This window comes from Novosphingobium aerophilum (assembly GCF_014230305.1).
In the GTDB taxonomy this organism is placed as follows: domain Bacteria; phylum Pseudomonadota; class Alphaproteobacteria; order Sphingomonadales; family Sphingomonadaceae; genus Novosphingobium; species Novosphingobium aerophilum.
This window is the reverse complement of sequence record NZ_JACLAU010000006.1, coordinates 55,650-170,992: the sequence shown is the minus strand read 5'-3', so window position 1 is coordinate 170,992 and position 115,343 is coordinate 55,650. Positions and strand designations below refer to the sequence as shown.

The following is a 115,343-nucleotide window of genomic DNA, read 5'->3' as shown; positions in this document are numbered from 1 at the left end:
CAAGCACCCGGATGATGTCCGGCGTCTGCTCGACCTCGACGATCCGTCGGGTCCGGTCCGGAACACTGTAGTAGTTGCCGCCGACGGCCACGAGGCCGTCACTGCTGACGCGGCGTTCGAGCCGAAGAACAGCATCGAAGCGGTGCTCGGGCAGGTGCTGCAGTTCGCTCTGTTCTTCGGCGAAGGCTTCGGCAACGATGCGCTGGGTCGTACCATGCACCCGCACATTGGCAACAGTACCAAGCCAGTCGGCCAGCTGGGCATTGAGGTCCTCCAGGTTGCGGAAGCTGCGCCCCAGGAAGAAGTCCTCCCGGATATAGCGGAACGGCCGCTCGACCTTGCCCTTCGTCTTTGCCCGATAAGGGCGGCAGGCCCGAGGCTGGAAGCGGTAATGCTTCGCCAGCGCCAGGAGGGACGTGTTGTAGACGATGTGCCCCTGGTCATCCTCGCCGGTAACTGCGGTCTTCATCCGGTCGTAGAGGATCTCGATCGGCACGCCGCCGATTGCCTCGAACGCCTGGCAATGGCAACGCAGCAGAGTCTGCAGGTCCTGATGCAGCACATAGCGCGCGAAGATGAAGCGCGAGTAGCCAAGGACCAGGCTGAACAACCAGACGATCCGTGTCGAGCCCGGTTCGTCCGTGAACTCGACAACGAACCTGGCAAAGTCGACCTGGGCCTGCAGGCCGGCCTTCGTCTCGAACCGGACCTCGTACGGCTTCGGATCGTGATCGGGACGGATCGCCGCGAGGTATCGCTTCACCGCCGTATAGGCGCCAACATAACCCATTTCGCGGATTTCGCGGGTCAGCCGCGTCGCTGTCAGTTCCGGGAACGCGATCACCCGTTCGCGCAGGAACTCCATGTACGGCGCGATCTTGCTCGGACGGCCGCTCTGGCGCGGCCCATAGACCGGCACCTCGATCCCGCGCTCGACATATTTGCGCACCGTCTTTGGGTCACGCCCTGTTCGGCGCGCAATGGCGGTCACCGACAACCCCTGCCGGTGCAATTCCAGTATCATCATAGCTTCTCCAAGTCGGATCATCGGCGCCGCCTCCCTGAGGAGGTTGTCGCGCCAATCTTGGCTCCGCCCAAGCTGCCGGGGTTAGTCGAGCATCTTGTAATTGGTGAGCAGGATGGTCAAACCGACTGGCGCTAGCTCACGGCTCACATGCGCACCTGGATGGGTCGTCACTAGCTGAGATTCCATCCACCGCCGCGCACAACGTGCGCATCACGTTCCCGCAAGGCGAGATCAAGACCCAGCTCCGCGTTCAGCAGTGTAGCCACCTCGCCGATGAGATTGTCGAGAGGCCGCATCTCTTGCGAGAAGTTGGCGGACAGGCCTTCTATGGTTTCAAGGAGCTCTCTTGCTGTTGAAACCAGGATCCTTCTCGCGCCAGCAGCAGGAATGCCAAGAGCGACGGAAAAAATCTCCAAGTCGGCGGCCGTTATCTCATGGGGGAGTTGGGCATTCCCGATCCGAAAAGCGAGATCCTCGCGGAAGCCCGCAACCATCTGCACCGGCACCAAGTCATAGAATGGTGCCAGCACGGGGGCCTGACCCGGCACATGCAGGAGGGCGTGGTTCTTCGCGTGGTTGTCATTGTTTCCGACGAGCAGATTGAACAGCGTCAAACGTAGAAACTGCTCTCGGGCCAGTGCGGGCCGGTCCGTAGCATCAAGCACGCGGGCTATGGCTTCGGTATCGAAGCGGCGTCCCTCACGGCCACGCCGTTCGTACTTAAGATCGGCAGGAAGACCTAGTGCTTGCGCGAAGTCTTCCTGATGGACACGGTAAACCCGGTCTTCCTCCACCCACCGATCATAGCGGGTGATGAGCAACACCTCTTGACCCTCGACTTCCCCCGCAACACACGCGCCGACATTGAAACCGGCCTGTTGGGCCAGTGCAGTGACAAACTCTTCGTGGCGGGCTTCGTGGCGATGATTCGGGTCAGGAATCTTGAGGATGTGGGTAGTCGGTGCCCCTGAGCCTACTTTTGGCAGTCCGAACCGGTCGCCCGGCAAGGCGGCAAGCGAGATCTTCCTGCGAAAGCCTGCGACCGGCGATGGGTCGCGCATCTCTGCTGGCAGCGGGCGTCCTTGTGCAAGGCGCATGACGAGATCGGCAAAGTCCTCTTCGCTTAGGACATCGTAGTCCTGTCCGAGCGAGCCCGGACGCTTGATCGGGGGATGATCATCCGGGAGGACGCTGACCGACCCCGAGCAATCCGCGCCGACATGGGCCAGCAGGCCTACGATGTCCCCGCGATCAAGCCCTTCTCGCGCGATGACTCGTTCGAGTTGATCGTTTTCCTGCAGAAGGTTGCTGAAGAAAGCGCGCGAGATCGAATCGCCAAAGGGATCCTCGCGCAGAGGCAGGGACAACGACAGGGGAAAGTTCGCGGCAGATTGGAACCACGCCGGTGCGTAGCTGAATTGTATCACTCCGTTTTCGTCCGAATTCAGCAGACCAACAGGCTCAGAGAATGCTTCGACCCAGACGTTAAGGGAGCGCATCAGACGCGGCGCTTCTTGGCGAAGAGGTCGACACCAGCGGCTGCAGCGCAGGCTAGGACTTTATCGAACTCCAGGCTGGGCTTGCCTCCCTCGAGCTCGGAAACGAACCGGCGGCCAACACCGGCATGTGCCGCGAATTCGGTCTGGTTCATCTTCATCGCCTTGCGGGCATCACGGACCATCATCCCAAGCTCGGCAATTGATGTGAGCGGCGTGCGGGTCGTACCGACCGCTTCGGCGATGACCGATTTCGGATTTCTCTCTGCGGCGTAGAGTTGGGACGGGATCGCAACGTTGGGATGCAGCGCCTTGGGCATTTCACCCCGCGCGACTAGCGGATGCTTTCCAAGTGCCGTGATCAACGCCGCACCCGAGCCCGCCGGCACCGTGCGTGATGCGAGCAGCAGGTTTGCGGCGGCCTGCAGTTTGGACTCTTTGCTCATGACCTGCACCCTTTCGGGAACATATAGGCTGAAAATTGCCCCCAAGTCAATTAATGCACCCGTTCGGGATCAGTTTTTTCATTCGCGAGCATTCTCCGGAAATTTGCTACCGTTCGGGAGCGACATAGCTGCTACGGCTTCGAGCACCTCTGCACCACGCACCACGCACCACGCACCACGCACCACGCACCACGCACCACGCACCACAACGCGGTGAGCTATTCTGACTGGCCTGCATCCCTCCATTTCGAGGTCATAAACAGCTTTCAACCCTGAGGCAGAAGGGATCGCTAGAGAACAACTGGAACATGCTGGAACGTTCCATGAACGATTTTTCGTGGGCCTTTCGGTCCTTTCAAGCTACAATTTTCTGCTTTTGTTCACGGTTAGAGAATGCCGGAAATCCGCCACTTTTTGAAGATTCGAGTCCCATGAAAAGACTCGAACCTCTAAGCCACATTGAAATGCGGGCTTTTCTGCGGGCCTTCGCAAAAACCACATCGCCTATATTGCTGTTATATCAAACAAAATATAACGATAGGCTTGAGGTCCGGCCATAACTTGGCATAGCCTAGGCCGAGCATGGCGACCTCTTTGTGAGTTCGGCGTTGGCCGGCGCACCTGTTGCGTGATCGCACATTGCCAGCAACACTTCGCCGCTTGCTGAGGCCGTCACCAACGAGTGCATCCGCGGAGGCTCGTCGCAGATCTGATCACCGAACGTTTTCGAAATGTCCTGTCAATTGTATAGGCACTTGTAACGTTTTGACCTTAGCCTAGCGAAGGGGCTCAAGAGATGCCTAGCGGCAAGCCACCAGGACAAGGGAAGCTAAGTGCTTGGGCAAGCAATATCCGGTTTGACCCTTGCCGCCGCACTGACCGGTTGCGGTCCAGCCAGGCTCGACGGACCGCTCACTCAGACCCAACTGGATGACATACAGTCCGCGTGCGGGATATCCGGTGCCAAGCTTGTCTCTGCCGAAGCGCACGCCAAGGTGCAGATCCGGATCGAATTGCCAGAGGGTGCCGGTGACGGCGATATCGTCGCCATGCTCCTCAAGGGTAAGTGCCTGGAGGACCGCCTGACTGCACTAGGGGTCGATCATCACGTCGGGCTTAATCTCAACGCGTCACGCGATAGCCTCGAGATGCAGGACGAGTTCGCACGAGACATGAAGTCCGGAATCGACCAGGCCATTCGCTAAATCCGACGATGACCCGTGAACCGGAACGCAAAGGGAGTGCCGATGTCCAAAACCATGAGGATCGCAGCCCTGGCGACCTGTTTGCTGCTGATCGCAGCGCGTCCGGTCACACCTTCGCTGCAGGGCGAATACCAGAGCGATTGCGCTCCCAACGACGGCCCAGCCTTCATCATCATCCTGCCGGCAACAGTGCAGCAGGGGGAATTCTGGCTGAGGGCCAATGCCCCGTTGGCACGCATCGCAGGTCGCTGGTCGCATGTGCAGGAGATGGGGGTGCGCCCTGGCCTGGCCATGATCCAGCTGTGCCGCAAGACTCCTAACCTGGTCTGCGAGAGCCCCAGCTCCGGGTCCTTCACGATAAGGGGGAAGCCCGGCGGGACTCTTACCGGCTCCTTCGAGGCCCAATTTGGCAAAGCCCAACGCCAGTCCTATCGCTTTACCGCCCGCCCAGCCCGTCTGGCCGAACCAGTGATCTGCGGCTAGGGTATCCGCGATGCGCCAGCCGGAGATTGCGAACAACATCGATCGACTTTGAGCAAGGCGTTAGCAGTGACGTGGAGCTGATTTGGCAGTCAGCGTTCAGGCGACAGCATGGTGAACGTGGTCACTGAGGCTCGCTCTGGAGATGTCGATTGTCTCTGGTGAGATGTCACTCATCTTGTTTGGAGCGGCATGATACTCGCCCCGCCCTACAACCCCTGTGTCCGTTAAGGCCTGATGGAAAAAAAGAGCGATCCCACTCTAGCCTGGTCCCTTAAGGATGCTGCAGATCAGGCATCGGTAAGCCCTTCTGACGTTGGTTGGAACACCATGGAACAGCTATGTGGGTCACAGGTACGGACTCAAAATTGCTCATGGAAACGGACGAAAATTCCTTGGGGCAACGCTAGGGGCAACACATATTTTTAGCGCCATAAATGCATATTTTTTCAATATTTTAAAACGCTTTATCGAGTCACGTAAGCGCACCATTCTTCCTCAATCAGCACCCTGCTCCCATCAAGGCGGGTTAGGCGTTCGCCAGCCTAGGGCACCTGGCTGTCCGGGTGCTTGCTGTCGGGCCGAACTGTGATCCATGGTCAGCGGGCGGACCGGCCGGGGGTCGGGACCAGGGCTTGCAGCGCCTGGGCCAGTCTGTCGCAGTCGGCCAGGTTGTTGGCGAGCGCGGGCGTCACGCGGATGCAGGCGCCCTGGTCCAGGCCTTGCCGGACGACCGTAAAGATGCGGAACTCGTCGAGCAGCCGTGCCGCCAGCCGCTGATGATCGGCGAGGCCAGGTGATCCCTTGATGCGGAAGGCGGTGATCGCCCCGTGCAGGCTGGGGTCGTCCGGGGTCAGGATGTCGATCCCCCGGTGTTCGCGCAAAGGGAGGACCCAGCGATCGCGCAGCGCGCGGAGCCGCGCCGCTCGGGCCTCCGCGCCGATGGCGTTCTGGAAGGCGATGGCCCGGGGGACGGTCAGCACGGCCGCGAAGTCGATCGTGCCGGTGTGGACCAGGGCATCGATCCCGTCCGGCTCGGCCGGGTCGGCGGCGGGATGGCGGGCGAATTCGCGATGGCGGCCGCCCCGCACGATCATCGCGCCGACGCCGAGCGGCGCCCCGATCCACTTGTGCAGGTTCACCCCGACGAAATCGGCCTCGATCTGCGGGACGGTGAAATCGAGCTGGCCCAGGCTGTGCGCGGCATCGACGATGACCTCGGCCCCGCGTGCCCGGGCCAGCCGGACGATCTCGGCGACCGGCAGGACCAGGCCACTGCGATGGCCAAGATGGGTCAGCAGCAGCAGGCGGACATTCGGATGGGCCGCCAGGGCTGCGGCGTAGCCATCGATCAACTGCTGGTGGCTGGCGGGATGCGGCAGCGCAATGCGGATCACCTCAACCCCGCGCAGCGCGCCGAGCGCGGCCATGCAGTGCTGCATCGCATCGTAATCGTGATCGGCATAGAGCACCGCATCGCCGGGCCGCAGTCCGCGGTAACCCATGATCAGGGTGGTGAGCGCCTCGGTCGCGTTGCGGGTCAGCGCCACCTCCCCGGGGCCGACCCCGAGCAGATCCGCCACACCGCGCCGGACCCCCTCGAGGTCCGCGCCCATGGTGGTGCGGGCATAAAGGCTGGTGTCGCGGTTCACCCGTTCGACCATGCGGGCATAGGCTTGCCGCACCGGGCGGGCCATGGCGCCCCAATTGCCGTGCTCCAACTGGATCACGTCCGGCGGCTGGTCGAATTGCGCCGCCAGGCCCTGCCAATAGGCCTCGTCCCGCGGACCGGTGGCCGAGAATCGGGCCTGCGCCGCGCGGCTTTCGACCGCCGGCAAGCCCGCCACTCCCACCGCGGAGGCCAGAAACCGACGCCGCTCCATCACCAGATCCCGATCATCATAGGCTCATCCCGATCCGTGCATGGCCGGCTGGCCGGGACTGTATCACAGGGTTCGCGGTTCATCATACGGTGCGCGGCACAAGTCCCGAAAGGGAAGCCGGCCCGGTCAGCCACCCGAGTCAGAAGGTGCCGCGGACCGAGAAGCTGAAGATGGCGCCGATCATCCGGTCACGGTCCTCGATCGAGGCGATCGGGCTGGCGTTGCGGAGACCTTCATAGAAGGTGCGCTGGCGACGCGAACGGGCGTTCCAGATGTTGCGCACCTCGCCGCGCAGGGTCAGGCCCATCACGTTCTTGTTCTCGACGAACACCGAGGCGAAGATCGGACCTTCGTACAGCCGGTCCACCTGGCTGCTGCGATAGCTGGGCAGGACATGGTTGTACTCCATGTCGCCGCCATAGGCCCAGGCGGACTTGGGAATGTCCTGCCGGAAACCCAGCTCGATCACGCGGTCGACGAACCCGCTCCATGCCCGCTGCTCGCCGGTGAAGGGATCGCGCACACTGGAATCCTGCAGCACCACGCGCGAGGTCAGGCGGGCCCCCTTCCACCCGGCCGGATCGAACTGGACCGTGCTGGTCCAGTCGATCGCCCCCGCCCATGAGCTCGGCAGGTTGCCCACCCCCTCGCCTCCCGGCACGGGGATCACGTCGACATAGTCCTGGACGTCCCGGTAGATCACCCGCAGCTTGCTCGAACCCCACGGCCCCAACCGCTTGTTGGCCTCGAACTCGACGGACCAGTCCTGCTGCGGGCGCAGCTCGGCGTTGCTCGCGTTGGCCCGGTCATCGTTGAGGAAGGCCCGGGCCAGGAAATCGTAGAAGTCGAGCTGCAGGATCCGGCGCCGCAGACGCAGGGCGGCATCGAAGCTGTCCGATGGCTTCCACAGCAACGAGAACGAACCCTTGGGTCGCACGAAGGTGCGCCTCAGCCCGCCCGGCGAGGTCTGGCTGATGGTCGAGCGCTCGGCGCCTGCGATCAACTGGAACGACAAGCGGCGGCTGAGCGGCCGGCCGAAGCTGAGCAGCCCTTCATAGCGGTTCTCCGCCACCCCGCCCGATCCGCCGGCCAGCGGGGTGTCGACGAACTGGCCCGATGCGTCGATCAGGCCGGTCGAGGCGGCGCTGGTCAGCCGGTTGAACGCACCCTCGCCCGACAGTTGCCAATCGCCGCCCAGCATCTTCCATGAGTACTCGCCCCGTGCGATGGTCTCGCCGGTGCGGCCGAGCTGGGTGAAGCGGTCACCGGTGCGCGGCGCGCCATCGGCATAGGTGACGATCACGGTCTGGGCGAAGGGTTCACGGCTGGAGCGGCGCAGGCCGATCATCTTGAGCCGGCCGGGGCCGGCGCCGAACTCGACATCTCCGCCCACTTCGTACGTCCAGCGATCCGCCGTGGTCAGGACCGTGCGGCGGCGATCGGCCTGGCCGGGCAAGCGCCGCAGGCCGTCCTCGTCATACGTGTCGTAGATCTGCTGGTACTGGAGATTCAGGTTGGCGATGGCATCGCCCGGCAGGTCGAAAACGAAGCGGCCGGTCAGCTTGGGCTGGTCGTAATGCGTGTTCCAGATGTCGAAGCGCCGTTCGATCACCTGCCCGGTCGGTCCCGAGATGGTCGTCGGCCCCCCGGCGCCGCTGCGCGCGGCATCGCTGTTATCAAGCCCGAGCTGATAATCGATCGGTCCCGCCCGCCCGCTGACGGACACGTTGGCCCGGGTCAGCAGGGGATCGGTGAAATGGGTGCGCACCTGCGGACGCCAGGCGAACTGGCCGGACAGGGCCCTGGCGGAGAAGACGACATTGGCGACCTGCCCCGAAAGACCGGGGAGGCCCAGCGTCGCGCCATCCAGAATCTCGATCCGCGTGACCGTGTCGGCGGGAATGCGGGCCAACTGGGTCTCCAGCGAATCCGCCTTCGATGATGGCCGCTGGCCGTTGAACAGGACGTTTCCGGTCGCCTGCCCCAGGCCCCGCAGTTGTTCGCTGTCGCGGATCTGGAATCCGGGGACCTGGACCAGCATGTCGAAGGCGTTGCGCGGGGCAAACCGCTGAAAATCGGCCGGGGTGAAGGTCTGCCCGCTTCCCGCCGGAGCGGGCGGCTGGCCGGCCTGTGACCCCGTGGTGGCCGTGGGTTCCGGGGCGGATGGAGCGGCCATCGCGGGGATGGGACCGAGCGCCACGATCACCACCGGCAGGAGCGCGCGTCTCATGGCCCCACGCCCGCGCGCCGGATTGTCGATGGCAGCCGGAGGTTTCCGGACAAGGGCTGGGTGGGGTTGGACACCAAGGCGTGTTATTGGCACAATACAGTGTCTGCAAGCCTTTATCGGCGAACCGTTGGCCGCAGCCGTTCGAGACGGGCGTGGGCGGATCCAACAGCACAAGTCATAAGACGGCTTGTTTCGGTAAGTACACATGCGGCCAAAAGAAATTTTCAGTTGCAAGGCTCTATGCAGCATCTCCAGTCGAAGAATTTGGGACCACTTGCGATGATCCAGACTCAGGCTCGGAACGGTGTTCGCGCGCTGATTGCGTTGCTGCTGCTGGCCGTGGCGATCGGCGGCGTGGCCGTCTCGCAGATCCGCTTCGGCGGCCCGATCTCGCGGGCGACCGCGCTGCAGGACGAGTTGCTCGCCGATATCCTGCCGCCGCCGGCCTTCGTCGTCGAACCCTATCTGCACGCCACGCTGATCACCACCAATCCGGAGACCACGACGAAGGCGCTGGAACAGATCGACGGCAACCGCGCCGAATATCGCAAGCGTCACGAGTACTGGAAGACCGCGCCGATCCCCGAAGAGCTGCGCGCCGAGCTGGAACAGTCGCTGGCCAAGGCCGACGCCTTCTGGGAGACGATGGACAACCGCTTCATCCCGGCGGTGAAGGCTGGCGACCTGGCCCAGGCCGCAAACATCCGCAACACCGAGCTGGGGCCGCGCTTCTGGGCCCAGCACGATTCGATCGACCAACTGGTTACTGCCTCGGGCCGGTACCGCGCCGATCTGGTGGCCAAGGGCCAGCGCACGACCATCCTGGCGATGACAGTGGTGGCCCTGCTGGCCGCGGCGATCATGGCGATGGTCTGGCTGGCGGGCCGCCTGATCCGCACCCGCATCGTCGCGCCGCTGGCCGACACGGCCGAGGCGATCAACGCCATGGCCGCGGGAGACTATGCCCGGCCCGTTTCGGGTCAGGACCGCCAGGACGAGATCGGCACCGTGGCACGGGCCATGGAAACCTTCCGCGAGGGCGCCATCGCCCGGGCCCAGGCCGAAGAGCAGCAGCGCGAGGTGGTCCGCGCGCTGTCGCAGGCGCTCGATCACCTGGCGGACAAGGACCTGGAGTATCGCATCGATAACCAGTTCCCCACTGCCTACGATCCGTTGCGGATCAACTTCAATCGTGCGCAGGAGGCCCTGCGCGAGGCGATCGGAACGGTCCGCGTCAGCGCCCGCGGAGTGATCACCTCGATCAACGAGATCCGCGCCGCATCGGACGACCTGGCCCAGCGCAACGAACAGCAGGCCGCGAACCTGGAGGAGACCGCCGCGGCGATGAACCAGGTGACCGGATCGGTCGCCGCGACCGCAGCCGGGGCCAATTCGGTTCAGCTTTCGATCGCCGCCGCCCACGGCCAGGCTTCGGAAGGCGGCCGCGTGGTCGAAAGCGCCGTCGCCGCGATGGCGCAGATCGAGGAATCCTCGCAACAGATCTCGCAGATCATCACGGTGATCGACGGGATCGCCTTCCAGACCAACCTGCTGGCGCTCAATGCCGGGGTCGAGGCGGCGCGCGCCGGGGAAGCCGGCAAGGGCTTCGCCGTCGTCGCCAACGAGGTCCGCGCCCTGGCCCAGCGTTCCGCCGATGCCGCCCGCGACATCCGCGAGCTGATCTCCAACAGCTCGGCCCAGGTCGAAAGCGGGGTGGCGCTGGTGGGAGAGACCGGCACGCGCCTGCGCGAGATCGTGGGCCGCATCGGCGAGATCAATGCGCTGGTGGCCGAAATCGCCAGCTCGGCCGAACAGCAGGCGCAAAGCCTGCAGCACATCAACGGGGCCGTGCTCGAGATGGATCGCATGACCCAGCAGAATGCAGCCATGGTCGAACAGTCGACCGCCGCAACCCGGGCCCTCAACACCGAAGCCGACTGCATGATGGAGCTGGTGTCGGCCTTCAAGACCCGCGATGCGGCGCGCCGTGCGGGGATTGGCGCCCAGTCCAAGCGCCGCGATACGGCCGTGGCCAGCGCCCCGGCGGCGGGCCCGGCTCGTCAGACTGCCCCGGCCCCAGTCCCTGCCCCGGCCCAGGTCGTGCGCGCCCCGGCCATCCCCGCAGCGCCGCCGCTCGCGGTCGCCGGCAATCTTGCCGTCGCCGCACCGGACGACGACTGGAGCAGCTTCTGATCGCCCGGGTTGGATCGATCGTTTACCAATCCGACAGGCGAAGGACGTAAACCCCGCCTGGCGCCTGATCCGGGGCGTGCGAACCGTGGAGCCGCCGGCTTGTCCCTTCGTCCCAAACCGCTGATCGCCACCATGGTCCTGGCGCTGAGCTGCGTGGCGCTTCAGCCCGGGCCATCCGGGGCGGCGGACCCGGGCCAGCGGCGGGCTGCCGGACAGCCCCCGGCCCAGCCCTCGGCACCGCCCACCGTCCTGCCCTTTGCCGCGGCCCTCACCGATCCGGCCGAAGCGGACACGCTTTACCCGTTCTACATGCCCATGCGCGGACTGCGCCGGCCCGCAGTGCGGCTGATGGTCAAATGCGATGCTTCGCGCGCGGCCGGACGCGAAGTCTATGCCGGACGCGGGGCGGATTCGCTGGGCGGTCGGGTCGAAGGCGGGTTCGAATTCGTGTATGAGGCCCTGGACGGCACCGGTCGACCTTGCGTCTACCCGTTCTCGCCGTGGCAGCCGCAAATCGTCGGGTCCCTGGACGGCACGCAGTACATCGTGCGCTCGTCCATCCCCGGCCGCCGGGTGACCTTCCGCACCGACGATCAATGGGCCACGCTCGGCCCGCGGCTGCTCGATTTCGGGCCGCAGCGGGTCCACTTCGAACTGCGCGACGTCGAGCTCGACTTTCCTGGCGCGATCCAGCCCAAGGGCGCGCTCTACCCCGAAGCCTATGGCGGGTCGGGGCCAGGCCTGTTCACCGTGGTGATCCGCCGCTCGCGCATTTACGGCGGCAAGAACGCCCTGTTCCTGCCGAGCGGGCAGACCATGCTCTATGTCGAGGACAGCGATTTGGCGGGCAACGTCGGGACCAACACCGATCAGGAGCACACCACCTACCTCAACGGCATCCTGGTCTCGCACCTGCGCAATTCGGTGTGGCATGGCCAGAAGGCCTGGCAGGACCAGGCCAGCGGGCACCAGTTGAAGGACAAGGCCTACCTGCGCGTCTACGAGAACCTGACAGTCTCGAACGTGCCGGCCGCATCGACCCCCTCGGCCATGCCGCTGATCGACGCCTCCTCGTTCGGCTTCACCTGGTCGAACAACCTCAGGCTGCTGCGCGTGGCGCCGGCCCAGGCCGTGCGGGACAGCCTGGTCGATCTGCGCGCCGAGATCCTCTATGGCGATCCGCGAAACTATCCCTGGCCGGTGCTGGTGACGCCCGACTGGCGCATGCCGGCAGCCCCGCTCTCCGCGCTGGACAAGGTCTATCTCTCCGTCTTCCAGAACACGACTGTGGAGAGTTACCGCACCGAACCCTTCATCTTCGCGCTGCGTCCGCAGGGCTTCACCGTGCGGCGCGACGGATCGAACGTGATCGAGGGGCAGGAGCAGTCGACCCGCGCCCAGCAGCGCATGGTCTCGCTGGCCTTCAACACGCGCGGCCGCTTCACCCGAGCCTATTCGCCCGAGGGATGGACCTATGCCGATCCGGTGCTGCCACCGGGCACCGAATGGGTGCGCGACCGCGATGCCTTCATCCGCCATGCGCTGGGGCTGATCGGACGCTGACCGGCGCGGCGCCCAACGGCCCGCAGGGGCTAACGAGGCGTGGACAGGTTGCAATGAGCGTTTGCGCCCGAAGTCGGACCTTTGTTTCCTCCCCGGTACGGGGAGGGGGACCACCGAAGGTGGTGGAGGGGCACTCTCCTTGGGGCAAGGCAGCTGGTCAAGGCGGGGTGCCCCCCCACCATCCTGCGGATGGTCCCCCTCCCCCGCTGGGGGAGGATCGAAGAACGTCCGCTCCCCACCCCACACGGCCATCACGTATACCTCATCCATCGTCGCCCCGGCCTTGAGCCGGGGCAGGGATTGGTTGGCAACGGCCTGGAAAGAACAGCCCTGTCCCGGGTCAAGCCCGGGACGACGATAGCTTTAGGGATGGGCCACTTTACAGGTGCGCGAATGCGTTGCGGGCGGCCTCTGCGTGTTTCTTCCAATGTCCACTCCCCACCCGCACCGGACCTTCATCCCCGGGCTGAATGCATCCCCCTTGGCGAGCTGTCGGGACTTGCGACTCGCAGCCGGATCACTCGATCCATCCTGCCGTGATTGTTGCGAGTGCTGCCTTTACTTGTTGCCAACATGTTAAGATCGCCGCGCTGCAACGCCACGCGAAGGGCGGCCTTCGCAACAACAGCATGAAAAAACGACGATTTTCCGCAGTGCAGCGTTCAATTCGCCTTGTCCACGACAGTATAGGGGCGTATTTGCGCAATCAAGCGCACCAAGAACGCTGACAGGCATGAGAGGTTGTTGGACCCTGCATAAGCCTGACGACAGCCCCTTTCACCATTATTACGAAAAACAACATAAATAATATTTCTGCAGGAGAATAGCCATGAAGATCCTCCCCACCGCGCTGCTCGCCGTGGCCCTGCTGGCTGGTCCGTCGACCGCCTTCGCCGGCTCGCGCGAGAAGATCAGCCTCCCCGTCACCGCCGCCGGCGTCGATTTCGCCGATCCGGACGCCGTGGCCCGCTTCCGTGCCGATGCGGCCCGGCAGATCGCCGCGGCCTGCAACCCGGGTGACCGCATCGGCGCCGACCTTGCGCCCGACTTCAAGTGCCGGCGCGAAATGGCCGCCAGCATCGAGCCGAAGGTGCGTCAGCTGGTGCTCAGCGCCATCGGCAACAAGGCCCGCATGGCCACATACTGATCACCGCTGCGGCGCCTGCCGCAAGCCATCACGATCGGACGTGACGCCGGGGACCCTGTCTCCGGCGTTTGCCGTTCCGCACCCTTCCGCCAGCGCCCTCAGGCCGCCGCGGCATAGTCCGGCCCGTCAGCGACGGCCGCCCGATCATCAAGCCCCCGATCATCAAGCTGGCGCAGGGTTCGCGCCACCGCCTGCGGCGATGCGGTGTAGGGGGCGAGCCAGCGGTACAGGACCGGGACCACGAACAGGGTCACGACCGTGGCGATTGTCACCCCGAACACGATGACCACCCCGATCGCCCCGCGGGCCCCGGCGCCCGCGCCGTGGCTCAAGGCCAGGGGCACGGCTCCCGCCACGGTCGCCAGCGAGGTCATCAAGATCGGCCGGATGCGCCGCACCGAGGCTTCGCGGATCGCATCGCCCACCGGCTTGCCCTGGTCGCGCAACTGGTTGGCATATTCGATGATCAGCACCCCGTTCTTGGCGGCCAGGCCAACCAGCATGACGATCCCGATCTGGCTGAACAGATTGATGGTCATGCCCGCCGCCGCCAGCCCGATCACGCCCCCGGCAACCGCCAGCGGCACGGCCGAGATGATCACCGCCGGGTGGATGAAGCTTTCGAACTGGGCGGCCAGCAGCAGGTAAATCACGCCCACGGTCAGGCCGAAGACGATCCAGATGGAGCCGCCGGTCTGCTTCAGCGACTGGCTTTCGCCCTTGTAGCCGACCGCGATCACCTCTGGCGACTGGGCCGCCTGCGCCTCGAGGAAGGCCAGCGCCTGGCCCAGCGTATAGCCGGGGGCCAGGCCGCCTTGCAGGGTGATCGCGCGCAGCTTGTTGTAGCGGCCCAGTTCCTTGGCCGTGGCGCTCTCACGCAGATGCACCACGCTGGACAGGGGCACCAGATTGCCGGCGCGGGCGCGCAGGTAGACCGTGTCGAGCTTGGCCTCGCTGCTCCGCTCCGAAGCGTCGGCCTGAACGATCACCCGGTACTCCTTGCCGTCGCGGACATAGGTGGTGACCCGGCGCGAGCCCATCAGGGTCTGCAGGGCCTGGCTGACATCGTCGACCGAGATACCCAGATCCCCGGCCCGCTGGCGATCGACATCAATCAGGGTCTGCGGCTTGGTCTCGATGTAATCGGCATCCAGATTGAGGATTCCGGGGTTGTCACGCGCCGCAGCCAGAATCCGGTCGCGCGCCACCGCCAGGTCCTCATAGGTGGTTCCCGCGATGACGAAGCTGATCGGCTGTCCCCGCCCGCGCGCCAGCGAGGCCCGCACCGTGGCATTGCCGCGCAACGCCGCCACCTGGCCGAGCTTGCGGTTCAGTTCCCGGGCGACCTCCTGCGAGGACTGGCTGCGTTCGTCCCAGTGCTTCAGGAAGATACCGACATTGCCGGTGTCGAAATCCTCGCTCGCGCCGGCGCCGAAGCCTCCCGGGAGGCGAGCGTTCATGCCCCGCACCGGACCCTTGCCAACCAGCGGCACGATCGCCTTTTCGACCTGCTGCATCCAGCGGTCGAGCTGGGCATAGCCCGTGCCCTCGGGCGCGGTCAGGCGGATGTCGACGATGCCGGTATCCTCGGGCGGGGCAAGCTCGGACGGCAGCGTCAGGAACAGGCCCGCAGACCCCACCAGCAGCACCAAGACCCCGATCGCCAGCGGCTTGGCACTGGTCAGCACCTGGTCGAGCGCGCGGGCATAGGCCGCGGTGATGCGGTCCAGCACCCCCTCCACCTTGGCGGAGAAGCCCTCACGCGCGGTCGGGCGCAGCAGCTTGGAGCAGAGCATCGGCGCCAGGGTGAGTGCGAGGAACCCCGAGATGGCCACGGAGGCGATCATCGTGGCAGCCAGTTCGCGGAAAAGCAGGCCGGTCTGGCCGGCAAGGAACATCACCGGCACGAACACCGCGCAGACCACCAGGGTGGTCGCGATCACCGCGAAGCCGACCTCCCGCGCGCCGCGGAAGGCGGCGACCAGCGGCGGCTCGCCCTCCTCGATCCGGTGATGGACGTTCTCGAGCACGACGATCGCATCGTCGACCACCAGGCCGATCGCCAGGACCATGGCCAGCAGGGTGAGGAGGTTGATCGAATAGCCCAGCAGCCACAGCACCGCGAAGGTCCCGATCAGGCAGATCGGTACGGTCACCGCCGGGATTAGCGTCGCCCGGCCGGACCCGAGGAACAGGAAGATCACCACGGTGACCAGCACGGCGGCCTCGAGCAAGGTGTGCCAGACGCCCTTGATCGCCTGATCGATGAACAGCGAGGAATCGCTGCCGTAAAGGATCTCCACCCCCGGCGGCAGGTCCTTGCGCAACTGATCGACCGCGCGCTTGATCGCCTGGGCCACGGCCAGGGTGTTGGCCCCGGACTGCCGGACGACCCCGATCCCGACGCCCTCCTGGCCGTTGAAGCGGAAAGCCGAATAGGGATTTTCGGCCCCCTCCTCGATCCGCGCCACATCGCCCAGCCGCACCAGATAGCCGTCGGCCCCGCGGCCGATCACCAGGGTTCGGAAATCCGCCGGCGTGGTGAAACCGCGCCGCACCCGCAGCGACAGGTTCTGGGCCTGGCCTTCGATGCGGCCGGCCGGCAGCTCGACATTCTGGTTGCGCAGCGCGCTTTCCACATCGCGCGGGGTCAGCCGGAAGGCGGCGAGGCGACCGGGATCGAGCCAGATCCGCATGGCTGGCCGCGCCAGGCCGATCTGGTTGAGCTGGGCCACCCCGTCAACCGTGGCGAGGCGATCGATCACCTGCCGCTCAGCGAATTCCCCCAGCTTGACCTGGTCCCATCCGGGCGCCCGGACAAACAGGAACATGATCGGCTGGGCATCGGCATCGACCTTGCGGACCTCGGGCGCCAGCGCGTCCTCGGGCAGGGTCGAGGCGGCCCCGCCGACCCGGTCACGCACGTCGTTCGCCGCGGAATCGACGTCGCGCCCGGGCCGGAACTCGATCGTGATGTCGGACCGCCCATCCTGGGAACGACTGGCGATCGAATCGATCCCGTCGATCCCGGCCAGCCGGTCCTCGAGCGGCTGGGTGATGCGGTTCTCCACCACCTGCGCGCTGGCCCCGGTGTAAGTGGTCGATACCGAGACCACCGGCGGATCGGTATCGGGATACTCGCGCACTGGCAGGCCGAGGAAACCCACCACGCCGATCACCGTGAGCAGGATCGCCATGACCGCCGCCACGACCGGGCGCCGGATCGCGAGATCGGACAGGATCATGCCGGGCCGGGGGCGGAGCGGGGAAAGGCCTGGGCCGTGCGGGCGCGGCTCTGGCCGGACTTGCCCGCTTTCGCGCCCTTGCCGTCGCCGAGCCGGACGCTCATCCCGTCGGCGACCTTGACCACGCCTTCACCGATCACCCGGGCAGCGGGCGGAAGGCCGATCACCTCGACCAGCCCGGCATCGCGCAAGCCGACCCTGACCGGCACCCGTCGCGCCTTCCGGTCGGGCGTGACGACAAAGACGAAGCGATCGTCGCCCCGTCCGGCAATGGCGAATTCGGGGATCGCCAGCCCCTCATGCTCGGCCAGGCTGACGGTGACGTTCATCAGCATGCCGGGCTTGAGCCGGGCCCCGGGATTGGGCAGTACCGCGCGGACCAGCACGGCGCGGCTGTTGGGATCGATCGCCGGGTCGATGTGGGCGATTGTCCCGGTGAAGCGCTCGCCCGGAAAGGCAGCCGCAGTGGCGGTGATCGCCTGGCCGGGAGCCAGCCCGGCCAGCTGGGTTTCGGGAACGGTGAAATCGAGCTTGATCCGGCTCACGTCGCTGATCGTGACGAGCGGCGAGCCCGACGTGACAATCGCCCCGGGTGAGATCGTCCGCAGCCCGACAACCCCGGCGAACGGCGCGCGGATCAAGCGATCGCCGATCGCCGCGCGCGCGCCGGCAGCGGCGGCGCGGGCCCCGGTGGCGGTGGCCTGGAGCTGATCGAGCTGGGCGCGGGTGGCGAAGCCGCGATCATACAGGGCCTGGATCCGGGCGAGCTGGGCGCTGGCTTGGGCCTCGATGGCCACGGCCCCTTGCAGGGACGCGGTTTCCTGCGCCTGGGTCAGGACGGCAAGCAACTGCCCCCGACCCACGGCCATGCCATCGTCGAACAGCACGCGGTCAACCCGCTCGGTCACCACGGCGGAAAGGGTGACCTGTTCGTTGGCCCGCGCGGTGCCGATCGCCTCGATCGCCTGAACGAAGCGGTGCCGCTCGGCCGGGGCAGCCCGGACCAACGGCGGCGGACGCTTGCCCGGACCGTCCGCCTTGCTCCCACAACCACCCGGCAGTGCCAGGACAATCGCGAGGAGCAGACGCGGAACGGGCAAGCGTCGCACCATCGGACCGTCTTACTTGAGGGTCTTGAGGTACGCGATCACGTTGGCGCGAGCGGTGGCATCCTTCAGCCCGGCGAAGGGCATCCTGTTGCCCGGCACGGCCTTGGCGGGCGCGGCAAGGTAGGCGTCGAGGTTGGCTTCGGTCCAGGCGCGCTTGGCCCCCTTCATCGCCGGCGAATAGTTGAAGCCCGGCTGGGTGCCGGCAGGACGGCCAACGACCTTCCAGAGGTTCGGACCGATGGTGCTCTTGCCCGAGGCGTCGGCCTTATGGCACGCGGCGCACTGGGCGAACACGGCCTTGCCCTTCACGGCGTCGCCGGCGGCGTGCGCGGCGGGAGCCATGGCGAGGGTGGCAGAGGCAAGCATTGCTGCGATAATCGTGCGGTTCATGGTCTTCTCAATCCTTAGCTGTTGTGCGCCAAGTGCCGGAAACGCCCGGCGGCGACGGCGATCAGACTGCAGGCATCCAGCCATGCCTATAGTCTGACCGCGTCTTTACACGATAGCAGCGCGCCTTGCATGCAACAGCCGTATAATGAGGCAGGTTCTGGTTTTGCCCGACGAGACCTGTCGACGACCACTCAGGGCGCCTTGGCGGCGATCGCCTCGATCTCGACCAGCATGGTCGGCCGACCGAGCGCCGCCACCTGCACGGTCGACCGGGTCGGCTTGTTGGGTTGTTCCGGCGTGCCGAAATAGGTCTTGAACACGGTGTTCATGCCGGCCGAGTCCATCCGTCCGCCGGGCAGCGCGGCGACCAGGAACACGTTCATCTTGACGATATCCCCCATCGACCAGCCCATGCCTTCAAGCTGGGTCTTCATCTTGCTGAGGATCGACTGGGTCTGGGTGGCGGTATCGCCGAACTCGTCGGGCTTGGCCGGATCCAGCGGCGAAGGCGTGGTGCCCGAGATGTACAGGATCTTGCTACCGGGGGGCAGCAGGGCGGTGCTGGAGATCACCCCCTGGGGCTGGCCGGTCCGCTCGATCACGGCCGGAGCCGGCGGGGCCTTCTTGGCCTCGGCAGCCGTCGCGACGAGGGCGGCGGAGGCAGCAGCGACAAGGGCAAGGGTCTGTTTCATCGGTCGGGGTTCCGCTCCGGAGGATAGGGCTGCGAAAAGGTGGGCGGCCGCGGTGCGGCCGCCCCAGGCGCAGGATCAGAACTTGATGGTGGCGCGGGCGTAGTAATAGCCGCCGTTGGTGCCGTAGGGTCCGAAGGTGTAAGGCGCGTTCAGCGTGCCGCCGTTGTTGATGTAGGGCGACCGGCCGTTGCGGTAGAAGGTCGAGCCCGGCTGGTAATCGGGCACGAACGGCGGGATTTCCGGGATCTTGTTGAACAGGTTGTTCGCACCCACCGCCAGATTGATGAAATCGGTCACGTCATAGGCCAGTTCGGCGTCGATGATCACCGCCGGCTTCACCGAAGCCTCATAGAACTCGCGGTTGATCGGCGGGATCGAGCCACCGGTGGTGATCGACCCGGCGTTCGGCCGGACGTAGGAGATCGTCTCGCTGTAGTAGTTGGCGCGCAGGTTGGCGGCGAAGCGGCCGCTGGTGAACAGCGCGTTGACGTTGCCCTTGAAGATCGGACTGGCGCGTTCGATGATCTGGCGAGCCTGGATACCGAACAGCGCGCCCAGGCCGTTGCGGGTGACCTTGGTCAGGTTGTAGTTGGCACCCGCGCTGAGGTCGAGCTTGCCGAACGACAGGTCGATCGGATAGCGCACGGCCAGTTCCCACCCCTTGGTCCGGGTATCGATCCCGTTGGTGTAGGTCTGGATCGACAGCGAACCGCTCTGCAGCACGAAGGGATCAAGCTGCTTGCCGCTGGCGGTGATCGCGTTCTGCACCAGCTGGAACTGCGACAGGCCGTTGATGAACGAGTTGGTCAGGCGCACCGGCGCGGTGTTGTTGCCGGTGAACAGCTGCCCGTCGATCGTCCCGGACGAGACGATCCGGTCGCGGATCTTGATGTAGTAGGCGTCCAGCGTGATGACCAGGCGCGGGATCGGGCGCAGCACGATGCCCATCGAGAAGTTGGTCGACTTTTCCGGGCGGAGCGCCGAGAAGCCCGCCCCGGCCGCTGCCGCCGAGTTGGGCGCCAGTTGCAGCACGGCGCTGGTCGGGCCGACGTTGGTGGCGGAGTAGCCGGCCTCGGGCAGCGAAGGAGCGCGGAAGCCCGTGCTGGCCGTGGCGCGCACCGCGATCGCATCCGAGAAATCGTAGCGCGAGGTGATCTTGCCGATCGTGGTGTCGCCGAAGTCGCTGTAGTGCTCGTAACGGCCCGCCAGGTCGAGCGTCAGGCCGGCCACCGGCTTGGTCGCCAGATCGATGTAAACGGCCTTGGCGTTGCGCGCATAGCGGCCAGCGTCGGTAGCGCTGTAGCCCGGGAACGACTGGCCGCCCTCGATATAGAGCGATCCGGCGTCACCCTGGCCGATGCGGTAGGTTTCCTTGCGGTATTCACCACCGAAGGCCACGTTGAGCGGCTCGGCGAAGCCCACCTCGAACTCCTTGCGCAGGTCGAGCGTGGTGGTGAACTGGGTGAAGTCGAACCGGCCGTCGTAGAAGTCGGTCGGGCTGAACCCGGTGAAACCGAACAGCGAGGCGTTGACCGACTTGGTGGTGTAGACCTTCGCGGCGTCCTCGGCATAGGTTGCGGCCAGATCGAAGTTCCACCCGGCCAGGTCGCCGCGCAGGCCGTTGGTGACCGAGAATTCGTCCTGCTTCACCTCGATGTGCGGGACCAGGCCGACCTGACCGGTGTTGGCGAAGCAGTTCGCCGGATTGGTCCCGGGGCTGAGCGGGGTGTTGGTGACCGGGTTGCGGCAGACGCGGGTCGGCACGCGATAACCCTGGAGCGCGTCACCCTGCCGGTAGGACACGTCGCCGAACGAGTAGAACTCGACCCCGCCGAAGTCATAGCCGAAGTTGTAGAAGGCAAGCGTCAGCGACGAGGCCGGCTGGCCGCCGTTGATGTTGGCCGTACCCTTGTTGGTGGCCAGGCTGTTGTAGATCGGCTGGAACGCGGCCTGCGCGGCCGGCAGGGTGACCGCGCTGCCATCGACGTTGACCACCTGGAGCTGGCCGTCACCGATCGTGGTCACCGCATTGCGGCGGTGGAACAGCGCGATATCCAGGAACCCGCTATCGCCCACCTTGGTCGCGAAATTACCGCTGGCGCTGTAGGTCGTGCCCTCGCCATCGTAGTACTGGCCGGTGTTGAGGCGCAGCGTCGAACCTTCGGTGTCGCTCTTCAGGATGATGTTGATCACGCCCGCGATCGCGTCCGAACCGTACTGCGCCGCGGCCCCGTCCTGCAGGACTTCGATGCGCTTGACGATGTCCGGCGGGATCAGGTCGATGCTCGGCGCGGCGGAACCGCCGAAGGCGCCGTTGATCACCTGGAGGATCGAGTTGCCGTGGCGACGCTTGCCGTTGACCATCACCAGGGTGTGGTTGGGCGACAGGCCGCGCAGACGGGCCGACAGCGAGAAGCTCGCCATGTCGGTGCCCTGGGTCTGGGCCTGGAACGAGGGGACCAGTTGGGTCAGCGCCTGGTTGAGGTTGGGCTGGGCGACGCGGGTGATCGCATCCTGCGAGATGAGCTGGATCGGGGTGGCGCTCTGCGCGGCCTGCTGGCCAGCGGTGCGGGTGCCGGTGACGATGATCTCGGTCCCGGCCGCCTCCGGCGGAGTGGTCTCGGCATCGGCCGGAGCCGTGGTGACCTGTGCCTGGGCGGCGCCGCTGAGCGCGCTGGAGGCAAACAGGGCGGCAGTGAGAATCCTGATGTAACGCGACATATCGTAAGCCCCCATGACAATCGCGCCTGTTCAGGTATGCTCCGTCCCGGGTTCAGGTCTGGTCCGCGTCGCCCGTTCTGTGGCTCACGCAGATCGATCTGCTGTTGTGGTGATCGGAGCCGTCCCTGCCGCGGCGGGGACTCGGTTCCGATGGTCATCAAAAGGCCTGACCGGGCCCATTCCAGCCATACGCCGTTTGGCGTATCAGCTTTGGGCAGGCCCTCCCTAGGCTGCGGGCAGGGCTGGAGCCGGTCGCCAGCGCGGCGTTATGGTTCTGATTTTTCGTTGTTTTGCAGTTGCTCAAAAGGAGTTTCCCGATGCGTGCGTGCACCAAGCTGATCCTGGCGGCCCTGCCGCTCGCCGCCCTGGCCCTGCCGCTTCAGGCCCAGGCCCAGGTCACCAAGATCAAGTCCAATCCGCAGGCCCTGATCCTGGATGCGGCCGAGGTGAAGGCCGGGACCGACATGATCTTCGTTTCCGGCCAGCTCCCCGCGCCGCTCGATCCGGCCAAGCCGATGAGCGAGCTGAAGAGCCCGGACGATTTCGGCGACACCAAGACGCAGACGATCAGCGTGCTCGGCAAGATCAAGACCGTGCTGGAAAAGCAGGGCTACACGATGGCCGACATCGTCAAGCTGACCCTGTTCGTCGCGGCCGATCCGAAGCTGGGCAAGCTAGACTTCGCCGGGGCCAACGAAGGCTTCAAGCAGTTCTTCGGCACGGCCGAGAACCCGACCACCGTCGCGCGTTCGACCTTCCAGGTCGCCGCGCTGGTCTCGCCGGTCTATCTGATCGAGATCGAGGCGATCGCCGCCAAGAAGAAGTAGGCGGGAACCGCAGCCAGCCGCCCGTCTACCGCCCGCCGCCCGCCTATTGCCCGATCGCGCGGATCGCGATCGCGGCGGCGGCGGAGCGGGTTTCCACGCCGAGCTTCTCGTAAATCCGCTCGAGGTGCTTCTGCACGGTGCGCGGGCTGATTTCGAGCACGTCGCTGATGTCGCTGCTGGCCTTGCCATAGCTGACCCACAGCAGCACCTCGGCCTCGCGCTGGGTCAGGCCCAGCCGTTCGCCCAGTTGCGCCGCGTCCCGCTCGGGGTTGAGCTCGTTGAGCCGGATCAGGACCTCGTTCTCGCGATAGAGCGCCACCACGGTCAGCTCCAGCGAACCGGCCGGACGCTGATCGATGCGCACGGTCGCCCCGGCGAGCTGCTGGCGGGCGAGCAGGCCTTCGACCGGTCCGCGCAGGATGTCGGGCAAGGTCGGGGCCCCGCGCGACCAGGCCGGATCCAGCCGGGCGATGACATGCTCGGCGCCGGGCGTGCACCACAGCACATGGCCCGCCCGATCGGTGGCGAGCATGCGCCGGCCGGTGGCATCCAGGCTGGCCACGCTGGCTTGCATCGCCCGTCCCTGGGCCATGTGGACCCGCACCCGGGCCAGGAGCTCCATATGGTCGACGGGCTTGCGCACATAGTCGGCGCCGCCCACCTCGAACGCCTCGACCACATGCTCGCTCTCGGTCAGGCCGGTCATGAAGATCACGGGAATTGCGGTGTAGGCCGGGTTGGCCTTGATCCGCACCGTCGTCTCGAAGCCATCCATCCCGGGCATCACCGCATCCATCAGGATCAGGTCGGGGACGATGTGGCCCAGCAGATCGAGCGCGGCCGCTCCCGAGGTGGCGACCAGCACCGAAATCTCGGCGGCCTCCAGCATCGCGGTGATCATCCGCAGCGAATCCGGTTCGTCGTCCACCACCAGCACCGTATCGGTGCGCCCGGGTCCCCGGGCCGGGTTGCCTGCCTGGTTCATGGCCTGGTTCATGCCCCTTCCAGTTCCTTCTTCATTCCCGCCAGATCGAACCGGTCGAGCCGTTCAAACAGCCTGGCCGCCAGTTGCTGGGCTTCGTCGCCATGCTCCGCCAGAGCCCGGATTTCCGCCTCGATGCCGCGGACATAACCGATCCGCAGCAGCTCGCGCAGGCGCTCGACGTGGCCTGCCGCGGCGCCGTCGAGCACCGGTGCGGCGATCGGCACCGCCGGCTCCTCCGCTTCCCCGGACCGCGAGGGCGATACCTCCGCCTCGCCCAGCGGCTCCATCCGCCAGACCAGGCCGAGCAGTCCCCCGATCACGTCGGTCAGCGCGGTGAACTCGACCGGCTTGGTCAGGAAATGATCGTGCACCGGGTCGGGGGTTTCCGGGCGGTGGAATTCCTGGGTGTTGGCCGAGAGCATCAGGATGCGGATGCCGCGCCCCTGCGCCGCCCGCAGCCGCGAGGCCACCTGCCAGCCAGAGATGCCGGGGAGCGAGATGTCGAGGATGGCCAGATCGAACGTCTGGCTGTCGGCCAGCGCCGCGGCGCTTTCGCCATTGGGGCAGGCGGTCACGGCAAAGCCCAGCCCGCCCAGCAGCCGTTCGAGGAACAGGCGCTGGTCGGCCTCGTCATCAACGATCAGCACCGAGCGACGCGGCCCTTCGTAGCCGGTGGTCCGGCGGCGCTGGATCGGCCGGTCAAGCTTGCCCGCGACCTCGCCCGCCATCATCGTCACGCGGAAGCAGGTGCCGACCCCGGGGGTGCTTTCCACCTCCAGGTTGCCGCCCAGGATCTCCACGATCGCGCGCGAGATCGACAGGCCGAGGCCCGCCCCCGGGCGGGACAGCTTGCCCGGCTCGTCACCCCGCTCGAACGGCTCGAAGATCCGTTCCAGCTCGTCAGCCCGGATCCCGGGCCCCGTATCGCGCACTTCGAAGGTCGCGATCTGTCCGGCGTAGCGCACCGCGAAGGTCACCTGGCCCCGATCGGTGAACTTGATCGCGTTGGACAGGAGGTTGAGCAGGACCTGCCGGAAACGGCTCTGGTCGAAGCGGACCACCTCGGGCAGCCGGCCCGTGGTCTCGATCACGAACTCGATCCCCTTGGCCACGGCGGCGGGCCGCATCATCGACACGATCTGGTCGATGAAGGCCGGGAAGCGTACGTCCTCGGTCCGGACGCGCAGCACCCCGTGCTCGACCTGCGAGACGTCCAGCAGACCCTCGACCAGCGAGGTCAGATGCTCGGCGCAGCGCCGGATCACCCGCGCCGCCTCGCGCGGGTCGACCCCGTCCTCGTTGCGTTCGACGAGCTGGGCGTAGCCATAGATCGCGTTGAGCGGCGAACGGATCTCGTGGCTGACGTTGGCCAGGTAGCGACTCTTGGCGATGTTGGCGGTTTCGGCGGCCTCGGCCCGGGAGACCACGCCCGGGGCGCTGCCCGCGCGGGAGGATAGGCCCGGCGCCGGGGCCGTGCTCGCCGGCCCGGGCTGCCGGATGAGCCAGGCCACCGTGGCGATGAACAGCAAGGCTCCGGCGATCAGGGCATGGAACAGGATGCGGTGATCGCTCGCCAGGGCGGCGGCGCCGAGCATGACGCCCGCGAAGGCGGCCGCAGCCAGGATCAAGCCCCGGGGCCCGATGCGACGATAAAGCGGTTGGCGCGGGGTCAGCATGGCCCCGGCGCCTGGCTATGGCACCAACCGATCATCGCCCGCGGGCGATACCCAGCAATCCGATCCTGCGGTCTCATCCGTGGCGCCCCCGACGCCCCACCCGAGCGTCGCCTTCCTTAATCACATCGTGCTGCGGTGCGGTTTGGCGCCGCGCCCCAGCAGGTATTGCCGTCAACTCGATTTCATTCGCATCTGCCCTACCGTCCGTCCTGGTCTCCTCTCATCAGCGGACCGCACGCGGCGGGGCGGGCAGCAATTCGGTCGCCGGGACGCTCCCCGTTCCGGCGGCGGCGGTGTCGATCGCCGGATAGCCGTTCGATCGCAGCAGGAAAGCGGCGAGCTGGGCCGCCTCGTCCGGCTGCAGCGAACCCGGCGCGAACTGGGGCATGGCGCGGGTCAGGTAGGCCGGCAGGTCGCCCAGCGGCCGTCCCGCCCAGTTGGCGACGAACTTGCCGGTCAGGCCCGGCACCTCGTGAGTCCCTTCAAGGGCGGCGCCGTGGCACATCGCGCAGCGTTCGGCATAGAGACGCGCGCCCTCTTCCGCGGCGGACGCGCTGTAGAACCCGCGCGGCGGGGTCGCGGCCATGGTCACCGCGCCCGCCAGGGCCAGGGCGCAGGCGCCCGCGAGGCTCCGCGACCTCATGCCGCCCTCGGCGCGAGGGCCGGGGCGATGATCGCCAGGCCCGCCTCGATGTCCGCGATCGTTGCCAGCTCCATCGAATTGCCCACGCCCAGCATGTCGCCCATGTCGGGATTGTTGTTCATCACCGCGACGCCGTCGGCCTTCGACAGAAGCAGCACGTTCTTGTAACGCACCGCGTAATTGGCCTCGGTCTGCGGCGCGAGCCAGCCGGTCTGGCCGCGCACCGGAATGATCGTCTGGTCCTGCCACAGATCGCGCGCGGCATAGCCGGTGCAGTGGATCACCACCTTTTGCGGCAGCTGGGCGAACTCGGCCGGGCTGTGGAAATCGCGCATGACGAACCGGCCCCCGTGTCCGAAGAACTCGTCCATCAGCATCTTCGCATAGCTCGGGAAGTTGAAATACATCTGGGTCGTGCGCTGAGCATAGGGCAAGGCGAAGGGGTTCTCGTCCGGTCCCAGATCCACCCCCTGCGGGACGATGTCCTTGATCCGCTCGTCCAGGTGCGCGAATTCGGAGTTCTGCTGCGGCAGGCCGGTGGTGCGCCAGTTGCCGGTGATCGCGGGATCGGGCGTCCAGTGCCGCTTCTCGATCGGCTTGTCGGACAGGGCATAGTGGTCGCCGAAATCGACCGGCTTTCCCGGCAGGCCCAGGCAGGTGCGGAAGGCCTTCCACGACAGGCGCGCCATGGCTTCCCATTCGGCCGGAAACTGCGGCCCGGCGGGTTCGGCCAGGGCAATGCGCGATCCCGGCGTGAACGATCCGCTGGCCCGGAACGAACGGGTGCGCTGGATCATCTCGCGCGCATAGATCGTCACCTTGAGCCCGGCGCGCTGGGCCACAACCGCCGTGGTCAGCCCGATGATCCCGCAGCCGACCACGGCGATCTCGGCGGGCAGCGTGGTCAAGGCCTTGCCCACGGCGATCTCGGCCGATCCCCAGGACAGCGACCAACCGCTGCCGCCATGGCCATAGTTGTGGATCACCAGCGTATCACCGACCGTCTCGGCGGCCAGGTTGGGTCCGGCCGCCCGCAGCGGGCGGATGCAGCATTTGACGTCGATCAGTTGGTCACGCGTGATCCGCAGGGGCACGAGCCGCGCCTGTGCCCGCCCCCCGACGCCGGGCCCCGGCAGCGCAGCCACGCGGCCCCCGGGTGCGCAGGCCTGCAAGGCCGCGAGGCCGACCAGTCCGGACGCTCCCTTGAGCACGGCACGACGTCCGGTGGTCCGGTCCATGGTGGTTGCGTGACTCATCCGACCCCTTCCAGCGTCAAGCTTGCGGCCAAGTGCGCCCGGGCCCATGGCGCATTTTTGCGTATTGCCAAGGGTCCGCCCGATCGTCCCAAGGCCAAGTCCTCAGCGCCCGCCGACAAACGGCGCCGCGACCTCGGGGGTGACGCGGAGCAGGCGCCCGGTGGCCTTGTCGATCATCGCCCAGGTGGTCCGCGCCGAAACGATCACCTTCCCGGCCGCATTGCGGAAGTCCACCCGCCGGTCAAACCGGGCGCCGCTGGGGCCCTCGGGAATGAAGGTCTCGGCGGTCACGCTCTCGCCCTCGGCGATGTTGCCCTTGTAGTCGATCTCGTGCCGGGCCACGACCCAGACATAGGCCGCGACATGCTCGGGCGGGGCCACGGCCTCCCAGTGCGCGGTGGCGATCGCCTCCATCCACTGCACCCAGACCGCATTGTTGACATGGCCCAGCACGTCGATGTGCTCGGGGCCGGCGGTGAAGGTCAGGGTGAACTGGGGCTGCATCCGTTCCTCGTGGCTTGGACTCCTCCTTACCCGTTCGTGTCGAGCGAAGTCGAGACAGGAACGGACGGAGGACCGATGGTGTCCTGTGGCCTGATGAGCCTTGGCTTGGGCAGCCCGGCGCCTAGCCCTCCACCCCCAGTTGCCAGAGCACGAAAGCGAACTCCTCGGCGGTTTCGCGCAGCGATTCGAACCGGCCGCTCTTGCCGCCGTGGCCAGCCCCCATGTTGGTCTTGAGCAGCAGCTCGTTCCGGTCGGTCTTGAGCTCGCGCAGCTTGGCGACCCACTTGGCGGGTTCCCAGTAGGTCACCCGCGGATCGTTCAGCCCGGCTGTGACCATCAGCGGCGGATAGGCCTGGGCGGCAACCTGATCGTAGGGGGAATAGGAACGGATCAGCGCGAAGGCCGCCGCGTCCTCGATCGGGTTGCCCCATTCGGGCCACTCGCCGGGAGTCAGCGGCAGGCTCTCGTCGAGCATGGTGTTGAGCACGTCGACGAAGGGCACGTGGGCCACCACCGCGCCCCACAGCGCCGGGTCGGAATTGATCACCGCGCCCATCAGCTCACCCCCGGCCGATCCGCCCGAGATGCTGATCCGGCCCGGCGCGGTGTAGCGACGCTCGACCAGTCCGTTCGCCACGTCGACGAAATCGGTGAAGGTGTTGGTCCGCCGGTCGAGCTTGCCCGCCTTGTACCAGGCCCGGCCCAGATCGTCGCCGCCGCGGATGTGCGCGATGGCATAGGCAAAGCCGCGGTCGACCAGCGACAGGCGCGTGGTCGAAAAGCCCGGCGCGATGGCGATGCCATAGGCGCCATAGCCGTAGAGGTGCAGCGGTCCACCGGGCGCCCGGTCCCGCCGCATGACGATCGAGACCGGGATCGGGGTGCCGTCCCGCGCGGGAATCTCGAGCCGCTCGGTCACGTAAAGCGCGGCATCGTAGCCCGAGGGAATCTCCTGGACCTTGCGCACCTCCAACCGGCGTTCGGCCACGTGATAGTCATAGACCGTGGCCGGGCTGACCATCGATTCGTAACCCAGCCGCAGCACCGGCGTATCCCATTCGGGATTGTCGCCCAGCCCGGCATCATAGCTCGCCTCGGGGAACACGATGGGTTCGACGCGGGCCGGATCGTCGTACCAGCGCAGCTCGATCTGATCGAGCCCGCCGCGCCGTCCCTCGACCACGTAGAAGTCTTTGAACAGCTCGAACCCGGTCAGGTAGAAGGCGTCGCTGCCGGCAATCAGCGTGGTCCAGTCACCCGGGGTGGCCAGCGGCGCCGTGGCGAGGCGGAAGTTCTCGTGCGTGTCGTTGGCGTGGACGAACAGGGTGTCGCCGCGCACGTCGACATCGTACTCCACCCCGGTCTGGCGCGCCTTGACCAGGATCGGCGCGGCGAGCGGATCGGCGGCGGAGACCAGCCGAACCTCGCTGGTCTCGTGATCGCTGGTCGAGATCACCAGCCATTCCTCGTTGGCCGACAGGCCCGAGCCGACCCGGAAGCCCTCGTCGTCTTCATGGTAAAGCTCGACGTCGCTCTCGACCGGCTGGCCGAGCCAGTGGAGCCGGGCGTTGTCGGTGCGCCACTGCTCGTTGGCGAGGCTGTAGACCAGCCCCTTGTCCCCCGCGACCCAGACCAGCGCCGACAGCGTACCGGGGATTTCATCGGGCAGCAGCTCGCCGGTGGCGAGGTCCTTGATCCGCGCGGTGAACCGTTCCGAACCGTTGTCGTCGATGGCATAGGCCAGCAGGCGGCCGTCCTTGCTGACCGACAGGGCGCCGAGCCGGAAGTAATCCTTGCCCGCTGCCAGCGCGACCTCGTCCAGGATCAGCTCGTCGGCGCTGCCGTCGTCCGCCGCGCCGACCGGGCGGCGCCACCACTTCTTGTACTCGGCGCCCTCCTCGAACTCGATCCAGTAGAGATAGTCGCCGTCCTTCTGCGGCACCGACCGGTCCGCCTCCTTGATCCGGGCGCGCATCTCGGTGAACAGCGTGTCGATCCGCGCCTGCTGGCCCGCCATGCGCGCCTCGAACCAGGCGTTCTCCGCCTCGAGATGGGCCAGGATCTCGGGATCCTTGACCTCGGGATAGCCGGGATCGCGCAGCCACGCATAATCGTCGGTCACGGTGATGCCATGGTGCGTGATGCTGTGCGGACGCTTGACGGCAATCGGGGCAGCGAGAGGGGGGGTGTCATTGGCCATGCAGCGCATCTATGGTGCGCGCGAAACCAGAACAAGCCGGACTCGCCGACCATGCTGATGAACACCCATGAAAACCGTCTGAAGGCCCTGCGCGAGGAACTGGCGCGGCAAGGGCTCGACGGCTTCGTGATCCCGATCTCCGACGAGCACATGAGCGAATATGTCGGCGCCTATGCCCAACGCCTCGGCTGGCTGACCGGCTTCGGCGGATCGGCCGGGACCGCCGTGGTGCTGAAGGACAGGGCGGCGATCTTTGTCGACGGGCGCTACACCCTGCAGGTGCGCGAACAGGTCGACGGGCGGCTCTACGAATATGTCGGGGTGCCGCAGACTCCGGTGGCCAAGTGGCTGGGCGCCCATGCTCCGGAAGGGGCTAAGATCGGATACGATGCCTGGCTGCACGGCCCGCGCTGGGTCGCGGCCGCCAGCCGGGCGCTCGCCGCGCGCAAGGCCCGGCTGGTCGCGGTCGAGCGCAACCCGGTCGACGCGGTCTGGGCGGACCGCCCTGCCCCCTCGCCCGCCCCGGCGATCGTCCACCCCGACAGCTTCGCGGGCGAGGCGAGCGAGGCCAAGCGCGCCGCCGTGGCCGAATGGCTGACCAGCAATGGCCTCGACGCGGTGGTCGTCTCGGCGCTCGATTCGATCGCCTGGCTGCTCAACATCCGCGGCGCCGATGTCGATCGCACCCCGGTGGCCCTGTCCTTCGTGCTGGCCCGGGCTGATGGCACGGCCGAGCTGTTCATCGCCGAGGAAAAGGTCACCCCGGAGCTGCGCCAGCACCTGGGCAATGCCGTGGCGATCCGCCCGCGCGAGGCTTTCGTGCCCACGCTGGAAGGGCTGTCGGGACTGAAGGTGGGGGTCGATCCCGAGCGTACGGTCGCCGCGGTCTCGGCCGCGCTGGGCGCCGCGGGGGCCACCGTGGTCGAGGCGATGGATCCCACGGTCCTGCCCAAGGCGATCAAGAACCCGGTCGAACAGGAGGGCCATCGCGCCGCCCAGGCGCGCGACGCCGCCGCCATGGTGCGGTTCCTCCACTGGCTGTCGGTCACCGCGCCGCAGGGCGGCGTGACCGAACTGTCGGCGGCCGAGCGCTTGCAGCAGTTCCGCCAGATGAGCGGCGATCTGCGCGACCTGTCGTTCGACACGATCTCGGGCGCGGGGCCCAATGCGGCGATCCCGCATTACCGGGTCAGCGAGGAATCGAGCCTGCCGCTCGAACCCTCGAGCGTCTATCTGGTCGACAGCGGCGGCCAGTATCCCGACGGCACCACCGACATCACCCGCACGGTCTGGGTGGATGGGCCGACCGAACCCTCCGCCGAGGTCTGCGACCGCTTCACCCGCGTGCTCAAGGGGCACATCGCGCTGGCCCGCGCGGTGTTTCCGCAAGGCACGGTCGGCGGCCAGCTCGACACCCTCGCACGCCAGTCGCTGTGGCACGCCGGGCTCGACTATGCCCACGGCACCGGCCACGGGGTGGGCAGCTTCCTGTCGGTCCACGAAGGCCCGCAGCGCATCGGCAAGAGCGCCGGCGGCCAGGCGGGGACCGATCAGGAGCTGCTGGCCGGCATGATCCTCTCGAACGAGCCCGGCTACTACAAGAGCGGCGAGTACGGCATCCGCATCGAGAACCTGGTCCTGGTCGAGCGGCGCGAGATCGACGGCGCCGAGGGCGAGTACCTCGGCTTCGAGACCCTGACTCACGTCCCGATCGAGCGGCGCCTGCTGAACCACGCGATCCTGGAACCGGGCGAGATCGCCTGGTGGAACGCCTATCACGCCCGCGTGCTGGAGATCGTCGGCCCGCAGGTCGAGGGCGAGGTGCTGGCCTGGTTGCAGGAGCAATGCGCGCCGCTGGGCTAAGCGGGGCGCGGTGTCGCGCAAGGGCTCTGGTCGAACCCCGCCTGTTCCTGTAATGTTCCTATGCGACTCGGTGAGCGGGTGCGCGGCAGAAGGGGAACAGCGGCGATGATCGGCTACGTCACACTCGGCACCAACGACCTCGCGCGCGGGGCGGCCTTCTACGATGCCCTGGCCGCCGAACTCGGCACCGGCCGGATGATGGAATGGGACCAGGCGATCGCCTGGGGCACCCCGGGTGGCAGCGCCGGCATCGGCCTGACCCTGCCCTTCGACGGCCAGCCGGCCACGGTGGGCAACGGGGTGATGGTCGCGCTCGAAGCGAAGGACGCCGCGCAGGTCGATCGGCTCCATGCCATTGCCCTGGCGCACGGCGGCACCTGCGAGGGTGCGCCCGGACCGCGCGGCGAGACCTTCTACGCCGCCTATTTCCGGGACCCCGATGGCAACAAGCTCAACGCCTTCGTGATGGGAGCCCCGGGCGATGCCTGACGCCGTCGCCCCTTCGCTGTTCACGCACCCGGTCCACCTCGGGCTGGGCGCGCGGGTGATCCCCCAGCCGGAGTTCACCGGGATGGCCTGGTATGCGGACTATGTCGCACGCCACGCCGCGGACGGCCACGAGGGCCGGCTGGTCTCGCTCTACACCTTCTCGGAAAGCTGGGATTCGTGGGAAATGCACCCGTCCGGTGAGGAACTGGTGGTGTGCCTTGCGGGGATGATCGCGCTCCATCAGGAGGCGCCCGACGGGGCGACCGGAATGATCACTCTCGCGGCCGGGGAATATGCGATCAACCCGCCGGGGGTGTGGCACACCGCCGATGTCGCCTCGCCGGCCACGGTCCTGTTCATCACTTCGGGCGTGGGCACCCAGCACCGGCCGCGCTGAGGCCGGACGCGCGCTCTCAGAGGAACGGCTGGACTACGGCGCGGGCGCGTTCGACCCAGTCGCTCTTTTCGCCGACCGGGGCGACATAGCGCAGGACCTCGGCCGCCGCGTCCCACGATGATCCCCGTGCGATCAGCCAGGTGGCGAGGTAGGTGGAAGCCAGGCACCCACCCGCCGTGGCCACATTGCCGTGGGCAACGAACGGGGCATCGATCACGTCGACCCCGGCCTCCACCACCCACGGCTTGGTGGTCAGGTCGGTACAGGCCGGGAGGCCACCGATCAGTCCCAGGCGGGCGAGCAGCAGGGTGCCCGAACATTGCGCGCCGATGAGCTGGCGCCGGGGATCGAGCCCGAGCTGATCGCGCAGCCCTGGGTCGGCCGCGATCTCGCGCGTGCGGATGCCGCTGCCGATCAGCACCGCATCGGCCTGGCGCGCGAAGTCCAGGGGCCGCTGGCGCTGGACCGTGACCCCGTTCATCGAGGTGACCTGCTCCGCCGGGCTGGTGATCCAGGCCATCCACCCTGCACCCTTCATGCGATTGAGCATGGCCGCGGCAATGAACGAATCGAGCTCGTTGTAGCCGTCGAAGGTCAGCACCGCGATCTGCATGGCCGGGCTCAGCCGAGCCCGAGCTTGTCGGCGTAAATCAGCCGCCCGCCCGACAGGTGCCACAAGGCCTCGTTGAAATCGTCCTCGGCCATCGCAAAGCAGCCGTCGCTGCGCCCCAGCTTGCCCCACTTCTCGAGCATGGCAGGGTTGGCGTACCACGCCGGATGGAGCACGATCGCCCGGTCCAAAGCGTTGGAGTTGTCGGCCTCGATCCCGCCGAGCCGGATCGACGTGCCGTATCGGCCCTTGTACCACTCGTACGTGACGTAGGCGCCGCGACTGGTCGCCAGGCTGTTGGGCACATTGGAAAAGGTCTTCAGGAAGCCGTCATGCTCCGGGTCGGAGCCCTTGCCGTGGGCGACCAGGAACGATCGCACCGTACCCTGTTCCAGGTTGGCGAAATGGAACCGGGGGAGCGACGAGGGCAGCGCGAAATCGGCGATCCCGACCAGATCGGTCCGCCACAATCCGGCGCGGTGCCGTTCCAGTTGTTCCGCCGCCACGGCCAGCACCCTGCGATGCTGCTCGGTGATCGACCAGGCCTGCGCGCGGACACGCGCGGGCAAGGCGCCAAGCGCGCTCGCGGCGAGTCCGCCTGCCAGCAACTGTCTGCGATCCATCCGCCCGGTTTACCGCGCTTCGGCCAGCTTCGCCAGCGCAGCGAGCGCCGCCCCGTCGACGCGCATCACCGTCCAGTCATCCATCGCCCGCGCGCCCAGCGCCCGGTAGAAGCCGATCGACGGCGTGTTCCAGTCCAGCACCGACCATTCGAACCGGGCGCAGCCCCGCTCCACCGCCAGCCGCGCCAGCTCGGCCAGCAAGGCCTTGCCGAGACCGGCGCCGCGCGCCTCGGGGCGCACGAACAGGTCTTCCAGATAGATCCCGGGACGGCCTTCGAAGGTGGAGAAATTGTGGAAGAACAGCGCGAAACCCTGGGCCACCCCGTCCAGCTCACCCATCACCACCTCGGCCATCGGATGGGGACCGAACAGGTGCTGTTCCATCACGGCCAGGTCGAACCGCACCTCGTGGGCCAGCTTTTCGTAGACCGCCAGTTCATGAATCAGGGCGCCAATCAGCGGCAGATCGGCGGGAGTGGCGGGACGGATGGCAATGGACATGGGCCGCGGTTAGCGTCTTGAGCCCCGACTTGGCAACCTAGGGCCGCGGCCTCGGATCAGCGCGCCGGCTCCAGCACCATCGCATCGCCGCGCAGCTCGACCCGCCCGATCCGGCCCAGCACCGACTGGCCGAGCAGGCTGGTGTCGAGGTCCTTGACCACCACCGCATCGATGTTGCGCAGTTCGGACGTGCCCATTTCGAGCCGGTCCAGCTTGACCGGCATGCCCATCCCCTCGCCCGAGGCGGTGCGCAGGATCGGGCGGTAGGCTCCCGGATCGACCGCGATCCCGGCGCGCTGGGCATCGGCCTCGGTCAGGGCGACCACGTCCGCGCCGGTATCGACCAGAAAGCGCGTCGACGATCCGTTGACGGCCAGATCGAGGTGAAACTGCTCGTCGCTGCCGCGGGCGATCGTGATCCCTTCGGGGGTGAACCGACTGGCCCCCGCGGCCGCCCCGGCGTTGGGGCTGGTCGCGATCGCCGCGGTCGGCTCGGGCGGCGGGCTGGCCCCGAACGGCGCACGATTCCCGCCGAAGGCCAGGGCCACGGCAAACAGGCCGATCAACAGGAAGCCGATGTTCTTCATCGCCACACAGGATAGCGGCGAGTGGTTACCGGATCATTGGCCGGGTAGACTAGGGTCGACCGGCCGCGCCGAAGCGCTGGTCAGGCCGGAACCGGATCGCCATCGGCCGCGGCGCCCGCTTCAAGCTCGGCCGCCTTGGCTTCGACCAGGCGGACGATGTGATCGAGCATGGCCTCGCTTTCGATCGTGTGGTCGGTCACGCCCGACAGATAGACCATGTGCTTGCCGTTGCCGCCGCCCGTCAGGCCGATGTCGGTCTCGCGGGCTTCGCCCGGACCGTTGACGACGCAGCCGAGGACCGAGAGCGAGAGCGGCGTCTTGATGTGCGACAGGCGCTTTTCCAGCGCCTCGACCGTGCGGATCACATCGAAACCCTGCCGTGCGCAGGACGGGCAGGAAACGATCCGCACGCCGCGGGTGCGCAGGCCCAGCGCCTTGAGGATCTCGAACCCGACCCGAACCTCTTCCTCGGGTTCGGCCGAAAGCGAGACGCGGATCGTGTCGCCGATCCCGGCCCAGAGCAGGCTGCCGATGCCGATCGCCGACTTGACCGTGCCGCCGATCAGCCCGCCGGCCTCGGTGATACCGAGGTGGAGCGGACAGTCGACCGCTTCGGACAGGGCCTGGTACGCCGCCACCGCCAGGAACACGTCGCTGGCCTTCACCGCCACCTTGTACTGGTGGAAGTCATGATCCTGCAGCAGCTTGATGTGATCGAGCGCGCTTTCGACCAGGGCTTCGGGGCACGGCTCCCCATACTTCTCCAGCAGGTCCTTCTCCAGGCTGCCGGCATTGACGCCGATGCGGATCGCACAGCCGTTGGCCTTGGCCGCGCGCACCACTTCGGCCACGCGATCGCTGCTGCCGATGTTGCCCGGGTTGATGCGCAGACAGGCCGCGCCGGCATCGGCCGCCTCCAGCGCGCGCTTGTAGTGAAAGTGGATGTCGGCAACCACCGGGATGCGGGCGGCGCGGGTGATCTCGCGCATGGCCGCGGTGCTCGCCTCGTCCGGGCAGGACACGCGGATGATGTCGGCCCCGGCATCCTCGCAGCGGCGGATCTGATCGATCGTTGCCCTCGCATCCGCTGTCGGCGTGTTCGTCATGGTCTGCACGGTGATCGGCGCGTCGCCGCCAACGGGCACGGATCCCACCATGATCTGGCGGCACTGACGGCGCATCACGGTGCGCCAGGGTCTGATCGAGGACATGGGCAGCGATATAGAACGCTGCGGCGCATCGGGCAATCGCGACAGCAACGACCGGCGCGATCGGTGGATCGGGCTGCCGATGCCACCTTGCCATCAGCAAAGCAATCGATAGCATAGGGGGTCTGAATCGCGCTTGGCAGGGGGCTGGCATGAGCGGACGGACGAGACGGTCGGGTCTGACGGGATTGATCGTGGCGGGGAGCCTGCTCGCGCAACTGGCCCAGGCCCAGTCGCCGGGCGGCGCGGCGGGCGCTCCCCCGCAGGCGGTTGAGATCACCGACGCGATCCTGGCGCAGAATGCGTCCCGCCCGGTGCCGGCGCGCATTCCCACCAGCGTCTTCGCCACTCCCGCCGATTTCCGCAATATCGTGCTGTCCCCCAGCGGCCAGCGCTTCGCCGCGCGGATCACGATCGAAGGCAAGGAGTATATCCGCATCCGGCGGCTCGACGGCGCCGACCAGCCGTGGACGTTCCAGATCCCTGCGAAGATGGACTTCAACTATTACCGCTGGGCGGGGGATGACCGGCTGCTGGTCAGTGTCGGGCAGATGGTCCCGTGGGACGATGACGAGGCGCGGGCGACCCGGCTGGTTATCGCCGACCTGACCACTCACAAGCTGCAGGTGGTCGGCAAAGGGTACGAGATGGGTCTGCGGGGCGATGACCTGCTGTGGACCGATCCCGAGGGCAAGACGGCACTGGTCGCCTTCCAGCCGTCGATCTACGATTATCCGGCAGTGTTCAGCGTCGACCTGGCGACCAACCGGGCGAGCAAGGTGGTCGGGTCCATGCCGAGCGTGTGGAACTGGTATGCCGACACCGCCGGAGTGGTGCGCTACGGATATGGCTGGGTGGATGCGCACCACTGGCAGATGGTTTACCGCAAGGACCCGACGGAACGGTTCAAGGTGGTCGCGCGGGGGACCGACAAGGACGACGACGCGGCCAAGTTCGCCCGTGACAAGACGTTCACCTTCGCCGCCGGGACCGACGAAGGCTTCATCCTGGACACCGCCGCAGACACCGGCCGCAGCGCAATCTATCGCTACAATTTCGCCACACACCAGCGGGGCGAGATGGTCTTTGCCGCACCGGGCGCGGATGTGGACTGGGCCAGCACCACCGAAGACGGCAAGTCGGTGTTCGTCGCGACCTTTACCGACAGCCGGGACCGGGTACGGTGGTTCGATCCCGCGATGGCAGAGCTGCAGGCCGCGCTCGACAAAGCGATCAGCGGCACCCTGGGGGATCGGGAAGTCTGGATCACCTCACGCAATCGCGACAACACCGTCATGGTCGTGCATGTGATGGCCTCCAATGACCCGGGCCGATACTTCATCTGGCAGGCCGCGTCGCCGACTCTGGCTCCCCTGACCAAGCGGAACCCCGGACTGAAGCCGGCCGACCTCGCGGTCAGCCGCTATGTCCACTACACCGCGCGCGACGGCACGGTGATCCCGGCCTACCTCACCCTGCCGCCGGGGCGGCCCGCCAAGGGGTTGCCCCTGATCATCCTGCCCCATGGCGGCCCCTATTTCGTGCGGGACCATGGTGACTACGATTCCGATGTCCAGTTTCTGGCGAACCGCGGCTACGTTGTCCTGCAACCGCAGTTCCGCGGATCGGAATCCTATGGGAAAAGCTTCGAGGAGGCGGGCCACGCCCAGTGGGGCCGTGCCATGCAGGACGATCTGGACGACGGCATGGACTGGCTGGTCAAGCGCGGGATCGTCGATGCCAAGCGCACCTGCCTCGTCGGATCGTCCTATGGTGGCTATGCCGCGCTGTGGGGCGCCACGCGCAATCCCGAGCGCTATCGCTGCGCGGTCAGCTTCGCCGGCATTTCCGACATGCCGCGAAGCCTCAAGTACCAGATGAACTCGATGGGCGACAAGCAGGAGCGCGAGGAGTGGCGCCAGCAGGTCCAGGGCGATCCCACCGTCGATCTCAGGGCCTTCTCGCCGCTGTTCAGCATCGATCGACTGAAAGTGCCGGTCATGCTGCTCCACGGCACCGACGACCAGACGGTACAGCCCAAGCAATCGCGGCTTTACGCCGATGCGCTGAAGGCCGCCGGCAAGAGTTACGAGTACTACGAGATCGCCAACGAGGGCCACGGGTTCTCGTCGCAGGAGAGCGCACAGTTGTGGTACGACAAGCTCGATGCGTTCCTGGCCGCGCATAACCCGGCCCAGTAGCCCGGCCCGGTAGCCCGGCCCTGTAGCCCGGCCCGGTGGCGCGACGCACCACCGGGCTAGGCGCTCACAACATCCGCGCGAACAGGAACTCGTCGTCGAGCTGGCTGCCGACCCGGAAGGAGATGTCGGCCACCTTGGCGAAGCCATAGCGCTGGTAGAACCGCTGGGCGCCGGGATTGCCCGACCAGACCGAGATCTGCACCTCGTCCGCCCCGCGGGCGGCGAACTCGCTCATGGCCCAGTCCATCAGTTGGCGCCCGAGCCCCTGCCCCGTCGCCCGGGGGGCGGTGTAGAGCTGTTTCAGCTCCATCACCCGGTTTCCGCGGGCGTGGTCCGGAAAGCCGCAGGTCAGCCCGACCTTGCACCAGCCCACCAGCACCCCATCCTGTTCGGCCACGCGGTAAAGCTTGGCCGGATCGGCGATCTCTGGGGCCAGCGCCGCCTCGGTGTAGGTCTCCATCAGGAACGGCAGCAGATCCTGCGGCCGGTAGAGGTCCCCGAACTTGTGGACGAAGGCGGCGATGCCGAGCACCGACAGGGCGGTGAGATCGTCCACCGTGGGCGCCCGCAGCACGACCGGCCCTGCCGCGGCAGCCGCATCCCCGGCGACGAAAGCCGCGTTCTCAGCCACGTGGGCGGGCCTGGGGATAGCAGCCGAGCAGGCGCAGATCCTTGCAGTGGAAGGCCAGCTCCTCGAGCGCCAGATCAACCGAGGGCTCGCCGGGCGCCCCGACGATATCGGCATAGAACATGGTCGCGGCGAAGCTGGCGCCCTTCTGGTAGCTCTCCAGCTTGGTCATGTTGACCCCGTTGGTGGCCAGGCCGCCCAGCGCCTTGTAAAGCGCGGCCGGCACGTTGCGCACTTCGAACACCATGGTCGTCATCGCTGGCCCTGCCCCCCGCTCGGCTGCCGACAGGGGTGCCCGGGCGAGCACGACGAAGCGGGTGGTGTTATCGGCCGCGTCCTCGACTCGCTGCTCCACCACGTCGAGCCCGTAAAGCTCAGCCGCCAGCCGGGGCGCGATCGCCGCGGCGGCCGGATCGCCCTGCTCGCGCACGAAGGCCGCCGCCCCGGCCGTGTCCGCATAGGACATGGGCACGATCCCGCGCTGGCGCAGGAAGTGCCGCGACTGACCCAGCGCCTGCGGATGCGACCAGGCCACGGCGAAGGGCCCGCGGGCGCCAGGCAGGGCCATCAGGTCATGGGTGATCGCCAGGAAATGCTCCGCCACGATCGACAGGCCGGATTCGGGCAGCAGGAAATGGATGTCCGCCACGCGGCCGTGCTGCGAGTTCTCGATCGGGATGATCGCCCGGTCGGCCCGCCCTTCCTTCACCGCATCGAGCGCGTCCTCGAAGGAAAAGCACGGCAACGGCAGGCCGTCGGGCGCGAACTCCAGCGCGGCGCGATGCGAATTGGCCCCGGGCGCACCCTGGAAGGCGACGGCCCGGCTCGGCTCGACCTGGGCGGCCCGGGTCATGGTCTCGACCAGGGCTTCGGCGGGTTGCGGATAGCTGTGCATGGCGCATGGCGCTTATTCCGGCGGGCGGCCAGGGGGCAAGCGCAATCGTTCGGCAGTCGGGACGGCCCCGCCCGATCCGCAGCGCGGACGGAACGGACGGTAAGGTGGCAAACTGTCCGGAATGACCCTTGCGCACAGACGCTTGCCTCACTAGAGCGCCAGCCAAACGCCAGAGCAACCTCGGGGCACTGATGGAAGACCGCAACAATACGATCGCCGGCTGGGCACTGTTTTCGGGAATCGTGGCCCTGGGCCTCGGCAGCCTTTCCGCCCACCACTTTCTGGCCGATAAGCCGGAACGCCCCGAAAAGATGGGCTACGAGATCGAAGGCGTGGTCTCCAGCGAGGGCGACGCCGGCGGCGGCGAAGCGCCGATCGAGGCCCGGCTGGCTCAGGGCGATGCCGCCAAGGGCGAGGCCACCTTCAAGAAGTGCCAGTCGTGCCACACCATCAACCAGGGCGGCGCCAGCGGAATTGGCCCCAACCTCTATGGTGTGGTCGGCGAGTCGATCGCCTCGGGCCGCGGCGGCTATGCCTTCTCGGATGACCTCAAGGCCAAGGGTGGCAAGTGGGATTTCGCCACGCTTGACCAGTGGCTGAAGAACCCCAAGGGCTTCGCTGCTGGCACCAAGATGAGCTTCGCCGGCCTCGCCGACGGGCAGGAGCGCGCCAACGTGATCCTGTACCTCAACGCGCAGGGCTCCAACCTGCCGCTCCCGGCCGCTCCCGCCGCGGATGCCGCCCCTGCCGACGCAGCGCCCGCCGATGCCGCCGCTGGGGATGCAGCCCCGGCCTCGGAAGCCGCCGCGCAGTAACCGAGCCCTCCGCGCGGGCAAGCCGCGCGATTGTCGCAAAAGGCGGGGCTGCGGCTCCGCCTTTTTCGTTATGGGCTGACCTTCTGGTTATGGCCTGGGGGCCAGCACGCGGCCCTACCCTTGCGGCCCTGGACCCTTGAAACCCTGGGCGATCACATACCACTCCGACGAATCCTTGCGGCTGGCGGGCGGCTTGGCATGTTTCACCGTGGCGAAGTTGCGCTTGAGGATTGTCAGCAGTTCGGCATCGGTGCCGCCGGCAAAGACCTTGGCCACGAAGGCACCGCCGGGGGCAAGGGTGTGGATCGCGAAATCGACCGCCGTTTCCACCAGACCCATCGTCCGCAGGTGATCGGTCTGCTTGTGCCCCACGGTGTTGGCCGCCATGTCCGACAGGACCAAGTCCGGCGCTCCGTCCAGCGCCCCTTCCAGCGCCGGAGGCGCCTCATCGGCCATGAAGTCCATCTCGAAGATCGTGACGCCTTCGATCGGCTCGGTCGGCAAGAGGTCGATCCCGACCACCCGGGCCGAGGGGGCCCGTTGGCGCACGACCTGGCTCCAGCCGCCCGGGGCTATGCCCAGATCGACCACCCGGCGCACGCCCTTGAGCAGGCCGAAGCGCTCGTCCAGTTCGGCCAGCTTGTAGGCGGCGCGGCTGCGATAGCCATCGGCCTTGGCCTGCCGGACATAGGGATCGTTAAGCTGGCGCTGCAGCCAGCGGGCCGAACTGACCGTCCGCTTCTTCGCCGTCTTGAGGCGCGTGCCGGGATCGCGACCCGAGCGGCTCATACCGCATCCTGCCCGGTCCGCAGGGCACCGGCCCCGTCGCGGCGCAGGCCTGTCGCCATCAGGCTGCGCAGGATTCCCTCGCGGATGCCCCGATCGGCAACCCCCAGGCGATCGGCCGGCCAGATGTCGAGGATCGATTCGAGGATCGCGCAACCCGCCACCACCAGGTCGGCGCGCTCGCGCCCGATGCAGGGCACTTCGCGGCGCTCGGCCAGGCTCAGGCCGGAAAGGCGGCTGGCGATCGCCCGCATCGCCGTGGCGGGGACGATCACGCCGTCCACCGCGCTGCGATCGTAGCTGGGCAGGTCGAGATGGAGGCTCGCCAGGGTGGTCACCGTGCCGGACGTGCCGAGCAGGCGCAGCGATTCGGCCGTGGGCGGGTCGGCCCGGGCCGGGGCGATCCGTTCGGCGAAGGGGGCGAAGGCCTCGTCGACAAGGCTCCGCATCCGCTGGTAGCGGGCCGCGCGCTGGGTGGCGTCGGCCCCCTCGGGCCCGCAGGTCTCGCTCAACGAGACCACGCCCCAGGGGACCGATTGCCAGTCAAGGATGCGCGGCACGGCCGGGCCGCTTTCGATCAGCACCAGTTCGGTGGAGCCGCCGCCGATGTCGAAGATCACCGCCGGTCCCTCGCCCTGCTCAAGCAGGATGTGGCAACCGAGCACCGCCAGTCGCGCCTCTTCCTGCGCGCTGATCACGTTGAGCGCGATCCCGGTCTCGCGCCGGACCCGCTCGATAAACTCGGCACCGTTGCTGGCGCGGCGGCAAGCCTCGGTCGCCACCGACCGGGCGAGGTGGACGTTGCGGCGGCGCAGCTTGTCGGCGCAGATCTGCAGGGCGGCCAGCGCCCGGTCCATGGCCGCGTCGCTCAGCCGTCCCGACTGGGCGAGTCCCTCGCCAAGCCGGACCACCCGGCTGAACGCATCGATCACCACGAAACTGTCACCCGCGGGTCGGGCGATCAGCAGGCGACAATTGTTGGTGCCCAGATCGATCGCCGCATAGGCCTGTCGCGGCCCCGACGCGCCGCGCGCGCCGGTGCGGCGCAGGCCGCTGTCCCCCGTTGCGGGGCGCGGAACGCCGGGTTCGTCTGCCGTGCCGGACTCTGCGGCAGGCTCACGCGCAACCGGCGGAAGATGGTCCGCCATGGTCAACTACTCTAAATCCAGGGCCCCGCGCGGTCGCGGGAACGTGGCGCAATCGTAACCCGGCAGGGGCTCCGCGGCAAGGGCACCCCCCGCCGGGAGGCGAGTGTCCACCAAAATGGACAGCTCAACCTGTCCAAAAGGGCTGTTCAGACCGGCAATTGCGTATTACCCCGGCACGGTGACGATGGCTTGGGCGGGAACGTGACCTATGAGACACGTTGAATATGGCGGTGGGGAGTGGCCTTTGCCGATGATGCCCTTACCGGAAATGCTCGAAAAGAGCGCCATCGCCGCCGTCCTGAGCAATCCGCGCTTGCCGGATAACCCGATCGTGGAGTGCAACCGCGCGTTCGAGGAGCTCACCGGCTATTCCGCATCCGAGATCCTGGGCCGCAACTGCCGATTCCTCAATGGCCCGGAAACCGAACCCTGGCTGACCGAGACGCTGCGCACGGGGATCCGGCGAAGACAGCCGGTCATGGTCGAGATCACCAATTACCGCAAGGACGGGACCCGCTTTCGCAACGCGGTGATGGTGGCCCCGATCTTCGACGATGACGGCGAACTGATGTACTATCTCGGTTCGCAGGTGGAGATCCCCGGCGAACAGGCGCGGGAGAACGACATGCGCCGCCAGGTGGCGCACGAGAAGATCCAGGCCTTGTCCGCGCGCCAGCGCGCGGTGCTGGTCCAGATGGCGGCCGGCAAGCTGAACAAGCAGATCGCCTGGGAGCTGGGCCTGTCGGAACGGACGGTCAAGATGCACCGCGGCGCCGTGCTCAAGGCGCTCGGCGTGCGGACCACGGCCGAGGCGATCCGCGTGGCGATCGAGGCCGGATACTGAGCCCCCACCCGGCTCCCCAGCGGCCCGAAACCCGCGCGAATCCCCTTGACCGGCTCCCACCGCCAGACTAGAGCGCCGGCTCCGCGGTGCCCCGTCGTCTAAAGGTAAGACTACGGACTCTGACTCCGTCAATCGAGGTTCGAATCCTCGCGGGGCATCCATTTTATGTAAGAAAATCACCTTCTATCAATGTGTTACTAGATTAGCGTCCGCATTGCCCCCACATTCCACCCCACATTGCGATGCGATTGCGCACGGCTGGCGGCAAACGATAGTAGCGCGACGCGCGAATCCAGCCGGAATGGCTTTTCAGGCACCGGACCGCATTTCAGGCCTAAGCACCGGCCCGATCGGTGCGGCAATTGACCCCACACCCGACACGATCGGTTACGCTATCATGGAGTTTGCTTGCGGGCGTACTCGATTGCTCTGAGGTCGGCGTGAAGAGGCGGCTAGGCCAACCGACACGATCAACGCACGTACCAGTTTCCCATTTCCTTCGCGGCTTGTTCAAGGGTCTTGAGGGCAAGCCGATAGTCGCCTCGCTCCATCGCCAGATCGAGTATTCGTTGAAGCTGCCGCATCCGGTACGCGCGATGGGCAATGGCGACCTCGCCCAACTCCTTTTCGCAGCGGTCGCGCACGATCCGGTGATAGTCCAGCCAACGGTGTGACCCGGCAAACTGGAACGACATAGGGTCATAGGCTCGGACGTGTCGCGGGGTCAGGGTGACGTCGAACTCACCGGCAACCAGGTCCGCCACCTCGGCGTGTGTCTGATAGCAAGCCAAATGCTCGACGATCCGGCGCTTGATGGCATCAGGCAGACGTCTCATCGCGTAAGCCCAGGGTAAGTGGCCACCCCTTGGAGGACGTGCCTTACCCCGTTCCCATGTTGACCTACGAAGGGGCAGAAAGGCCCCTTGCCAATCGAAAAGCAGGCACAAATTCCGCCACGTCCTTGATACGTCCCCCTGTCGTTCGGGACGTGCCCATCGGGGTCATGATGGCGACGGTCATCACGTCGATTGAGCGGCCTAGGAGGATCGAACTCCTGTAAACGGGATGGAAGCCCGGTGCCTAACCACTCGGCCAAGGCCGCCCTGTGACGGCATCTGCAATACATCGAGGCATCGACGCGCGCAACGGTCCGCCTGGCGAGTGCGCCCACCCTTGGCAACCCGCACCTTGTGATCATGTCAATCTCGGTCTTGCCAGCCAATTCAACCGCACCCGCACCACCGCACTCCCTATAAGGGAGGTGCGGGTAGTGCGGACTGGTTTCAACGCGGGTCATCATCCGCACCTCCCGCACTTTCCGCACCGCACTTTTCAAGGTGCGGACGTGGGCCAATCTCGCTGGGGTCAACGGCTTTGCCGACGATCACGAATGGCCGCTCGTCCCCGTTCTTGTCGGGACGGGTTTCGACCGCCAGAGCACCATTCTTGCGCCACGTCCGAATGATTGCCTTGATGCGTCCTTTGTCGGTTTTGGCGGACAGGCCCGCCACGTTGGCGACAAGGTGGCCAACCCAATCCTTGGCCTGAACACTCTCGCGCCAGTCACCAGCCGCAAGTCCTTTCTGGACCATGTAGAGGTGCCATGTGCTCAGGCCATGGAACACGTCCGGCTTTTCCCAGAGCGTGGCGACGCCGACATAATCGGCAGGCTCGCTGCCATCGCCGTTTTCGAGGCACTGGCTTTCCAACTTGATCCAAGTTGCCGCGTCCGGGGGAGCGCGATTGGCCTTGCCGGTATCGACGCGCACCAGCGAGCGGCGAAGCGCAGGATCGGTAATGCCCAGTTCCTCGGCCTCGGCCTGGCTCATCGCATTGAGGGGCAGCACGACGCGGGCAGCGTCACGCAAGGCGACCGCGCCGCGTCCATCCTCTGCCGTTACCTCACGCCCGCCCAGCTTCTTGGTATGGTGCACCAGCACGACCGCGCAGCCTGTTTCCTGAGCCAGCCGCTTCCACCGCTTGGCGATGGCGTTGATGGCCTCGTTGCTGCTCTCGTGAACGGTATGGCTGGACACGAATGGATCCACGATCACAGCCGAAATTCCACGCTCACGGATCGTTGCCGCCACCTGCGTGAACACGTCCTCTACCAGGGCGAAGCCGTCGCGATCTTCGGTCGCCGTGCAGAGCGGCTGGATCAGCCCGCTATCCACGAACAGCCGGCCTGCGCAGTCAACAGCCGTTATCCCATGAAAGAGACAGGCGGCTGATACCTGCCGGTCCAGCTCGTCTTGCGAATCCTCAAGGTTGTAGATCCACGCCGACTGCGCGCCACGCGGGAGCGATTTGCCAAGCAGAGGCCGGCCGGATGCGAGCGACAACGCCATAGCAGTGCCGATCGTGCTCTTCCCGGTGCCACCAGGCGCGATGATCGCCGTAACCTCACCCCTCAGCAGCCAATGGCCAAGCAGCCATTGCCGCGTGGGCAGCGAACGGGGGTCGGGCCAGCTATACGGCGTCGCGCGAATGCCCGTGCCGACGTGCATGGCCGCAGCAATGCGGCTGGCCAAATCCTCCGGCTCCATATCGGCAAAGTCCATGGGAGCTTTCACGTCACGCATGGCCGCTCCTCCTGGCCCGCGCGATCCGGGCCGCCACCTCGGCAGGGGCAATGTCCGCAGAGTCGGCTCCTGAGGCCGTAAAGCGCGTTTCCGGGACAAGGGGCAGCGGGGTGGCCAACAGCGCACCGGTAGACTCAGCCGCCCTCTGAGCGGCTTTCAGGCCGATATTCTCCGATAGGTGACGGTCATCGTCCGATGCGACGATCAGGGTCCGGCTGGGGAACAGCTTGCGCAGGGCGCGGGCAACGGTCTCAAGGTTGCGCGCCGACATGGCCGCGACAACCCCGTGCCCGGTCGCATGATGGACCGCCGCCATGGTGGCGAAGCCTTCGCCGATCACCAGCGGCCCAGCCGATGGTCTGCCATCCTGCATGAACGCGCCGTGCAACCAGAACAGGCCATCGGTCCGCCCGCCCGACAGGAACAGTTTGCGCCCGTTCGGATAAACGCGCTGGACGTTCCACAGGCGAAAGTCGCAATCGACCATCGGGACGATCAGCGCCTCACCGTGCTGCCTGATGCCGAACGGGGGCAAGCCCTTGCGCGTGAGATACCCGTGCGCCGGATCGGCCTTGCGGCCCCTGCGCCAAAGATCACGGGCGATGCCAGCCGCGGCCTCCTGTTTGGCCTCGGTTTCCGCCCTGCGGCGGGCCTCGCTCTCGCGGGCCTGAGCCACGATCGCGCGCCGCTCGGCTGGTGACAGCGAGCGGGAATTGCTCCCCGCCCGCCACACTGCCCGCACGCCCAGCCGGTAATGCCGGAACACGCCCGCCGGCACGCCATCGAGGTGCAGCCACGCCCAGCCGTTGCGCCGTCCGGGCTTGTCGCCATCTGCGCGAAAGCGGACAGGCTCGCCCGCTGCCAACTTGTCGGTGATTGGCTCCAGGGGGCGGATTCCCGCCGCCCCCATCGCGTCGATAAACTCCAACACAGGGTTGGTCACAGCGCGGCCCTCCCTTTTTCGGTCAGGCGGAGGACCGCGGCGCGCTTCCCCGAGGGGTTGCGACGCCGCGCTCCTGTCGGCTCGACGAGGCCCATGGCTCTCAATTCGGAGAAGCGCGGTTGCAGGCTTTCGCGGCTGACCTTGGCAAAGTCGACCGCTTCGAGCACCGTTGCCTCGCCCAACCTGTCCAGCGCACGCATGGCGACCCGGCGAAGGTAGGAGACGTGAAGCTCGGTGGCCTTGGCAGCTTCTTGGCTGGTGCCGTCCGGGCCTTTCGCTCCGGGAATGTCGGGATAGCGGTCAGCCATGTCCGTGCCCCTCGAATGCGAGCACGGCGATCATCGCGGCCAGTTCCGGCCGGACGTTGTATGCTGCAATCAGGAATTGCACCCGGGAGGCGGCGAGGTTATCGAGCGAGTGCGTCCAGCCGTCCAAGCGAACGCGCGAAGCCCCGGTGCCAGCCGGGGTTTTGCTTTTTTGGGTCATGCTCACACCCCGCCTTCGATCAGGCGACGCAGCGAGCGCGTCAGGATGAGGCGCTTGCGCCCGACCTTCCGGGTCTCCAAGCGACCATCCGCCATGGCTTCGTACAGGGTGGTTTTCCCGAGGCCGGACGCCTTCACAGCATCCGACACACTGAGTGCGATGGGTTCCATGTTTTGGTCTCCGCCCGCATCCCGGCGAAATTACGGGGAAGTAGGCGGAAACGGGCTGCGATCAGCGCTCAGGATTTTTCGCAGGGGATATAATACAAATCAGCGTCTCTGCATTTCTGCCTTAGTGTTCAATGCCTTGATCTGCACGAGAATTGCCGCGCGAAGGTTCGCCGGGCCATCGCCGAGGACTCTAGCCTCTGCGGCCAAAGCGTCCCTCATCTGGGCATACGCGCTGTAGATGAGTTCATGGTGCCCTGCTTGCCGCTGATAGGATTTGGCGCTTGTCAACGCCTTGCGATTCAGCGCCCCGAAGTAAGCGCCTGACATGTACCTTGCGGCGCGATTGAGCTTTGCATCTTCGTCACCCTCATCGCCACTCGATGACTCAAGCCAGGCGTCCGCGATTGCTGCGATTTGACCCTTGCGCACCGCGTCCTCCAGATTCCGGCGCCCCTTGGTCTTCGACGGTTTCTCACAGAACAGCGGATCGGGATGATTACGATCGCAGACGTCGACGATAGCCCACACGACCCGGCTCAGCGGAACCAGGGTTGCGCCGCTGAAGCCCTGCCCCTTCAGAAACTCCGAGACAGCAATGATCGCTTCGCACACTGCCTCTCGTTGCTGCTGGGGGCCTGCCTCATAGGCCTTCGCCGCCGCGACAAGCTGATCGTGCAGTTGGACGAGAGCGACGAGTGGGTCAGCCTGGGGCGCACCGCGACCATGTAGCTGGTCCATATGCTCACTGACTAGTTGGCGCACCTGCTCGTGCGATGGGGTGCTGCGGTCCATGCATTTCGATCCTGATCCTCGGCCGGACAAGTCGTTGCGGCCATGATCGCCATGATGCCTGACTTTCCGCCATGAACCACGATAGACCGTTTCATGCGGCTGTCTGTGGATGTATGCCGCCGATACCGAAAAATATCGAATACGACGAAGGAACCGATGGCCAAGCTCACCCAGCAGGAACTCGAACGGCACCTCTGGGGCGCGGCGGACATTCTCCGGGGCACCGTCGATGCCGCCGACTACAAGCAGTATATCTTCGGCTTGCTGTTCTACCGCCGGCTCTGCGACGTGTGGCAGGAGGAGTACGAGGCGCTCCTGGCCGAGACCGGGGATGCGGACGAGGCGGCCGATCCTGACGAGCACCGCTTCGACATCCCTGCGGCGCACCGGTGGGAGGCCGTGCGCCAGCATTCCACGCAAATCGGCCAGCGGCTGAACAATGCGCTGGCCGCCATCGAAGACGCCAACCTGCGGCTCAAGGGCGTGTTCGGCGATGTGGACTTCGCCAATCAGGATCGCTTCTCCGACGCGCTGCTGGAGAAGCTGCTTAACCACTTCGAGAAGCACCGGCTGCGCAACGCCGACGTGCCCGCCGACATGCTGGGCGACGCCTATCTCTACCTCATCAAGATGTTCGCAGAGGGTGCCGGCAAGAAAGGGGGCGAGTTTTACACCCCCCGGTCGATCGTGCGGCTGATGGTCGAGATCGTGCAGCCCCGGCCCGGCATGTCGGTCTACGATCCCACCTGCGGGTCGGCGGGCATGCTGCTCGAGGCGGTGCAGTATGTGAAGGATCGCGGCGAGGATGCCCGCGGCCTGTCGCTCTATGGGCAGGAGAAGAACTTCGCTACCTGGGGCATCGCGCAGATCAACCTGTTCCTGCACGACGTGGACGACGCCTTCATCGCCAAGGGCGACACGATCCTCTCACCCAAGCGGTATGACCCCAAGGCCCGCGAGTTCGTCGAGGGCGTGGGCGCGTATGATCGGGTGCTGGCCAACCCGCCGTTCTCGGAAAAGGTGTGGGGCTATGAGGTCTGGCAGAACGGTGACCCGTTCGGGCGCGACGAGTATGGCTGCCCGCCCAAGGGCTATGGTGATCTTGCGTTCGTCCAGCACATGCTCGCCAGCCTCAAGGACGGCGGCGTGCTGGCGGTGGTGGTGCCGCACGGCGTCTTGTTCCGTGGCGGGGCCGAGGGGCGCATCAGGGAGGCCATGCTGGCCGCAGACGTGATTGAGGCGGTGGTGGGGCTGGCCCCGAACCTGTTCTACGGTGCGGGCATCCCTGCCGCCCTGCTGATCTGTCACAAGAAGAGGCCCGCCGACCGGCGCGGCAAGGTGCTGATCGTCAACGGCGATGCCACCTACACGCCCGGCAAGGCGCAGAACTTCCTGACCGACGATCATATCCGCACGCTGGCCGATGCCGTCCACGGCTTTGCCGACATCGACAAGCTGGCCCGCGTGGTGCCGGTGGCCGAGATCGGCGCCAACGGCCACAACCTCAACATCAGCCGCTATGTCCAGACCGGGGCGGATGCCGAGGCGGTCGATGTCGCGGCGGAAGTCGCCAAGCTGCAAGACCTGATCGCCCAGCGTAACGAGGCCGAAACCGTGATGTTCGGCCACCTGCGGAGGCTCGGCTATGTCGAGTGACGTGGCGGAACTGGAACGACCGACAGACAGCTTACCAGACGGCTGGCGCTCATTCCGTCTTGGTGATGTCGCTGACATCTCACGCGGGACGAGTTGGGGAAGCGACAATGAGCGCCGCGACCCGGTTGACGGCGCACTACCCGTGCTTGGGATCAGAAACGTCCAAGCCCGCTTGGAAATAGACGACCTTTTATGGCTCCACGGCCTCAAACCCTCTGCCATCGCGTCGAGCACAGTGCAGACGGGTGACATCCTGATGGTCGGGTCGAATGGGAACCCTGCCCGGATCGGCAACGCGGTGCAGGTCGATGAACCGGGCCGCTATCTCTACGCTTCGCTGCTGTTCGGCTTGCGTCCCCGGCGCGAAGCCGTTGACCCTGACTTCCTGTATTTCGCGGTGGTTGCGCCCGGTGTGCAGACTGCCATTTCCGATGCGGTGCAAGGCACTACTGGACTGTCGAACCTCAAGATCACGACACTTCGGGATTTACCCATCGACCTCCCCCCGCTCGACGAGCAGCGGCGGATCGCCGAGGTGCTGCGGTCGGTGGATGAGGCGATTGCGGCGGCGGACGCGGTCGCGTCGTCTTTGCTGCGGGCCAGCAAGACGATGCGACATGACCTGCTCAACGTCGCGCCCGATGGAACTGTCATCGACCTACCGCCTGACTGGACCGTCCTTCCTCTTGAAGCACTTGCGAGCGTCGAGCGCGGCAAGTTCTCAATCCGGCCTCGCAACGATCCTCGATACTTCGGCGGTTCAACGCCGTTCATCCAGACCGGGGACATCACCGCTGCTGGCGATTACATCACGCGCCATACGCAGACGTTGAACGATCTTGGCGTGGGGGTCAGCCGGGTGTTTGCAGCGGGCACCATAATGACCACCATCGCAGCCAATATCGGCGACTTCGCCATCGCGGCCTATCCGGTAGCCTGTCCGGACAGTGTCGTAGGCATTGAGGCAAATCCCGATGTGAACCCGTTCTGGCTCTACTCGGTGCTAACTTGCTTCAAGGCTGCGCTGGACCGAGCAGCGACGCAGAACGCGCAGAAGAACATCAACCTCCAGACCCTGCGGCCCCTGCAAATCCCCGTGCCGCCACCTTCCGTGATGATCGAACTGGCCGAAACCTTAGCGGCTGCGGCTGATGTTGCCATGCAAGCGAAGGCGTCGGTCGCAAATCTGACCGCGACAAAGCAGGCCCTCATGTCAGACCTTCTCTCCGGTCGCGTGCGGGTGCCTGCATGAGCGAATATCGCCTTGCCGAGAAGCCCGCGCTCGATGCGCTGGTGGCGATGGGCTGGCAGGCGCTTTCGCCCGCCGCCGCCTTAGCAATGCGGGTGGAGGAAAACCGGGTCATCCTCAAACCCGTGCTGATCGCGGCGCTGCGCGACCTCAACGGCATTGGCGAGGCGGACGCCGAGGCGATCTACGCCGACCTTGCCACCCTGTCCGACAACGAGGACTGGCAGCGCAAGCTGCGCGGCGGCTATTCTCGCCGCCTGACTGGCGAGAACCGCGACAGCCCGATCACGCTGATCGACTTCAAGAACCCCGCCCGCAACCAGTTCCACGTCACCCGCCAGTTCCGCGTCGCCGCCCAGCGCCCGCGCGTGCCCGATGTGGTGCTGTTCGTGAACGGCATCCCGCTGGTGGTGATCGAGGCCAAGTCGCCGCTGAAAGCTACAGCGCGGGCCGAGGAAGCCTTCGAGCAGATCAAGCAGTATGAGCGCGACATCCCGCGCTTGTTCGCGCCCAACGCCTTCAACATCGTGACCGATGGCATGGCGACGCTCTACGGTGCGACGGGTAGCCCGGCGCAGTTCTATGCCCCGTGGCCCGATGCTTGGCCGCGCACCCGCGCCGACTTCCCGGACGACCTCTCCAAAGACCTGTGGTGCTTGTGCGAGCCGTCGCGTCTGCTCGACCTGCTGGCGCACTTCATAGTGTTCGAGGTGGACCCGGAGACGGGCCGCAAGATCAAGAAGGTCTGTCGCTACCAGCAGTTCCGCGCGGTCAACAAGGCGGTGGAGCGCGTTGCGGCGGGCGAGCACCGCAAGGGGCTGATCTGGCACACGCAGGGCAGCGGCAAGAGCCTGACGATGGTGTTCCTCGCGCTCAAGCTGAAGACTCACCTGACGCTCGACGCGCCAACGCTGGCCAACCCCAACATCCTGGTGCTGACCGACCGGATCGACCTCGACGACCAGATCAGCAAGACCTTCGTCGCCTGCGGGCTGCCCAATCCGGTGCAATGCGGATCGGTCGCCGCGCTGCGCGAGGCGGTGAGCCGGGGTGGCAATGGCCAGATCCTGCTCTCGACCATCTTCAAGTTCGCCGGATCGAAGGAGGCGATCCCCAACTCCGCCAACTGGATCGTGCTCGTCGACGAATGCCACCGCACGCAGGAGAAGGACTTGGGCGCGTTCCTGCAAGCGACGCTGCCCGATGCCCACTTCTATGGCTTCACCGGCACACCCATCAAATCGACCGACAAGGATACCTACGCCCGCTTCAGCGTCGTCGGCGAAGGCTACCTCGACAAATATGGCATCGACGATGCGGTGCGCGATGGGGCGACCGTTCCGATCCTCTATGAAGGCCGCAAGGCGGACTGGTCGATCAACGAGGCCGAGATCGACATCCTGTTCGACCGCTGGTTTGTCGATCTGGCGGACGACAAGCGCGAGGAGCTGAAGCGCAAGGGTCTGACCGTGGCGACCATCGCCAAGCACCCCGAGCGCATCCGGCTGATCGCTTACGACATATGGGAGCACTTCAAGCAGGTCTGCCGGCCAGATGGCTTCAAGGCGCAGATCGTGGTGGTCGATCGCGAGGCGGTGATCCTCTACCGCGCCGCCCTCTCCGCCGTCATCGCCGCCGAACTGGCCAAGAGCGGCACGGAGGCCGAGATGGCAGCGACACAGGCCGATGCGATGATCGCCTGCGTCTTCTCGAAGAGCCAGGAGGATGGCAAGCCCAGCGAGATCGCCGAGGTGCAGGCGCTGCGCGATGGGCTGGAGGCATTCTACCTCGACGCCGAGGCCGAGAAAGACGCCAAGCGGCGATTCAAGGCATACGGGCAGGAGCCGAGCTTCCTGATCGTGTGCGACAAGCTGCTCACCGGGTTCGATGCGCCCATCGAGCACGTCATGTATCTCGACAAGCCGCTCAAGGAGCACAACCTGCTCCAGGCCATCGCCCGCACCAACCGCACCTGCTCGATCAAGCTGCCCGATGGCGGCGAGATCGCCAAGCCGAATGGCCGGATTGTCGATTACATCGGCGTCACCAACCATCTGGACGAGGCGCTCAAGTCCTACCGCGCCGATGATGTCGAGAATGCGCTGCGCGACATCGCCGTGCTGCGCAACGACCTCAAGGAAGCCCATGCCCGCTACCGCGCGCAGAAGCGGGCGATGGGGCTGGAGGGCATGGACGAGAAGGCCGCAGCCTATGCCGCCGCCAAGATCGCCGCTGATGGCCGCGAGGATGAGTGGTTCGACCTCCAGCGGCTCACCCGGACCTTCATCAAGGTCTACGCCGACCTCTCGCCCGATCCCGCCATCCTGGACTTCACTGCCGAGGTGAAATGGGCTGCGGCGTTCCTGCGGCTGGCCACGCAGGCCATCGCGAAGGATGAGAGCCTCGATCACCGCAGCTACAGCGGCAAGATCAGGGACATGCTGGAAGAGCACGTTCATGTGACCGGCCTCTCGACCACCATCCGGCTGCGCAACATCACCGATCCGAACTTTGCCGATGACTTCGACACTGGCGGCAAAGACGAGGGCGAGCTGGTCGAGGCGTTCGTCCGAAAGTCCGCCGAGCTACGCCGAGTCACCCGCGAACTGGTGGACAAGAACCCCGCACAATATGGCCGCTTCTCCGAACGGGTGCTGGAGATCATCCGCCGCTTCGAGGCTGGCCAGATCGCCGCCGCCGATGGCCTATCGGACTTCGAGGGGCTGACCGGCGACATTCAGGCCGAGCAGGGTGCACACGCCGAGCTTGGCATGGATGAGAACGCCTTTTCGATCCTGCGCATCATGGAGGCCATAGCAACGGACACCGCCCACGAGACCTTGCAGGCAGCCGCCATCGCCATCGGCGCGGTCTATGCCGATGCCGCCGCCACCCAGCCCGCCTTCGCGCACATGGAAGCCTATCTCAGGTCTCTCCGCCAGCAGGTCCGCCGCATCCTGACCGACCACGGTATCGGTGAGACCAAGACGATCCGCGAGAAGGTCGAGGAGTTCGCCGTCAACGCCTACGGGGGCGGGGCATGATGCGGACGATCCAGATCGGCCGGGCCGAGATCGCCTACGAGCTACGCCGCAGCGCCACCGCAGCCGAGCGGCGCATCACCGTCACACCGGGCCATGTCGAGGTGATGGCGCTGACGACGGATGGCGATGACGACATCACGGGGTTCCTCGATCGCAAGCGCCAGTGGCTGTTCAACACGGTGCGCGACATGGAGCGGATTACCGCAGGACGTCATTCCGTGCCCCGGTTCATGACCGGCTCGAAGATTCCATACCGGGGCCGCAAGATGCCCCTCACCGTCCGCCGCACCGATGCGGAGCGGGCGACCGTGACCTATCGCAGCGGCTTCATCGTCGATCTGCCGCACTGGACGGGCGATGACCCCGATCAGCTTGTCGCCAGCGAGCTGAAGCACTGGCTCAAGCAGCGCGCCAGGCGGGATGTGGGCGAGATCGCCGCCGACATCAGCAAGCGCTACGGCCTCGCGCCCCGCTCGATCCGGGTGGCAGACCTTGCCGAGGGTTGGGGATCGTGCGGCCCGGAAGGTAACGTGCTCATCAACTGGCACCTCATCTTCGCGCCACGGAAGGTGCTGGAGTACGTGGTGGCGCATGAACTGGCGCACCTGCGGCATCGGTCGCATGGGGCGGAGTTCTGGGGGTTCGTTGGGGCGCTGGTGCCGGAGTGGGAGGCCAGCAAGGCATGGCTCGACCGGCATCAGAGCACCCTTGCGGATCATTTCCTCAGGTGATCCACATCACGCCAGGAGACGCCGCGACGGAGACACCTATTGGTCGGTTTGGCCTTTCGCCGCATCGAACTCACTGAATAGCCTTGCGACCTCGGCTTTCGGCACACCGCCCTTCTTCATCGCGTCAGTCAGCATCTTCGTAAAATCAGGATCGTTTGCCGACGCCCACGTGATGCCCTTGTACAGTACGCTGCAACGGATGGGCCGCAAGGTCGACGCCTGTTCAAGCAAGCCATCGAGGCGTTCGGCAAGCCGATCCTTGATCTCCTTGTCAGAGGGGTGCGGGTAATAGCGCGTCACAAAAGCCGGTGGGTTCTCGTTCCAGGCCGGCAGAAACTCATCGAGAAGGGTCTGCTTGAACCCCTCGCGGCTCGCATGGAACGCAGCATTTGCGGCGACCCTGAATCGTTCAATGTTCCTCTCAAGCCGGCTGACCTCCGCCTCAAAGCGCTGCTTGTCCCTGATGAGGATGACCCGGCCATGCCGGGGTACAAGGAAGGTGAACTCGCGCTCGATCGCGGCACGTTGCTCGTTGACCCACCGGGCGTCGACCTTGGCGCGCTTGGTCGCCCCATCGGCTTGCTCCACTTCAATGTCGAAAGGGCCATTGACCTCTGCCGGAGCACTGAGGGTGCTGTTGATCCGCGGGATAAGACCTTCGCTGCGGATTCCCAGCAGGTCCGGTGGCAGTTGAACACGTCGGACGACTACGCGAAGGTTTTCGATCTCGAGTTCCACGAACTCGGCCTGCGAGCTGAAGACGCGGATCGCGCGGGCAATATCGAATGGCTGCGGCGGAGTGTCACGCAGCTCCGCCTCAATCCGGGATACATCGTCAGGGCCCAGGCCTTCATGACCGATCTCGCTGGGGCAGTCGCCGCCCCCTGATGCTGCCGTTGCGACCTGCTTGGCGGCATGGCCAGAGATGACCAAAGCATTCGGCTTCTCTGGATTTGGAGAGCCAGCCTCGATCAATCGCGGCACCGGTGAGTAAACCAGCATCCGCTCGTCCGCGACGATCAGCCCAATCCTGATGCCCGGCTGACGTGCCAGGGCGAGGCCGTTCGCCGTCATCGCTCCGCGCAGAGGTTCCAATGCGGCCTGATCACCGTAACCCAGCCGGTAGACTTCGGGATCAGCGTCCAGAACCACGCTCAGACTGACGCTGTCGTCACCACAGCGGGCTGCCAGGGCCTTGGCCACAGGGGTGGTCAGCGCTGGGGCAACAACGACGAGTTGATGGCGAGCTGATTGAATGAGCTCGATCATGCATTCGTCAGTGGCAACCGCGAATGTTTGGTTCGGTCCACCAGGCTTTGCCATCTCGCATATCCCCCGCCCATCCCGGCTGGAGCCGGGTGGTTCGTAACGTGCGAGCACGGGGCAGCACGCCTCCCGTATTTCCTACGAGAGGTCTTGTATTCCGGGAGCCGCCCGACAAAGGCGGACCCGTGCTCAGCACACGTTGTGCACTGCTAAGGCTTACGAGACCCGAGCAGTGCGCCCCTGATAGTGGGGGCGTTCTTGAAAGTCTATGAGGCCTTGCGTGGCCAGATTGGGGTGACATTTCCGGCTAAGTCGGACGCAAAAGCCAGAGGGACCTAACCCTCGACCGGCTTCAGGTAACCCATCGTGCCTTTCCTTCTAAGGGATTGCGGGACGCGCTCGCCGACCACGTGCCATCCGGCCCCCTGGTGAACCGGGCAACACGTCCACCCCACGTAACGGTGAACAGGTTTTCGTCATGCTGCCAGACGCTCGGATCACCCCACAACGCGAACTCGGTTGCCACAAGTATTGAGCCGGCGATGTGCAGGCACTGCTGACCGTCCGGTGTCCGGCCGTTCCGTGGCGCTTCACCAACAAGGTTCTCAATGATGGCATACGCTTCGGGGTTTGCCTCACCCATGATTCAGGTCTCCAGCTACAGACTCAATCGAAGGAGCTTCCTTCAACCGCCAGGCCGATCTTTTCCATTCAACGCCCTGTTGAGGGGTGCCACCCAGTTTCGCCGCCATTTCCGCTCCAGTCAGCGCCCCGTGCTGGCGGAGTAGAAGCGGAAGCGTCGGGCGTAGATAGCCAAGCTGCGCGGCCTCATGGTCCACCCATGCAAGCCAAGCGTCGGGATTCTCGACACCACTTGGCGGGTTGAGAGGTGCAAGGCCGCGAGCCATCCAAGCCTCATGCTCGTAATCGAACATCGCAAGGTCGCAGATCGTCTCCCATGGTTCTGCGCAGCCATGGTTGGGGTTGACGCCCTGCTCCAGCAGCCACCCCACCATGTCCACCCGAAGGCCCAGGATGGGGCCCACGAGTATGTTCCTGCCATTATCATCGAGCGCAGTCAGGCTGGCACCAAGCTCCATTAGCCCGCGAACGACGTCCATGCGCTGCTCGCGCTCATCACCGTCCTCGGCAAATTCGGCAGCAGTCACGGCCTTGAAGATAGCGGGCTCACCCACAAAGTCCCGCATGCCGACGTCCGCTCCGCTGGCGACCAGCCGCGCGATCTCAGCCAGATCCGCGTTGTCGATCGCCTCGAACAGGGGATGTTGCCCATCCTCGACCACAATCATGCCCTCTGCTTTAGCGGGGTGACGTTTCCGGCGATACCGGAGAGCGAAGGGGCGGCAAAGCGGCCCCACGCCTCGATGAGAGAGCGGCGCATGTCGCGCAGATCACTCCTCAAGTAGGCCTGTTCGGTAGAAGTGCCAACCCGATGCGCCAGCGCCATTTCGGCAACCATGGCGGGTATGGTCGGCATCTTTTCCGCGGCCCAGTCTCGGAACGACGAACGGAAGCCGTGCACCGTTTCTGCTCGACCGGCCGAGCGCATGGCCTTTGTCAGTGACATATCTGACAGTGGTCCACCGCGTGCGCCCCTGAAAATGAGGCCCTCGCGCAGGCCCTTTGGAGTGTACCGGTCCAGCAGAGCGACCGCCGCATCCGACAATGTGACTACGTGGGAAATGCCCGTCTTGGTCATCACGGACTCGTCTCGGCTCCATATCCGGGCTTCGAGATCGATCTGCTCCCACGTGGCCTTGCGCACCTCCCCTGATCGCGCGCCGGTCAAGATCGCGAACAGCACCGCATACCTGCTTGCGGCTGTGCCCTTCGCCAGCTCCCCTTCTACGAATGCAGGCACCTCGCCATAGGGCATGGCAGCGAAGTTCCCGCCACGGCTTTGCTTTGAGAGGCCCGTGCGAAGCTCACGAGCATCTGGGAGCGCGTCCTTCCGCCAGCCGCGTGCTTTGGCGAAGGCCAGGACCTGGCCGATCCGGCTGCGCACCTTGCGCGCCATCACGGGCTTGTCGGTCCAGATCGGCGCCAGCGCCGTGATGACCTCGGCGCTGCCGATCGCATCCACCTTGAACGACCCAAGCTTGGGATTCGCGTGTTCCTCAAGCGATGCTTTGAACGCCTTGGCCGTTCGAGCACTCCAGCCCTTGCACAGAGCCTCATGGGCTTCTGTCACCGCCTCGGCGAAGGTTGGCACCTTGACCCTTTGACGGTCTCGCTCGACCTTCGGATCCTTCCCGGCCTTGGCGAGCTTGCGCAGTGCGGCCGCCTTCTCCCTTGCCTCAGCCAAGGACAGGCTCTTGCGGAGCATCAGCGGCAGCTCAGCGAACCGCTGATCGTCGGGATCAAACGCGCCGCGGCCAAGACCGTCAACATCCACTGCGCCAAGACCAATGTCCCGTCGCCGACCATCGACTTGGAGTCGAAGCATCCAGGACCGGGCGCCACTCGGGCCAACCAGAAGAAACAAGCCGTCGCCATCCTGATACGACCTCTTCACCGGCTTCCCATCGCCACCATAGCCAGGCTTGGCATTGCGAACCTTGGCGGTCGTCAGTTTCCCCACACTACCACCTCCACAATTGCCCCAACATTTGCCCCCACACTTTATTGCGGCTGGAGGGGATCGTCAACGGCGGCTGGCGGAATCAGCCTAGCCCAAAATAGTGGTTTTCCGGACTATTTCTGGAGAGCAGCGGAAAATGGCGGAAAGTAGTATTAATCCTCGCGGGGCATCCAGCCTTCTGTAAGGAAGGCTTACCGGGTTCGGGAAATGGACACCTCAACGTGCCACTACGAACCCAGCACCCGTGAAATCTCTGAACCGCGAACAGCCTAGCGCGTGCGGTAGGTCGTGACCCAGTCGCCCGGGGTCATCGCCTCGATCAACGACTCGTTGGCCTCGGTAAGGACAAACCGCCTGCCGTCCCACACCCAGGTCGATCCGAACCCGGTGTAGGCCATCGGGCTGCCCTTGCCGTAGCTGCTCAGGCTGGCCGAGGCTGGGTCGAATTCGGCCATCTCGAAGCTGGTCCGCAGCTCGTGCGGGCCGGGGCCGGCAAGCGTGTCGGGGGCGGTGAACTGCTCAAACATGTCGCTCCGGCGACCGATCACCAGAACGATGTAGCCCGGGTTATAGGAGGCCGCGAAGCACATCGTGACGATCACCGCCCGGTCCGGGCCGAGCGCGTGGACCGCGCTGTCCCGGTCCGAGACCTGCGGATCGCAATCGGTCGCCTCGCGCGCGGCGGTGGTCCGGTCGCGGTAGCGGGCGAGCAGCGCGCCACGCTCGGCCGCGGTCAGCCGTTCGCGGGTGACCACGGCCCGGACCACCGGGAGCGGCGGCAGTGGTGGAACCGCGGCGGCTGGGCGGTCACCGGGACGCGCCAAGGCAGTGACCGTCCCGATCCGCCCTTGGCGCTCGTCCATTCGCAGCAGCGCCGCGGACAACCCGTTGAGCGACAGCGGCTTGCCCCGGCCGAGCGACAGGCGATGCCCCTGGCCAAGCGCGGTGAGCAACCCTCGGACCGTGGCCGGATCGGAGCTTCGCGCCGTGGCGCCGACGTCGCCGGCGGCGAAGGTCCAGGCCCGCCCGGCGAGGGCAACGGCGGCCCCGTCGATCCGCAGCGTCCGGCTGCGCGAGTTCGGCAGTCCGTCGAGCTGCAGACTCAGGCGCCCCGCCGGACCGGCGTCGCGAACCAGGGTGATCTGGCTCTCCTTGTCCTCGGCCACGGTCCGCGCGGTGCAGGTCAAGCCGTTGTCGCAAATGATGCCCCAGTCCTTGTAGACATCTCTGGAGGGGCGCACCCCGCCCTCGGCGGCAAGCACCGCACCGCCGATGGGCGGAACCGCAGACCGGACGAACAGCAGCGCGCAGACAAGGGCAGGGATGATCGCACAGCGCATGGCAGGTCTCCCGGACGGTGCTGCCGGTCTAGGCTGAATCGACATTCAGGGCCAGAAGCTGAACGCGGAGGGACAACGCCTGGCGATAGAGTTCACCGATGGGACAAGGGGTAATCCTCGCTTCGCGCCCGTACTGTGGCCTATCGGTCAAAACCCATGTCCCTCGCTTGTGACAGATCAGGATTTGTTCGGTGATTTCCGATTGGTCTTTGATGTCCCTGGACATTCCTGTGCGGGGTGGCCGGGCCGCCGATTTCCACCAACCGGGATAAGTGCTGCGCCGGTCGATTGGGCTCGAAGCCTCATCCGCCGAAGCGCAGGCTGGTCAAACACCCAGCAGCGCGCGGGCCATCGGGGGCCACCATGGGCTGATGATGGCCCAGATCGAGAGCAGTTCGGCCACAGCGTAGAATGCGGCTGCCGCGGCCCATGCGGCATGGATGCGGCGGCGGGTTGCCAGATCGTACAGCGCAATCGCGAGGACGATTGACGCGCTCCCTGCCGAGAAGCCAGCCAGCTTGCCGAAGAAATCGTCGCCCAGCAGGGGGCGGAGCACAGGGTGCCACCAGCGGCGCCGTGGCGAGCAGAACCAGCCTGCGGTGCGTAGCCGGATCACGGCGGACGTAGAGCGCAAGCGCCATCAGCGGCCCGAAGATGACCAGAGCGACCCCCTGGATGGCAAGGAACGCACCATTGGCGGTGCCTGCGGAAATGCTCGCCGTGTCTACGGTCCATGCCGCCCAAAAGCCGACACCCAGCATAACCGGGACCATAACGGCTCCGCCCTGCCCAAGGCGGCGATGGAGCCGTATCCGGCCTGAGCGGATAAGCAGGACCTGAGCGGTTAGGAGGACCATCCAGCCGACAAAAACGGCCGCGTGGATGTGGATGGCAAGGGGGTAACTGTGGTCTGGGTTACGGGCGTTCTCGAGCATCTCGGGGACGAAACCCATGAGCAGGCCGCACCACATCCAGGCGACGACGCAAGGCCAGAACCACTGGTCGGAAGGCCGCGGGACAGAGAACGCTCGCCGATCCACACTACCCATTGCCCGTTCCCCCCGAGCCCGTGTGGTCCATTGGGATAGACCGGAAGATAGAGCGGAACAATACGCAGTCATCGACCGCGGGGTTCACATCAGGATGGCGGCCGTTCATCTCATCCCGATGCGGTTTGATGTCAGGTGCCCCGGCGGTCGGCAACGGCCACCCGATCGCAGAGCCAGCCTCCGAGCCGCGGCAAGCCGTTGACCATGGCCAGGTCGAGGCCGTGCGCTCGGGTTGCGAGACCCGTGGCTGTGAGACTGCCTTGGGCCGACCAACGCACGGCGCGATCCGGTGTTCGCCTGACCCTTATGGCAGTGCCGACCAGGCCCGAACGACGTGTGCCCAAAAGACGGGTTAGGCCTCCGGCGAAGCGCATGGCAATGGCCGGACACTCCCGGAAACCGGTCACTTGCTGACCGCGCTCCGTGAACCTTTTGGACTTTGCCGCAATTCCCCGCCAAATCCGTCAAGCATCAGATTTTGGCCATAAGGAGGCTCTTGTGCCCGTTTCCGTTCCTGCGCACCTGCAACCGATCCGGCGCATCCCTTCCCTGCTGCTCGCGCCGGTGCTGCTGGCGTCGCTGCTGCCCGGCTGTGCCGAGGCGAGCGACGATCCGCCGGGCGACCCGGCTCCGTTTGCGGTCACCAGGATCGCCGATTTCCAGTATCCCTGGCGCATCGCCTTCATGCCCGACGGTCGCATGCTGCTGACCGAGAAGCCCGGCAAGGTCTGGCTGGTGACGCAGGACGGGGTGAAGCGGCAAGTGGAGGGCATTCCTTCCGTGCGCCATGCCGGACAAGGGGGCTTGCTCGGGATCTATGTCGCCCCAACCTTCGCGCGCGATCGCGGGGTTTACCTGACCTATTCCGAACCAGGTGAAACGGGTTCGGGTCTGGCTCTGGCCCGGGCCAGGCTGTCCGCCGATGGCCTGAGGCTGGAAGGGCTCAAGGTGATCTGGCGCGAATTCATCAAGGGCAAGGGCGGGCAGTTCGGTGGCGCCGTGGCGTTCTCGCCCGACAGGAAGCATCTGTTCCTGACGGTCGGTGATCGCCAGCGCATGACCCCGGCGCAGGATCCCGATCTTCCGCAAGGGAAGATCCTGCGGCTGACCCTCGACGGACGACCCGCGCCCGGCAATCCGCTGTCGGGCAGGACCGGCGCGAAGACCGTGCCGCTGATCGACCCGCCCCGCGATACGGATGCGGCCAAGACCGCGCCGATCGTTCAACGGATCACCCTGCCCTCCGCCAACCTGACCCCCTCCGAAACCTGGGCGACCGGATTCAGGACGCCTTACGGGCTGGCGTTCGGTCCCGATGGGCGCCTGTGGGAGCTCGAACACGGGCCGGCGGGCGGCGACGAGCTCAACCTGGTCGAGCCCGGACGGAATTACGGGTGGCCGCTCGCCTCGTTCGGCAACAACTACAACGGCGTCCCGATCCCCAAGCCCGATGCGCGGCCCGACCTGACCGGCCCGGTGATCCAGTGGACCCCCGTGATCGGCCCGGGCAACCTCATGTTCTACAACGGGACGAAGTTCCCGGCGTGGCGGGGGCAGGCGCTTGCGGGCGGGCTGGCGAGCATGGCGATTGAGCGGATCGTGTTCGACGGCAAGGGGGGCGCGCGGGTGGCCGCACGCTACAAGCTCGGCTTTCGGGTCCGCGATGTGGCGCAAGCCCCCGACGGGGCGCTCTGGGCCATCGCCGATAGCAATCCGGGCGGACTGTACCGGCTGGTCCCGAAGTGAGCGGGAGAGCCGGGCTGACGTGGTGGTCAAGCCCGTCCCGGACCGGCGACCTGTTCGGCTTGGCCGAGCTCTCTCCGGTTCGGCAGGTGCGTTCCCATGCGACCGGAAGACGTGGCAATTCCGCGCTGTTGGGCTATCCCGGACGGGATGAAGACCCACAAAGGCGATAGCGCCCGGTTCACGCATGGCCAATCTGCGCCCTGCCGCGACACGCCGGTCGCCCGCTGCCCCGCGATCCCCAAACGCCCGCAAAAGAGACCATCCCATGCCCGGCAGCCAGGACTTTACCCCCGACACCCGCAACAACGCCGTGATGGTCCTGCTCAATGGACAACTGGTTCCGGCGCATGACGCGCAGGTCTCGCTGTTCGATGCCGGCTTCGGGTTGGGGGACGGCGTCTGGGAAGGCCTGCGCCTGCACAAGGGGGCCCTGCTGTTTCTGGAAGCCCATCTCGATCGTCTGTATCACGGCGCGGCGGCGCTCCGCATCGAGATCGGCCTGACCCGCGAGGCGCTGACCGCGTGCCTGCACGATCTGCTGCGGGCCAACGGGATGGAGGACGGGGCGCACCTGCGCCTGATGGTGACGCGCGGACGCAAGTCGACGATCAACCAGGACCCCCGCTTTGCCCTGGGTGCGCCCACCATCGCCGTCACTGCCGAATTCAAGCAGCGCTCGGCCGAGGCGCGACCGCTGGCGCTGGCGATCTCCGCGATCCGGACCTCGCCCCCGGAGATCTTCGACATGCACCTCAACACGCACAGCCGGGTCAATTACATCCGCGCGCTGCTCGATGTCATCGACGCGGGCGCGGACGAGGCGATCATGCTCGACCATAGGGGCTTTGTGGCAAGCTGCAACGCGACCAATCTGTTCTGGGTCAAGGATGGCACGGTGTTCACGTCGCGCGATGATTTCTGCTTCAAGGGCATCACCCGGGGCAATGTGATGGCGCTGTGCCGGGACGGGGTGGCCCCCTTGCGGCAGGGCGATTGGCCGCCCGACCATCTGCTGGCCGCCGATGAGGTGTTCGTCACCGGCACGATGGCCGGGGTAACCGCCGCGGGCAGCGTCAACGGCCGGTCCCTGCCATCGGCGCCCGGCCCCGTGACGATCGCCATCGCCCAGGCCTACGAACGGCTGAAGGACAGCTATGCGAAGGAGCATGCCGCGCCATGACAATCCGGATCGCCATGTGGTCAGGCCCGCGCAACCTGTCGACGGCCATGATGCGGGCCTTTGAAAACCGTGCCGATTGCGTGGTCAGCGACGAGCCCTTCTATGCCGCCTATCTGGCGGCGACCGGGCTCGACCACCCCATGCGTGACGAGGTCCTCCGGTCGCAACCGACGGCCTGGCAAGACGTCGCGACGAGCCTGGCCGGGCCCTTGCCGCAAGCCACCGATGCCGCCGATGCGACCGTCTGGTATCAGAAGCACATGACCCATCACATGCTGCCGGCCTTCGGGCTGGACTGGATGGGCGGTTTTCGGCACGCCTTCCTGATCCGTGCCCCTTCGCGGGTGCTCAACTCCTACGTCGCCAAGCGCGAAGAGGTGACCCTGTCGGACATCGGCCTGGTGCGTCAGGTGGAACTGTTCGACCGGTTCGCGAACGACACCGGCGCGGCTCCTCCCGTGGTGGACAGCGATGATCTGCTGGCCGACCCGGAGGCGATCCTGCGCAGCCTGTGCGCCGCTTTGTCCATCCCGTTCGATCCGGCCATGCTCCACTGGCCCAGGGGCCGGCGGGCGAGCGACGGCGTCTGGGCACCCGCCTGGTACGGAACGGTCGAGCAAAGCACCGGCTTCGCCGCGCCGGCCGGTTCCGCCCTGCCCGCCTTGCCGGACCCTCTGCAGCGGATCGCCGATGCCGCGCAGCCCTACTACGAGCGGCTTTCGGCCTATCGGCTTTCGGTGTGACCGGTCGGTGGCTGGCTGCGGCGAGTGACCACGTCTGATTGAGTCGACCTGAGGCCGATCTCGGGCTTGCCGGTAGCACCGGGCAATCTCGCCTTTGGGCTGCGATGCATCGCCCGGACCGCCCTTGCAACCGCTCCGAAAGGCCTTTGGGCAGGCCTTGGACCTTGTCCGCAACCACCCATCGCCGGGTCTGGATCGGGACGGGTTCGCGCCCGCGGTCGGAGGAGTGTCATCAGCGTGCCAGACCCGTGTCACGGGGGTTACGTCGGCGTGTAACCATGCCCGCCTAGCGCGCCTGATCATTACCGAACCGTAATGTTCAGGGGGCTCCATGATTCGTAATCGCAATCGCGTCGCATTCGCACAACTGGACCGTGGGTTGCTGGGTTCCGTGGCCCTCGCCCTGGTCTGGGCCAGCCCCGCAGCCGCCGCCGAAGCGGCCGCGGCTGCAGGAGACGCTGCGGCGGAAGACGCCGCGCCGGGCGATATCGTCGTCACCGGCAAGCGGCCGATCGCCGAATCCGAAGCGGCCGCTCTGCAGGTGCAGAAGAATTCGGACTCGCTCGTCACCGTGCTCGCCTCGGACGGGATCGGGCGTTTGCCGGACCAGAACATCGCCCAGGCGACCAGCCGCCTCCCCGGTGTCGCGGTCGAGCGGGACCAGGGCCAGGCGCGTTACATCTCGCTGCGCGGTGCCCCCAAGACCTGGACCACGCTGTCGTTCGACGGGATCAACGTGGTCAGCCCGGAAGGGCGCGACGCGCGGTTCGATTCGATTCCGTCGGCCATCGCCAAGCAGGTGGTCGTGGCCAAGGCGGTGACCCCCGACATGCCCGGCGAGACGGTGGCCGGCAATGTCAATGTCGTGACCCGTTCGGCGTTCGATTACAGCGGCTTCCACGTCGCGGCCAAGGCCGGATACGGCCAGGCCGAATACGGCAAGCGGCCCGAGTACGAAGGATCGCTGGTCCTTTCGCAGCGCCTGCCGCTGGGCGGCGGCGAGATCGGCCTGCTCGTTTCGGGCAGCTACTACGAACGCAACATGATCACCGACAACTTCGAGCACGACTGGGAGAAGGTCAGCCAGGACCAGCGCCCCGGCGCGGCCACCCGTTACTGGGTGCAGGAAACCGAGAACAAGCTCTACCGCCTGACCCGCAAGAACTGGTCCGTGTCGGGCCGGCTCGACTGGAAGCCTGATGCCGACAACACGGTGTCGCTGCGCTCCGTCTACACGATCTTCACCGATGACGAGGCCCGCGACAACTATCGCTTCGACCTGGATGACCGCCAGGCCGATCTGGTGCCGAACACCGCCGCCTGCACCCCGACGCCGAACCCGACCCCGACCACCAGCGGCTACGCCGACATCTGCATCGGCAACGACCCCTACAAGGGCACGATCTACGGCATCGACATCCGCCAGCGGTCCACCCTGCGTGCCTTCAAGCAGTCGATCCTGACCAACACGGTCGAGGGCTCGCATGCCTTCGCCGGGGGCTGGACGCTGAACTGGCTGGGCAATTACACGCAGTCCAAGGACGATCGCACCGTCACGGGCGAGGCCTCGTGGGAAAGCCCTTCCACCCGCACCCTGCGGCCGACCGTGGGCTACGACTTCACCAACCCCGGGGTCTCGCTGCTGACCCTGTCAACCACCAACCAGTTGGCGAGCCCGACCCGCTTCCAGGCGGGCACCGCGGTGACCGCGATCGACACCTTCACCAAGCCGCTGACCGCGATCACCTTCCTTGACGCGGTGGACACGACCACGGCCTACACCGGCCGTCTCGTCCTGGCCAAGACCCTGCCGCTGTTCGGCGCCGAGGCGACGATCAAGGCGGGCTTCCAGTTCGACCAGCGGAGCAAGGTCGTGGTCGAGAACGCGCTGTCCATCGCGGGCACCGACGCGACCCGCCTGGCCGCGATCGGCATGCCGACCGACTACAACGCGTTCTCGATCACGCAGCCCTTCCTCGGCAAGCTACCGATGGGATACACCTTCCGCTACTTCGACAACGTCAAGATGGCCGCCGCCGGGGCCGCGGCGCGGGCGAACTATGCGTTCACCCCCAATGCCAATAACCTCTACGACGTGACCGAGCGGGTCTATGCGGCTTACCTGATGGGCACCCTGCGATACACCTGGGGCTCGGTGATCGGCGGCGTGCGGCTCGAAAAGGTCACGAACCTCGGCATCGCCACCGGCATCACCGCCGAGGTCAACCAGACCCTGGTCTTTCCCAGTCTGCACGTGAACTACAATCTGGACGAGACCAAGAAGCTGCGCCTGTCGTTCAACACCGGCGCCGCGCGGGCCGACTATGACCAGATGCGTCCGAACGTCACCTTCAACGATCTGGCGCAGACCATCTCGGGCGGCAATCCGGCGGTCAGGCCGGAACGGGCCAAGGGCATCGACGCCTACTTCGAATGGTATGTCCGGCCGCAGGGCTACATCTCGATCGGCGCGTTCTACAAGGACATCACCGACGTCCTGTTCACCCAGACCCGCACCTTCGGTTCCGACGCCTTGAACTTCGGCGGGGTCGATCGGTCGAACTACATCTTCACCGGCATCACCAACGGCGGCAAGGGCCGGCTGTTCGGCGCCGAAGTCGCCGCGCAGCTTCAGTTGGATCCGTGGACCCGCTCGCTGGGCCTGCCGGAGTGGATGGGTGGCTTCGGTGTGAGCGCCAACCTGACGCTCAACGACAGCGCAATCACCAAGCCGGCGATCGGCAATGTCCCGGCGCGCAAGGTGCGACTGCCCAACACTTCGGACACGGTCTACAACGTCGGGGTCTATTACGAGAAGTACGGCCTGTCGCTGCGGCTGCAGTACCAGCGTCGCAGCCTTTGGCTCGATGCCATCGCCGACAATGACGTGGATGGCGGCGACACCTACTGGGATGCCGACGAGGAGCTCGATGTCTCGGCGCGCTATGCCATCAACAAGCATGTCGAGATCTACTTCGACGCCGCCAACCTGACCAACCAGCCCGGCCGGCGGTTCTCCGATCCCTCGGGCATCCTGACCGCGACCGGCACGCCCACGGCCATGGTCCGGACCCAGACGATCGAATGGGAGCGGTTCGGCCGGCGCTTCACCGGCGGTGTCCGGGTGACCTTCTGATGAAGGCCTTGCTGGCCGTGGTGCTTGCCGGGGGGCTGCTTGGTCCTCCGGCACTGGCCGCACCGGGTGCCGCGGACGTTCGCACCGTCTCGGTCACGGCCCGGGGCGAGACCCGTCCGGTGGGAACGGGCCAGGGCGATGCTGCGGATGATCCGGCGATCTGGCGCAATCCCCGCCATCCTGCGGCCAGCCTGATCGTGGCCACCGACAAAAAGGCGGGGCTCTACGTTTACGGGCTGGACGGCAGGGTGCGCCACTTTGTCGCGGCGGGGCGCGTCAACAATGTCGATCTGGTCGATCTGGGTCCGCTGGGGATCATCGTGGTGGCCAGCGACCGCAATGACGAGGCCCAGGCGCGCCTGGGGGTCTACCGGCTCCACCGCCAGACCGGCCGGTTGACCGCGCTGGGCAGCGTGCCCGGGGGCGCGGGCGAGGCCTATGGCGTGTGCCTGGTCCGCCACGGCGACGGGTTCGACGCCTTTTCGGTGCTGAAGCATGGCGCCATTCATCAGGTGCGGATCGCGCTGGAACAGGGCAAGGCCACCGGCGCGATCATCCGCAGCCTGCACCTGCCAAGCCAGACCGAGGGCTGCGTGGTCGATCCGCGGAGCGGCACGCTCTACGTCGGCGAAGAGGACCGCGGGATCTGGGCCCTGTCGACCGACCCGCGCGATCGCACCGCCCGATTGCTCGCGCTGGCCGACGGGGGCCATCTGGTGGCCGACGTCGAAGGGCTGGCGCTCGCCCCGGTCGGCCGGCGCGGCGGCTGGCTGGTCGCCTCGAGCCAGGGCGACAATGCCTATGCCCTGTTCCGCCTCCCCGACCTGACCCCGGCCGGCCGGTTCCGGATTCGCCGCGGCCGCTTCGGCAGCACCGAGGAAACCGACGGGATCGCCCTGGCGCTGGGCCAGTTCGGCCCGCGCTTTCCGGGCGGCCTGCTGGTGGTCCAGGATGGAGAGAACGCGCCGGCCGCGCAGAACTTCAAGCTGAGCGCCTGGGGCGATATCCGCAAGGCACTGAACAGAAAGCGGTGATGCGCAGGAGTTGCCTTGTCAGGACCGGCACGCCGCCCATCGCACTATCCCGCCAAGCGGAAGCTGGAGAGACCCCCGGGTGAACAGGCCCGGGCAGCTACACCGCGCCGACCTATATCGAACCCAGGATCGCGTCCGCCGCCCCCACGGGCCGATCGGTCTCCACCCGTTCGGAATAGCGATCCACCAGTTGCGCGGCATGCGGCCGGAGCAGCACGGTGAACCGGACCAGCTCCTCCATCACGTCGACGATCCGGTCGTAATAAGCCGAGGGCTTCATGCGACCGGCCGCGTCGAACTCCTCGTAGGCCTTGGCCACGCTCGACTGGTTGGGGATGGTGAACATCCGCATCCAGCGGCCCAGCACGCGGAGGGTGTTGACCGAATTGAACGATTGCGAGCCGGCGCAGACCTGCATCACGGCCAGGGTCCGCCCCTGGGTCGGGCGCAGCCCCTTGAACGCCAGCGGCAAGTGATCGATCTGCGTTTTCATGATCCCGGTGATCTGGCCGTGCCGTTCCGGACTGCACCAGACCTGGCCTTCCGACCACAGCGAATGTTCGCGCAGCTCATGCACGGCGGGGTGATCGTCGCCGCCGACCTGGTCGGGCAGGGGCAGATCCGATGGATCGAAGATCCGAGTGTCGCAGCCGAAGTGGCGCAGCAGCCTGGCGGCTTCCTCGACCGCCAGGCGGGAGAACGAGCGCTCGCGCAGGGAGCCGTAGAGTAGCAGGATGCGCGGCGGCGGATCGCAGTCGCCCAGCCCCAGCGCAGGGCGCGGGTGGGCATAGGCCGGCTTCAGCGCGGGGAGATGGTCGGGGTCGGTCAGCGCGCGCAGGCGGGGAAAGGTCGTCTCCGTCACGCCACGCGGTTCCCGGCAGCATCGATCACCGTCGTGCCGTCCTCCTTGACGAAGGCGCCCTGCTGGCCGTCGGGCAGCAGATCGAGCACGGCTTCGGACGGGCGGCACAGCCTGACCCCCAACGGCGAGACGACCAGCGGCCGGTTGATCAGGATCGGATGCGCCATCATCGCATCGATCAGCGCTTCGTCGCTCAGCGCCGGATCGCCCAGACCCAGTTCGGCATAGGGCGTGCCCTTTTCCCGCAGCAGGTCGCGCGGGGTCAGGCCCGAGCGCGCGATCAGGCGCTCCAGCAGGGGGCGCGACGGCGGAGTCTTGAGATACTCGACCACGTGCGGCTCGATCCCGGCATTGCGGACCATGGCCAGCACATTGCGCGAGGTGCCGCATTCGGGGTTGTGGTAAATCACGATGTCGGTCGTTTGCGGTTTGGGGGTCACGCGGCGGGCTCCTGCTGAGCAAAGATCGCCCGCCCGGCCGCCAGCGCGGCAAGCGCACCGGCGAGTTGGGCGGCGATGAAGGCCGGGACATCGGTTGGCGCGATGCCGGCGAAGGTGTTGGACAAGGCCCGGGCCAGGGTGATGGCCGGGTTGGCGAAGCTGGTCGAGGAGGTGAACCAGTAAGCCGCGACGATATACAGCGCGACGCTGGCCGGGACCGCCTGCGGGCGATGGCGGATCGTGCCGAGGATCACGAAGACCAGCCCGAAGGTGGCAATGAACTCACCGGTCCATTGTCCGGGCCCGGTGCGCGCCTTGGTCGACAGTTGCACGATCGGCTGGTTGAACATCAGGTGCGCGGCCCAGACCCCGGGGATGCCTCCGGCAAGTTGCCCGGCCACCAGCCTCAGCGCGGTGCGGCTCGACAGATCGCCGCGCAGGCGGAAGACCAGCGTCACCGCCGGGTTGAAGTGTGCGCCCGAGAGCGGCCCCAGCATGGCGATCAGGACAAACAGCATGGCCCCGGTGGCGACCGTGTTGCCCAGCAAGGCGACGGCGACGTTCCCCCCGGCAAGCTGCTCGGCCATGATGCCCGAGCCGATCACCGTGCAGAACAGGAAGAAGCTGCCGATGGCCTCGGCCCAGACCTCGCGGTTCACGCCGCGCCGTCCATCCGGCCGATCCGGGCCAGGATGTCCGCCAGCTCGCGCGGGGGCATGTCCTCGAAACGGAAGGAGAGCAGCGCCTCGACCCGCTGTTCGAGCGCCTGCCAGGTAGCCTCGAAAGCGGCGTCGACCTCGGCCTCGCTCCCCGTCACATCGGCCGGATCGGGCAGGCCCCAATGGCCCTTGATCGGGGCCCCCATGAACACGGGGCACGCCTCCTGCGCGGCATTGCCGCAGACGGTGATGGCGATGTCGATCCGCGGCGCGTCCGGCCCGGTGAACGCGTTCCAGCTTTTGGAGCGGAACGGCGCGGTGTCGATCCCGCGCCGCGCCAGCAGGCGCAGCGCGCCCGGATGAGGCACGCCCTTGGGCTGGCTGCCGGCGCTGTAGGCGCGCAGGCGTCCCCCGCCGCGTTGCGCCAGCATCGCCTCGCCCAGGATCGAGCGGGCGGAATTTCCCGTGCACAGCACCAGCACGCCCGGCAGTTGATCAGGCATCGATCTTGTCCTTGTCGTCGCAATCACAGGCCAGCGCGATCTCGATCAGCGGCGCGCAGATATCGGACGCGCCCGCGCAGCAGTCCTCCATCAGGAACTGGAGCAGTTCCGTCATGTTGGCGTAGCCCGCCGTATAGATCACCGACTTGCCCGCACGCCGGCTTTCGACCAGTCCGGCATGGCTCAGGATGTTGAGGCTGCCCGAAAGCGTGTTCGCCGGGACGCCAAGCCGGCGCGCGAGTTCACCGGAGGCCAGGCCATCCTGGCCGGCACGGACCAGCAGGCGGAACGCATTCAAGCGTCCCTCGTGGGCCAGGGCGGAGAGGGCGGTGACCGCGGTCTTGATTTCCATATTTCGACGATACTGGAAATAAAGAATGATGTCCAGTCCGAAGACCCTCGCGAACCCTCCGTCCGGCCACGGCCGGCGGTCGGGACTGGGCCGGCGGTCGGGACTGGGCGACGCCAGACTCAATCACCAGCTTGACCCTGGCCCGGGTGGGGCCGCACAAGTCGGCCCGGGCCTCTTCTTGCCGGACCGGCCCGGTCAGGCTGCGGCGGCCCGCGATCACCAGGGGTTTCATCGATGAACAAGGCATTCCTCACGGCGGCGACCCTGATCCTGGCGACCCTCGCGCCGGGCGGGGTGTCGTTCGCCCATGACGACCATGACCAGTGGATCGCCGGCGGCGCGGCGGGAGCATCGCAGGACCCCGCCGGGCAGTATGTGCCAGGTCCGGCGCGCGCCGCGGGCGACAGCATCGGCCCCTTCCGCAAGCTGGTGATCCGCGGGGCGACGCTGATCGATGGCACCGGCGGTCCGCCGCGCGGGCCGGTCGACATCGTGATCGAGGGCAACCGGATCGTCGCGGTCAATCAGGCAGGCTGGCCGGGGCTGCCACTCAAGCCCAAGCGCGAGCCACTCGATGCCGAGCACGAGATCGATGCGACCGGCATGTACGTGATGCCGGGCTTCGTCGATACCCACGTCCACTTGCCCGCCGCCGACAAGGCGCCCGACGTCAGCTATGCCTACAAGCTCTGGCTGGCCCACGGTGTGACCACCGTTCGCGGCGTGCCCCTTGCCCCGCCCGAATTCGCGAGTGCGGAGAAGAGCCGCTCCGCCGCCAACGCGATCGCCGCACCGCGCATCGTCAATTACCAGACGCTCGGCGCGGGCTGGAGCGGCGGCGCCGTGGATTCACCCGACAAGGCGCGGCTGTGGGTGCGCTGGGCGGCGACGCACAACATCGACGGGATCAAGTTCTTCAACCGGCCGGAGGAAACGCCCGCGATCATCGCCGCCGCCATTGACGAGGCGCACAAGAACAGGATGGGCACCCTGGCCCACCTGTCGCAGACCGGGGTGGCCAATTTCAACGCGCAGGATGCCGGTGACGTGCATCTCGACACCGTGACCCACTATTACGGGCATCACGAGGCGCTGCTCAAGGACACGACGATCCAGAAGCTGCCCGTCGACTACAACTACAACAACGAGCAGCAGCGTTTTGGCGACATTGCCGAGATCTGGGATGACATCCACGCGCCCGGGTCTCCCGAGTGGATGGCGTATCTCCGGCACCAGAAGGACAACAGGGTCATCTTCAACCCGACCTTCAACATCTATGCCGCCTCGCGCGATCTGATGCGCGCCCGCAATGCGGACTGGAACAACCGGTATACCACCCCGCAGCTCTGGAACTACTTCCAGTCCACGCGGGACAACCATGGATCCTACTTCTACGACTGGACGACGGAGAACGAGTTCGCATGGAAAAGGTTCTACGCCAACTTCTTCAAATTGATGAATGACTACAAGAACATGGGCGGCCGCGTGACGGTCGGGACGGATTCCGGCTTCATCTTCAAGACCTATGGCTTCGCCTATATCGAAGAGCTCGAGCTGTTCCGGGAGGCGGGCTTCACACCGGCCGAGATCCTGCGTGCGGCCACAATGTGGAGCGCCGACGAGCTGGCCCGGCCCACGGGCGGACCGGCGCCGTTCGGCGTGGTGCGGGCCGGCATGCTGGCGGATCTGGTGATCGTGAAGGAGAACCCGCTCGCGAACCTGAAAACGCTTTACGGCACCGGCCACCTCCGCCTGAATCCGGAGACGAACAAGCAGGAACGGGTCGGCGGCGTCAGCCTCACGATCAAGGACGGGATCGTCTACGATGCCCAGAAGCTGTTGGCAGACGTCGCCCGGATGGTCGCGTCCGAAAAGGCGCGGCTCGGCCAGCCCGGCGCTCCGCCGGCCAACCCCGGCACCAGCCCCTAACGCCTGTCCCGCCGACCATCGCTTGACAATAAATCTATATAGGTAGATTTAAGGCGCATGGTTCGTTCCCGCGCCTTGTCACCCCATGCCCGGATGGTCCTTGCCGTGCTGCTCGCCGCTCGCGGCACGTGGTCGCACGGCTATGAGCTGGCGCGGCTCGCCGGGGTCAAATCGGGGACGCTCTATCCGCTGCTGATCCGCCTGGAAGCCCAGGGTCTGCTGGAGGCGGAATGGCAGCAGCCCACCGAACGGGGACGACCGCCCCGTCACGCCTACCGCCTGACCGCGCAGGGCATTGAGCTGGCCCGCACCACCGCGGCCGAAGCGGGCGAGCCCAGGGCCGCGTCAGCCCGACAGGCCACGACATGACCGCCGGCTCGCAGCGGCGCCTTGCCGAGCTCACCTGCCGGATCCTGGAGACGGTCTTGCCCGCCTCGCAGCAGGCGTGGGGCCGGGCCATCCGCCATGAGACGGCAGCGATCCCGGACGACGCGCTGGCCCTGCGGTTTGCCCTGGGCAGCCTGGCCGGTCTGCTGCCACAGGCGCTCGCCGCGCGGGCGACGGCATGGCTCAGCGCAGACTCCGAACCCATCGCACCAGCCCCGGGAGGCACGATCGTCATGAGCCAGCATAAGCCCTTCGCCCCTGACCTGCGCAAGCTCGGCATGCTCTGCGCGGCGGGCGCGGTTGCCCTGGGCATCGTCCACCTGGCGCTGACCGGTGCGCCGCTGCGGTACCTCGGCCTCAACCTCGGCGCCCTGTTGATCGGGCTGAGCCTGCTGGGGCTGCTCGGCAGCACCCCGCCCGCCATACGCCGCCATGACGGCCTGGCCCTGGTCGCGGCGGCGGGCGCGCTGCTCGCCACCGGCGCCTTGGGCGAGACCGCCGAGGGCGCGGCCCGCTGGGTGCGATGGGGCGGGCTTTCGCTGCAGCCCAGCCTGATCCTGATTCCGGTCATGATCCTGGCCTTCACCCGGCAGCCCGGCCGCCTGGGCACGGCCGGGATGATCGGAGCCGCGCTCGCCATGGCGATCCAGCCCGACCGCGCCATGGCGGCGGCGCTGGCGCTCGGCCTTGCGGTGGCTTCAGCCTGGCGTCCCGGCCGTCAGGCGGGGCTGGCCTGCGCGGCCAGCTTCCTCGCCCTGGGCGCGACCCTGCTCCGCGCGGACAGGCTTCCCGCAGTTCCCCATGTCGACCGGATTCTCTTCACCGCATTCGAGCTGCCCTCTCTCGCCGGCCTCGCCGCCCTGGGCGGATCGGCGCTGCTGCTGGTCCCGGCGATCGTCGGCTGGCGACGCGATCCGGCGCACCGGGGAACCTATGCCGCGTTCGGCGCGGTGTGGGGCACGGCGATCGCCGCCGCCGCCCTCGGCAACTATCCCACCCCGGTCGTCGGGTATGGCGGCAGTGCGATCCTCGGCTATCTGCTGAGCCTCGCGACGTTCCCCCGTCCCACCCCGTCCACCGCAGGCCACGACACCCCGGGCCAGGACCCGGCGGAGGCGACCCCGTTCGACCAGCCCCTGCCCCTCGGCCTCGCCTGATCCGCACGGGTGCCGCGGCGAGTCCCAGGGCAAAGGCAGCAAATTCGTCATAGGCCAGAAATTTTTCCCACCTAATGGTCATGATTGCCATTCTCGGGTGTTTTTCACACGCTCAAATGGCGGAAAACCAGGCATTTCGGGTTTGGCACGGGCCTTGCTGAGAGGGTTGCAGTCGCCATGCCGGCGATAGCTAGTCCAAGGAGAACCCTCATGCTGTCGATCACTGCCCGCTTCGTCCGCCCCACCCTCGCCCTCGCTGCGGCCGCCTCGGCCTTCGCGTTCGGTGCCCCGGCCATGGCCACCACGACCGACGCCGCCCCGTCGATCCTGGTCCCGCTGACCGCCGCCGACCTGTCCTCGGCCGGCTCGGTGAACAAGGTCCGTGCCCGGATTGCCACGGCTGCACGCAAGGTCTGCGTGGCCGGTGGCTCGTCCCTGGAGGAGCAGATCATCTCGCGCCAGTGCTATGACAACGCGGTGCGCTCGGCCGAAGCCCAACTGGTGGCCCAGCGCGAGCAGGCCAAGGGCCGCGAACGCACCCTGGCCGCAGCGCAGCGCTGAACGATCCCAAACCACCCGGGCCGCGCACAGATGGCGCGGCCCGGGCGGGAGAGCCGGACGCGACACCCGATCGCTTGGGTAAGCCGTCAAGCCGTGGCAACCGTCACGTAAACACCCACACCGATCACGATCGCCGCAAAGCCCCTTTCGAGCAGGCCTTTGCGGCTGCCCAGCACCTGGCCCAGCCTGATCCCGGCCACGGTCCCGAGGGCCCCGCCCAGCACCAGCCAGGCCGTCACCGGCCAATCGACCAGCCCACCGGCCGCGTACGACGCAGCGGTGGTCAGTCCCAGTCCGGCAACCACGACCAGCGATGTGCCGATCGCGCAAGCCATCGGCATGGCGGTCGCGAAGATCAGGCCCGGCACAATCAGAAATCCCCCACCGATACCGAAGAAGCCGGCAGCGAGGCCGACCCCGAGCCCGATCGGCACCAGTCGCGGCAGCAGGCGGGCCGCACTGTCCAGGGTCAACCGGACATCGGGTGCTTCCGCGGTCCGGCGTGGGCGCAACAACGACAGCCCCACGCCGATCATCAGCAGACCGAACAGGGCGAGCAGCCGCTGGCCATCGACCGCCTTGCCGAGCTCCGCCCCCAGCGCCGCTCCCGTTGTTCCGGCCAGGAGGAATACGCCGGCGCAGCGCCACTTGACCCGCCCGGCGCGCGCATGGCCAACCAGGCTGGCCAGGGCATTGAGCGTGACCGCCACGGCTGCCGTGCCGATCGCGACATGGGGCGAGCCCACGCCGACCACATAGACCAGCAGCGGCACCGCCAGGATCGATCCACCGCCACCGACCAGGCCGAGGATCAACCCGATCAGCGCGCCCGAAGCGAGCGCCGCGAGCAGCATCGGGACAGCCATGACCACGTCAGCCCAACGCGCCGCGGTTCCATGGCATGCGTCGCAAGAGCCTGGCCATCCCGCACCAGCCGGTGAGCCCCGCGACAATAAGGCCAGCCCCGACGAAGGCGGCAAGCCCGAGAAAGGCGGGCGCAACCGCCAGCCCAAGGCCCAGGCCGGACAGCACAAGAGTGCCGGCGGCGATCTGCACTTGCCGCATGATCTCAAGGGGTTGCGATTTGTCCAGCACAGTGGGCTGGCCTGCCCCACGCCATGCGTCGATGCCGCCCGCGAGGATAGCGGCCTGGGCCTGTCCCGCCGCGGCCGCCAGTTGGGCCGCATTCGCGGCCGTGCGCATGCCGGACTTGCAATGAAACACGATCGGCCGCCCATCCGGGGACAGGCCTGCCAACCGGTCCAGCGGCAGGTTGATCGCTCCGGGAATGCGTTCGCGGGCGTGTTCGTCCGCATTACGGATATCGATCAGCCGGGCGCCCGCCTCGATCGCCTGGCGGGCGGCAGCGGGACTCAGGTGCGTGGGGGTCTGGGAGGTGAGCATCGGGTCGGCCGGATTCATCACGTCACTCCGTGCAATAGAGTTGATAGAGGGTGGCCAGCAGCGTTTCGACCCGGGCATCGGCGATCGCGTACCACAGCGTCTGGCTGGCCCGGCGGAAGGTCACCAACCCTTCGTCCCGCATCCTGGCGAGGTGCTGTGAGCAGGCGGACTGCGAGAGGCCGACCTCGCGCGCCAGATCGCCCACGGTCATTTCACCATGTTCCACCAGCTTGCACAGCAGCATCAGGCGTCGGGCATTACCGATCGCCTTGAGCGTTTCAGCGACCATTGCAGCCTTCGCTTCAAACGTCGCCAGGTCCATCGGCGGCTTGAGCATGTTCGGCACTCCATTAGATATTGCTTATTTAGCATATACTGATATGCTTTGACAAGACCCCAAGGAGCAGGACCATGACCGCCTTCATCCAGGCCTTCTTTCATGAGCCGACCAACACGATCAGCTATCTGGTGGGCGATCCCGCCAGCCGCGCCGCAGCGGTGATCGATCCGGTGCTGGACTTCGATGCCGCAAGCGGGGTGGCGGGCACGGCATCAGCGGAAGCGGTGCTGGCATTCGCGCGCGAACACGATTGGCAGATCGCGATGGTGCTGGAGACCCACGCTCATGCCGATCACTTGTCAGCCGCCCCCTTCATCCAGACGGCGACCGGGGCCTGGATCGGGATCGGCGCCCACATCCTAGAGGTTCAGGCCCTGTTCGGACCGGTCTTCGCGCTGGACGATCTCAAGGCCGACGGGGCCGACTTCGACCGGCTGTTCGAGGATGGCGATCGCTTTGCCATCGGCACCCTGGAGGGCGAGGTGCTCCACGTGCCCGGACACACCCCGGCCGACGTCGCCTACCGTTTCGGCGATGCCGTGTTCGTCGGGGATACGCTGTTCATGCCCGACTACGGCACGGCCCGGACCGACTTTCCGGGCGGCGATGCCCGCACCCTCCATCGATCGATCCGCCGGCTCCTGTCCCTGCCCGAAGCCACGCGCCTGTTCCTGTGCCATGACTACAAGGCGCCCGGCCGCGACGACTATCGCTGGGAAACCACCGTGGGGGAGCAGCGGCGGGCGAACATCCACGTCCATGACGGTGTGACCGAGGACGACTTCGTCACGCTGCGCGAGCAGCGCGATGCCAGTCTGGCCGTGCCACGACTGTTGCTGCCGTCAGTCCAGGTCAACATCCGCGCTGGTCGCTTCCCCCGGGCCGAGGCCAATGGGGCGACCTATCTGCGGATCCCCGTGAAGTGGCGCGAGGACGCCGTGCAAGGCCGTCCGGCGCTTGACCCCTTGGCTCGGCAGTGAACACCGCGATGGTCATCTTCCCCGCAAAAGCCCGTTGCCAAATTGCGGCAGCCCGGTAGCCTCGCGCCAAAGGAACAAGAGGAGAGAACTGTGGGCAGAACCGTTGCGGCACTGGGCGTTGCCATGGCGCTGGCGCTGGCGGTAGGACCGGCCGCGGCGCGAACACCCGACCGCGATCAGATCGCGAAGATCGTCAAGGCGCAGCGACCGGCCACATTGAAGGCGCTGCAGGACTGGATCGCGCTGCCCACCATCGCGGCCGAGAAGCGAAACGCCACCGCGGGGGCGGACTATATGCGCCGGCTGGCGCTCGATGCCGGGTTCCAGCAGGCCAAGATCATCCCCACCGACGGCGTCCCCGGGGTTTTCGCCACGCTGGATTCGGGCGCGAAGACCACGATCGGGATCTACTTCATGTACGACGTGAAGCAGTTCGACCCGGCGGAGTGGTCCTCGCCCCCGCTGGAAGCCCGCCTGGTGCCGCGCGGGACCGAAGGCCAGGCGCTGGTCGGCCGCGGTGCCGTGAACCAGAAGGGACCGGAGATCGCCTTCCTGGCGGCGATCAAGGCGATCCTCGCCAGCGGGCGCAAGCTGCCGGTCAACCTGGTGCTGGTGGCCGAGGGCGAGGAGGAGATCGCCTCCACCCATTTCGCCCAGGTCGTCGCCGTGCCCGAGGTGCGCGACGCGCTGGCCCGCAGCATCGGCGTGTTCATCCCGACGGCCGGGCAGGACCAGAACGGTAGCGTCAACATGACGCTGGGCGCCAAGGGTGCGGTCGAATTCCAGCTTATCGTCGGCGGGGAAACCTCGGACCGCTATCCCAAGGCCGATGTCCATTCCTCAAACCATGCGCGCATCGAGAATCCGGCCTGGCGGCTGGTCAAGGCGCTCGACACCCTGGTTGCCGCGGACGGCCATACCCCCGCCATCGACGGCTGGTTCGAACATGTCCGCCCCCTCACCGATCGCCAGAAGCAGCTCATCGCCGAAGCGGCCAAGCCCGAGGTGGAGGCGCAGGAGAAGAAGCAGCTCGGCATCGGCAAGTGGATCGGCGACGAACCCTATGGCACCAGCCTGGAGCGGTTCTATTCGCAACCCACGGTCAACATCCAGGGCCTGGTCGCGGGCTATACCGGGGTCGGCGGCAAGACGGTGCTGCCCTCGCGGGCCGAGGCCAAGCTTGAATTCCGGCTGGTCCCGGCGATGACCCGCGACGAGGCCGAGGCCAAGCTGAGGGCGCACCTGCTCAAGCGTGGCTTCGATGACGTCAAGGTGGTGGTTTCGGGCGGATACGGACCGAACGAGACCGCCGAGGACAGCGTGCTGGTGACATCCCAGAAGCGCCTGTTCGCCGAGGCCGGGATCGCCTACACCATTCGTCCGCGCAACGCCGGAAGCTGGCCGGGCGTGATCTTCAACGGCCCCCCGCTCAACCTGCCCGCCGCCCAGTTCGGCGTCGGCCGCGGCGGTGGCGCCCATGCGCCCAACGAATGGCTGCTGATCGATAGCAGCGATCCCAAGGTCAAGGGTCTGGAGGACACGACCATGACCTATGTCGACTATCTCTATGTCGTGGCGGACGAGGCGGCCAAGCGGCGGCGCTGACCGCCGGACGGGCGACATCGCGCGCGCGGGCGACCCCGGGGGGAGCCCGCGACGCGGTAGATCGGGGAGGACTGGGGACCATGCCCACGGAAAACTGGGTGGTGATCGCGATTTATCTGGGCTTCGGGCTGATCGAGCTGGTCCGCTCGAACCTGCTGCGCAAGGCCGAGCAGAGCCGCGACGATGCCATTGTCGAGACGGTGTCGACGCTGCTTCTGTTCACGGTGACCCAGCCGTTGATCATCGTGGCGGTCAACCGGCTGGGGCTGAGCCTGTTTCCGGCCTGGCAGGGGGCGCTGGCCGGTCTGCGGTGGTATGTCGCCCTGCCCCTGTTCCTGGTGTGCGAGGACATGATGCAGTACTGGTGGCACCGCGCCTCGCACAGCGTCGGGTGGCTCTACAACCTGCACCGCGCCCATCACAACGCCCGTTACATGAGCGTGCGCCTGACCTACCGGAACAACATCATCTACTATGTGCTGATGCCCAGCCTGTGGTTCGCCGCCGCGCTGATCTATCTGGGGCTCGGCTGGTTCTATGCCGGCTATCTGGTGGTCAAGATGCTGGTGATCATCGGCGCCCACAGCGACGTGGCGTGGGATGCGCCGCTTTACCGAATCGGCTGGCTGGCACCGGTGATGTGGCTGGTCGAACGGACCATCTCGACCCCGGCGACGCACCATGCCCATCATGGCCGGCACCTGTCCGACCCGGCGGTGCATTATAAGGGAAACTTCGGGAACCTCCTGTTCCTGTGGGACGTGCTGTTCGGGACGGCGCGGATCACCCGGCACTATCCGCAAAGCTATGGGGTGGAAAACCTGCCCGACGCGACCCTGGGCCAGCAGTTGCTCTGGCCGATCTTTCCGGAGAACCGCGATCCCGACCTGCGGATCGAGGGCGCCGTGACGCGGACGCCGGGAGCCGCGGCCTGATCCACCCGCCGCTCGGGCCTGCTACCTGCGGACAGCGGAGCCGACCGCGTGGAACGGGTTCAGCGATGCCAGCCCGCCAGGGAAAGGCGTTTGGGGTGGTTTGCAAACACAAGCCTGGAACCCCCACCCCCATCCCCTCCCCCACGGGGAGGGGAGCGAGACTTGCTCTGCCGAAGGCTGGGCTAGTCGCAGCGGGGAGGGGGCTCGACAGTCGAGTTTGCAATCGACCCGATCGCCAAAGAAAGAGGGCGGAGGAACCCGTCGGTTCCCCCGCCCACTTCCTGGTCCTGACGGACGCCTGGCTCAGTACTTGACGCGCAGGCGGGCGTACCAGAAGCCACCGTTCATGCCGAACGGACCACCCGAACGCGGGTAGATCTGGCCATCGGCCAGGGCCCCGGTCAGGGCGTAGATCGGGTTGCTTGCGCTCGGCGCGATCCGGTCCGGATAGGTGTTGAACAGGTTGTTGGCGCCCACCGTCAGCGTGTAGTGCTCGCGGAAGGTGTAGCTCACGTCGAGATCGGCGACGACCTTGGCGCCGAAGCGCTGGCCAGCATACTCGAGCGCGTTCGACCAGCTACCGAAGTAGTTGGCCCGGGCGTTGATCGAGAAGTTGTCGATCTGCCAGTTGGCCGAGGCGTTCAGGCGATGCTTCGGCGCGATGTTGCGGACCAGGTCGATCTGCGCGGCGCCGATCACCAGCGGATTGAACTGGGTCACGCGGCTCATGTTGTAGTTGTAGGCCAGGGTCAGCGCCAGCGGCCCACCAGCCAGGTCGGTCCGGTAGTTGGTGACCACGTCAACGCCGTCGGTGCTCGTGTTGAAGCCGTTGGTGAAGTAGTTCACCACGCCGTTCAGCCCGACCACGGACAGCGCCGGAAGCGCGGTGAGGTTGGCCTGGGTCACGGTGAAGTTCTGCGAGATGCCGATGCGGTTGCGGACCTTGATCGAGTAACCGTCGATCGTGACGCTCAGGCGGTCGGCCGGCTTCAGCACGATACCCGCGCCGAAGTTGGTCGAACGCTCGGGCTTGAGCGGCGAGGCGCCATAGAACTGCGCGATGTTGCTGGTGGTCGGATAGGTGCCGGTCTGGACCTGGTTGCCGCCCAGGAAGTTCGTCGTGACGATCTGGGTGTTGTTCTGGCCCGGCGACGGCGCGTGGAAGCCGGTGCCGACCGTGCCGCGCAGCGAGACCACGTCGTTGACACGGTAGAGGAAGTTGAACTTGCCCACCAGCGCGCTGCCGAAGCTCGAGTAGTTCTCGAACCGGGTGGCGATGCCCATGGTCAGGGCCTTGGTCACGTCGGCCTCGGCGCCGGCGTAGAAACCATAGCCGACCTGGCTGGACGCGCCGGCGAAGGTCGGGCTGGTGCCGCCGTAGCCGCTCGCCGCAGGCGACTGGGTGGCGACGATCTGGGTCCCGCTGGCGTTCAGCGCGGGAGCATAGACCCCCGGCGAAACCAGGTTGTACAGCGGCTGCACCGCATAGGGCCCGGCGCCGTAGGACTGCAGGTCACCCACGGTCTTCTCGTACTGCTCACGGCGGTATTCGCTGCCGAGCGAGAAGGTCACCGGGCTGGCGAAGCCGACCTCGAGCGGATAGGTGAAGTCCGCGTTCAGGTTGGTCTCGCTCTGGATCAGTTTGCCGAAGTTGAAGTTGCTCTGGCTCTGCGGTCCGTAGGAGGCGCTGAGCGAGCCGGTCATCGACAGGTCGAGCGAATTGCGCGCGAAGGTGGCGGACAGGTCATAGGTCAGGCCGCTCTCGGCCGAACCCTTGATCCCGGCATTGCCCCAGGCCTGGTCCACCTTGCCGATGAAGCGCGGGGTGAAGCCGCCCGGATAGCGCGAGGCGAAGTTGAAGGTGTTGGTGTCGTTGACGAAGCCGCCGGCCGGGCAGGTGGCGTTGTTGGCCGGGCAGGGCGTCAGGAAGATCGGCGCGAAGGACCCGTTGCGGCCGGGCGAGCGGGTTGCCGCGGTGCCGTTGCCGATGTCGACCGCCAGCGGGGTCGGCGCCGAGATCGGCGCGCGGTAGTTGAAGCTCTGGTTGGCCTCGCTGTGGGCATAGTTGAAGGCCAGGTACAGCTTGGCGCTGTCGGTGATCTCATAGGCCGAATTGAGGAAGATCTTGTAGCCATCGGCCGGCGACGAACCCCAGATCTGCGCGGGCTTGCCGCGGTTGGCGTTGGGGATGCTGCTGGCCACGGCCGGGTTGGTCTGCGCCAGCACCACGGCCAGGGCACGCTGAGCGCCGCGGCTGGTTTCGCCGTTGTTGAACCATTCGGCCGAGATGTTGACGAAGCCGCGCGAGCCCAGCTTGAAGCCGACATTGCCCGAAACCTGCTTGTTCCGGCCGTCGCCGCGATAGGTCTGGCCGTAGATGCCCTGCAGTTCCAGCCCGGCATCGTCACGCAACTGATAGTTGATCACGCCGCCGATCGCGTCCGAACCGTACTGCGCGGTCGCGCCATCACGCAGGACCTGCAGGTTCTTGATCGCGATCGCCGGGATGTTGGCGATGTCCGCGCCCTGCGAGCCGAACGACAGCGCAGTGTCGGCGCCGGTGTAGACCGAAACCAGCGCCGAGCGGTTGTAGCGCTTGCCGTTGACCATGATCAGGATCTGGTCAGCCCCGAGGCCGCGCAGCGAGGGCGAGCGGACGAAGGTCGAAGCGTCGGAGATGGTGTTCTGCGGCACGTAGAACGACGGCACCAGGCTCCGCACGATGTCGAGCATGTTGACCTGCGGGGCCTGCTGCAGCTCGGTCGCGCCGATGACGTCGATCGGCGAGGCGGAGTCGGTCACCGAGCGGTCGGTCCGGCGGGTGCCGATGATGACGATTTCCTTGCCCTCGTCCCCCGACGCGGCCTGGGGTGCCTCGGTGGTCTGGGCCAGGGCGGGGGCGCTCAGGGCGCCCAGCGAAATCGATGCGAGCAAAGCAAGCCGAGTAACAGCGGCCATTGGCAGACTCCTGCGGTAAATCTCGTGGCAGCGGCCCCTCCGACCGCGCTCTGTAACGATACCGCAACGATTGACGCTGCCAAGGCGCCGAAAACGCATTCGATCATGACTGTGGCATATTTGCAGCAAACCGCACTACACTGTTGCGCGGACGCCCTAGTGCCTGCCGTAACGGCAATCGAACCCATCGAAACGCTCCTGCGTCTCAAATTGCACGGAATTTATCCCGTTTTTACAGGCCGATTTGTCGTCGATCGAAAAGATCGGGCAGTGCTCCGCCAACGGCCGGATCAGGCTGGGAGCCCGCCGCCTGGGCAAGCCACAAAAAGACACGATCCTGTACCAAAGTACCATGCCGACCCGGACCCACGGGTCGGACGGGGCTCAGCCCAGGGCGAGTTCGCCGGTGGCTTCGGCGTGGAAGGCCGCTTCGTCGAGCAGGCCCTCGCGCCGGGCCACGATCACCGGGATCACCATCTGCCCGGCGACATTGACCGCGGTGCGGCCCATGTCGAGGATCGGATCGATCGCCAGCAGCAGCCCCGCCCCCTCCAGCGGCAGGCCGAGCGTGGTGAGCGTCAGCGTCAGCATCACCAGCGCGCCGGTGACCCCGGCGGTCGCCGCGGAGCCGAGGACCGAGACCAGCACGATCAACAGGTACTGCGTCGGTGCCAGGGTGATGCCATAGAACTGGGCGATGAAGACCGCCGCAACCGCGGGGTAGATCGCCGCGCAGCCATCCATCTTGGTGGTCGCGCCGACCGGCACGGCAAAGGCGGCATAGGCCTCGGGCACGCCCAGTCGCTGGGTGGTCACCGCCTCGGCCACCGGCAGGGCGGCGATCGACGATCGGGTGACGAAGGCCAGCTCGATCGCCGGCCAGGCCTTGGCGAAGTAGCGCAGCGGGCTGAGGCCATGGGCGCGCAGCAGCAGCGGGTAGATCACGAACAGGACGATCGCCAGCCCCAGGTAGACCGCCAGCGCGAACTGCGCGATCGAGCCCAGCGTGTCCCAGCCGTACTTGACCACGGCATTGCCGATCAATCCGGCCGACCCGTAAAGCGCGAGCTGGACCAGCCAGCCGAGCAGGCGGCGCAGGACCACCAGCACGTGGCCGACCCCGTCGAGCAGCCGCTCGCCCGCCTCGCCCGAGCGCAGCGCGGCAAATCCGACCGCGATGGCCATGACCACGATCTGCAGGACATTGAACTCCAGCCCGGTCGAGACGCTGCCGTCGGCCAGCTTGCTGCTGGCGGTCAGCCCCAGGAAGTTGGCGGGGACCAGGCTGCGGGTAAAGTCGAGCCAGGTCCCGACGCTCTTGGGCGGGGCGGCGCTGGCGGCGGAGATTCCGGCGTGGACCCCGGGCTGAAGCAGGAGGCCCAGCGCGAGCCCGGTCAGCACCGCGAGCAGCGCGGTGATCGCGAACCACAACAGGGTCTGCCCGGCCAGCCGCGCGGCATTGTTCAGCGTCCGCAGCCGGGCGATGCTGGCGACGATCGCGGCGAAGATCAGCGGCGGGACCAGCACCTTGAGCAGTTGGACGAAGCTGCTGCCGACCAGCGCGAGCAACTGGGCGACCGCATTGGGCGCCCCGTCCGCCCCGGGACCGAGCGCCCGCGCGGCCAGGCCCAGGATCAGGCCGGCGCCGATCCCGATCAGCACCTTCAACCCGAACCCCGGGCGGCGGGCGGGGGCGGCAGGCTGAGGCGGCGAACCGGACATGACGGGCTCCGTGGCGAAAAAGTGGCGCGATAAGGGCTATCGCCGGGTCGCGCAGGGTCAAGCAAGGCTTGCTTGACCCCCGGCAAGGCCGGGTTGGTGCGGGGACAAACCCTCCATGCCCGTTTTCGCCCGGGATCGGACATTCGGGAAGCAAGCAGAATCCGGTTCTGGTCCATTCCTCCGTTATCGTCGCCCCGGACTTGATCCGGGGCCGGGCTGCTCTTCTTACACCTGTGCGACCCGCAAGCGGGATCCCGGGTCAAGCCCGGGATGCCGATGACAGTGGGGTGGTGGCTTGCGTTACTGACAGCTCCAGCCCAAACGTCAGCCCTCCACCCCAGGCGGCCGTTTCCTGCGATGCGGAGCCTGTCGCTGCGGCCCGGGCCCCGACAAGACGGTGGCCAGAGAAGCCCCGGTTACCCTATGCTGGCCCGCCTCTCCAGGAGCCCGTGCCATCATGCCCACCGTTTCCGGCTTTGCCTGCCCTGCCTCGGTCCTCGCGCTCGGTCGCGCGATCGTGGCGCTGGCCTCGCTGCTCGCCATGCCGGTCATGGCCGAACCGACCGCCGTGACCGTGCGGGTGATCAGCCAGGATGCCAAGTTCGTCGGCGATCACACCGGCGGGGCCGAGGTGATCCTGCGCGAGGCGGAAAGCGGGCGGGAGCTGGCCCGGGGCCGCACGACGGGAGGAACCGGCGACACCGCGCGGATCATGCAGGCGACCGGACGCAGCCCGCAGCGCGCCGGGCCCGAGGCCGCCGCCTTTGCCGCCTCGATCGACCTGACCCGCCCGACCCTGGTCGAGCTGGAGGTGCGCGGTCCGCTCGGGCGCCCGGCCTCGGCCGTCAGGATCACCGCGCAGCGCTGGATGATGCCGGGCGAACCGGTCACGGCCGGCGACGGCTGGGTGGTCGAACTGTCCGGGCTGGCGATCACCCCGGCGCTGACCGTCGCCGCCGACGGGCTGCGCGTCACCGCCCGGGTGGAGCCGCACTGCGGCTGTCCGATTGCGCCCGACAGCCTGTGGCCGGCCGCCGACTATGCGGTCAGCGCCAGCCTGTGGGCCGGCAACCGCCGGCTGGGCCAGGTCCCGTTGGCCTTCACCGCCGCCCCGGGCGAATTCTCGGGCAGGCTCCCTGCACCGTCCGGAGGGGCCGACGAGCTGGTCGTGTTCGCCCGCAACCGGATGACCGGCGCGACCGGCCTGGCCAGGCTGCCGCTACCGCGCTGAACCGCCCCGGGGCTCGGACAGGCGCTCAGTAGGGGTAATCAGGCACGCCGACCGCGCGCGCCTGCAGGAAGGCGTCGGCGACCAACTGAAGCGGGGCAAGGTCGACGTCGCTCTCGCCACGCCCGATCAGCTCGCGAAACCGGGCGTAGATCGCCGGGTACTCCGCCTCGGGGGCCGATTGCTGGCCCTCGGGCGTGACCAGCTCGGCCCCGCCGCGGCGCAGTTCGAGCAGGCCGGCATCGGTGGTCACCACGATGTCCCACTGCTCGCCGCCTTGCTCGCGGAAATCGAACTGCGCCGTGACCGGCGCGGCGCCATGCCGCATGACCAGATCGACCGCGATCGGGGCGCTCCGGCCCTGGGGAATGGAAAAGTCGGCACGGGTCATGGCCAGCGGCTCGGGAAGGATGGCCGTGACGATCGACAGGGCGTTGATCCCCGGATCGAACACCCCCATGCCGCCGGGCTCGAACAGCCAGGCCTGGCCGGGATGCCACACCCGGACATCCTCGCGCCAGGTGATCGCCACCTGGTCGATCCGGCGCCCGGCCAGCCACTGGCGGGCCGGCGCGACCAGCGGAGCGAACCGCGAGTGCCAGGTGGCAAAGAGCGTGCGCTCCGCCGCGTCAGCCGTCCGGTGCAGGGCCTCGGCCAGCGTGACCGATGGCGCGGGCGGCTTTTCCAGCAGCACATGGCGCCCCGCGGCCAGCGCCTCGCGCGCCAGGTCGAGCCGCACGCCAGGCGGAGTGCACAGCGCCACCGCGGCACAATCCGGCTGGGCGGCGAACAGATCGGCCAGGCTTGTGTAAGCCGGCACGCCGGGCAGGCTGGCCGCGGGATCGACCACCCCGCACAAGTGCCAGGCGGGATCGGCGCGGATCGCCGGAACGTGCTGGGCCCGGGCGATTGTGCCCAGCCCGACGATGGCGATCCCCAGCGGGCCAGCCGGCGCGGGAGGGGCCATGGGAACTGGAGCCGAAGGCGTGGTCATGCGGTCTCCGCGCGAGGGGTTTTATTAATCATACAAATATGCTTCTATGCCGATGCGCCGCCGGTATCAACGTCCGGTGCGGCGCCCCGATCCCGCCAGCAACGCGCCAGCAACGCGCCAGGAGCCCAGATGAGCCACAGCCCCGCCCTCCGCGGCGATCCGAGCCACTGCCACTGACGCGGACATGGAGGGGATCCGCACCATCTCCCAGACCGGCCGCCATGCCCTGGGCGAGGGGCTGCTGTGGTCCGTCCGGGAACAGGCGCTCTACTGGACGGACATCCTGTCGCACCGCGTGCACCGCCTGGCGGCGGACGGCCGGACGCACACCGTCTGGCAGTTGGACGACCATGTCGGCTGGATCATCGAACGCGAGCGGGGCGGGTTTGTCGCCGGGATCGGCCGGCGGTTCTGCGCGCTGACGCTCGCCGACGACGGGACCTGGTCGGCCGAGGTCCTCGCCGCCCCCGAGGACGGGGCCGAGGGCAACCGGTTCAATGATGCGAAGGCCGATCGGTTCGGCGCGATCTGGGCCGGATCGATGGACATCGGCTGCACCCGGCCTTCAGGATCGTTCTACCGGCTCGATCCGCAGGGCACGGTCCAGCGGATCGCCTCGGGCTTCACCATTCCCAACGGCCCGGCGATCGGACCCGATGTCCTGTTCCACACGGACACGGCGCGGCGGACGATCTTCCGCCATATGCTGCACGACGACGGTCATGCCGGCCCCGCCGAGCCGTACATCGTCTTCGCCGACCCGGCCTGGGGCGTTCCCGACGGCATGTGCCTGGATGCCGAGGGCGGGCTATGGGTCGCCTGCTGGGATGGCGGGGCGGTGCGCCGCTTCACGCCCGACGGCACGCTCGACCGGACCATCGCCCTGCCCGGCACCCAGATCACCAACGTCTGCTTCGGAGGTCCCGGGCTCGACCGGCTGTTCATCACCTCGGCCGCCGACGGCAGCGCCAATCCGGTGGACGGGGCGCTGTTCACGCTGGTTCCGGGCCCGCGCGGACTGCCGGCCAACCGCTATGCCGGATAGGATCGCCGGCCCAGGGGAGATTCGCCCGACCATGACCGACCAGCCCCGGCCTTCCCGTTTCAGCGCAGCCCTGGCCGCCTGTCCGCTCGTTGCGATCCTGCGCGGGATCACCCCGGACGAGGCCGTGCCGATCGGACTGGCCCTGGTGGACGCCGGGTTCCGCCTGATCGAGGTGCCGATGAACTCGCCCGATCCGCTCGACAGCATCGGGCGGCTGCGCCGGGCCCTGCCGACCGAGGTGCTGGTCGGCGCGGGGACCGTGCTCGGTCCGGCGACGGTCGGTGATCTGGCCGCGCTCGGGGCCGATCTGGTCATCTCGCCCCATGCCGATCCGGCCGTGATCGCCGCGGCGGCGGCCGCCGGCCTGTCCGCCGTGCCGGGCATCTTCACCCCGACCGAGGCCTTCGCCGCCCTGTCGGCCGGGGCTGCCGCGCTCAAGCTGTTCCCCGCCGAAGCCGGGAGTCCGGCCCAGCTCAAGGCCATGCTCGCGGTCCTGCCGAAGGGGACCCCGGTGCTGCCGGTCGGCGGGATCGTGCCCGAAGGCCTGGCGCCGTGGCTGCGCGCCGGAGCGCGGGGCTTCGGCCTGGGCTCGGCTCTTTACCGGCCGGGCGACGGGGCCGAGCGGGTGGCGGAACGCGCGGGCGCCTTTCGTGCGGCCCTGGCCGCTGCCGCCGCGGACGGCTAGGGGCGGCCATGCCGACGATCGGGGCGCAGGTTCATGGCCGAGGATGACCGCCCCGCTCCGGGCCGCAACCTGACGCACCGCCTGCTCGAGACGACCGGCCGGCAGATCGTCACCGGGCACTATGCCGAGCGGCCCTTCCCGACCGAAGCCGAACTGGCCACGGGCCACCGGGTCAGCCGATCGGTCACCCGCGAGGCGGTGAAGATGCTGACGGCCAAGGGCCTGCTCAGCGCCCGGCCACGGCTCGGGACCACGGTCCAGCCCGAGGCACGCTGGAACCTGTTCGATCCCGACGTCCTGCGCTGGCTGCTGGAGCGCCCGGCCTCGGTGCCCCTGCTGCGCCAGTTCCATCAGTTGCGCCGCGCCATCGAGCCGACCGCCGCCGGGCTGGCGGCGCAGACCGCCGATGCCGCGGGTCTGGCCGGGATCGCTGACGGGCTGGTCCGCATGCAGCAGGCCGAGCAGGGCCACGACGATCCGCTGGAAGCCGACATCGCCTTCCATGTCGCCGTGCTGCGCGCCTCGAACAACCCGTTCTTCGCCCAGTTCCGCGACGTGGTGGGGACGGCGCTGCGGTTCTCGATCCAGGTGACCAACCGGATCAAGGGCGGCACCGCCGACGTTGCCGCGCACGGGGCGGTGCTGGCCGCCATCCGCGACCGCGACGCGGACCGCGCCGAACGCGCCATGCTGGCGATCATCGACGACGTGTCGGACCTGATCGAAGGTAGCGCGGGCGGCGGGCCGAGGGCCTAGGGAGACCTGACGCCCTGCGGTGATGCCGCGAGGGGCCGGCAGAGGCGGGGAGCGGACGTTGGTCTGGAGCCGCCGAGAACGCCCCCCCACTGCTCAACCTCAGCCTTTGCGACATTGCCCTACGGCCTGATCCCGTCATCCTGAACTTGTTTCAGCCGTCATCCTGAACTTGTTTCAGGATCCATCGCGCCCCGGGGCTGTGCCGCCGGAGATGAAGCGCAGGGGCAAGCTCGCACGAGAGAACCCAGAGCCGAACGTGAGGCACCATGGATCCTGAAACAAGTTCAGGATGACGAAGGGCGCGAGGTCGGGATGACGCCGGAAACAGGGTCAGGGGTGACGGTGGTGGAGCGGGGCGGATCATGTCCGCACCGGGGAGGGTTCGAATGTCCCCTCCCAGGCGAAACCCGTCATGCAACAGGGCCCGCGCGCATCCCGCCGCGCCCGCGGGTGCTGCGTTCCAGCAGCCACAGGGCGCCGCAGCCGGCCAGCCACAGCCCGAACCACGGCCAGGGCGACCCCGGCTGGCTGTCCGTCCCGCGGCCCTGCGGCGCCGCTCCGGCGCCCCGGGCGAGCTGCAGCGTCGCCGTGCGATCGCGCCCGGCGCGGAGCGCCGGGATAGCCTCGGCCGGGTGGACGTAGAACACCTGAGCCGCCCCGCCGGTGCCGGCCTGGTGCCATCCCGCCCGGGTCGACCAGAACCCGGCGCAGCCGTCGGCCCCGCGGTCGCGCACCAGCGTCGTAACCGTGCCGTCCGGCTGGACCACTGGCCCGGCGGCCGCCGGGCCGCACAGCACCGCCCGCTCACCTGCCCAGAACGGCCCGGCGATCAGGGCCGGGCCATCGGCCGGACGGGCCACCGCGCCGAGCAGGCGGCTCCACCAGTCGGCGAACAGGTCGGCCCGCCCGCTCAGCGCGAGGGGATAGCTGTCGGGCACGGCGAAGGCGGCGACCCGCCCCGTGCCGAGCGGACGCCAGGCGGCCAGCGGGTTGCCGCCCGCATCGGCCAGGAACGGCACCACATCGACCCCCGACCATTTCCCGCCCAGGCGGGTGACGTCCGGAAGGACAGGATCATCAAGGTCGGACCCCTCCGGAACATCGCGGGTGCCGATGCCCCGCCGGGTGCGGGCCAGGGCGAGCGCCTCCGGCGTATCGACCGCGACCTCGGGCAGGACCACCGGCACCACGCCGCCACGTCCGGCGGGCGCCAGGCCAAACCCGCGCCACCAGGCCCGCGTCCCCTCGTCCCCGTCGCTGCGCAGGACCAGCCCCATCCCGCCGCGCACCGCCTCGAGCAGGGTGCTGCGGCCAGTGCCCAGCCCGGCCCAGGCCCGCTCGTCGACAATGGCCGCAGCATAGCCGTTCAGGGTGGAGAGCGTCAGGGCGATCGGCGCATCCCCCAGGGCGATGCCCCCGCCCGCGGCGATCTGGGTCTGGACGGCGAAGCCGGCATCGCTGGCCCAGCGCCGCAGGAACTTGATCTCCGGCCCCGGCGCCCCGGCCAGGATCAGCAGCCGCGGCTTGGCGGCGGCCACGGCCAGGACCGGGACATCGGCCTCTTCCTGCAGCCTCCCGCCCGGCTGACGCAGCCGCAGCGCGAAGCGGGCCGTACCCGCGGCGCGCGTCGTCCCGCTCAGCCGGAAGGTGCCGTCAGCCGCCACGGGCTGGCGATCGGTGACACGCCCGGCCGGATCGACCAGCTCGACCCGCGCGCCGGCCGCCGGCGCCACCCGGCCCGCGACGCTGAAGGCGGCTCCGGCGGCGACCGGCGCTGGCAGGGCCAGGGCGACGATCCCCGGCGGTTCGGCTGGAGACGTGTGGACGATCGGCAGGCCCCGCGCGGAATCGAGATCCCGCGGCGCCAGGCCCTGACCCAGCACCACCAGGCGGCGGGTGGCGGGATGGCGGCGCAGCGCGGTGGCCAGGTCGGGCACGGCCTCGGCCCGATCGAGCCGGGGGGCTTCGGGCAGGGCCACCAGCCGACCCCGCGTGGCGAAGGCGGCGCGGCGCGGAGTCCCGGCGGTGGCCACCACCAGTTCGTCGGCGGCATGCTGCCAGGCGGGCGGGAACAGGGTGAGGAACAGGGCCCCGGCGACCAGCGGCTGCAGCGCGGCGAGCGCGGCCAGCCGCCAGTGCGCTGCCCCGGCGGCTCCGGCACCGCGCTGCCACAGCGCCAGGCGGACCCAGCCCAGCAGCACGGCCAGCCCCAGCACCGCCGCCACGATCCGCTCGGCCGACAAGGTGGAGAGGGCCGACATCATGGCGCGCGCCCTCCGATCAGGCGCAGGTAACGCTGCCCGGCCGCATCGGGCCGCGGCCGCGGGGCCAGACCGGCGGGAGGACGTGCCAGGGCGAGCCAGAGCTGCCCGCGCAGCACGGCGCGGCAGCGGGCACAGGCGGGATCGGCCCGCACCGCATCCAGCGCGGCGGCGAGCGCCAGCGGATCGGCCAGGCGATCCCGGTTGCCCGCCAGCCAGCGTTCGACACCGGCCAGATCGATCGCTCCCCGGATCGCCCCCGGCCCGTCGCCAAGCGCCCGCCAGGCGGCCGCGATCTCGCCGTCGCCGCTGTCGACCGGGGCGACCGGCAGGGCCCGGCTGGCCAGCCCGTCACGCTTGCCGGTCAGGCGGCGGGCCGGATCGATCGGCGGCCGCTCCTGCCCCACCCGCGAGAGGAACACCCGGGTCGCCTGCTGGACCTGCTTGATGAAGCGCAGCGCGCGGTAGGCCGGGGGCAGGGCTGCGGCCGGCTGCCCCTGCTTCAGCAGCCGCTCGGCCTCCCACATCTCGTCCACGGCGTTCTTGAGGATCGCCCGCGTGGCCGGATCGAGGCTGCTGGCGGCGGCATCGTCGTGGGGATGGCCGAACTCGGCGAGGACGTCCTCGGGGGCGCCAAACCCGGCCGGGCGGGCCGGCGGCAAGCCGCCCGAGTGATCGTGGCCATCCCCTTCGGCATGTTCGGGCGCGGTTTCCTCTTCGCCGCCGAGGAACTGGCTGTAGCGACCACGCAGGATCGCCTGATCATCCCCGATCGCCGCGGACCGCCCGGCGAAGCGCTCCGCCGGCAGCGCCCGCTTCTGCCGCAGCAGGGCCTCGGCATCGAGGATGATCTGGCGCTGGCTGCGGAAATAGGCGGGGAGCGTGGTGTTGACCATGCCTTCCAGCCCGGCGCTTTCGGGCGCCTTCGGGGCGGGCCAGCGCAGGACCAGGCTGGGCCCGCGGGTCTCCTGGGGGCCCGGACTGCGGGTATCGCGCACGATCAACTGGACCACCAGGTCCCCGCCCGCGGCGAAGCCCAGTCGCGCGAAGTCGAGCGTCGGGGCAAACCGCCGGTCCCGCGCCGGGCCCGATCCGGTCAGGGCGATCTCGCGCTCGCTGAAGGTGACGTTCTCGCCCTCACCGACCGCCAGGGTCACGCGCAGTCGGGCCTGGGCGGCCACGCCATAGTCGTCGGTCGCGGCGAAGACCGGGCCCCAGGCGCGCTGGCCGGGCCGGACCAGCGTCAGGCTGGCGGCGGGGCTGATCACCCGCACCTGCGGCGGTGCATCGGGGATCACGTCGATGCGATGCAGCGGCGCGAGAGGCGCGCGCGGGTCGGCCGGATCGACCCGGTAGAGGAAGGCCGCATCGACCTGCCGCGCGGCCATCCAGTCCTGTCCATCCCGCCGCAACGGCAGCGGCGGACCCGCCAGCAGGCCGAGGCGCGGCTGTCCGGGCTGCGGCGCGAAGCGTAGCGTCCATTCCAGGCGCGACCCCACCGGGACGCGGGCATCGAGCCCGCCCTGGTCGCGCGCCGGCAGGCCGGTATAGGCGGGCGGAACCACCCGCAGGTTCTGTGCCACCAGCCGGGGCACCCCCGGGATCACCGGGAGGTGCTCGGCACTGGGGGCCAGATGGACCGGACGACCGGCGCGTGACGGCCACAGCATCAGCAGCGCGGCGGCGATCAGGGCCGCGCCCCACAGCGCCAGCAAGGGTCCGCGCCGCCAGTCCGCCGCCAGATCCTCGGGCCGACCGGCGCCGAGGCGCTGCTCGATCCGCGCCCGCTGCAACCGCTCCAGCGGATTGAGCCGGTCGGGAGCGCTGAACAGCAGGGCGGCGCTGTCTTCCAGGTCCGGGCGCAAGGCATTGAACCGTCGGACCAGCCAGCGTTCATCAAGGCGCTGCAGCCGGCGCCGGACCAGCCAGGCCCCACCCGCGAGGCCCGTCGCCAACAGGCCGAGCGCGGCAGCGGTCCCGCCCAGCCGCCAGCCCAGCGCGGCGAGGACCAGCAGCGCCGGGGCCAGCCACAGCGCATCGCCGGTCGACTGCCGCCGCCGCGCCGGGCCGGTCCAGGTGCGCAGCAGCGCGTCGGCGCTCACGGGCCGGGCGCCCGGGTGCGGGCCGTCGCGAGCCAGCGCTCCGCGAGGGCCAGGCCGACGATCAGCAAGGCCAGCCATGGCCGCAGATCCTGGAGCGGCAGGGTGGGCGCGACCGATCCGGTGGAGAGCGGGGCGTGGTCCGCAGCCAGGGCGCGGGCCGGGGCGGAGCGCGGCGGCGCCAGCAGGGCCTGCAGCCGCGCAGGGAGATCGCCATCCAGCAGGGCGGGCATGCGGGCGGGCCGCAGCGGCCGGGTGAACCGCAGCACCTGCCCCGCGCCCAGCCCGCGCGCCTCGACCTGGGCTGTACCCTCGGCATCGGGCCACAGCGCCACCGCGGGGCCAGCCCGGGCGGGCACCTCGCTATCGGCCGAGACCAGCAGGGTCCCTCCGGACCGGACAAAGGCGGTCACCGGTTCAGGCCAGGCCCCGGCCGCCAGGCGGATCACCGGGCCCGGCGAGTCAGGCAGCGGCCCTGCCAGATCGCCCTCATTGGGGAGCGAGCCGGCCGGGTCCAGGGCCTGCAGGGCGGCGCGCAGATAGCGGGCCTCGGCCGCATGGGCGGCATCGTGGCGCAGGACCGGGCGCAGCGGCCCGGCGGCAGCCGCGCGCGGCTCGGGCATGGTGCCGGGGGTCACGATCCAGCGCACGGGGCGAGCCAGACGGGGCCGCTCGCCATCGACCCCCTGCAGGACCGAGGGCGCGACGATGGTGAGGTCCGCGCCGGGTGGCAGGCCGGCGTCGAGCTCACGGATCAGGCTGGCGACCGGCTGTGTGCCCGCGACCGCACCACGATCGACAGGCGGGAAGCCCGGCGCGAGCCACCGGGCGCGCTGCAGTTCGGCGGCGGTTAGTGGCGCGCGCGCCGGATCGGCCCCGGAGATCACCACGACGGGGCGTCCCTCCCCCGCCCCGCCCCGCAGGGCCGGCCTGGCGAGGACCAGCACCACCAGAGCCACCAGCAGCACCCGCAGCACCAGCAGCAGGACCTCGTCGAGCCGCAGCCGCGACCGGGGCCTGGGCTTCGCGCTGAGCCAGCGAAGCGCGGCGAAGTCGGTCGGGCGCTGTTCGGAACGGCGGGCAATATGGATCGCCAGCGGCAGCATCACGGCCGCGAGCGCCGCCAGGGCGGCGGGCAGCAGCAGCACCGGGGTCACGAATACTCGGCCGCGGCGTGGGCTGCGAACAGCCGGCGGAGCGGCAGGTCGAGCGGCAGGTCCGTGACATGATCGACATGCCGCACCCCGGCCGCGGCGAAGCGCGCGCGCAGTGCGGCGCGGGCGGCCCCGAAGCGCTCGAGGAACTCGGCCCGCAGCGCTGCTCCATCACCCAGCAGCTCGTGCCCGGTTTCCGGATCGCGGAAGCGGTGCCCGCCGGCAAAGGGGAAGTCGCGCTCGTCCGGGGTGAGCAGCTCGATCACCAGCACTTCGCGTCCTGCCGCCGCCAGCTTCGTGGCAAGGTCCGCGGCGGCCTCCTCGAAGCAGTCGCTGATCAGCACGACCAGATCGCGCGGACCGATCCGCTCCCACAGCGGGCCCATCCGGTCGGCCGGCAGGAACCCGCCCGACGGGCGCAGCGCCATCAGTTCGATCAGCAGGCGGTCGCGTTGGCGGGGGCCGCTGCCCGGCGGGACCAGCCGCAGTCCCTCCTCGCCCAGGGCCATCAGACCGAAGCGGTCCCCCTGCTGCACGGCCAGCTCGGCGAGGCAGGCAGCCAGACCGCGTGCCGCTGCGAACCGCGTCTGGCCCGGACGGGTCTCGTCCACGTGCCCCATCGACGCGCTGGTATCCAGCAGCACCCAGACCGCGACCGGGCTTTCCCGCTCGGCCTCACGCACGAAGAACTTGTCGGACCGGGCATAAAGCTTCCAGTCGATCTGGCGCAGCTCGTCGCCGGGTTCGTAGGCGCGGTACTGCGCGAACTCCAGGCCGGCGCCCCGCGCGTGGCTGCGGTGCAGGCCCAGCCCGTGGGCGCCGACCGCGCGCCGCGTGACGATCCGCAGGCCCTTCAGCCGGCTGCGCACGTCAGGGGGGACCAGATCGATCATCGCGGCGGCCCGACCGGGTCTCAGTCCGCCGGGAAGGGCACGGCGCGCACCAGCTCGGCCACCACCTCGTCGGCGCTGCGCCCTTCGGCCTCGGCCGCGAAGGACAGGAGCAGGCGGTGGCGCATGACCGGGGCGGCCAGGGCGACGATGTCCTCGCGCGTGGCGGCGAGGCGGCCGTGCAGCAGGGCCCGGGCCTTGGCCGCCAGCACCAGCGCCTGCCCGGCGCGGGGCCCGGCGCCCCATTTGACATAGGTGCGGACCGCTTCGGGCGCGCCCTCGCCGGGGCGGCTGGTGCGGACGATCCGGGTGACCCAACGCAGCAGGTCATCGCCGAAATGAACCTCGCGCACCCATTGCTGGAGCGTCAGCACGGCCTCCCCCGCCATCACCGCGGGCACGGCGGGCGGCTTGGCCCCGGTGGTCTGGGCCAGGATCGCGAACTCCTCGTGCTCGGTCGGATAGTCGACCCGGATATGCAGGAGGAAACGGTCAAGCTGCGCCTCGGGCAGCGGGTAGGTCCCGGCCTGTTCGAGCGGGTTCTGCGTCGCCAGGACGAAGAACGGGGCCGGCAGCCGGTACGTCGTCCCGCCATAGCTGACCGTCCGCTCCTGCATGGCTTCGAGCAGCGCGGCCTGGGTTTTCGGCGGGGTGCGGTTGAGCTCGTCGGCCAGGAGCAGGTTGGTGAAGATCGGGCCCTGCTGGAAGCGGAAGTGGCGATGGCCGGTGCCGTGATCCTCCTCGAGCAGCTCGGTCCCGAGGATGTCGCTCGGCATCAGGTCGGGGGTGAACTGGACCCGCCGGAAATCCAGCTTCAGCGCCTCGCCGAGCGAGCGGACGAGCAGGGTCTTGCCCAGTCCCGGGACGCCCTCGAGCAGGCAGTGGCCCCCAGCCAGGAGGCCGATCAGCAATTGTTCCACCACCTCGTCCTGGCCCACGATGGCCTGGCCGATCGCCCCGCGCAGTTGCGCCAGCCGATCGAGCTGCACCGCGATATCGGCTTCGCTGATGTCGTTCATGTCCTGGTTCCTTCAGGTGGCCGTGGCGCGGTCGCTCACGACGTCAGCGCATAGATCACGATGTTGACCGCGAACCGGGTGTTGTCCTCGGCCAGGAAGCGCTTGTTGCGCCAATCGTAGTCCCATTCGCAGCCATAGTCCTTGTTGCTGTAGAGCAGGCCGAGCCGGCCATCGATCGTGATGCCCTTGAGGTAATCGTGGACCAGGTCGTCCCCCCAGCCGTTCAGTTCGAGCGCGGTGTTGGGCGGGCCGTCGAACTTGAAGAAGCTGCGGTACAGGGGATGGCCCCGGGGCAGGGTCTGCAGCGCCTTCGGCCCGAAGATCCGGCCCATCTCGGCCTCGAAGGACCGGGCGAACAGGCCGTCGATATCGTGGTTGCAGTCATCCACCAGGACGAAGCCGCCGCTGCGGACATAGCGGGCGAAATTGCGCCGCTCGGCCGCGGAGAACTCCACCAGCTTGTGTCCCGCGAGGTAGCAGAACGGGGCCGTGAGCATCTTCGGATCGGCCAGGTCGACCACGTGCTCGACCGGATCCACCCGCAAGTTGGTGTAATCGATCAGCGCGGTGATCAGGTTCGCCGGCATCCGCTGGTCGACGTCCCAGTCGCCCGACTGGTAACGCAGCCGGGTGAAGCGGAAGTCATAGCGGCCGGCGGCGGCGCGCAGCGGGGTTGCCGCGGCAACCCCGCACGCCATCAGCCCGCCCCCGAGCAGCCGCAGGACCTGCGCGCGACTGAGCCCGCCGCGCGCGCCGGTCCTGCCGTCAGACCGCATCCGACAGCGAGGTGAAGGTGAAGTCCCGGATCTTCATCGGCGGGATCACCATGGTGGTGTCGGCCTCGTCGCTCTTGACCCGCACCGGCTTGCCGAATTCCTCGACGTTGTTGAGCATGATCACCGGGCTCTCGTTGAAGCGGAAGTTCTTGATCGGATAACGGATCTGGCCGTTCTCGATATAGAAGGTCCCGTCGCGGGTCAGGCCGGTGAGCAGCACGGTCTGCGGATCGACCATGCGGATGTACCAGGTGCGGGTCACCAGGATGCCGCGCTCGGTGGTGCGGACCAGGTCCGCGGTCGACTTGGTGCCGCCGGTCATGATGATGTTGCCCGGCCGGGCCATGGCCGGACGGCCCTGCTTCTGGGCCCAGTAGCGGCTGTAGTTGAGGTTCGCGACCTTGCCGTTCTCGATGATCGGCATGCGCTGGCGCGGCAGCCCGTCATCGTCCCACGGATAAACCGCGGCGCCGGGGTAGGCCGGATCGGTGAACATGTTGACCTGCGGGCCATAGACCTGCTCGCCCAGCTTGTTGCCGCCGCCCTTCTTCGACAGGAAGCTGCGCCCCTCGTCCGCCGAGCGGGCATCGAAGAAGAACATCATGAACGAGATCAGCCCGGCCGCGGCGGCGGGTTCGAGGATCACGGTGTACTTGCCCGGCTCGAGCGCCTTGGCCTCGGCCGAGGCGCTGGCCTTGCGCATCGCGACGCGGACGTCCTCGGCGGCGTTGAACTGGGCGATGTCCTGGACGTTGTGACCGACCCAGCCCGAACCCCGGCCGTCGGCGGTGCGCACCGTGCAGGTGTAATCGGTGCTGGTCGCGGTCTGGTAACCGTAGTTGCCGCGGCTGTTGAGGAAAGCGACGAAGCCGGCCTCATCCTCGAGATAGCCGGCGGCGACCAGATTGGCCCCCTTGCAGGCATCGATCGATTCCGCCGCCACCTTGGCCCGGTACTCCGGCGTGATCCCGGCGGTGCCGGTGCTGAAGGTTGGGGTGGCGGTGAAGGTCTGCTTGTCGACCACCGGCATGAACTCGGGATTTTCGGGTGCCAGCCGGGCGAGCTCCTCGGCGCGGCGGACCACCCGTTCAAGCGACGCATCGTCGAACTGGTTGATCGTGGCCGTGCCGACCCGCTTGCCGAAGGCGACCTGGACGGCCAGCTCGATGTTGTCGAGCACGCCGCTGGTCGAGACGTTGTTCAGCGCGAAGCGGATGTTGCCGCGGGTCGATCCACCCAGTTGGGCGGTGCATTGATCGGCCTTCGACAGCCCGACGACCTTCGTCAGGATAGCCTTGGCCTGGCTTTCGGTCATGATACCCATGATCTGTTTCCTTCCCCGCGCCGATCAGCCGAGCGTGCGAGCGGTGTTGATGACGTTGATGCCGTTGAAGCGCGCGGTGGATGACCCGTGCGACACGGCCGAGACCTGCGAGGGCTGGCCCTTGCCGTCGAAGAACGATCCGCCCAGGCGGTAATCGCGTTCGTCGCAGACGCCGGCGCAGGCGTTCCAGAACTCCGGGGTGCGGATCTGGTAGGCCACGTCCTCGATCTGCTGGGTGACCTTGCCGTTCTTGATCTCGAAGAACAGCTGCCCGCCGAACTGGGCGTTGTAGCGCTGCTGGTCGATCGAGAAGCTGCCGTCGCCGATGATGTAGATGCCGTTCTCCACCCCGCCGATCATGTCGGCGACGCTCATCGGCGTCTTGCCCGGCTGCAGGCTGACATTGGCCATGCGCTGGAACTGCACGTTGGACCAGGAATCGGCATAGCAGCAGCCGTCGGATTCAGTCTTGCCCTCGATATGGGCCTGGTCGCGGATGGCCTGGTAGCCGATCAGCTTGCCGTCGCGGATCAGATCCCACTGCTTGGTCTTCACGCCCTCGTCGTCATAGGCGACGGCGCCCAGGCTGCCGGGCTGGACCTTGTCGGCCACGATGTTGACCTTGTCGCTGCCGTACTGGAAGCGGCTCTGCAGCTTGTCCATGGTGGCGAAGCTGGTGCCGGCATAGTTGGCCTCGTAGCCCAGCACGCGATCGAGCTCGAGCGGGTGGCCGACCGATTCGTGGATGGTCAGCCAGGTGTGCGACGGATCGAGCACCAGATCGTACTTGCCCGGCTTGACCGAGGGGGCGGTCAGCTTGGCCCGCGCGTGGCGGGCGGCCGCCGCCGCGTCGGCGATCATGTCATAGGACTTGCCGAAAACGGTGACCCCGCAAGGCAGCACGGTCTTCCCGGAAGCGGCGCCGTCCATGTATTCATAGCCCATGCCCATCGGCGCGGCGAGCTCGTCGCGGGTGCGGAACTTGCCGCTGGCCTTGTCCACTGCGGTCACCGACATGCGCGGCCAGATCCGGTGCACATCCTGATCGATGTAGCTGCCATCGGTGCTGGCGAAGTACTTCTGCTCGTTCACCAGGAACAGGATCGACTGGATGAAGTCGGCCCCGGCGCCCAGCGCCGCATCGTTGACCGACATCAGCAGATCGACCTTCTCCTTGATCGGGACCTGCATGGAATTCTTCACGATCGGCGTGCGCCACGCCACCTCGCCCACGCCCTTGACCGGCGCCAGTTGCACGGGAGCCGTCTGGCGGACCGCATTGGCCTTGGCGATCGCCACCGCCTGGCCGGCGGCACGGGCCACCGCGTCCTTGGTCAGCTCGTTGGTCGCGGCAAAGCCCCAGGCCCCGCCCGCGATCACGCGGATGCCGACCCCGGTGCTTTCGGTGTTGACGATGTTCTGCACGTTGCGTTCGCGGGTGATCACGAACTGCCGCAGGTAGCGCCCGACGCGGACGTCGCAATAGCTGGCCCCTGCGGCGGTGGCGGCATTCATCGCCGCATCGGCCAGGCCCTTCTTGAAGCCGACGTCGAGCGCGGAGCCGAGCTCCTCCGCGGCGATCGCCTTGCCGAAGATCGACGGCAGGGCAAGCCCGCCCACGCCCATGGAAGACAGGGCCAGAAAATCACGACGATGCAAGGTAAGCCTCCACCAGCGATGCCCGCGCAGACCTGCGGGGCCATGAGAGCGATGCCCGCGCCTTCCCGGTCGCCGGCTTCGTTAACCGGATCATTACGCAGGTAACCATCCGGGTCAAATGGCATTTGTGCCGCAAAGTGTAACAATCTTGCGACGGCGTGACCGATCGTGCGTCAAGGCCGCAACGATGCACAGCGCTGGGCCGGACCGGTGCAGAACAGCGCGGTCTGCCAGGGTTGCAGCCGCGCACCCTTGGCGCCGCCCAGCAGATCGGGTCGATCGCTGCCCGGTCCGGTGTAGACCGCGTCCCTGGCGGACAGGTTGGCCACCAGCACGAAGCTCTCGCCGGCCAGCCTGCGGCGCACCGCCAGCAGGTCGGGGGCGCTGTCGATCACCGTCTGGTCACCCCGCCGCAAGGCGACATGGCGCTGGCGCAGCCGCGCCAGCCGACGATAGTGTTCCAGCAACGAACCGGCGCGACCGGACTGTTCGGCGACCGAGCCGCCGTCATGATCGCGCGCGTTGCGCTGGTCCCAGTAGCGTTCGCCGGGGCGGCGATACCAGGTCGCCTGCCCGGCCGCGGCGTCGGTGGCGGCCCACTTGAACGCCTCGCGCAGCGGGATCTCCGCCTCGTCCGACGTGTAGCCGGTGTCACGGACCCCGCGCATGCCCAGCTCCTGGCCCTGGTAGAGGATCGGTGTCCCCTTGAGAAAGAACACCAGGGCGGCCGCGGTGCGCAGCTTCTCGGCATCGATGCCGGGGTCCGAGGCGGTCCGGGCGATGTCGTGGTTCTCGGCGAAGACCAACTGGAACTTGCCCGGTGGGGTGACCGCCGCGGTCTGCGTCAGGGCGGCGACCAGCGCGGCCTTGTCGAACCGGCGGAGCGCCTGCTGCAGCGGGAAGGCGAAGACCGCGGTCACGTCCGCCTGCGTGAAATAGTCCCCGCCGTAGCTGCTCCAGTCAGCCTGCTCGGCGATGAAGGCCAGGCGCGGGTTGATCGTCCGCAGCCGGGTGAAGGTGGGCCGCCAGAAGTCGGTGAACAGCCCGGTGAGGACTCCCCGGGAATCGAGATCGTCCATCATGTGATCGAGCCGGAACCCGTCCACCCCGTCATCGAAGCGGCCATCGCCGTTCGGATCGACCCAGTTCGCCAGATAGCGGTCGACCCAGGCGCGGACCGGCGGCGCCTTGAGGTCAACCGTGGTCACGTCCTGGCGGTCGCGCCCGAAATGGTCGAACGCGCGCAGGCCGAAGGGCCCCTCCGCCAGCACGCCGCGGGCGCGGTCATCCCACAGCAGGAGGTCCCCTGCGGGCGAGGTGGGTGCAGCCTTTGCCGCCGCCCACCAGGGATGCCCGGCGACGACGTACTGGAACTCCATGTCGAGATAGAGCTTGATCCCGGCCCGGTGCAGCGCGGCGACCAGGCGGCGATAGTCGGCCAGGGTGCCATAGGCCGGCTCGATCCCCTCGAAGCTGGTGGCGAAATAGTTGTGATAGGTCCGGCTGGGGTAGAGCGGGGTGAGCAACACGGCGGTCACACCCAGCGAGCGCAGGTAGGGGATGCTCGCGCGGATGCCGTTGAGATCGCCGATCCGGTCGCCGTTGCTGTCGCGGAAGCTGCGCACGAAGATGTGGTAGACCAGCTCGTCGGACAGGTCGGCCGAGACCGACGCCGTGGGCAAAGTCGGACCCGGGGCCGGAGCCGGGGCCAGGGCCGGAGCCGCCGCCGTGAGGCCGGTGGAGCCCGCCGCCAGCAGGGCCAGCGCGGCTGCCAGCGTACGGAGCAAGCGGTGTGCGATCATGTCCGGGCCTCCATGGCAACGTCCAGCGCGCGATAGCCCACCCAGCGCCGGTAGCTGTCCTGCTCGTCGTATTGCCGCTCCTCGCCGAGGATCGTGATCGCCCGGGTCCGCGCACCCAGATGATGGATCAGGCTGCGCAGGATCGCCCGGGCCTGAGCCGCGCCGAGGCAGGTGTGGATGCCGCTGCCGAAGCCGAGGTGCGGATTGGGCGAACGGTCGAGCCGGATCTCGTCGGGGCGGTCGAACACGGTCTCGTCGCGATTGGCCGAGGCCCAGCACAGCGACACCCGGCCATCGGCGGCGACCGGTTCGCCGCCCACCTCGGTCGGCTCGGGACAGACCCGGCCGATATGGGTCAGCGGCGAGACGAAGCGGACGAACTCTTCGGTGGCGAAGGCGATCCGCCGCGGGTCGGGCCAGATCGTCTCGAGCTCGGCGCGGTGCCCGGCGAAGTGGGCGACGATCCGGCTGACCGTGTGGATGACCGTGTCCCGCCCGCCGGCGAAGGCCAAGTTGGCGATCCCCACCTGCTCATCCGTGGTCAGACGTCGCCCGGCCACCTCGGCGCGCTGCAGCAGGGCGAAGACATCGTCGCCGCCACGGCCCGAGGCGGCGGCCAGCGCCCGGCGGATGTAGCGATCGAGCCCCTGCCCCCTGGCGCTCCCATCGCCGTCGCCGCCATCATGGAACACGTGGGTGCCCCAGCCGATCCATTCCTCGGCGGCGGCATCGGGCATGCCCAGCAGCAGGGCGAGGGCCCGCGATTGCAACGGCAAGGCGAAATCGCGCACCACCTCGATCCGCGGCCGGGCGACCGCGGCGTCGATCAGCCCGGCCACCAGGCGGTCAAGGCGGGCCTGGTAGGCGGGCTGCAGCGGGCGGAGGAAGACCGGCTTGAGCAGATCGCGGAACTGGCCGTGCAGCGGCGGATCGGCCTCGATCGGCAACTGGCGCACCGAACGGACCGCCTCTTCCGAGGGGATCGGCACCCGCATCGGCGCATCGGACGAAAAGGTTTGCCAGTCTTTCGCGGCGCGGCGCACCTCGGCATGTCGCAGGATCATCGGGATCGGCTCGCCGGCGAACCGGGCGGGCAGCACGCCCGATTGCACGCGGGCGGGACGGAAGGGGTCAATCTCGTCCGGGCTGGGCCTTGGCAGCGATTTCGGCAGGGTCTTTGGCATGAACGCCAGGATCGCACGGCCCGGGTGGCGGACGCAGCCCCCCGCAACCGCTCAATCGCTGTCGCGTGCTTGCCCTTGACGCCGGCCCGCGCGGTATTCGCTGGGCGCCACCCCGAACCGGCGGCGGAACTGCTCGGTCATGTGGGCCGGGCTGGCGAAGCCGGCCTGATGAGCGATCACGCTGACCCGCTCGCCGCTCGACAGCAGGCGCTGGGCCGCCAGTCGCAACCGGTAATCGCGCAGATAGGCGGAAAAGGTCTGCCCGAACACGCGCTTGAACGAGCGCGAGAAATAGGCCTCGGACAAGTGGCAGACGCTGGCCACCTCGCCCAGCGAGAGGGCCCGCGCGGGGTTTCGGGCAATCAGGTCGAGCGCGGGGCGCAAGCGGTCGAGCGCTCCGGTCGCCGGATCGGTGGTGGTGCTGGCGGCAGCGCCAGGGCCCACCGCGGCGACGGCGAACAGCGCGGCCAGGATCGCCGCGACCAGCGCCGCTGTGAGGTCGCGGTGGTGATCTTGCCCGGCCACCTCGACCAGCCAGTCAAACAGGCCATCGATCCGCTCGGCCGTCCGCCGGTCGAACGACACGGCCCGGCATCGGGCTGCCTCGCCGGGTCCGCTGCGGGCCATCAGCCCGTTGGTGAGGAAGGGATCGAGATGGACCAGGACCCAGGCGTGCCCACCCCCGGGAATGGCGAAATCATGCTGACGCATCGGCGGGACGAACACCAGCGTCCCGGGGCTCAGCGTGAACCGGCCATCCTCGGACACCAGCTCGCCCGAAACCTGGCGGAACCAGACCAGTTCGGCCGCATCGTGGAAGTGGGCGAAGCGGTCCGGGGCGCGGTCAGACGCCGCGGTGGTGACCCGCTCGGCCCGGATCAACGCGGCGGGATTGACCTCGACCGGCTCGCAGATGGACCCCCTGGGCATGGGGGCAGACTAGAGCCTGTCCTGTTGAGGTGGATGCGCCGGGATTGGGCGGAGCGGGTCGGTGGGGAGGCGCGGCGCGCCGCAGGGGCTGGTTGCCCCTGCAAGCGCCGCAACGCGGCCACCGGCCCGCTCCGCCCAACCCCTCCGGGGCGGGCCGATTTTGGTCCAGCGCAGCGTCCATCGTCGGTCACTATGCATCGGCATAGCTCCCTCCTCTCTCCTCGCGCTGAACCAAAATCAGCTCCGTCACGGCCTATCCACCTCAACAGGACTGGCTCTAGCAGTCGGGATGAGCGGGCGCGACCGCCTTTTGCGCGGGCGGCAAGGGATAATCCCAAGCCTTGCTTGCAACCCGGCCCGACCGGCTTATCGTCGAGCGCTTGTGTTCCCTGTTTCGCGAGTGTCCGATGCGTCCCCTTGCTGCCCGTCTGCTTCCCGGCCTGATCCCCGCCCTGCTGCTGGCCACCCCGCTTCATGCGATCGAGACGATCGAGGCCCTTGACCATGACCATGAGGCCGAGGCCGCCCCGGCGGCGCAACCTGCAGCCGGTGCCGTGGCCCCTGCTCCCGCCAGGGCCGAGGCGGACATGCCGCTCGATCCCCGTTTCTCGCCCGACCGGTTCAAGGCCGACGTGGCCTTCCTGGCCGACGACCTCCTTGAAGGGCGCGACATCGGCAGCCGTGGGCACGAGATCGCGGCCCGCTTCGTCGCCCAGCGTTTCGCCGCCCTGGGGCTCCAGCCGATGGGCGATGCTGGGCCCGATGGTACGCGCGGGTGGCTGCAGCGGATCACCTTCCAGAAGACCAGCTACACCAAGGACCCGGCAGGGCTGGAGATCACCGGAGCCAAGGGCAAGCTGGCCTTCGAGCATGGCAAGCAGGTGCTGGTCTCGGCCAGCGCCAATGACCGCGCGCTGGATGTCTCGGCGCCGCTGGTCTTCGTCGGCTACGGGATCGACGATGCCCGGGTGGGCATCAACGATTACGCCAAGCTCGACGTGAAGGGGAAGATCGTGGTCGTGCTGAGCGGCTTCCCGGTCGGCATGCCCAGCGAGGTGGGAGCGAACCTGTCGGCGACCAAGGCGCAGATGGCCGAACGGCACGGCGCGATCGGCGTAATCACGCTGGGCACCAACGCCTCGCTCAAGGTCCGGCCGTGGGAGCGCTCGATCCGTACGGCCCTAACCCCACGCTATGCCTGGGTGGGTACCGACGGCCGCGCAAACGAGGCCGCGCCGGGTGTGCGCCTGGCCGCGGCGGTCAATGACGAGGCCGCCGCCGCCCTGCTCGCGGGCGCACCGCGCACCCTGGCGCAGATCCGCGCCGAGGCGGACAAGCCGGGCGGGCGGCCCAAGGGCTTCCCGCTCAAGACCTCGGTCCGCGGCTTCGTCAGCAGCACAGCCGAGCGGATCACCAGCCCCAATGTCGTGGCGCTGCTGCCCGGCGCCGACGCGGCGCTGAAGAGCGAATACGTGGTCCTGTCGGCCCACCTCGACCACCTTGGCACGGGAGCGCCCAAGCCCGGCGAGGCCGCCACGGCGGACCGCATCTTCAACGGCGCGATGGACAATGCCGCAGGCGTCGCCACCACCCTGGCGGTCGCCCGGGCCATGGCCAATGAGCCGGCCCCGCGTCGCTCGGTCCTGTTCGTGGTCACGACCGGGGAAGAGCGCGGGCTGCTGGGTGCCGATTACTTCGCCAACCACCCGCCCGTGCCGGCCGCCGGGATCGTCGGCAATGTCGATCTCGACATGCCGGTGCTGCTCTACCCGTTCACCGATCTCGTCGCGTTCGGCGCCGATCACTCCACCCTCGGCCCGATCGTCGCGGCGGCGGTGAAGCCGATGCAGGTCGGGCTCAGCCCGGATCCCATGCCGGCCGAGACCCTGTTCGTGCGGTCCGACCACTATCGCTTCGTGCGCAAGGGTGTGCCGGCGGTGTTCCTGGCGACGGGCTTCGCCAATGGCGGCGAGCAGGCCTTCGGGACCTTCCTGGCCAAGGACTATCACCAGCCGACCGATGACCTGAACCTGGCCTGGAACTGGCGTGCCGGGGCGCGCTTTGCCGAAGCGAACTATCGCATCACGGTCGGCCTGGCGAATGGCGACAAGGCCCCGCAGTGGTATGCCGGCGATTACTTCGGCGAAACCTTTGCGCCGCAGGCAACCAAGGCGCCCCGACCCTAAGCCCGGACCGGACCGGGACAGCCGCGATCGGCAACCTCCTGGCAGCATGACCGCCGCCAGGGCCCATGGGCTGCCCCGCGCGGCTCCTGCTCAATCGGCCAGGCCCTCGGCCCGGCGCTGCTCGGCCAGGATGTTCCTGGTCGCCGCCCAGTAATGGTAGGCGGCCCACAGCCCGGTCGGCGCCAGCAGCAGCAGCGCGAACCGCAGCGAGGCGGCATCGGCCACGCCGCCCGTGGCGACATGATCGCTGACGAGGCCGACGAACTGCGGCGCGATCACCAGGTTGGCGATGTTCGCCATCAGCAGGGTCAGCGCGCAGGCCGTGGCCCGCATCTGCGCCGGGACGATGTTCTGCAGCAGCCCGAAGGACGGGCCGATGTAGAAGTACATCGCCGGGACAAACAGCCACAGGCACAGCTTGGCCACGCCCAGGTCGGCGGTCCAGTAGATGAAGAACGACGGCACGGTGATCAGCGCGACCACCACGGCCATCAGCACCAGCACCCGGCGCGGATCGGCCATGGCCTTGCTGGCCATCAGCACGGCGGTGAGCACGGTGGCGAGGCTCCCCGCGATCAGGTGCATCGGCCCCAGGATCTCGCCCGCTTCCCCTGCGGTGAGGTGATAGGCCCGCTGCAGGTAAGTGGGGGTCCACCACATCAGGCCCCAGCCCCACAGCGCGGTCACCGCCCCGCCCATCATCAGGTGCATCGTCGCGGGCTGGCGGATCAGGAAGCCCAGGCTCTGCGCCAGCGGCAGCGGCGGCGGGACCGCCCGGGCGCCCTGATCCATCGCCCCGCGGCGCGGTTCGCGCACGGTCAGCAGGATCAGCACGGCCAGCACGATCCCCGGTATGCCAAGCGCGATGAAGGCCTTGCGCCAGCCATAGAGATCGGCGACCTGCCCGGCCAGATCGGCTCCGATCCAGGCCCCCAGGCACGAGCCCAGCGCATAGACCGTCAGCGCCGCCGGGCGCTGGGCCGGGCGGAAGGTGTCGGCCAGCATCGAGGTCGACGGCGGGGTCCCGCCGCTCTCGCCGATGCCCACCCCGATCCGGGCGAGCAGCATCTGGGTGAAAGTGGCGGACAGGCCGGTCAGCACGGTCAGGAGCGACCACAGCGACAGGGCCCCGGCGATAATGTTGCGCCGGCTGAAGCGGTCGGCCAGGGCCGAGACCGGGATGCCGATGGTCACGTAGAACAGGGCCAGGGCGACCCCGGTGAGCAGGGCCACGCCGGAATCGCTCAGCTTCAGGTCGATCCGGATCGATTCCATCACCGTGGTGATGACATAGCGATCGGCGATGTTCATCGCGTAGACCAGGGCGAGGACAACCAGCACGTACCATTGCCGGGCGGTCGAGACGGAAGCGGCCTGGTCCGCAGCGGCGGGCGTTGCGCCGGACAAGGTCTGGGCCTCTTGCATGGTCAGTTCTCCCCACCGCCGGCCGGTCCTGCCCGGTCCCGACCGACGAGCATGGGGGCCGGCCCGGGCCGACCCTAATGCCAAAATGCGAAGCGGTCATCAGGCCAGCGCATCGGGCCAGCACCTCGGGTCAGCGCGTCGGGTCAGCTCTCAGGCAAGCCCGGCGGCGACCCGGCGCCAGCCGGCGACCAGCGGCTCGGCATAGCTGGCCGGGACCAGCACCTCGCACTGCCCCTCGGCGATCACGTGGAGCGTCACCGCGACATGGGCGATGATCGTCGCGGCGGTGCAGCCGGGACCGAAGGCGGCCTGCTCGGCGTCGAACACGCCATCGTGCATCAGCACCGCGCGCCAGCCCGGCCCGCTCAGCCGCGCCCGCATCAGCCCTCCGCCGATCGCGGTCAGCGCCCCGTGCGGCCCGAGCGCCAGTGCGATCGCGGCCGGGTCGAACCCCGCCCCGTCGAGCAGCCAGACCAGGGGTTGCTGACGCAGCACCTGGCGCCCCTCGATTCCGGCGCTGCGTCCCGCGGCGGGCAGGGCATGGCCGAGCGCCGCGGCGATCGCATCGCCCCCCGCAGCGTCCCACAGCTCGAGCGCGTGGATCGGCCCGGCCTCGTCCAGGGTCACCTCAGTCACGGTAGCGCGCCCCTTCCGGATCATAGAACAGCGGCGGCCCGATCCGGACCGGCACGTCCAGGCCGCGGGTGGCCGACCAGGCGTGCAGGGTCTCGCCGTGGCGGCTGGCCCCGTCGCGCAGCAGGGCCAGGCCGATCCAGCCCTCCCCCGCCACCCGCGGCGCGGCCGTGGTGACATGGCCCTGCGGCTCATCCCCGGCGCGGCCTACCAGCATGGCGCCCTCGGGCAGGGGACCGGCCAGCGATTCCACTCCGACCAGGTGGCGCCGCCCTGCCGGATCCGCCAGCACCGGGCGCTGCAGTCCCTGCCAGCCGACAAAACCACCGGCCTTGCGAACCATGCCGCCCAGCCCGAGATCGGCCGGAGTGCCCCGCCCATCGACCTCGGCGCCGACCACCACATGGCCCTTCTCCACCCGCAGGTGGTCCATGGCATCGAGGCCATAGGCCCCGCCCCCGGCCTCTTGCGCCGCCGCCAGCAGCGCGGCCCAGACCGCGGCGATCCGGTCGCCCGGGGCATAGACCTCGAACGCGCGCTCGCCGCTGTAGCTGGCCGCGAGCACCAGCACCGCGGTCCCGGCGATCGCGGTACGGTGGCAATGCATGTGCAACGGGGCGGCATCGCCGGTGAGTCGCTCCAACACCGCGGTTGCCCGCGGGCCGGCCAGAGCGGCCGCGCAATGGTGCTCCTGCAGGTTGACCACACTGACCCTGAGGTCCGGCGCCAGCACGTTGCGGACGTAGGACAAGTGCTGCGCCATCCGGTCCGCCCCGCCGGTCGAGCTGGTCAGCAGGAAGCGCTCCTCGGCGATGCGCCAGACCGTGCCGTCATCGAACACGAGGCCATCCTCGCGCAGCATGAAGGTGTAGCGTCCCCGGCCGACCGCCAGGCGCCCGACCGTGGTGGCGCAGACCCGTTCGAGCAGGGCTGCTGCATCGGGCCCGGCGATCTCGAAGGTGGCGAGGGTCGACACGTCGACCAGCCCGACCCGGCTTCGCACCATCCGCGCCTCGCGCAGCGAGGCCTCGCCGGGGGTCTCGCCGGGCTGCGGATAGGCACGTGGTCGGAACCAGTAGCCCGAGGGCAGCCAGATCGCGCCGAGCGCCTCGTGCGCGGCGTGGAGGCGCAGGCGGCGCACCGGCCCGGCATGGTCACCCACCGCCGGGCCGGCAAAGGCGCCCAGCGTGGTCGGGGTGTAGGGCGGGCGGAAGGTGGTGAGCCCGGCCTGGGGGATCGCCACGCCCTGCGCCTGGGCCAGCCGGGCGAGCGCCGCCATGTTGGAGGTCTTGCCCTGGTCGGTCGCCATGCCGAGCGTGGTGTAGCGCTTGAGATGCTCGACCGAGCGATAGCCCTCGCGCCAGGCGAGATCGATATCGTCGAGCGTCACGTCGTTCTGGAAATCGACGAAGGCCTTGCCCGGCAGCCGCGCCGGGATCACCGCCGCGGCGGCGGGTTGCGCGGGCCCGCACGGGTCCTCGACGGCGAAGTCGCGGGCCGCCCCGCCGCCCGCTTCCCAGGCTTCGGCGAGGATCGCCGCGAGCACCGACCGGCCGGCCGCCGCACCGAGCGAGCGCTGGCCTTGCCGCGACGGGCCCGGCACGAAGGCCTGGGTGACCTCGTCCCAGTCCAGCTCGCCGCCGGCCTGCTTGTGCAGGTGAACCACCGGGGTCTGGCCGCCCGCCATCGCCAGCAGATCGGCGGCGAAGGCCTGCGTCCGGCCCGCGACCTCGGCCGTGACCCCGGCCAGGCGGTGTCCGCTTGTCCGGGTGGCGATCGGGCGCGCCGCGGCAAAGACCGGAAACCGTGCCCGGGCCCGCTCGACCAGATCGCCCTCCGGCGTGGCCCGGCCGTCGAGCACCGCCACCACCTCGGCCCCGGCCTCGGCCAGGGCGAAGGCCGTGCGATAGCCGTCATCATGGCTGGTCGCGATCACCGCCCGTCGCCCGGGGACCACCCCGAACCGCCGGACATAGCCGCGCACCGCCTGGCTGAGCATCACTCCGGGCCGGTCATTGCCGGCAAAGGCCAGCGGCCGCTCGATCGCCCCGGTGGCCAGGAGCACGCGGCCGCACCGCACCTTCCAGAGCCGCTGCGCCAGCCTGGAGGCGCCCGGGGCCTGCCCCGGCTCGGCCAGCCGTTCGACCACGGTGACCAGATTGCCGTCCCAGTAGCCATTGGCCGTGGCGCGCAGCAGCACCCGCCCGCCCGCCATGCGGATGCGCTGCGCCGCGGCCTCGGCCCAGGGGACGCCGGCCATCCCGTCGATCGTCACCGGATCGCGCAGCAGCGCCCCGCCGACCCGCGCGTCCTGCTCGACCAGCATGACCCGCTGCCCGGCCTCGGCCGCGGCCAGCGCGGCGGCGAGCCCGGCCGGGCCCGCGCCGACCACCAGCAGATCGCAGAACGCGGCGCGGTGGGCGAACCCGTCGGGGTCCGGCTCGACCGGCGGCGCGCCCAGCCCGGCGGCCTTGCGGATGAACCGCTCGTAGATCATCCAGCGCCGCGGCGGACCGAAGAAGGTCTTGTAGTAGAACCCGGCCGGAATCAGCCGCGCCAGCCAGCCGTTGACCGCCCCCAGGTCCAGGTCGAGGCTGGGCCAGGCGTTCTGGCTGAAGGCCTCGAGCCCGTCATAGACGATGACGTCGGTCGCCCGGGTGTTGGGCTCGCGCCGGCCCCCGGTGCCGACGGTGACCAGCGCCGAGGGTTCTTCCACCCCCGCCGCCATGATCCCGCGCGGGCGGTGATACTTGAAGCTGCGCGCGACCAGCGTGACCCCGTTGGCGAGCAGGGCGGCGGCCAGGGTATCCCCGGCCCGCGCCTCGTAAGCGCGCCCGTCGAAGCGGAAGCGCACCAGCGGACGGGTCAGGCGGGCGGCGGGACCGGTCATGGCAGCGCCTCCGGCCCGAGCGGGCGGACCGAGAGAATGGCATGGCTCACCCGATCGCGGCGCAGCACCATCCACCCGCGGCAGCCGAAGGTGTGGCGCCAGATCTCGTCGTCCTCCCCCCGCGGGTTGGCCCGGGCGTAGAGCGCGGCCATGGCCGCGTCGGGCGCGTCCTCGATCCGCACCAGACTGTCCAGAGTGCGGTCGTAGCCGAACTCCTCCTGGGCGCGGGGTCCGCAGTGCGGGCAGTCGATCAGCAGCATGGGTCCTGTTCCCTACCGGTGCTGCGGCATCGGGCCGACCCCGGCCTCGTCGATCGTCCGGCCCACCGCGAAGCGGGCCAGGTCGAAGGGGGCGGCGATCGGGTGGGGCGATCCGGTGGCGAGGTGATGGGCATAGAGGTGGCCCGATCCGGGCGTCGCCTTGAACCCGCCATAGCACCAGCCGCCGTTGAGATGGAGGTTGCGCAGGGGCAGGTCGCCGATGATCGGCGAACCGTCGAAGCTCATGTCGGTCACCCCCGACCAGCAGCGCACCATGCGCAGACGGCTGAGCGCCGGGACCAGGGCGATGGCCTGGGCGATGGCGTCTTCCAGCCGCATCGGCTGGCCGCGCTGGGCATAGGAGGGAAAGCCGTCGGGATCGCCGCCCGCCACGATCCCGCCCTTGTCCGACTGCGAGATGTAGCAGTGCAGCGATTGCGACATGATCACCGTGTCGATCATCGGCTTGACCGGTTCGGTGACATAGGCCTGCAGGGTGTGGCTTTCGATCGGCAGGCGGATGCCTGCCAGCCCGGCGACATGGCCGCTGTGGCCGGCGACGCAGATCGCCACCTTGCCCGCGGCGATCGTCCCGCGCGTGGTCTCCACCCCGGTCACCGCATCGCCCTGGCGGGTAAAACCGGTGACCTCGCAGTTCTCGATGATGTCGACCCCCAACCGGTCGGCAGCGCGGGCATAGCCCCAGGCCACGGCATCATGCCGCGCGGTCCCGCCACGGCGCTGGATCAGCCCGCCCTGCACCGGCCAGCGCGCCGTGGGCGAACAGTCGAGCAGCGGCACCAGCCGGCGCACTGCGGCCAGGTCCAGCAGCTCGGCATCGATCCCCATCGCCCGCAGCGAATCCCCGCGTTCGGCCAGGCGGGTCATGTCGGCATCGGAATGGCCGAGGAACAGCGCGCCCCGGGGCGAGAACATCACGTTGTAGTTGAGCTCGTCCGACAGGCCTTCCCACAGCTTCAGCGAGTGTTCGAGGAGGCGCTGCAGCTGCGGCTGGCGGTAATTGGACCGGACGATGGTGGTGTTGCGCCCGGTGTTGCCGCCGCCGATCCAGCCCTTTTCGACCACGGCCACTTTGCGCACGCCGTGCTGGCTGGCGAGGTAATAGGCCGTGGCGAGGCCATGCCCGCCGCCGCCGATCACCACCACGTCATAGGGCCCGTCCGGCTCGGCCGCGCGCCAGGCGCGGCCCCAGTGGCGGTGCCCGCCCAGCGCCCCGCGCAGCAGGGCCAGCGCCGAATAGCGTCCGCTCACGCGCGCAGCGCCTCCGCCCCGGGCAGGGGTTCCCACCCGCGCCGGGCGCGCCAGTCCGGCTCGAGCCCGGCGAAGCGCGACAGGGCCAGCTTGTCGATGTCGGTGAAGGAGACCTTGCCGTCGATCACCAGATCGCGGATCGCGTGGCCCGAGGCCGGCGACAGGCCGAAGCCGACCCCCGACAGCGTGGCCACGGTGACATTGTCGGGATGGGACAGGCGATCGATGATCGGGCGGCCATCGGGGGTGTTCTCGATGATCCCCGACCACGACCGGATGACCTTGAGCTGCGCCGCTCCCGGGAGCATTTCGGCCACGCGCTTGGCCAGGTTGCGGGCCAGCGGCGAGGACGGGCGCGCCGCCGGGCCGCCGGGTTCTGTCAGCAGCCATTCGTGCGGGCCCCCGCCATAGGCGAGGTTGCCGCGCCGGGTCTGGCGGCCATAGAGCCCGTTGCCGTCCACCCCGCCCCACTGCATCAGCGGGGCCGGTTCGGTCACGATCATCTCGGCCCGCGCTGCGGCCAGCGGCACGTCGATCCCCAGCGGGGCGAGCAGCCCGGCGATCTGCGGGCCGGCGGCGACCACCAGGGCATCGCAGCCCAGTTCGCCCTGGGGCGTGACCACCCCGGTCACCCGCCCGCCCGCCGTGGTCAGCGACAGCGCCGGGCAATGCTGGATGATCCGCCCGCCCAGGTCCTGCGTCGCCCAGGCATAAGCCTGGACCGTGCGCTGCGGATTGGCGTGGCCGCCGAAGCGCAGGTGGATGCCGCCCAGGCAGTTGTCCCCCGCCATGGGCACCATCTGCCGCGCCTGCTG

General features: G+C 67.9%; 98 protein-coding genes and 2 tRNA genes (2 of these 100 cut by a window edge). 34 read left to right on the top strand and 66 right to left on the bottom strand.

What is annotated here, in order from left to right; genetic code table 11:
- From istA to H7F49_RS19495, 3 genes are all read right to left on the bottom strand, one after another.
- Window positions 1-1,048, bottom strand: the 5' portion of a protein-coding gene (gene istA / locus H7F49_RS06775) for an IS21 family transposase (RefSeq protein WP_185682811.1). It extends 212 nt beyond the left edge of the window; 1,048 of the gene's 1,260 nt are visible here — the first part of the coding sequence; the start codon lies at window positions 1,046-1,048; its stop codon lies beyond the left edge, outside the window.
- Window positions 1,049-1,197: 149 nt separating this feature from the next.
- Window positions 1,198-2,526 carry a HipA domain-containing protein gene (locus H7F49_RS06770; RefSeq protein WP_185682810.1) on the bottom strand — a complete coding sequence of 443 codons (1,329 nt, stop codon included), beginning with the start codon at window positions 2,524-2,526 and terminating at the stop codon, window positions 1,198-1,200.
- On the bottom strand, window positions 2,526-2,969 hold the full coding sequence (locus tag H7F49_RS19495; protein WP_185682809.1) for a helix-turn-helix transcriptional regulator: 444 nt from the start codon (window positions 2,967-2,969) through the stop codon (window positions 2,526-2,528). Before H7F49_RS19495 ends, H7F49_RS06770 begins: the two co-directional genes overlap by 1 nt.
- Before the next feature lie 857 nt (window positions 2,970-3,826).
- Here H7F49_RS19495 and H7F49_RS06760 point away from each other — a divergent pair.
- Both H7F49_RS06760 and H7F49_RS06755 read left to right on the top strand, forming a co-directional pair.
- On the top strand, window positions 3,827-4,174 hold the full coding sequence (locus tag H7F49_RS06760; RefSeq protein WP_185682808.1) for a hypothetical protein: 348 nt from the start codon (window positions 3,827-3,829) through the stop codon (window positions 4,172-4,174).
- Window positions 4,175-4,216: 42 nt separating this feature from the next.
- Entirely contained in the window at window positions 4,217-4,657 is a 441-nt protein-coding gene (locus tag H7F49_RS06755; RefSeq protein ID WP_185682807.1) for a hypothetical protein, read from the top strand.
- 596 nt (window positions 4,658-5,253) lie between these two features.
- Here H7F49_RS06755 and H7F49_RS06750 read toward each other — a convergent pair.
- Both H7F49_RS06750 and H7F49_RS06745 read right to left on the bottom strand, forming a co-directional pair.
- The gene (locus H7F49_RS06750) at window positions 5,254-6,537 is read right to left on the bottom strand and encodes an aminotransferase class V-fold PLP-dependent enzyme (RefSeq protein WP_214647686.1); all 1,284 of its coding nucleotides are present in this window, start codon (window positions 6,535-6,537) and stop codon (window positions 5,254-5,256) included.
- Window positions 6,538-6,676: 139 nt separating this feature from the next.
- Window positions 6,677-8,767 (bottom strand): TonB-dependent receptor plug domain-containing protein, encoded by a 2,091-nt coding sequence (locus H7F49_RS06745; RefSeq protein WP_185682805.1) that lies wholly within the window; start codon window positions 8,765-8,767, stop codon window positions 6,677-6,679.
- 279 nt (window positions 8,768-9,046) lie between these two features.
- Between H7F49_RS06745 and H7F49_RS06740 the strand changes: the two genes are divergently transcribed.
- From H7F49_RS06740 to H7F49_RS06730, 3 genes are all read left to right on the top strand, one after another.
- On the top strand, window positions 9,047-10,960 hold the full coding sequence (locus tag H7F49_RS06740; protein WP_185682804.1) for a methyl-accepting chemotaxis protein: 1,914 nt from the start codon (window positions 9,047-9,049) through the stop codon (window positions 10,958-10,960).
- 99 nt (window positions 10,961-11,059) lie between these two features.
- Complete coding sequence (locus tag H7F49_RS06735) at window positions 11,060-12,523, top strand: hypothetical protein (RefSeq protein WP_185682803.1); 1,464 nt, start codon at window positions 11,060-11,062, stop codon at window positions 12,521-12,523.
- Window positions 12,524-13,352: 829 nt separating this feature from the next.
- Window positions 13,353-13,670 carry a UrcA family protein gene (locus tag H7F49_RS06730; protein WP_185682802.1) on the top strand — a complete coding sequence of 106 codons (318 nt, stop codon included), beginning with the start codon at window positions 13,353-13,355 and terminating at the stop codon, window positions 13,668-13,670.
- 98 nt (window positions 13,671-13,768) lie between these two features.
- Here the strand turns inward: H7F49_RS06730 and H7F49_RS06725 are convergent, their stop codons facing one another.
- From H7F49_RS06725 to H7F49_RS06705, 5 genes are all read right to left on the bottom strand, one after another.
- A complete protein-coding gene (locus H7F49_RS06725; protein ID WP_185682801.1) occupies window positions 13,769-16,915 on the bottom strand; it encodes an efflux RND transporter permease subunit in 3,147 nt (1,048 codons plus the stop codon).
- Window positions 16,912-18,024, bottom strand: coding sequence for an efflux RND transporter periplasmic adaptor subunit (locus H7F49_RS06720; protein WP_328806573.1), 1,113 nt, complete (start codon window positions 18,022-18,024; stop codon window positions 16,912-16,914). Before H7F49_RS06720 ends, H7F49_RS06725 begins: the two co-directional genes overlap by 4 nt.
- A 12-nt stretch (window positions 18,025-18,036) precedes the next feature.
- Window positions 18,037-18,390 carry a c-type cytochrome gene (locus tag H7F49_RS06715; RefSeq protein WP_235981964.1) on the bottom strand — a complete coding sequence of 118 codons (354 nt, stop codon included), beginning with the start codon at window positions 18,388-18,390 and terminating at the stop codon, window positions 18,037-18,039.
- A 215-nt stretch (window positions 18,391-18,605) separates the two neighbouring features.
- Window positions 18,606-19,106 (bottom strand): Rid family hydrolase, encoded by a 501-nt coding sequence (locus H7F49_RS06710; RefSeq protein ID WP_185682799.1) that lies wholly within the window; start codon window positions 19,104-19,106, stop codon window positions 18,606-18,608.
- 75 nt (window positions 19,107-19,181) lie between these two features.
- A complete protein-coding gene (locus H7F49_RS06705) occupies window positions 19,182-21,827 on the bottom strand; it encodes a TonB-dependent receptor plug domain-containing protein (RefSeq protein WP_185682798.1) in 2,646 nt (881 codons plus the stop codon).
- Between the two features lie 317 nt (window positions 21,828-22,144).
- Here H7F49_RS06705 and H7F49_RS06700 point away from each other — a divergent pair, with 317 nt between their 5' ends.
- Window positions 22,145-22,654 carry a RidA family protein gene (locus H7F49_RS06700; RefSeq protein ID WP_185682797.1) on the top strand — a complete coding sequence of 170 codons (510 nt, stop codon included), beginning with the start codon at window positions 22,145-22,147 and terminating at the stop codon, window positions 22,652-22,654.
- Window positions 22,655-22,697: 43 nt separating this feature from the next.
- On the opposite strand, the gene H7F49_RS06695 is transcribed toward H7F49_RS06700, so the two are convergent.
- From H7F49_RS06695 to H7F49_RS06670, 6 genes are all read right to left on the bottom strand, one after another.
- Complete coding sequence (locus H7F49_RS06695; protein ID WP_235981963.1) at window positions 22,698-23,651, bottom strand: response regulator transcription factor; 954 nt, start codon at window positions 23,649-23,651, stop codon at window positions 22,698-22,700.
- Complete coding sequence (locus H7F49_RS06690) at window positions 23,648-25,315, bottom strand: ATP-binding response regulator (RefSeq protein WP_185682796.1); 1,668 nt, start codon at window positions 25,313-25,315, stop codon at window positions 23,648-23,650. The genes H7F49_RS06695 and H7F49_RS06690 overlap by 4 nt, the downstream gene beginning before the upstream one ends.
- Before the next feature lie 223 nt (window positions 25,316-25,538).
- The gene (locus H7F49_RS06685; protein ID WP_185682795.1) at window positions 25,539-25,958 is read right to left on the bottom strand and encodes a c-type cytochrome; all 420 of its coding nucleotides are present in this window, start codon (window positions 25,956-25,958) and stop codon (window positions 25,539-25,541) included.
- Window positions 25,955-27,214, bottom strand: coding sequence for an FAD-dependent oxidoreductase (locus H7F49_RS06680; protein WP_214647685.1), 1,260 nt, complete (start codon window positions 27,212-27,214; stop codon window positions 25,955-25,957). The genes H7F49_RS06685 and H7F49_RS06680 overlap by 4 nt, the downstream gene beginning before the upstream one ends.
- A 102-nt stretch (window positions 27,215-27,316) precedes the next feature.
- Complete coding sequence (locus H7F49_RS06675) at window positions 27,317-27,718, bottom strand: acyl-CoA thioesterase (RefSeq protein WP_185682794.1); 402 nt, start codon at window positions 27,716-27,718, stop codon at window positions 27,317-27,319.
- Window positions 27,719-27,839: 121 nt separating this feature from the next.
- Window positions 27,840-29,927, bottom strand: coding sequence for a S9 family peptidase (locus tag H7F49_RS06670; RefSeq protein WP_185682793.1), 2,088 nt, complete (start codon window positions 29,925-29,927; stop codon window positions 27,840-27,842).
- A 42-nt stretch (window positions 29,928-29,969) separates the two neighbouring features.
- On the opposite strand from H7F49_RS06670, the gene H7F49_RS06665 reads away from it, so the two are divergent.
- The 3 genes from H7F49_RS06665 (at window position 29,970) to H7F49_RS06655 (ending at window position 32,667) form a co-directional block, all read left to right on the top strand.
- Complete coding sequence (locus H7F49_RS06665) at window positions 29,970-31,781, top strand: aminopeptidase P family protein (protein ID WP_185682792.1); 1,812 nt, start codon at window positions 29,970-29,972, stop codon at window positions 31,779-31,781.
- Between the two features lie 105 nt (window positions 31,782-31,886).
- Window positions 31,887-32,270, top strand: a complete 384-nt coding sequence (locus H7F49_RS06660) for a VOC family protein (RefSeq protein ID WP_185682791.1) — start codon at window positions 31,887-31,889, stop codon at window positions 32,268-32,270.
- Window positions 32,263-32,667, top strand: a complete 405-nt coding sequence (locus H7F49_RS06655; protein WP_185682790.1) for a cupin — start codon at window positions 32,263-32,265, stop codon at window positions 32,665-32,667. Before H7F49_RS06660 ends, H7F49_RS06655 begins: the two co-directional genes overlap by 8 nt.
- Window positions 32,668-32,683: 16 nt before the next feature.
- Here the strand turns inward: H7F49_RS06655 and H7F49_RS06650 are convergent, their stop codons facing one another.
- The 5 genes from H7F49_RS06650 to ispG all read right to left on the bottom strand — a co-directional run bounded on the left by H7F49_RS06650 (window position 32,684) and on the right by ispG (window position 36,199).
- A complete protein-coding gene (locus tag H7F49_RS06650) occupies window positions 32,684-33,280 on the bottom strand; it encodes a DJ-1/PfpI family protein (RefSeq protein WP_185682789.1) in 597 nt (198 codons plus the stop codon).
- 8 nt (window positions 33,281-33,288) lie between these two features.
- A complete protein-coding gene (locus H7F49_RS06645; RefSeq protein ID WP_185682788.1) occupies window positions 33,289-33,900 on the bottom strand; it encodes a murein L,D-transpeptidase catalytic domain-containing protein in 612 nt (203 codons plus the stop codon).
- A 9-nt stretch (window positions 33,901-33,909) separates the two neighbouring features.
- Window positions 33,910-34,401, bottom strand: a complete 492-nt coding sequence (locus H7F49_RS06640) for a GNAT family N-acetyltransferase (RefSeq protein ID WP_185682787.1) — start codon at window positions 34,399-34,401, stop codon at window positions 33,910-33,912.
- A gap of 56 nt (window positions 34,402-34,457) precedes the next feature.
- Window positions 34,458-34,988, bottom strand: a complete 531-nt coding sequence (locus H7F49_RS06635) for a retropepsin-like aspartic protease family protein (protein ID WP_185682786.1) — start codon at window positions 34,986-34,988, stop codon at window positions 34,458-34,460.
- 80 nt (window positions 34,989-35,068) lie between these two features.
- A complete protein-coding gene (gene ispG / locus H7F49_RS06630; protein WP_185682785.1) occupies window positions 35,069-36,199 on the bottom strand; it encodes a flavodoxin-dependent (E)-4-hydroxy-3-methylbut-2-enyl-diphosphate synthase in 1,131 nt (376 codons plus the stop codon).
- Window positions 36,200-36,348: 149 nt separating this feature from the next.
- Here ispG and H7F49_RS06625 point away from each other — a divergent pair, with 149 nt between their 5' ends.
- Window positions 36,349-38,397 (top strand): alpha/beta hydrolase family protein, encoded by a 2,049-nt coding sequence (locus H7F49_RS06625; RefSeq protein WP_185682784.1) that lies wholly within the window; start codon window positions 36,349-36,351, stop codon window positions 38,395-38,397.
- Window positions 38,398-38,461: 64 nt separating this feature from the next.
- On the opposite strand, the gene H7F49_RS06620 is transcribed toward H7F49_RS06625, so the two are convergent.
- Together H7F49_RS06620 and H7F49_RS06615 are read right to left on the bottom strand one after the other, a co-directional pair.
- Window positions 38,462-39,028, bottom strand: coding sequence for a GNAT family N-acetyltransferase (locus tag H7F49_RS06620; protein ID WP_185682827.1), 567 nt, complete (start codon window positions 39,026-39,028; stop codon window positions 38,462-38,464).
- Window positions 39,021-39,920, bottom strand: a complete 900-nt coding sequence (locus H7F49_RS06615) for a prephenate dehydratase (RefSeq protein ID WP_185682783.1) — start codon at window positions 39,918-39,920, stop codon at window positions 39,021-39,023. Before H7F49_RS06615 ends, H7F49_RS06620 begins: the two co-directional genes overlap by 8 nt.
- A gap of 191 nt (window positions 39,921-40,111) precedes the next feature.
- Here H7F49_RS06615 and H7F49_RS06610 point away from each other — a divergent pair, with 191 nt between their 5' ends.
- The gene (locus tag H7F49_RS06610; RefSeq protein WP_185682782.1) at window positions 40,112-40,735 is read left to right on the top strand and encodes a c-type cytochrome; all 624 of its coding nucleotides are present in this window, start codon (window positions 40,112-40,114) and stop codon (window positions 40,733-40,735) included.
- 114 nt (window positions 40,736-40,849) lie between these two features.
- Here H7F49_RS06610 and H7F49_RS06605 read toward each other — a convergent pair whose 3' ends face one another.
- Window positions 40,850-41,524, bottom strand: coding sequence for an RlmE family RNA methyltransferase (locus H7F49_RS06605; RefSeq protein ID WP_185682781.1), 675 nt, complete (start codon window positions 41,522-41,524; stop codon window positions 40,850-40,852).
- Window positions 41,521-42,669 (bottom strand): Ppx/GppA phosphatase family protein, encoded by a 1,149-nt coding sequence (locus H7F49_RS06600; protein WP_185682780.1) that lies wholly within the window; start codon window positions 42,667-42,669, stop codon window positions 41,521-41,523. Before H7F49_RS06600 ends, H7F49_RS06605 begins: the two co-directional genes overlap by 4 nt.
- Before the next feature lie 253 nt (window positions 42,670-42,922).
- On the opposite strand from H7F49_RS06600, the gene H7F49_RS06595 reads away from it, so the two are divergent.
- Both H7F49_RS06595 and H7F49_RS06590 read left to right on the top strand, forming a co-directional pair.
- Window positions 42,923-43,513: a PAS domain-containing protein gene (locus H7F49_RS06595; RefSeq protein WP_185682779.1), complete on the top strand. Its 591-nt coding sequence runs from the start codon at window positions 42,923-42,925 to the stop codon at window positions 43,511-43,513.
- A gap of 87 nt (window positions 43,514-43,600) precedes the next feature.
- Window positions 43,601-43,674, top strand: a tRNA-Gln gene (locus tag H7F49_RS06590).
- Between the two features lie 309 nt (window positions 43,675-43,983).
- Here H7F49_RS06590 and H7F49_RS06585 read toward each other — a convergent pair.
- The 8 genes from H7F49_RS06585 to H7F49_RS06550 all read right to left on the bottom strand — a co-directional run bounded on the left by H7F49_RS06585 (window position 43,984) and on the right by H7F49_RS06550 (window position 48,486).
- Complete coding sequence (locus H7F49_RS06585; protein ID WP_185682778.1) at window positions 43,984-44,349, bottom strand: DUF2280 domain-containing protein; 366 nt, start codon at window positions 44,347-44,349, stop codon at window positions 43,984-43,986.
- 195 nt (window positions 44,350-44,544) lie between these two features.
- A tRNA-Gly gene (locus H7F49_RS06580) sits at window positions 44,545-44,615 on the bottom strand.
- Between the two features lie 181 nt (window positions 44,616-44,796).
- Window positions 44,797-46,095, bottom strand: a complete 1,299-nt coding sequence (locus tag H7F49_RS06575) for an AAA family ATPase (RefSeq protein ID WP_185682777.1) — start codon at window positions 46,093-46,095, stop codon at window positions 44,797-44,799.
- Window positions 46,088-47,038, bottom strand: coding sequence for a toprim domain-containing protein (locus H7F49_RS19865; RefSeq protein ID WP_185682776.1), 951 nt, complete (start codon window positions 47,036-47,038; stop codon window positions 46,088-46,090). Before H7F49_RS19865 ends, H7F49_RS06575 begins: the two co-directional genes overlap by 8 nt.
- Window positions 47,035-47,346: a helix-turn-helix domain-containing protein gene (locus tag H7F49_RS06565; protein ID WP_185682775.1), complete on the bottom strand. Its 312-nt coding sequence runs from the start codon at window positions 47,344-47,346 to the stop codon at window positions 47,035-47,037. Before H7F49_RS06565 ends, H7F49_RS19865 begins: the two co-directional genes overlap by 4 nt.
- Window positions 47,339-47,524 carry a hypothetical protein gene (locus tag H7F49_RS06560; protein WP_185682774.1) on the bottom strand — a complete coding sequence of 62 codons (186 nt, stop codon included), beginning with the start codon at window positions 47,522-47,524 and terminating at the stop codon, window positions 47,339-47,341. The genes H7F49_RS06565 and H7F49_RS06560 overlap by 8 nt, the downstream gene beginning before the upstream one ends.
- 2 nt (window positions 47,525-47,526) lie before the next feature.
- Complete coding sequence (locus tag H7F49_RS06555) at window positions 47,527-47,694, bottom strand: helix-turn-helix domain-containing protein (protein ID WP_185682773.1); 168 nt, start codon at window positions 47,692-47,694, stop codon at window positions 47,527-47,529.
- 99 nt (window positions 47,695-47,793) lie between these two features.
- Window positions 47,794-48,486, bottom strand: a complete 693-nt coding sequence (locus H7F49_RS06550) for a hypothetical protein (protein ID WP_185682772.1) — start codon at window positions 48,484-48,486, stop codon at window positions 47,794-47,796.
- A 156-nt stretch (window positions 48,487-48,642) separates the two neighbouring features.
- Here H7F49_RS06550 and H7F49_RS06545 point away from each other — a divergent pair, with 156 nt between their 5' ends.
- From H7F49_RS06545 to H7F49_RS06530, 4 genes are read left to right on the top strand one after another with little or no spacing between them, the layout of a single operon-like run.
- Entirely contained in the window at window positions 48,643-50,142 is a 1,500-nt protein-coding gene (locus tag H7F49_RS06545) for a type I restriction-modification system subunit M (protein ID WP_185682771.1), read from the top strand.
- Complete coding sequence (locus tag H7F49_RS06540) at window positions 50,132-51,394, top strand: restriction endonuclease subunit S (protein WP_185682770.1); 1,263 nt, start codon at window positions 50,132-50,134, stop codon at window positions 51,392-51,394. The genes H7F49_RS06545 and H7F49_RS06540 overlap by 11 nt, the downstream gene beginning before the upstream one ends.
- Window positions 51,391-54,435: a type I restriction endonuclease subunit R gene (locus tag H7F49_RS06535; RefSeq protein ID WP_185682769.1), complete on the top strand. Its 3,045-nt coding sequence runs from the start codon at window positions 51,391-51,393 to the stop codon at window positions 54,433-54,435. Before H7F49_RS06540 ends, H7F49_RS06535 begins: the two co-directional genes overlap by 4 nt.
- Entirely contained in the window at window positions 54,432-55,166 is a 735-nt protein-coding gene (locus tag H7F49_RS06530; protein WP_185682768.1) for a M48 family metallopeptidase, read from the top strand. Before H7F49_RS06535 ends, H7F49_RS06530 begins: the two co-directional genes overlap by 4 nt.
- 36 nt (window positions 55,167-55,202) lie before the next feature.
- On the opposite strand, the gene H7F49_RS06525 is transcribed toward H7F49_RS06530, so the two are convergent.
- The 5 genes from H7F49_RS06525 to H7F49_RS06500 form a co-directional block, all read right to left on the bottom strand.
- Window positions 55,203-56,435: a hypothetical protein gene (locus H7F49_RS06525; protein ID WP_185682767.1), complete on the bottom strand. Its 1,233-nt coding sequence runs from the start codon at window positions 56,433-56,435 to the stop codon at window positions 55,203-55,205.
- A gap of 632 nt (window positions 56,436-57,067) precedes the next feature.
- Window positions 57,068-57,742 carry an ankyrin repeat domain-containing protein gene (locus tag H7F49_RS06515; RefSeq protein ID WP_185682765.1) on the bottom strand — a complete coding sequence of 225 codons (675 nt, stop codon included), beginning with the start codon at window positions 57,740-57,742 and terminating at the stop codon, window positions 57,068-57,070.
- The gene (locus H7F49_RS06510; protein WP_185682764.1) at window positions 57,739-59,034 is read right to left on the bottom strand and encodes a tyrosine-type recombinase/integrase; all 1,296 of its coding nucleotides are present in this window, start codon (window positions 59,032-59,034) and stop codon (window positions 57,739-57,741) included. Before H7F49_RS06510 ends, H7F49_RS06515 begins: the two co-directional genes overlap by 4 nt.
- Before the next feature lie 269 nt (window positions 59,035-59,303).
- Window positions 59,304-60,374 (bottom strand): DUF1176 domain-containing protein, encoded by a 1,071-nt coding sequence (locus tag H7F49_RS06505; protein ID WP_185682763.1) that lies wholly within the window; start codon window positions 60,372-60,374, stop codon window positions 59,304-59,306.
- A 325-nt stretch (window positions 60,375-60,699) separates the two neighbouring features.
- Window positions 60,700-60,990, bottom strand: a complete 291-nt coding sequence (locus H7F49_RS06500; RefSeq protein ID WP_185682762.1) for a hypothetical protein — start codon at window positions 60,988-60,990, stop codon at window positions 60,700-60,702.
- 931 nt (window positions 60,991-61,921) lie between these two features.
- Here H7F49_RS06500 and H7F49_RS06495 point away from each other — a divergent pair.
- From H7F49_RS06495 to H7F49_RS06475, 5 genes are all read left to right on the top strand, one after another.
- Complete coding sequence (locus tag H7F49_RS06495) at window positions 61,922-63,169, top strand: PQQ-dependent sugar dehydrogenase (RefSeq protein ID WP_328806569.1); 1,248 nt, start codon at window positions 61,922-61,924, stop codon at window positions 63,167-63,169.
- Window positions 63,170-63,434: 265 nt separating this feature from the next.
- Complete coding sequence (locus H7F49_RS06490) at window positions 63,435-64,349, top strand: aminotransferase class IV (protein ID WP_185682761.1); 915 nt, start codon at window positions 63,435-63,437, stop codon at window positions 64,347-64,349.
- Entirely contained in the window at window positions 64,346-65,092 is a 747-nt protein-coding gene (locus tag H7F49_RS06485; protein WP_185682760.1) for a sulfotransferase-like domain-containing protein, read from the top strand. Before H7F49_RS06490 ends, H7F49_RS06485 begins: the two co-directional genes overlap by 4 nt.
- Window positions 65,093-65,471: 379 nt before the next feature.
- Entirely contained in the window at window positions 65,472-68,228 is a 2,757-nt protein-coding gene (locus H7F49_RS06480; protein ID WP_235981962.1) for a TonB-dependent receptor, read from the top strand.
- The gene (locus tag H7F49_RS06475) at window positions 68,228-69,262 is read left to right on the top strand and encodes a phytase (protein ID WP_185682758.1); all 1,035 of its coding nucleotides are present in this window, start codon (window positions 68,228-68,230) and stop codon (window positions 69,260-69,262) included. Before H7F49_RS06480 ends, H7F49_RS06475 begins: the two co-directional genes overlap by 1 nt.
- Before the next feature lie 112 nt (window positions 69,263-69,374).
- On the opposite strand, the gene arsH is transcribed toward H7F49_RS06475, so the two are convergent.
- From arsH to H7F49_RS06450, 5 genes are read right to left on the bottom strand one after another with little or no spacing between them, the layout of a single operon-like run.
- A complete protein-coding gene (gene arsH / locus H7F49_RS06470) occupies window positions 69,375-70,124 on the bottom strand; it encodes an arsenical resistance protein ArsH (RefSeq protein ID WP_298198408.1) in 750 nt (249 codons plus the stop codon).
- Entirely contained in the window at window positions 70,121-70,564 is a 444-nt protein-coding gene (arsC, locus tag H7F49_RS06465) for an arsenate reductase (glutaredoxin) (RefSeq protein ID WP_185682757.1), read from the bottom strand. The genes arsH and arsC overlap by 4 nt, the downstream gene beginning before the upstream one ends.
- Window positions 70,561-71,223 carry an aquaporin gene (locus H7F49_RS06460; protein WP_185682756.1) on the bottom strand — a complete coding sequence of 221 codons (663 nt, stop codon included), beginning with the start codon at window positions 71,221-71,223 and terminating at the stop codon, window positions 70,561-70,563. Before H7F49_RS06460 ends, arsC begins: the two co-directional genes overlap by 4 nt.
- A complete protein-coding gene (locus tag H7F49_RS06455) occupies window positions 71,220-71,726 on the bottom strand; it encodes an arsenate reductase ArsC (protein ID WP_185682755.1) in 507 nt (168 codons plus the stop codon). The genes H7F49_RS06460 and H7F49_RS06455 overlap by 4 nt, the downstream gene beginning before the upstream one ends.
- Window positions 71,719-72,078: an ArsR/SmtB family transcription factor gene (locus tag H7F49_RS06450; RefSeq protein WP_185682754.1), complete on the bottom strand. Its 360-nt coding sequence runs from the start codon at window positions 72,076-72,078 to the stop codon at window positions 71,719-71,721. Before H7F49_RS06450 ends, H7F49_RS06455 begins: the two co-directional genes overlap by 8 nt.
- 234 nt (window positions 72,079-72,312) lie before the next feature.
- Between H7F49_RS06450 and H7F49_RS06445 the strand changes: the two genes are divergently transcribed.
- The 4 genes from H7F49_RS06445 (at window position 72,313) to H7F49_RS06430 (ending at window position 76,112) form a co-directional block, all read left to right on the top strand.
- Entirely contained in the window at window positions 72,313-74,007 is a 1,695-nt protein-coding gene (locus tag H7F49_RS06445; protein WP_185682753.1) for an amidohydrolase family protein, read from the top strand.
- A gap of 57 nt (window positions 74,008-74,064) precedes the next feature.
- The gene (locus H7F49_RS06440; protein ID WP_185682752.1) at window positions 74,065-74,376 is read left to right on the top strand and encodes a PadR family transcriptional regulator; all 312 of its coding nucleotides are present in this window, start codon (window positions 74,065-74,067) and stop codon (window positions 74,374-74,376) included.
- A complete protein-coding gene (locus H7F49_RS06435) occupies window positions 74,373-75,551 on the top strand; it encodes a hypothetical protein (protein WP_185682751.1) in 1,179 nt (392 codons plus the stop codon). Before H7F49_RS06440 ends, H7F49_RS06435 begins: the two co-directional genes overlap by 4 nt.
- A 210-nt stretch (window positions 75,552-75,761) precedes the next feature.
- Window positions 75,762-76,112, top strand: a complete 351-nt coding sequence (locus tag H7F49_RS06430; protein ID WP_185682750.1) for a UrcA family protein — start codon at window positions 75,762-75,764, stop codon at window positions 76,110-76,112.
- Between the two features lie 86 nt (window positions 76,113-76,198).
- On the opposite strand, the gene H7F49_RS06425 is transcribed toward H7F49_RS06430, so the two are convergent.
- The 3 genes from H7F49_RS06425 to H7F49_RS06415 are packed head-to-tail and all read right to left on the bottom strand — an operon-like array spanning window position 76,199 to window position 77,853.
- Complete coding sequence (locus H7F49_RS06425; protein WP_185682749.1) at window positions 76,199-76,978, bottom strand: sulfite exporter TauE/SafE family protein; 780 nt, start codon at window positions 76,976-76,978, stop codon at window positions 76,199-76,201.
- 7 nt (window positions 76,979-76,985) lie between these two features.
- The gene (locus H7F49_RS06420) at window positions 76,986-77,534 is read right to left on the bottom strand and encodes a rhodanese family protein (protein WP_235981958.1); all 549 of its coding nucleotides are present in this window, start codon (window positions 77,532-77,534) and stop codon (window positions 76,986-76,988) included.
- 4 nt (window positions 77,535-77,538) lie between these two features.
- Entirely contained in the window at window positions 77,539-77,853 is a 315-nt protein-coding gene (locus tag H7F49_RS06415; RefSeq protein WP_185682748.1) for an ArsR/SmtB family transcription factor, read from the bottom strand.
- A 74-nt stretch (window positions 77,854-77,927) separates the two neighbouring features.
- Between H7F49_RS06415 and H7F49_RS06410 the strand changes: the two genes are divergently transcribed.
- From H7F49_RS06410 to H7F49_RS06400, 3 genes are all read left to right on the top strand, one after another.
- The gene (locus tag H7F49_RS06410) at window positions 77,928-78,836 is read left to right on the top strand and encodes an MBL fold metallo-hydrolase (protein ID WP_185682747.1); all 909 of its coding nucleotides are present in this window, start codon (window positions 77,928-77,930) and stop codon (window positions 78,834-78,836) included.
- 90 nt (window positions 78,837-78,926) lie between these two features.
- Window positions 78,927-80,441, top strand: a complete 1,515-nt coding sequence (locus H7F49_RS06405) for a M20/M25/M40 family metallo-hydrolase (RefSeq protein ID WP_328806565.1) — start codon at window positions 78,927-78,929, stop codon at window positions 80,439-80,441.
- Between the two features lie 80 nt (window positions 80,442-80,521).
- Window positions 80,522-81,376 carry a sterol desaturase family protein gene (locus tag H7F49_RS06400; RefSeq protein ID WP_185682746.1) on the top strand — a complete coding sequence of 285 codons (855 nt, stop codon included), beginning with the start codon at window positions 80,522-80,524 and terminating at the stop codon, window positions 81,374-81,376.
- A 303-nt stretch (window positions 81,377-81,679) separates the two neighbouring features.
- On the opposite strand, the gene H7F49_RS06395 is transcribed toward H7F49_RS06400, so the two are convergent.
- Both H7F49_RS06395 and H7F49_RS06390 read right to left on the bottom strand, forming a co-directional pair.
- The gene (locus tag H7F49_RS06395) at window positions 81,680-84,334 is read right to left on the bottom strand and encodes a TonB-dependent receptor plug domain-containing protein (protein WP_185682745.1); all 2,655 of its coding nucleotides are present in this window, start codon (window positions 84,332-84,334) and stop codon (window positions 81,680-81,682) included.
- Between the two features lie 384 nt (window positions 84,335-84,718).
- Window positions 84,719-86,056 carry a dicarboxylate/amino acid:cation symporter gene (locus tag H7F49_RS06390; RefSeq protein ID WP_185682744.1) on the bottom strand — a complete coding sequence of 446 codons (1,338 nt, stop codon included), beginning with the start codon at window positions 86,054-86,056 and terminating at the stop codon, window positions 84,719-84,721.
- Window positions 86,057-86,513: 457 nt separating this feature from the next.
- Between H7F49_RS06390 and H7F49_RS06385 the strand changes: the two genes are divergently transcribed.
- On the top strand, window positions 86,514-87,287 hold the full coding sequence (locus H7F49_RS06385) for a hypothetical protein (protein WP_185682743.1): 774 nt from the start codon (window positions 86,514-86,516) through the stop codon (window positions 87,285-87,287).
- A gap of 25 nt (window positions 87,288-87,312) precedes the next feature.
- On the opposite strand, the gene H7F49_RS06380 is transcribed toward H7F49_RS06385, so the two are convergent.
- A complete protein-coding gene (locus H7F49_RS06380) occupies window positions 87,313-88,278 on the bottom strand; it encodes a Gfo/Idh/MocA family protein (protein WP_235981957.1) in 966 nt (321 codons plus the stop codon).
- A gap of 184 nt (window positions 88,279-88,462) precedes the next feature.
- On the opposite strand from H7F49_RS06380, the gene H7F49_RS06375 reads away from it, so the two are divergent.
- The 3 genes from H7F49_RS06375 to H7F49_RS06365 are packed head-to-tail and all read left to right on the top strand — an operon-like array spanning window position 88,463 to window position 90,764.
- Window positions 88,463-89,323 carry an SMP-30/gluconolactonase/LRE family protein gene (locus tag H7F49_RS06375; protein WP_185682742.1) on the top strand — a complete coding sequence of 287 codons (861 nt, stop codon included), beginning with the start codon at window positions 88,463-88,465 and terminating at the stop codon, window positions 89,321-89,323.
- A 31-nt stretch (window positions 89,324-89,354) separates the two neighbouring features.
- Window positions 89,355-90,008: a 2-dehydro-3-deoxy-6-phosphogalactonate aldolase gene (locus tag H7F49_RS06370; RefSeq protein WP_185682741.1), complete on the top strand. Its 654-nt coding sequence runs from the start codon at window positions 89,355-89,357 to the stop codon at window positions 90,006-90,008.
- Between the two features lie 33 nt (window positions 90,009-90,041).
- Window positions 90,042-90,764 carry a FadR/GntR family transcriptional regulator gene (locus tag H7F49_RS06365; RefSeq protein WP_185682740.1) on the top strand — a complete coding sequence of 241 codons (723 nt, stop codon included), beginning with the start codon at window positions 90,042-90,044 and terminating at the stop codon, window positions 90,762-90,764.
- A 410-nt stretch (window positions 90,765-91,174) separates the two neighbouring features.
- Here H7F49_RS06365 and H7F49_RS06360 read toward each other — a convergent pair whose 3' ends face one another.
- The 11 genes from H7F49_RS06360 to H7F49_RS06310 all read right to left on the bottom strand — a co-directional run bounded on the left by H7F49_RS06360 (window position 91,175) and on the right by H7F49_RS06310 (window position 105,862).
- A complete protein-coding gene (locus H7F49_RS06360) occupies window positions 91,175-93,028 on the bottom strand; it encodes a carboxypeptidase regulatory-like domain-containing protein (protein WP_185682739.1) in 1,854 nt (617 codons plus the stop codon).
- The gene (locus H7F49_RS06355; RefSeq protein ID WP_185682738.1) at window positions 93,025-95,127 is read right to left on the bottom strand and encodes a DUF4175 family protein; all 2,103 of its coding nucleotides are present in this window, start codon (window positions 95,125-95,127) and stop codon (window positions 93,025-93,027) included. The genes H7F49_RS06360 and H7F49_RS06355 overlap by 4 nt, the downstream gene beginning before the upstream one ends.
- Entirely contained in the window at window positions 95,124-96,281 is a 1,158-nt protein-coding gene (locus H7F49_RS06350; RefSeq protein ID WP_185682737.1) for a BatA domain-containing protein, read from the bottom strand. The genes H7F49_RS06355 and H7F49_RS06350 overlap by 4 nt, the downstream gene beginning before the upstream one ends.
- Entirely contained in the window at window positions 96,278-97,171 is an 894-nt protein-coding gene (locus H7F49_RS06345) for a DUF58 domain-containing protein (protein ID WP_185682736.1), read from the bottom strand. The genes H7F49_RS06350 and H7F49_RS06345 overlap by 4 nt, the downstream gene beginning before the upstream one ends.
- Window positions 97,172-97,191: 20 nt before the next feature.
- Window positions 97,192-98,187, bottom strand: a complete 996-nt coding sequence (locus H7F49_RS06340; protein WP_185682735.1) for an AAA family ATPase — start codon at window positions 98,185-98,187, stop codon at window positions 97,192-97,194.
- 35 nt (window positions 98,188-98,222) lie between these two features.
- Window positions 98,223-98,963 (bottom strand): DUF4159 domain-containing protein, encoded by a 741-nt coding sequence (locus H7F49_RS06335; protein ID WP_185682734.1) that lies wholly within the window; start codon window positions 98,961-98,963, stop codon window positions 98,223-98,225.
- Window positions 98,953-100,287 (bottom strand): TldD/PmbA family protein, encoded by a 1,335-nt coding sequence (locus tag H7F49_RS06330; protein WP_185682733.1) that lies wholly within the window; start codon window positions 100,285-100,287, stop codon window positions 98,953-98,955. The genes H7F49_RS06335 and H7F49_RS06330 overlap by 11 nt, the downstream gene beginning before the upstream one ends.
- Before the next feature lie 24 nt (window positions 100,288-100,311).
- On the bottom strand, window positions 100,312-101,946 hold the full coding sequence (locus H7F49_RS06325) for a TldD/PmbA family protein (protein ID WP_185682732.1): 1,635 nt from the start codon (window positions 101,944-101,946) through the stop codon (window positions 100,312-100,314).
- A gap of 173 nt (window positions 101,947-102,119) precedes the next feature.
- Window positions 102,120-103,748, bottom strand: a complete 1,629-nt coding sequence (locus tag H7F49_RS06320; protein ID WP_185682731.1) for an alpha-amylase family glycosyl hydrolase — start codon at window positions 103,746-103,748, stop codon at window positions 102,120-102,122.
- The gene (locus tag H7F49_RS06315; RefSeq protein ID WP_185682730.1) at window positions 103,745-104,932 is read right to left on the bottom strand and encodes a cytochrome P450; all 1,188 of its coding nucleotides are present in this window, start codon (window positions 104,930-104,932) and stop codon (window positions 103,745-103,747) included. The genes H7F49_RS06320 and H7F49_RS06315 overlap by 4 nt, the downstream gene beginning before the upstream one ends.
- A 51-nt stretch (window positions 104,933-104,983) precedes the next feature.
- Window positions 104,984-105,862 (bottom strand): AraC family transcriptional regulator, encoded by an 879-nt coding sequence (locus H7F49_RS06310; RefSeq protein ID WP_185682729.1) that lies wholly within the window; start codon window positions 105,860-105,862, stop codon window positions 104,984-104,986.
- A gap of 407 nt (window positions 105,863-106,269) precedes the next feature.
- Between H7F49_RS06310 and H7F49_RS06305 the strand changes: the two genes are divergently transcribed.
- Complete coding sequence (locus tag H7F49_RS06305) at window positions 106,270-108,048, top strand: M28 family metallopeptidase (RefSeq protein ID WP_235981954.1); 1,779 nt, start codon at window positions 106,270-106,272, stop codon at window positions 108,046-108,048.
- 90 nt (window positions 108,049-108,138) lie between these two features.
- Here the strand turns inward: H7F49_RS06305 and H7F49_RS06300 are convergent, their stop codons facing one another.
- The 6 genes from H7F49_RS06300 to H7F49_RS06275 all read right to left on the bottom strand — a co-directional run.
- Entirely contained in the window at window positions 108,139-109,473 is a 1,335-nt protein-coding gene (locus H7F49_RS06300; protein ID WP_185682728.1) for a spinster family MFS transporter, read from the bottom strand.
- 150 nt (window positions 109,474-109,623) lie between these two features.
- Window positions 109,624-110,109, bottom strand: a complete 486-nt coding sequence (locus H7F49_RS06295) for an aminomethyltransferase family protein (protein ID WP_185682727.1) — start codon at window positions 110,107-110,109, stop codon at window positions 109,624-109,626.
- Window positions 110,102-112,996 carry a 2Fe-2S iron-sulfur cluster-binding protein gene (locus H7F49_RS06290; RefSeq protein WP_185682726.1) on the bottom strand — a complete coding sequence of 965 codons (2,895 nt, stop codon included), beginning with the start codon at window positions 112,994-112,996 and terminating at the stop codon, window positions 110,102-110,104. The genes H7F49_RS06295 and H7F49_RS06290 overlap by 8 nt, the downstream gene beginning before the upstream one ends.
- The gene (locus H7F49_RS06285; protein WP_185682725.1) at window positions 112,993-113,256 is read right to left on the bottom strand and encodes a sarcosine oxidase subunit delta; all 264 of its coding nucleotides are present in this window, start codon (window positions 113,254-113,256) and stop codon (window positions 112,993-112,995) included. Before H7F49_RS06285 ends, H7F49_RS06290 begins: the two co-directional genes overlap by 4 nt.
- Before the next feature lie 12 nt (window positions 113,257-113,268).
- On the bottom strand, window positions 113,269-114,528 hold the full coding sequence (locus H7F49_RS06280; protein WP_185682724.1) for a sarcosine oxidase subunit beta family protein: 1,260 nt from the start codon (window positions 114,526-114,528) through the stop codon (window positions 113,269-113,271).
- Window positions 114,525-115,343: the 3' portion of an NAD(P)/FAD-dependent oxidoreductase gene (locus H7F49_RS06275; protein WP_185682723.1), read on the bottom strand. It continues 348 nt past the right edge of the window; the window shows 819 of its 1,167 coding nt (coding positions 349-1,167); its start codon lies off the right edge, out of view; the stop codon is at window positions 114,525-114,527. The genes H7F49_RS06280 and H7F49_RS06275 overlap by 4 nt, the downstream gene beginning before the upstream one ends.

Coding starts and splice junctions, on each gene's coding strand:
- H7F49_RS06545 (WP_185682771.1), top strand. CDS start 48,643: ATGGCCAAGCTCACCCAGCAGGAACTCGAACGGCACCTCTGGGGCGCG.
- H7F49_RS06385 (WP_185682743.1), top strand. CDS start 86,514: ATGCCCACCGTTTCCGGCTTTGCCTGCCCTGCCTCGGTCCTCGCGCTC.
- H7F49_RS06400 (WP_185682746.1), top strand. CDS start 80,522: ATGCCCACGGAAAACTGGGTGGTGATCGCGATTTATCTGGGCTTCGGG.
- H7F49_RS06600 (WP_185682780.1), bottom strand. CDS start 42,669: ATGGCGGACCATCTTCCGCCGGTTGCGCGTGAGCCTGCCGCAGAGTCC.
- H7F49_RS06745 (WP_185682805.1), bottom strand. CDS start 8,767: ATGAGACGCGCGCTCCTGCCGGTGGTGATCGTGGCGCTCGGTCCCATC.
- H7F49_RS06565 (WP_185682775.1), bottom strand. CDS start 47,346: ATGGCTGACCGCTATCCCGACATTCCCGGAGCGAAAGGCCCGGACGGC.
- H7F49_RS06445 (WP_185682753.1), top strand. CDS start 72,313: ATGAACAAGGCATTCCTCACGGCGGCGACCCTGATCCTGGCGACCCTC.
- H7F49_RS06655 (WP_185682790.1), top strand. CDS start 32,263: ATGCCTGACGCCGTCGCCCCTTCGCTGTTCACGCACCCGGTCCACCTC.
- H7F49_RS06555 (WP_185682773.1), bottom strand. CDS start 47,694: ATGGAACCCATCGCACTCAGTGTGTCGGATGCTGTGAAGGCGTCCGGC.
- H7F49_RS06670 (WP_185682793.1), bottom strand. CDS start 29,927: ATGCGCTGCATGGCCAATGACACCCCCCCTCTCGCTGCCCCGATTGCC.
- H7F49_RS06715 (WP_235981964.1), bottom strand. CDS start 18,390: ATGCTTGCCTCTGCCACCCTCGCCATGGCTCCCGCCGCGCACGCCGCC.
- H7F49_RS06540 (WP_185682770.1), top strand. CDS start 50,132: ATGTCGAGTGACGTGGCGGAACTGGAACGACCGACAGACAGCTTACCA.
- H7F49_RS06535 (WP_185682769.1), top strand. CDS start 51,391: ATGAGCGAATATCGCCTTGCCGAGAAGCCCGCGCTCGATGCGCTGGTG.
- H7F49_RS06695 (WP_235981963.1), bottom strand. CDS start 23,651: ATGAACCAGGCCATGAACCAGGCAGGCAACCCGGCCCGGGGACCCGGG.
- H7F49_RS06330 (WP_185682733.1), bottom strand. CDS start 100,287: ATGGGTATCATGACCGAAAGCCAGGCCAAGGCTATCCTGACGAAGGTC.
- H7F49_RS06610 (WP_185682782.1), top strand. CDS start 40,112: ATGGAAGACCGCAACAATACGATCGCCGGCTGGGCACTGTTTTCGGGA.
- H7F49_RS06770 (WP_185682810.1), bottom strand. CDS start 2,526: ATGCGCTCCCTTAACGTCTGGGTCGAAGCATTCTCTGAGCCTGTTGGT.
- H7F49_RS06710 (WP_185682799.1), bottom strand. CDS start 19,106: ATGAAACAGACCCTTGCCCTTGTCGCTGCTGCCTCCGCCGCCCTCGTC.
- H7F49_RS06615 (WP_185682783.1), bottom strand. CDS start 39,920: ATGCACAGCTATCCGCAACCCGCCGAAGCCCTGGTCGAGACCATGACC.
- H7F49_RS06415 (WP_185682748.1), bottom strand. CDS start 77,853: ATGCTCAAGCCGCCGATGGACCTGGCGACGTTTGAAGCGAAGGCTGCA.
- H7F49_RS06685 (WP_185682795.1), bottom strand. CDS start 25,958: ATGAGGTCGCGGAGCCTCGCGGGCGCCTGCGCCCTGGCCCTGGCGGGC.
- H7F49_RS06650 (WP_185682789.1), bottom strand. CDS start 33,280: ATGCAGATCGCGGTGCTGACCTTCGACGGCTACAACGAGCTCGATTCG.
- H7F49_RS06430 (WP_185682750.1), top strand. CDS start 75,762: ATGCTGTCGATCACTGCCCGCTTCGTCCGCCCCACCCTCGCCCTCGCT.
- H7F49_RS06635 (WP_185682786.1), bottom strand. CDS start 34,988: ATGAAGAACATCGGCTTCCTGTTGATCGGCCTGTTTGCCGTGGCCCTG.
- H7F49_RS06390 (WP_185682744.1), bottom strand. CDS start 86,056: ATGTCCGGTTCGCCGCCTCAGCCTGCCGCCCCCGCCCGCCGCCCGGGG.
- H7F49_RS06595 (WP_185682779.1), top strand. CDS start 42,923: ATGCCCTTACCGGAAATGCTCGAAAAGAGCGCCATCGCCGCCGTCCTG.
- H7F49_RS06730 (WP_185682802.1), top strand. CDS start 13,353: ATGAAGATCCTCCCCACCGCGCTGCTCGCCGTGGCCCTGCTGGCTGGT.
- H7F49_RS06740 (WP_185682804.1), top strand. CDS start 9,047: ATGATCCAGACTCAGGCTCGGAACGGTGTTCGCGCGCTGATTGCGTTG.
- H7F49_RS06755 (WP_185682807.1), top strand. CDS start 4,217: ATGTCCAAAACCATGAGGATCGCAGCCCTGGCGACCTGTTTGCTGCTG.
- H7F49_RS06485 (WP_185682760.1), top strand. CDS start 64,346: ATGACAATCCGGATCGCCATGTGGTCAGGCCCGCGCAACCTGTCGACG.
- H7F49_RS06320 (WP_185682731.1), bottom strand. CDS start 103,748: ATGATCGCACACCGCTTGCTCCGTACGCTGGCAGCCGCGCTGGCCCTG.
- H7F49_RS06680 (WP_214647685.1), bottom strand. CDS start 27,214: ATGAGTCACGCAACCACCATGGACCGGACCACCGGACGTCGTGCCGTG.
- H7F49_RS06585 (WP_185682778.1), bottom strand. CDS start 44,349: ATGAGACGTCTGCCTGATGCCATCAAGCGCCGGATCGTCGAGCATTTG.
- H7F49_RS06365 (WP_185682740.1), top strand. CDS start 90,042: ATGGCCGAGGATGACCGCCCCGCTCCGGGCCGCAACCTGACGCACCGC.
- H7F49_RS06380 (WP_235981957.1), bottom strand. CDS start 88,278: ATGACCACGCCTTCGGCTCCAGTTCCCATGGCCCCTCCCGCGCCGGCT.
- H7F49_RS06335 (WP_185682734.1), bottom strand. CDS start 98,963: ATGCGGTCTGACGGCAGGACCGGCGCGCGCGGCGGGCTCAGTCGCGCG.
- H7F49_RS06550 (WP_185682772.1), bottom strand. CDS start 48,486: ATGGACCGCAGCACCCCATCGCACGAGCAGGTGCGCCAACTAGTCAGT.
- H7F49_RS06525 (WP_185682767.1), bottom strand. CDS start 56,435: ATGATCGAGCTCATTCAATCAGCTCGCCATCAACTCGTCGTTGTTGCC.
- H7F49_RS06290 (WP_185682726.1), bottom strand. CDS start 112,996: ATGACCGGTCCCGCCGCCCGCCTGACCCGTCCGCTGGTGCGCTTCCGC.
- H7F49_RS06575 (WP_185682777.1), bottom strand. CDS start 46,095: ATGCGTGACGTGAAAGCTCCCATGGACTTTGCCGATATGGAGCCGGAG.
- H7F49_RS06375 (WP_185682742.1), top strand. CDS start 88,463: ATGGAGGGGATCCGCACCATCTCCCAGACCGGCCGCCATGCCCTGGGC.
- H7F49_RS06515 (WP_185682765.1), bottom strand. CDS start 57,742: ATGATTGTGGTCGAGGATGGGCAACATCCCCTGTTCGAGGCGATCGAC.
- H7F49_RS06285 (WP_185682725.1), bottom strand. CDS start 113,256: ATGCTGCTGATCGACTGCCCGCACTGCGGACCCCGCGCCCAGGAGGAG.
- H7F49_RS06660 (WP_185682791.1), top strand. CDS start 31,887: ATGATCGGCTACGTCACACTCGGCACCAACGACCTCGCGCGCGGGGCG.
- H7F49_RS06310 (WP_185682729.1), bottom strand. CDS start 105,862: ATGCCCAGGGGGTCCATCTGCGAGCCGGTCGAGGTCAATCCCGCCGCG.
- H7F49_RS06450 (WP_185682754.1), bottom strand. CDS start 72,078: ATGGAAATCAAGACCGCGGTCACCGCCCTCTCCGCCCTGGCCCACGAG.
- H7F49_RS06340 (WP_185682735.1), bottom strand. CDS start 98,187: ATGAACGACATCAGCGAAGCCGATATCGCGGTGCAGCTCGATCGGCTG.
- H7F49_RS06645 (WP_185682788.1), bottom strand. CDS start 33,900: ATGGATCGCAGACAGTTGCTGGCAGGCGGACTCGCCGCGAGCGCGCTT.
- H7F49_RS06750 (WP_214647686.1), bottom strand. CDS start 6,537: ATGGAGCGGCGTCGGTTTCTGGCCTCCGCGGTGGGAGTGGCGGGCTTG.
- H7F49_RS06490 (WP_185682761.1), top strand. CDS start 63,435: ATGCCCGGCAGCCAGGACTTTACCCCCGACACCCGCAACAACGCCGTG.
- H7F49_RS06700 (WP_185682797.1), top strand. CDS start 22,145: ATGCGTGCGTGCACCAAGCTGATCCTGGCGGCCCTGCCGCTCGCCGCC.
- H7F49_RS06435 (WP_185682751.1), top strand. CDS start 74,373: ATGACCGCCGGCTCGCAGCGGCGCCTTGCCGAGCTCACCTGCCGGATC.
- H7F49_RS06560 (WP_185682774.1), bottom strand. CDS start 47,524: ATGACCCAAAAAAGCAAAACCCCGGCTGGCACCGGGGCTTCGCGCGTT.
- H7F49_RS06665 (WP_185682792.1), top strand. CDS start 29,970: ATGCTGATGAACACCCATGAAAACCGTCTGAAGGCCCTGCGCGAGGAA.
- H7F49_RS06475 (WP_185682758.1), top strand. CDS start 68,228: ATGAAGGCCTTGCTGGCCGTGGTGCTTGCCGGGGGGCTGCTTGGTCCT.
- H7F49_RS06370 (WP_185682741.1), top strand. CDS start 89,355: ATGACCGACCAGCCCCGGCCTTCCCGTTTCAGCGCAGCCCTGGCCGCC.
- H7F49_RS06725 (WP_185682801.1), bottom strand. CDS start 16,915: ATGATCCTGTCCGATCTCGCGATCCGGCGCCCGGTCGTGGCGGCGGTC.
- ispG (WP_185682785.1), bottom strand. CDS start 36,199: ATGTCCTCGATCAGACCCTGGCGCACCGTGATGCGCCGTCAGTGCCGC.
- H7F49_RS06440 (WP_185682752.1), top strand. CDS start 74,065: ATGGTTCGTTCCCGCGCCTTGTCACCCCATGCCCGGATGGTCCTTGCC.
- H7F49_RS06640 (WP_185682787.1), bottom strand. CDS start 34,401: ATGTCCATTGCCATCCGTCCCGCCACTCCCGCCGATCTGCCGCTGATT.
- H7F49_RS06690 (WP_185682796.1), bottom strand. CDS start 25,315: ATGCTGACCCCGCGCCAACCGCTTTATCGTCGCATCGGGCCCCGGGGC.
- H7F49_RS06605 (WP_185682781.1), bottom strand. CDS start 41,524: ATGAGCCGCTCGGGTCGCGATCCCGGCACGCGCCTCAAGACGGCGAAG.
- H7F49_RS06625 (WP_185682784.1), top strand. CDS start 36,349: ATGAGCGGACGGACGAGACGGTCGGGTCTGACGGGATTGATCGTGGCG.
- H7F49_RS06410 (WP_185682747.1), top strand. CDS start 77,928: ATGACCGCCTTCATCCAGGCCTTCTTTCATGAGCCGACCAACACGATC.
- H7F49_RS06425 (WP_185682749.1), bottom strand. CDS start 76,978: ATGGCTGTCCCGATGCTGCTCGCGGCGCTCGCTTCGGGCGCGCTGATC.
- H7F49_RS06360 (WP_185682739.1), bottom strand. CDS start 93,028: ATGATGTCGGCCCTCTCCACCTTGTCGGCCGAGCGGATCGTGGCGGCG.
- H7F49_RS06345 (WP_185682736.1), bottom strand. CDS start 97,171: ATGATCGATCTGGTCCCCCCTGACGTGCGCAGCCGGCTGAAGGGCCTG.
- H7F49_RS06315 (WP_185682730.1), bottom strand. CDS start 104,932: ATGCCAAAGACCCTGCCGAAATCGCTGCCAAGGCCCAGCCCGGACGAG.
- H7F49_RS19495 (WP_185682809.1), bottom strand. CDS start 2,969: ATGAGCAAAGAGTCCAAACTGCAGGCCGCCGCAAACCTGCTGCTCGCA.
- H7F49_RS06505 (WP_185682763.1), bottom strand. CDS start 60,374: ATGCGCTGTGCGATCATCCCTGCCCTTGTCTGCGCGCTGCTGTTCGTC.
- H7F49_RS06305 (WP_235981954.1), top strand. CDS start 106,270: ATGCGTCCCCTTGCTGCCCGTCTGCTTCCCGGCCTGATCCCCGCCCTG.
- H7F49_RS06675 (WP_185682794.1), bottom strand. CDS start 27,718: ATGCAGCCCCAGTTCACCCTGACCTTCACCGCCGGCCCCGAGCACATC.
- H7F49_RS06705 (WP_185682798.1), bottom strand. CDS start 21,827: ATGTCGCGTTACATCAGGATTCTCACTGCCGCCCTGTTTGCCTCCAGC.
- H7F49_RS06530 (WP_185682768.1), top strand. CDS start 54,432: ATGATGCGGACGATCCAGATCGGCCGGGCCGAGATCGCCTACGAGCTA.
- H7F49_RS06420 (WP_235981958.1), bottom strand. CDS start 77,534: ATGAATCCGGCCGACCCGATGCTCACCTCCCAGACCCCCACGCACCTG.
- H7F49_RS06395 (WP_185682745.1), bottom strand. CDS start 84,334: ATGGCCGCTGTTACTCGGCTTGCTTTGCTCGCATCGATTTCGCTGGGC.
- H7F49_RS06300 (WP_185682728.1), bottom strand. CDS start 109,473: ATGCAAGAGGCCCAGACCTTGTCCGGCGCAACGCCCGCCGCTGCGGAC.
- H7F49_RS06455 (WP_185682755.1), bottom strand. CDS start 71,726: ATGCCTGATCAACTGCCGGGCGTGCTGGTGCTGTGCACGGGAAATTCC.